Below are 111,846 nucleotides of genomic sequence, written 5' to 3' on the forward strand. Positions count from 1 at the left end.
TCGGCGACGGTAAAGCGGTCACCGACGATCCATTGCCGGCCGGCGAGGTGGCCTTCGAGAACCGCCAGTGGCCTGCGTAGCGAGCGGCAGGCAACCGCGATCGTCTGTTGGCCACCTTCGCTGTTTTCGAGCCCGTTATCATAGCTGAGTACGATCTTCACCGTATGCGGCTCGACCTCCGCAGCCGCCCAGACCGTCCACATCGTCAGCAATCCGTCTTCCTCGACGGTTTGGCCGGAAAGCTGCCCGCCATGTCTACGGGCGAGGTAAAGATTGATCGCCAGCGACTCGTGCATCACGAGGTCGCCGTCCCGAATGCTGGGGATCTGCGCCATCGGGTTGACGGCAATGAATTCCGGCGAATGCGTGTTGAGCGGCGCATCCTCAGATAGCGGATCTGCCAGCCGCCTTGCCTGCAGCACCGGCACCGAGCGGAATTCGACCCCAAGCTCCTCCGCCATCCAATAGACGCGTGAAGCGCGCGACCGATAGACCCCGTAGATTGTCAGCATGTCCATATCCCCTCGATGTGTCCGAGAGACCGTAAATGCCGGATCGGCGTGGGAAAAGTCCTGGTGGCTGATGGGATGATGAAAGCTTTTGATGGCCCTCAGGAGATACGGTTTCTCTCGACGGTCAGCTGCGCATAGGGCGAGCCGCCGCCCGCCATCTCGCCGGACACCTTCTTCTCCCATTGGAAGCCTAAAACCGCGCCTTCGGCGGTCTCCTGGAAGATGTTGTCGGTGATGACGGCGGTGCCGGCGCCATCGGCGACCGAGACGGCGCATCCCACAGGCGCCTTGCGCACCACATTGCCTGTCACAACGACGTTGCGCAGATACGGACCCCAGCCGATTTGCAGCCCCCAGCGCGGCGCTCCCTCGATCACATTGCCTGAAATCAGCGTGTCGGCCTCTGCCGCGATGCCGATGCCGAAGCCGACCTCGTGCTGGTAGGGGCCGCGCAGCGTCAGGTTGCGCACGACATTGCCGGTGACGCTCGCCAGCCGGCCGCCCTCGTCGAAATTGGCGATCGAGATACCGTTCGCGGCCCCGTCGATCATGTTGGCGGAAACGACGGCGCCCTCGAAGGCGAATTCGACATAGATCGCCGTCTCGCCGGATCGCCGGCACTGGTTGTTGCTGATCTGGATGTCCGAGGCCGAATTGGCGCGGATCGCCGTAAACGCGCAGTCGGAGATGTGGTTATTCACAACCATCACCCCGTCGGCACGGAAGATATTGATGCCGTTGCCGTTTTCGCCGGTGCCGCCGTCATTGGCGCGGATGTTGGAGATGCGGTTGCCGGATATAACCGTGCCGTCCTCCGCCTTCTTCCAGCGGTGCACCAGGATGCCGCCATTGCCGCAATCCGAGACCGTGTTGCCGGTGACCGAAAGGTTTGCCGATTCCACCGCGTAAAGCCCGGATTGGGCGGCCCCCGAAATGCGGCTGCGCTCGATCCGCCCGCCACAGCGCTCCAGCTGCAGGCCGTGTTTGCGGCTGCCGCCGATCTCGCAATTGTCGATCAGCACCTCGTCGACGCCGGTAAATTGCAACAGCCCGCCGGCATAGTCGCCAAGCCAGCGGTTGCCGCCATCGATGACGAGATTGGAAAGCTCGATCCGCCGCACGTTCTCGGCCGAAAACAGGTGGCCGTCGCCGGTATAGACGATCCGCGAGGCGCCGGGTACGCCTGATATGCGCGTATTGTCGGGCAGGGTGAGATTGGAAATCCGGTAGGTACCGGGCGGCAGGAACACCGGCACGTTCTCGCGCGCCGCCTGTTTGATCATCTGCTCAAGGTTGCGGGTCTTGCGGTCGCCGCTTTCGGGAGTGGCGCGATATTCCACCGCGTCGATCGCCCCGCGCAGATCGGGCTGAGCGGCTGCCGTCGGCGGCGAGGCGAGGGCACGTGATGTCCCTCCCGCAACGGCCGAAGCGGCAAGAAAGAAAAGCATGTCGCGGCGTGAGGGCATCCGGGGATCACTTGTCATAACGCGCCCGTAGCAGGAAACGTGCCAAGCCCGCATGTATTCTTTTGGCGCAAGCTTGGCAAAGGCGGGCAAAATTGCAGTGGCGGTCGCGGGCGACGGCAGGATATCGCCGCTTATATTGTCGTCTTGTTCACCCTTTCATTTAAGCAAGCCGAAGGAAATGAGGACTACTTTTAAGGGAATTTCTATGATGACGGATGCGGGATACGGCCTTCGGCCGGCGGGGAGAATGGCGGCATGCACGAACCGAGTGCCAGGCGATGGGAATCAGCTGATGCCCTGACGGCCGAAACGCGGCGTATCGTCGCCGCGACGGAGGCAATGATGGCATCGACCGCCCACCACCTATCCGAGGGTATCGAGAACCTCCGCCTCAAGGAAATCGTCCACGAGCTTCCGGATTTTCTCTACGTCAAGGATCGTGACAGCCGCTTCGTCTTTGCCAATGCCGTCACCGCCAGCAGCCTTGGCCTGGAGAGCGCTGCGCTAATCACCGGCAAGCGCGATTTCGACCTGTTCGATTTCGAGACGGCGCTCCACCATTTCGATATCGAGCAGCAGATCATGACGACGGGCGAAGCCCGCATCGACATGGAGGAATCCTACGTCCATCCCGGCAGCAGAAGACCGATATGCCGACTGACCTCGAAGATACCGCTGCGCAACGATCGCGGCGAAATTGTCGGCCTGATCGGTGTTTCCCGTGATATCACCGAACGCAAACGCCAGGAGGATCTGCATCGCGGCCAGGCGAGCCTGCTCGAAATGATTGCCCGCAACGAGCCGTTGCCGATGATCCTCGAGGCGCTCGTGCTGATGATCGAGGCGCAGCTGACCGGGATCGACGGATCGGTGCTGCTGCTCGACAGCGAGGGCACCAGACTCTATCACGGCGCCTCTCCCAATCTGCCCGGCGGCTACAGCCGCCTCATCGATGGTGTCACGATCGGTCCCAAGGTCGGCTCCTGCGGCACCGCCGCGTGGCGCGGTCAGACCGTGATCGTTGAGGACGTGATGAGCGATCCGCTCTGGGAGGATTTTCGCGCCTTGATTGCCCCGTTCGGCTTCCGCTCCTGCTGGTCGACGCCGATCGCCACATCGCAGAACAATGTGCTCGGCACGTTCGCGCTCTATTCCAGGGAAGTCCGCCGCCCCACCGAGCACGAGATGACGCTGGTGGCGCTCGCCACCCATATCGCCGGCATCGCCATCGAGCGCAAGCGCGTCGACGACCGCATTCATTTCATGGCCCATCATGACGATCTGACGGGCCTGCCGAACCGCGCCTTCCTGAAGGAGCGGCTGGCGAGTATCCTCGACCAGGCCCGGCGCAACAACCGCAAGGTGACCGTCGCCTATATCGATCTCGACAATTTCAAGGACATCAATGACGGCCGCGGCCACGCCGCCGGCGACGAGGTGCTGAAGGAGATCGCTGCCCGCATGGCCAATAGCGTCAGGGCGTCTGACATGGTGGTGCGTCTCGGCGGCGACGAATTCCTCGTGGTGCTCGTCCACCAGTCGAGCCACGATGCCGGCATCACGCGCCGCCTTCGCGAACTGCAGAAGGCGATCAACCGGCCGATCCGCGGCGCGGACGGCGAGATCACCGTCACCTCGAGCATCGGCGTTGCCGCCTTCCCCTTCGATGGCGCAACCTCACAAGAGCTTCTCGCCAATGCCGACCGCGCCATGTACCGCGCCAAGGAACTCGGCCGCAACACATTGCAACATCACGATGGCGGCAGCACGCCTGTCGGAATGCCGCTCGGCGAGCACGAGGAATTGCACCAGGCGATCACCGGCGACCAGCTGTTCCTGCAATATCAGCCGCAGGTCGATGTCGCCACCGGCCGCATCACCGGGCTCGAGGCGCTGGTCCGCTGGAACCATCCGGCCAAGGGCAGGGTGCCGCCGGTCAATTTCATTCCGCTCGCCGAAGAGACCGGCCTGATCGTCCCCCTCGGTCTCTGGGTGCTGAACGAGGCCTGCCGCCAGGCGCGCAACTGGCAGGATATGGGCCTGACACCGCTGACGATCGCCGTCAACGTCTCCGCCAAGCAGTTCGCCGACCCGGATTTCGCAACCCATGTCACCGAAGCGCTCGAACGCCACCGCCTGCAGTCGCGGTGGCTGGAGCTGGAGGTCACCGAAAGCGTGGTGATGCACGATGCCGAACGCGCGCTCGCCATGATGGAATCTCTGCGGGCGCTGGGTGTTCGCCTGGCGATCGACGATTTCGGCTCCGGCTATTCCAGCCTGGCGGCGCTGAAGACCTTCCCCTTCGATCGCCTGAAGATGGACCGTTCGCTGGTCGAGGCCCTGCCGGGCGACAAGACCGCCGTCGCTATCGCCTCGGCCGTCATCTCGTTGGCGCAGACGCTGAAGCTTTCGGTTCTCGCCGAGGGTGTCGAAACCGACGCCCAGATGGATTTCCTGCGCCAGGCGCGTTGCGAGGAGGCGCAAGGCTACCGCTTCTCGAAACCCGTCTCCCCGGAGGAGATCCCGGCATTGCTGCGGGCGCGGAGCCTCTAGTGCATGTCGCCCAAAAGTGTGCAGCGGTTTTGGGAGAACGACATGCACAAAAGGAAACATTGAAAGACGCCGCATCGATCAGGTCGATGCGGCGTCTTTCAAGCTCTATTTCGCAAGCTTGCCGATCGCCTCGATCTCGTTCGTCCATATGCCCGCCGCATAGTTTGGCGGCAGCCGCGCCAGTTGCGAGGGGTCGTCGATGCCGGTGGAAAAATCGCTGCCGCGATAGGGGCCGAGCACGAAGACCTCGGTTCCGGCATCCGCCATCCGGTTGAGAAAACGGTCCGGCCAGCCCCAGAGCCACGGCGCGATATTGATCGGCACCAGCATCATCGCATGTTTGCATTCGTCCGGCAGCAGGCCGGTCCAGCCATAGCCGATATAGCCGAACAGGCAGCCCTTCAGGCTCTTGCGCGAGGCGGTCTTGATATCGGGTGCCGTCCGGCGCAGCACGTCGATCGGCTCGTCACCGCCATAGACGATGATCTCGGCCCGTCTTTCCCGGGAAAGTCCGTTGAGCACGGCGGCGAGCTTTTCGCCCTCGGAAGGATCGCGGCTCTTGACGTTGATGAGGAAGCGCCGATCCGGAAAAGTCGACAGCACCTCGGCAAGGGTCGGCATCATGCCGACGCCCCGGCCGCGGAAGGGAAAGGTCTTGCCGCCATCGGCGGTATAGCCATAGCCGATGTCCAGCCTCTTCATGTCAGCCATCGAATGCTCGCGGGTAACGCCATGCCCGTCGGTGCGGCAGTCGAGCGTCCAGTCGTGAAAAACCGCAAACTGCCCGTCCGTTGTCGGATGTACGTCGATCTCGACGATATCGGCGCCCGTCGCAAAACCTGCCTGCATCGATGGGATGGTGTTTTCCAGATAATCGTGTTTCGGCGGCAGCATGCGGCTTGCCGTGCAGGTGTCGTTCTTGAGATCGGTTTCGTCGAAGCGCTGGGCGATGCCGCGATGGGCGAGCAGCACCGGTTTTCCCTGCCGATGTTCGGCAAGCAGGCTGGTATTGTTGAGGTAGATGCCCGCCGCGGCGACGGCGATTGCCGCCGCACAATAGAAAAACTTCCTGCCCAATGCCGATCCCCCTGGTTGCATCGCAAGGGCTAGAAAGCGATTCTGGTTGTTCTTGGGCTGTTTTCCGGCTTTTCTATGCCATCGGGTCTATTCGCCGACGGGAGCCTCATCGCTATGGAACCACAAGACGACGAGCTCATCCATTTCGAATCGCATGGTGCCGCCCCGTTGCCGCCGGCAGCAGTCGAAGGGCATGTCGCGCGTGATGGTGCCCGCATCTGGTATGCGTCCTACGGCGCAGGTCCCCCCGTCATTCTGCTGCATGGCGGCCTTGGTCACAGCGGCAACTGGGGCTATCAGGTCCCGGCACTGTTGCGCCGCGGCCGCCGCGTCGTGCTGATCGACAGCCGTGGCCATGGAAGAAGCACCCGCGATGCCCGTCCCTATAGCTATGAGCTGATGGCCTCTGACGTGCTCGCCGTCATGGACGCACTGCATCTCGACAAGGCGGCCGTCGTCGGCTGGAGCGACGGCGCCTGCATCGCCCTGATTCTTGCCATGACGGCGCCCTCACGTGTCGAGGGGGTCTTCTTTTTCGCCTGCAACATGGATCCGAGCGGCACGCTGGAATTTATTCCGAGCCCAGTCATCGACCGATGTTTCAGCCGGCACGCCAAGGACTATGCCGCATTGTCCACCACGCCGGATGATTTTAATCCATTCGTCGAGGCGGTCAGCCTGATGATGCGGACGGAGCCGAATTATCAGGCCGCCGACTTGGCGCTGATCCGGGTGCCGGTTGCAATCGTCCTCGGCGAGCACGACGAATTCATCAAGCCCGACCATGCCGAATATCTTGCCCGCAGCATTCCGAACGCTGAGATGATCTATCTCAAAGGCGTCAGTCATTTCGCGCCGCTGCAGCGGCCGGGTGAGTTTGATGTCGCTGTGGTCAACTTCCTCGACGGGATAGGGTCATGACATTGCAGTCGTTGAGCCACGCTCCATTCCATAGTCCCTTCTTCCCGCCCTCTGGCCTCGCGTCCATTTCCCGCTATCTCTCGTTTTATGAGACCTGATGCGCTGCTTTATCCCGCCCCGGAGGGGCTCTATTGCCCGGAAGGCGGATTCTATGTCGATCCGGTGCGGCCGGTCGAGCAGGCGCTCGTCACCCATGGCCATTCGGATCATGCCCGCCCGGGCCATGTGAACGTGCTTGCCACCCGCCAGACGCTGGACATCATGCGCCTGCGTTACGGCGAGGGTTTTTGCGCCAGCGAGCAGGCTGCAGCCTTCGGCAAGGAACTGCTGGTCAACGGCGTCAAGGTGAGCTTTCATCCGGCCGGCCATGTGCTCGGTTCCGCTCAGATCGCCATCGAAAAGAACGGCACCCGCATCGTCGTCTCCGGCGACTACAAGCGCCGCCCCGATCCGACCTGCGCCGCCTATGTGCCGGTTGCCTGCGATGTCTTCATCACCGAGGCGACCTTCGGCCTGCCGGTCTTCCATCATCCCGATCCGATGGAGGAGATAGCCAAGCTGCTGGCGTCGCTGCGGCAATTTCCCGAGCGCACCCATCTCGTCGGCGCCTATGCGCTTGGCAAGGCCCAGCGCGTCATCCGGCTGCTGCGCGATGCCGGTTATGCCGAACCGATCTATATCCATGGCGCCATGGAAAAACTCTGCGACTATTACATCGAGCAGGGCATCGATCTCGGCGAGCTGCTGCCGGCGACGATCGAAAGCCGCGACAAGTCCGCCTTCAAGGGTGCAGTCGTCATCGGCCCGTCATCGGCCTTCGCCGATCGCTGGGCCCGGCGCTTCAACGAGCCGCTGCCGGCCTTCGCCTCCGGCTGGATGATGGTGCGCCAGCGCGCCAAACAGCTCGGCGTCGAACTGCCGCTCGTCATCTCCGATCATTGCGACTGGCCGGAACTGACCGAAACCATCCGGGAATTGCACCCGGCCGAGGTCTGGGTGACGCATGGCCGCGAGGAGGCCTTGGTGCGCTGGTGCCAATTGCAGGGCATCAAGGCGAAACCGCTCCATCTGGTGGGTTATGAGGATGAGGGGGATTGAGGATGGAGTTTGTCGCTGAAAACCCCTCCCCAACCCCTCCCCACAAGGGGGAGGGGCTAAGCCGTTGCACCGCCTCGCAAACCAACAAGCCGGCCACATGCTCTGCGCTGGACGATGAATGCGGCGATGGCCGCTCATTAAGTCCCTCCCCCTTGTGGGGAGGGGTTGGGGAGGGGGTTTTTCCACAAGCCATTGGGAAGTGGCTTTCCTCCCGAGTCGGGAGGCGCCCATGAAAGCCTTCGCCGACCTCCTCGACCGCCTGGTGCTCACCCCCAGCCGCAACGGCAAGCTGAAGCTGCTGACCGACTATTTCCGCGACACGCCCGACCCCGATCGCGGTTACGGCCTTGCCGCCATCGCCGGCACGCTGGAGGTGCGTAACGTCAAGCCCGCCATGCTGCGCGAGCTGGTGCTGGAGCGCATGGACGAGGTGCTGTTCCGCTATTCCTACGATTATGTCGGCGATCTCGCCGAAACCATCTCGCTTGTCTGGGACAATGAGAGGGATATCGACCGTTCGGCGCTTGCCCAGCCGCGGCTTGGCGAGGTCGTCACCGGCATGAATGCGCTCGGCCGCACAGAAGTGCGCAGCTTCGTCCGTGACCTGCTCGACCGGCTGGATTCGTCCGGTCGTTTCGCCTTCATCAAACTGGCGACCGGCGCCATGCGCATCGGCGTTTCCGCCCGCCTTGCCAAGCAGGCGCTCGCCGATCTCGGCAACAGGGACGTCACCGAGATCGAAACCCTCTGGCACGGTCTGCAGCCGCCCTATGAGACGCTGTTTGAATGGCTGGCGAATGGCGGTGAAAAACCGGTGCTGGCCACCCCGGCGATCTTCCACTCCGTCATGCTCGCCAATGCGGTAGAGGAGGGCGATCTTACCGGCCTTGATCCGGCCGACTACGCCGCCGAATGGAAATGGGACGGCATCCGCGTCCAGCTCTCCCGCTCCGGCGACAGGCGAAAGATCTATTCCCGCTCCGGCGACGACATTTCAGGCGCCTTTCCCGACATTCTCGACGCGATCAGTTTTTCCGGCGTCGTCGACGGCGAGCTGCTGGTCGGCGGCACCGCCCGCTCCAACAGCCCGACCCGAACCTTCTCCGACCTGCAACAGCGCCTGAACCGCAAGACGGTGACGGCGAAGATGCTCGGCGACTATCCCGCCTTCATCCGCACCTATGACCTGCTCTTCGACGACGACGAGGATGTTCGCGGCCGCTCCTATATCGATCGCCGCGACCGGCTGACCGAGATCATCGACCGCGCCCCCCATGACCGTTTCGACCTCTCGCCGCTCGTGCCGTTCTCGTCGTGGGAAGAGCTCGACGCCCTGCGCGCCGCGCCGCCCGATCCGGTCATCGAAGGCGTGATGATCAAGCGCCGCGACAGCGTCTATCAGGCCGGCCGCATGAAGGGCCCCTGGTTCAAGTGGAAGCGCAACCCCTATAATGTCGATGCGGTGCTGATGTATGCGCAGCGCGGCCATGGCAAGCGCTCCAGCTACTATTCCGATTTCACCTTCGGCGTCTGGGCCGATGACGAGGACGGCGAACAGCTCGTGCCCGTCGGCAAGGCCTATTTCGGCTTCACCGATGCCGAGCTCGAGGTGCTCGACAAATTCGTGCGCAACAATACCACCGAGCGTTTCGGCCCGGTGCGCGCCGTGCGCGCCGACAGGGATTTTGGCTTCGTCGTCGAAGTGGCCTTCGAGGGCATCAACCGCTCGACCCGGCACAAATCGGGGGTTGCCATGCGTTTCCCCCGCATCGCCCGCCTTCGCCCCGACAAGCCCTCCTACGAGGCAGACCGGCTACGCACGCTGATCGCCATGATCGACGCCAAACCGGAATGAGGTTGCATGCCCTGCGCAACAATGACGCAGGGCAATATTTTCAACATCATGTGTATTGGCGGCAACGATCTTCCGGTGCAGATTTTGCATGCCGGGGAAATGATGGGTGCGTTATGAGCTCGCTTGAACAAAATTCCTTTTTCCGTCAACGCCGTGCCGTTCTGGCAGGTCTTGCCGGTGCACTCGTCTTGCCGCGCATGGCAGCCGCGTTTGATGTCCCGGACGAGCCGCGCCTCGCCAAGCGCGACTATGCCAAGGTCCGCCACCATTTCCGCACCAAGCTGCTGCAGAAGGGCCCGGCGCCCGACAAATACGAACCGCTGAATGCGCCTGCCGATGCCGACAAGATCTTCTACCGCTCCGGCTATGGCGAGCTGGAACTGGTAGCCTGGGTTTCCAAATACAAGCGCGAGCGCGCCGCCAAACCGGCCGTGCTCTTCCTGCACGGCGGCAATGCCATGGGTATCGGCCACTGGCAGCTGATGAAGCCCTATATGGATGCCGGTTATGTCGTGATGATGCCGTCGCTGCGCGGCGAAAATGGCCAGATGGGCAATTTCTCCGGTTTTTACGACGAGGTCGACGACGTGCTCGCCGCCACCGAGCGCCTGGCGCATCTGCCGGGTGTTGATCCCGAGCGGCTGTTCATCGCCGGCCACAGCATCGGCGGCACGCTGACCATGCTGACGGCGATGACCACCCACAAATTCCGCGCCGCTGCGCCGATTTCGGGCAACCCCGATGCCTTCCGCTTCTTCAACCGCTATCCGCAGGATATCCGCTTCGACGACAGCAATGCGCACGAATTCGAGGTGCGTTCGGCGCTGTGCTACGCCCACAGCTTCAAATGTCCGGTCCGTGTCGTCCACGGTACGGAGGAGCCGCATTTCAACGACCGCGCCGATCTGCTTGCCCGCCGCGCCCGCGGCGCCGGCGTTCAGATCGAGACTGAAACCGTCGCCGGTAATCACACCTCGGCGCTGCCGACCGAGATCGAACAGAGCATCCGCTTCTTCCACGGGGTGGCGGCCTGAGTTTTGCGGCCGCTTCAAATAAAGGGCGATCGGCCCTATATTGCTGGAATGACGACGAACGCAGAGAGCATGATTGTGCCGAACGACTTCCCCGAGCTGAAATCGCTCGTCTGGAATCGCGATCCCGCGCGCGCCATGCCTGCCTGCGAGGCCTTCGCGCTTTATGAACGAAACTGGCGTTTCGTCGATACTGGCAGGCTGACTGAGCGGGAGGTGCAACTGATCCGCGATCTTGCTGCCACTTATGGCAACGGCGTCCTGCTCGTTTCCTGATTTTCCGTTTCTTTATCCGTTGTTTTGAGTGCAATTCCAGCAAAAGTGCTGAGCGGTTTTGCGTTCGGAATTGCGTAAAAACAAAAGATTAGAGCGGTTCTGCGCTTCCGTGAAACGTTGAACCGCTCTAGGCTTGGCGGAAATCGGGTGGCCATCATGGAATTCAGACGTCCGGAACATCGCACCATCGCTGCAGCCCTTCGTCTGATGGAGGCCGATTTTCTTCTGGCCAACAAGTGTTGGTTTGGGGGCGGAACTGCCATTGTCATGCATCTCGACGAATACCGGCTGTCGCTCGATGTCGATTTTCTCTGTGCGGATGGCGAGGGATATCGCGTCGTGCGTATGGCGGCGGTCGAAAGCGGAGTAGGGGCCTTTTTCGAAAAGCCGGTCGCCGCGCTCAGGGACTTCAGGACAGACCAATATGGCATCCGCACGGCCCTTACCCTCGAAGGGCAGCCGATTCGCTTTGAAATCGTGCGTGAGGCCAGGATTGCTCTTGAAGGTACTCTCGATCCACGGCTGAGCGTTCCCATGCTTTCGTTGCCTGATATGTTCGCCGAAAAACTGCTCGCCAATGCTGACCGCTGCCAGGACAAGGCCGTTGCTTATCGTGATGCTATCGATCTCGGTATGCTTCTCACCCGCTACGTGGAAATTCCAGCTGTCGCTGTTCTCAAGGCGACGGAAGCTTATGGGCAGGACATTGAGCGCAAGATCGTTTGGGTCCTCGCCAGACTTGAGGACGAGACCGAATTGAGAGATGCCGCAAGCGTTCTGCAGATGGACGGCGACCTTGCAGTGCGGGCGATCGCCGCGCTTCGCGGCGAAGCGCGGCGGCTCTGGTCGTCTTAGCGCCTGCCTTTCCCACCCCAACGCCAGCCTCGCGCCAGCCGCGGATGCCATCGTCGCGGCAGATGTCGTTGTCTGCCGATCGTTGATAAGGGTGGTTCCATGAATTTTCTGCGCCGGGTCTTCCCGATTGCCGGGCTCGTGATTGCAGTTGCGTCGCTGAGCGGCTGCAACATCCTCATCCCCGATGTCGCCGCCGATTCGCCCGCCCGTTTCGTCCAGGAGACCTCGCCGGTCTTCTATCAGCCGCCCGGTGTCGATCCGCGCCGGGTGCGGCCGATCCCCGATCAGCCGGTGCCGCAGACGCGCGAGCTCTACAAGACCCAGTTCCACCAGACCTATGGCCTGCCGGTGACCAATCCGGTGCATATGGCGATGTATGGTGAGCTTCGCGATGCGGATTTCACCCTGCCGGCGATCCCGGTCAGCCGCGTGCAGCCGCAGTTCCTGCGCCAGCAGGTCGATTATCAGACGACCGAGCGTCCCGGCACCGTGGTCGTCGATACCAAGGCGCATTTCCTCTATTTCGTCGAGGGTAACGGCAAGGCGATGCGCTATGGCGTCGGCCTCGGCCGCGACGGTTACGCCTGGTCGGGCCGCGGCGTCATCCAGTGGAAACAGAAATGGCCGCGCTGGACGCCGTCGGTCGAAATGGTTTCGCGCCAGCCTGAGGTTCGTCCCTTTGGGGCGGAGAATGGCGGCATGAATCCGGGGCTGATGAACCCGCTCGGCGCGCGCGCCATGTATATCTTCAAGGACGGGCAGGATACGCTCTACCGCGTCCACGGCACGCCCGACTGGCAGTCGATCGGCAAGGCCACATCGTCGGGCTGCGTGCGCATGCTGAACCAGGACGTCGTCGATCTTTACGACCGCGTTCCTGCCAAGGCCGAGATCGTTGTGATGTAGCGCTGCAACAGCGCGGCCCATTCGTCCGCTCCGGCCCGGACACGTCTGCGTGAAGCTATGGTTTATTTGGCGCAAGCCGATAGATCTTCTTATGTCGTTATCCCAAGATTCCCGCATCAAAGGAAATCAGTCCCGCGTCATGAGCTTCGATAGACACCTTTCCCGCCGCAGCTTTCTTTCCTTTTCTGCGTTGACCGCAGCCTCCGCGCTCACCGGCTGCGCCTCCTCAGCCAACACGGTGACATCAGGCGATACGACGATCATCTATCGTTCGCCCATGCGCCTGTTCCAGTCGATGGAAACATCGAGCGTGCCGAGTGGGGCCGAACTTGCCGTCATGTATGGCCCCGTCGAAGACGGCGGCTTCCTTATTCCAGCCGTTCCCTACGAACAGATCGATCCGCGCTATTATCGCCAGCGCGTGGTCGACCCCACTGGCCAGCCGCCCGGCACCATCGTCGTCGATACGCCGTCGCGCTTCCTCTATCTCGTCCAGGGCGACGGCATGGCGATGCGTTACGGCGTCGGCATCGGCCGCGAGGGTTTCGCCTGGCAGGGGTCGGGTGTCATCCAGTGGCGTCAGAGATGGCCGCGCTGGAAGCCGCCGAACGAGATGGTCGCGCGCCAGCCGGAACTCGTCAAATATTCGATCGAGAACGGCGGCATGGAGCCTGGCCTGAAAAACCCGCTCGGCGCCCGCGCGCTCTATATCTTCTCGAATGGCGAGGACACGCTTTATCGCCTGCACGGCAATCCCGATTGGCGCTCGATCGGCAAGGCCGTCTCGTCGGGCTGTGTGCGGCTGCTGAACCAGGATATCATCGATCTCTACGATCGCGTTCCGACAAAGGCGCCGATCGTCGTCTGGCAGTAATTTTCACCCAGGCGGCCGCGATCCGGCCGCCTCGGATCGATCCCTTTTCCCGGGCAAGCTGTGCTTTGCCCCCAGGCAAGCAATTGCTTTGCCCCGGGCAAACGGGTGTTTTGCCCCTGGAAAAGAGCTTCATTTTGCGCCCGCAAGAGAATTATTTTCCGAAATACCATTGCTTAATTCGGTAAATATCCTACATGGTGCGTATCGAATTGCTTGCGACCTTTGTCTACGCGCTTGAGCGCACCGTCAGATATCCTCTCAACATCGATACGGCTTGTCGGATATCTCTCCGCAGGCGAACACAAACGGTTGAAAAGGAGATCGTTATGAATTCAGGCGTCGTCAAGTGGTTCAATGGCACCAAGGGTTTTGGCTTCATTCAGCCCGATGATGGTTCTACGGACGTTTTTGTCCATATTTCAGCGGTTGAACGCGCCGGCATGCGCGAACTCGTTGAAGGTCAGAAGATCCGCTACGATCTCGTCCGCGACAAGAAGTCCGGCAAGAATTCGGCTGATAATCTTCAGGCCGCATGATTTGTCATTCGCCTCTGCTGACCATGAATATGGCAGCGGGCTGGCCATGTGCTTGCAGCAAGCTGACCACGGATGTACTGGCAGTGAGTTGACCATACGGGCAGCGGGTTGAGTGACTGGAAGAGGTCGGGTCCGAGCCCGGCCTTTTTGCTTTGATCGCAGGCTTTTCCGGAATGAGCCTCGGTCATTCCGGAATGGCCCCTGGTCGTTCTGATTGACCGATTGAGCAGCCGAAGAGTCGAAGGGACGCTGAAATGGGCAGACCAAACTATAAAGTCGGCGACATGATCGTGCTGAAGTCCGGCCTCACCCGCACGGCGAAAGCCGACAAGCGGTGCCGGATCTCCAGCATCCTGCCCAACGACCATGGGCATGTGCAATATCGCGTCCAGTTCGACGCAGAGAATTTCGAACGCCGTATCACTGAGGCCGACATAGATACAGGGGAATCGCCATCCAGGGTTTCCCCCCAAGCGGCGGCCAAGTCCGATGGCGCCGAACCCTGGCTGGAGTTTTCGAGCATCAAAATCGGGAAGTAGTCCCGCGCTTTTTATTATGGACAGTGCGGCCTCGCCGCCGCGACAGGAAGGATATCGCTTTGCAGGTACTCGTCAGGGATAACAATGTCGATCAGGCGCTCCGCGTGCTCAAGAAAAAGATGCAGCGGGAAGGCCTGTTCCGGGAAATGAAGGCGCGCAGCGCCTTTGAAAAGCCGTCCGAGAAGCGCGCTCGCGAAAAGGCCGAGGCCATTCGCCGCCAGCGCAAGCTTGCCCGCAAGAAGCTGCAGCGCGAAGGTCTGCTGCCGGCACCGAAGAAAGTTCTCCGCACCCGCTAATCCCGGGCGTGGAAACACGGTCCAACCGCGGAATCATGGTTTCAGCCGTGAGATCACGGCTTTCAGCCGCGGAGTCATGGCTTGCAGCGCCGCGCGTCTTTTCGGACGCGCAAGGGATGCTGTAACACTTTGAATTTTTGCATAATTCCTTGAGCCGATTCCGATTGAAGGAATTATGCAGTAGCGCCGCCATCACCTGGGAAAGGGGCACATGACCGCCACCAAGGGAGAATTCTTCAATCCCGCCAAGCTCTCGTCTCGCGACAAGGCGGAAGCGACCGATCACACGGCGCGCGCTATCATCGCCGCCGAGGCAACGGCTCGTGACAAGAAGACGGAGAAGCTGAAGGCGCTGCGTTTGCAGCAGGAGGCCGAGGCCGAACCTAAGGCGGCGCCTGCAAAGAAGCGTCGGTCGCCGGCTAAGCCGCGGCCCTGATCTCTCGGCGCACGCCGGCTCTACCGGGTGGATGCATTCAGCCTCCGTCCGTGCCGGTCCGCCCGAGGTTTCCCCGCAGCCGATGCAGCATGTCGCGCATCTCGGCCATTTCCTTGAGCGTGCAGCCTGCGGCTTGCCCGATCGCCGTCATGATCGTATCGATCTCCCCCTTCATTGCCTCACCTCTAGGGGTCAGCGACACGATCACCTGCCGTTCGTCGCGTAGGTCGCGGATGCGCTTGATCAGGCCGCTCTGTTCCAGCCGTTTCAACAGCGGCGACAGCGTGCCGGAATCGAGATCCAGTTGCTCGCCGATCGTCTTCACCGGCAACTCGCCGCGTTCCCACAGCACCAGCATCACCAGATATTGCGGATAGGTCAGGCCGACCTTGTCGAGGATCGGCTTGTAGGCGCGGGTGAAAGCATGCGCCGTCGCGTAGACCGCGAAGCACAGCTGTTTTTCCAACCGCTTCTCTTCTTGCGGTATCTCCATCGTCTTCGTCGTGTGCGCTTTCATATCCATCATCCCTAGAGCATTCCCGTTTTTCTTCGAATCACGAAATGCTCTATCCCTTTGTTTTCACGCAATTCCGGGCGCAAAACCGCTGCGCACTTTTGCTGGAATTGCTCTAGAGCATGATGCCGAAAACTGTCCGCGCTTTTCGCGCGACATCATGCTCTAACTCTTTAATTTAGAACAGGATTCAGATTTTAGGCCGGCCCGGCTAAAATCTTCCTGCTCTAAGGCCCGATTGTCCTCCTTTCGAATTCGAAATGCAATTTGCAAAATTCACTTGCGTGCAATTTAATTGTGCGATACTAAAAATCCAACCCGATCGAAGGGCCAACCAAAGGAGATCGTCATGCCTATTCTCTATACGACCAAAGCCTCTGCCACCGGCGGCCGCGCAGGCCGCGCCGTTTCCGAAAACGGCGTTCTGGACGTGACCCTGACCGTCCCCAAGGAACTCGGCGGCGACGGCGCCACCGGCACCAATCCCGAACAGCTCTTCGCTGCCGGCTACTCCGCCTGCTTCCTCGGTGCATTGAAATTTGTCGCGGGTCAGCAGAAGGTCAAGATTCCGGAAGATACGACGGTCTCCGCCAAGGTCGGCATCGGCCCGCGTGAAGATGGCGGCGGCTTCGGCATCGAAGTGGCGCTGACGGTTGACATTCCGGGTCTCGACCGCGAAACGGCTGAAAAGCTCGCAGCCGCAGCCCATATCGTCTGCCCCTACAGCCACGCCATGCGCACCTCGACCGAGGTTCCGGTCACCGTCGCCTGATCGATTTTAAAAAATTGGTAGCCGTATCGGCTGCCGCCATTTGCCGGCCGGGTAGGGTACTATCCGGCCGGTTTCGGCGTTTCTGCCATCATTCATGACAGCGCCTGCAGGTCCTGCCGCAGCCTGGCGACGCTGCCATCCGGCAGCTTTCCGTCGATCATCGCATGCGTGCTTTCCCAGATCGGCAGCGCTCTCGCCAGCACCGCCTTGCCCTCAGTGGTGAGGCTCAGCAGCCGGCCGCGCCTGTCCCTGGGGTTCTCCATCACCTTCACCCAGCCCTTGCGCTGCAACGGCTTCAGCGCCGCCGTCAGCGTCGTCTGGTCCATGGCGAGCAGGGCGGCGACCGGCCCCATTGGCGGTGGCTCCGGCCGGTTCAGCGACATCATCAGCGAAAACTGCCCATTGGTCAGCCCTGCCGGCCTCAGCGCGTCGTCGAACAGCCGGGCAAGCGCGCGCGCTGCCCGCTGCACATGCAGGCAGAGGCAGGTGTCGCGCACCATCAGCGTCGTGGAAAAGGGAATCTCGATCGAATTTGACATGCCTCATTTCTATTGATATCAATGTATTTAGTCAAGGAGAAGGAGATGAGCCGGCTTCACCGGCAAGCGCCGGAGGAGGGCGCACCCCATGCAGAATGAGGTTGTTTCCCGCGAAGAGTGGCTCGAGGCCCGCCGTGCCCTGCTGGCAAAGGAGAAGGAGGCGACACGGCTGCGCGACAGCGTCAACGCCGCCCGTCTGGCGCTGCCCTGGGTAAAGGTCGACAAGGATTATGTCTTCGAAACGCCCGAGGGCAGGAAATCGCTCGCCGATCTTTTCGACGGCCGCAGCCAGTTGCTGATCTATCATTTCATGCTCGGCCCGGATTGGGATGCCGGCTGCACCGGCTGCTCCTTCCTGTCGGATCATGTCGATGGCGCCCTGCCGCATCTGAACCATCATGACGTCACCTGGGTCGCCGTTTCGCGCGCGCCGCTCGACAAGATCGCCGCCTATAAACAGCGCATGGGCTGGAAATTTCCCTGGGTCTCTTCCTTCGGCAGCGATTTCAATTTCGATTATCACGTTTCTTTTAGCCCCGAGGATCTTGCCAAAGACAAGGTCTTCTACAATTTCACGCCTATGCAGCCGGCTGACGCCAATGACGAACTGCCGGGCCTCAGCGCTTTCTACCGCAACGACAAGGGCGAGATCTTCCATACCTATTCGAGCTATGCCCGCGGGCCGGAAGAACTGATCGGCACTCTGATGATCCTCGACCGCGCGCCGAAGGGCCGCAACGAGGACAGCACGATGAATTTCGTGCGCCGCCACGACGAATATGAGGAGGTCGCCAAGGCGGCATCCTGCTGTCACTGAGCCGGAGCATGATGCCGAAAAGTGTAAGCGGTTTTGCCGGGAAAGTCGCGAAGTGACTTTCACAGGAATGCGGAAAAACCAACTCTACATCACTCAAGGGAGAAGAGGACGATGAAGACCGCTGAAATGCTGAAGGAGCATACCTTCCTGGAAAGACTGATCGGCGACTGGACCGTCACCGCACCCGACATGACTGGCGGCGAGCCCTGGACGGAGACCGTCCGCTCGCTGCACGGCATCTGGTTCGTCGCCGAAGGGACCGGCCGCATGCCTGATGGTAAGGAGGCCACCAGCATCCTGACGCTCGGCTACAACGCCGCAAAAGGCAAGTATGTCGGCAGCTGGATCGGCAGCATGATGGACTATATGTGGGTCTATGAGGGCGAGGTCGACGCGTCAGGCAATGTGCTGGACCTTTATACGACAGGGCCAGACTTCAACGGCGAGGGCCTTGCCGATTACCGCGAGCAGATCATCTTCGTCGATGCCGATCACCGCACCTTCGTCTCCAGCGCCAAGCAGCCGGATGGTTCCTGGAAGCAGTTCATGGAAGCGCATTACGCCCGCAGGATCTGACAATCACGGCGCTCACCCTCGAAATAGGGGCCTTGCAAAGAGGCCTCCGAAGAGGAGCGTCGAAAAAGGGAGAGTATGATGTCTGAGACGCATGGAAAGTTCATCTGGTGCGAGTTGATGACCCCCGACACATCAGCTGCTGCGAAATTCTACAGCTCGGTCGTCGGCTGGACGACCTCCGAAATGAAAATGGAGGGCATGCCCACCTATACGATCTTCGAGGCGAACGGCATCGGCGTCGCCGGCCTGATGGAATTTCCGGCTGAACTCGAGGGCAAAGGCATTCCGCCGAACTGGACGGGTTATGTCGACGTCGACGACGTCGACCAGTCGGCAAAGGATTTCGCCGCCAATGGCGGTTCGGTCCGCCGTCCGCCGGAAGACATCCCGACCATCGGCCGCTTCGCCGTCGTCGCCGATCCGCATGGCGCGGTGATCTGCATCATGACGCCGGCGCCGATGGACAAATCCCCGCCGGAACTGGCCTTCGACGCGCCCGGCAATATCGGCTGGCGCGAACTCTACGCCGGCAACGGCGAGGAGGCGCTGGCCTTTTATTCCAAGCTGTTCGGCTGGACGAAGCACAGCGAATTCGACATGGGTCCGATGGGCGTCTATTATCTCTTCGCCCATAATGGCAGGCAGATCGGCGGCATGATGACCAAGCCGGAAAACCTTCCGATGTCCTTCTGGTGCTATTATTTCATCGTGCCAACTCTCGACGCCGCAACCGAACGCCTCACATCAGGCGGCGGTAAGGTCGTCCACGGCCCGATGGAAGTCCCCGGCGGCAGCTGGATCGTCCAGGCCACCGATCCGCAAGGCGCCTTCTTCTGTCTGGTCGCACCGAAGCGGTAGATTTTGACGCGGCAAAGTGCGGCCGGCCCCTCATCCGGCTGCCGCCACCTTCTCACCGCTCGCGGGGAGAAGGGATGTGCAGCTCGCTCTCCGTTCCCTTCCACCTCTCGCATGGCACGTCCCCTCTCCCCGCGAGCGGGGAGAGGGTTAGGGTGAGGGGCACCGCCCCACGCCACACTCCCATCGTCCATCACCCCGCCACCGAAGCAAAGAATCCTTCCGGGCTCTCCACCTCCACCAGCCGCTTCTTCTCGATCAGCCAGAACCGGTTTCCCACCGCCCGCACGAAACTGCGGTCATGCGATACCAGCAGGCAGCTCGCCTCGTGCGCCATCAACTCGCTCTCCAGCGCCTCCTGGCCCTCGATGTCGAGATGGTTGGTCGGCTCGTCTAGGAGGTAGAAGTTCGGCTCCGTCAGCCGCAGCACCAGCATGCCGAGCCGCGCTTTCTGGCCGCCGGAGAGCTGGCCGATCGGTTTTGCCTGCATGTCGATCGTCATGCCGGCGCCCGCCAGCAAGGCCCGCGCCCGCTGGTCGCCGACATCGAAGCGGCGGATGATCGTGCCGATTGGCGTGTCGGTGTCGGCAAGATCGGCAAGCGCCTGATCGCCATAGCCGAGCACGAGCGACGGCGTCGCCTTGATGCTGTCGCGCGCCGTCTCCGCTCTTTCGATCGCCTGTTTCAACATCGACACCAGCCGTGACTTGCCGGCGCCGTTGAGGCCGTGCAGCACAATGCGGTCGCCCTGGCAGATGAACTGCCGGCCGGTCTTGAACAGCAGCGTTCCATCCGGCGTCGTCACCGCCGCATCCTCCAGCGTCACCAGCACCTTGGCATGGGTGCCGCGGTTGGCAAGCCGGATGGCGCCGGCCGAGCGCTCCAGATGCGCCGGTTTTGCCGCATCCTCCAGCTTCTCCGCCCGCTGCCTGAGCTGCTTCGTCTTGACGACGAGCAGGTCGCTGCCGGAGTTGATGCCGATATTGTTGAGCTTCGCCGCCTGCTTGCGCAATTGCTCCGCCACCTTCATGTCGCGCTCGTAGCGCCGGGCTTCGGAAGCGTCGGCCTCGTCGAGAGCGGCGCGTGCCCTGGTATAGGGCAGGGCGAAGACCGGCGATTGCTCCGGCCGCAGGAACAGCGTCCGGTTGGTCGTCGCATCGAGGAAGGCGCGATCGTGGCTGGACAGGATAACCGGCACGTCGCGCGGCAGCGCATTCAGCCAGCTCTCCAACTGAGCGATCTTTTCGAGATCGAGATGGTTGGTTGGCTCGTCGAGCAGAAGCACGTCGGGCTCGCTCACCCAGGTGCGGGCAAGCATCGCAAGCCGCTGCCAGCCACCGCTCAACTGCTTCAGTGGCCGGCCGCGCATCACTTCCGGCACGTCGAGCGATTCCAGCACCACGTCGACGCGCCAGCTTTCGCTTTCGGCCTGATCGGCCGGCAGCGCCTGCAGCACCGCATCGTAGAACGGCGTGTCGAAAAGGGCAGGCGGCACATTCTGCGCGACATGCCCGACGGTCAGCCCGCGCGCCTTGGTGATCTCGCCCTCGCTTGGCTCCAGCGCGCCGGTGATGCAGGCAAGCAGTGTCGATTTCCCCCGCCCGTTGGCGGCGACGAGTCCGATGCGGTCGCCGGCATTGACGACGAGATTGAGCTTGGAAAACAACGGATTGCCCAGCGTCACGCCGAGATTGCGGATATTGATGAGTGTCATGATCGTTCTCTGGTCTTGACCGGGTGGTCGCGCGATCCGGGGCGTTCAGCCATCACGGGATTGCGCGGTTCGAGCCCGGGAAATGAGAGGAATGCGCGCTGTCAGCTACGGCGTCGCATTGGCCACGAAGGGCAGACCAGGAAGAGATGTCGAGAAACGGTCTCTGGTCAGCCCTGCAAACGCATTTGCAGGGCGTTGACGGGACCACGCTGGCGATTAAACCGAAAATAATATTGCATTGCGTGATCCTCCTTTCTCAAAAGCTTGCGAGACCCAAATAACATTGCCCGCAAAAAGAGGCAAGGGAGCCGGGGGTCACCGGCATCCCGTTACAGCTCGTTCTGATTTATCCACTCAGCTCGCCGGCAGCCAGCTCCAGCCGCCGCGTTATGCCGATACTCCTAAGGAAGGTCTCGTCGTGGCTGACGACGATGAGCGCGCCGTCGTAAGCGCGCAGTCCGGCCTCGACGGCGGCAATCGAGTCGATGTCGAGATGGTTGGTCGGCTCGTCGAGGATCAACAGCGGCGGCGGTGCCGAGCCGAGCACGCAGGCAAGGCCCGCCCGCAGCAATTGCCCGCCGCTAAGCGTCGATACGGTCTGCAGCGCCGCATCCGCCCGGAACATGAAGCGGGCAAGGGCGGCCCGGCAGGTGTTTTCATCGGCTAGCGGGTTGATCCGGCGGAAACTGTCGCGGATCGAGGCCGACGGATCGAGAAGGCTGACCGCCTGATCGAGCATCGCAAAAGTGGTCATGACGCCGACCGTACCGGCCCAGGGTTTCAGCTCGCCGGTGACGAGCGCCAGCAACGTCGTCTTGCCCGAGCCGTTGCGGCCGGTGACGGCGATACGCTCCGGTCCCGTCACGTCGAAGGAGAGATCGCGGATGACGGGATCACCCGGCTGGTAGCCCGATGTCACGCCATTCATCCTCAGCACGATCTTGCTGGCGGGCAGCCCGGTCGGCGGCAAGGTGACCGACAAGGGCTGCAGGATCTCGATCTTCTCGCGCGCTGCCGTTGCCTCTTCCAGGGCCTGGGCGCGCCGGCGGTCGGCGAGGCGGGCATTGTCGCCGCCCGTCGTTTCGCTCCGCTCTTTCATGCCGCCGAGCATGATGCGCGGTATGCCGCCCTTGGCGGCCATCTTCCGCCCGGTGCTGTCCCTCTGCGCCTGGCGCTCCACCGTCGCCTGCGCCTTTCTCGCAACCTCGGCCATGCGTTTTTCGGCTTCAGTGAGATCATGCTGTACTGCCGCGAGCTCGAGCGCCTTGCGCTCGCGATAATGGCTCCAGTTGCCGCCGTAGCGCGTAGCAGCGAGCGAGGTCAGCTCGATGATCGCATCGACATTTTCGAGCAGTTCGCGGTCATGGCTGACGATGATGGCGCCGGCCCGCCAACCTGAAATCAGCGCGATCACTGCCTCGCGACCTTCGCGATCGAGATTGTTGGTCGGTTCGTCGAGCAGCAGAAAATCCGGTTCGGTAAAGATCAGCGCCGCCAGCCCGGCACGTGTGCGCTGCCCACCGGAGAGTGCCGCAAGCGGCGTCTCCGGTGACGCGTCGAGCCCGGTCCGAGTGAGCGCTGTGGCAATGCGCGCCTCCAGCATCCAGTCCGCCGATGCAAGCTCGTCGGCCGTTGCCGCGCCAACTTCGGCACGGCGAAGAATAGCGAGCGCACCGGTCACGCCGAAGAGATCGGCAACCGTTTCGTCAGATGCTATCTGAACGCTCGGCCGCAACACGCCGAGGCTGCCGCTGACGGATACCGTCCCCGAATGCGGCTGGATTTCACCGGCGACGAGCTTCAGCAGCGTCGTCTTGCCGACGCCGTTGCGACCAACGAGACCGGTCCGCTCCGCCCCGAAACTCAGATCGAGATTGGAAAAAAGCGGCCGCCCGTCAGGCGCGGACCACGAAGCTTGGGAGAGGGTGATGGATGCAGGCATGGATATGGATTTCCCCGTTGGCAAGGCGAACTGGCGTTGCGATCGGGTTGAAATCCATTGCGGCACACATCCTGTTGAAATGGTCGATGGCAGGGAATTTAGGGAATAAAGGCTGAAGGTTCAAGAAGGGGAACGATCTTGCATTCTTCCGGAGAAGGCGTGAGAAGTTGCCCCTCACCCTAACCCTCTCCCCGTTCTGACGGGGAGAGGGGACGTGGCCTGCGAGAGGTTGGTGGGGAACGGAGAGGTCGCGGCATGTCCCTTCGCCCCGCGAGCGGGGGTCCGAAGGACGGGTCGAGACACGTGGCTCGACCCCGGTCGGTGTCGGTCGGCGGATGAGGGCTTACGGCAGTCCGCAGACCTACCGCTTCAAGCTCCCCAATATCCCGCGCACCAGCGCCCGGCCGACTTGTGTCGCCACCGTGCGCGCCACGCTCTTCATCGCCGCTTCCACTACCGTTTCGCGCTGGTAGCCGGAAGTCCGGCCGCGCGATTGGCCGCGGCCCTGCTGGTTGTCGTCATTGCCGCCGCCGAAGCCCGGCAGGTTCCAGCCGGAGGTCGTGCCGCCCTGTTGCTGAGGCGCTTCTTCCTGGGCTCGCTTGGCGGCTTCGGCATCGGCCGCCTTCTTCGCCCGTGCGGCCAACAGTTCGAAGGCGGATTCGCGGTCGATATCCTCGTCATAGATGCCGAGAACCGGGCTCTTATCCATGATCTGCCGGCGCTCGTCATCCGTCACCGGGCCGACACGGCCGGATGGCGGGCGGATCAGCGTGCGCTCGACGATCGAAGGCGCGCCCTTGGCCTCCAGCGTCGAGACCAGCGCCTCGCCGGTGCCGAGATTGGTGATGACCGTGGCGCAATCGAAGGCCGGATTCGCACGGAAGGTATCGGCCGCCGTCCTCACCGCCTTCTGTTCGCGCGGCGAATAGGCGCGAAGCGCATGCTGTGCCCGGTTGCCGAGCTGGGCGAGCACCGTTTCCGGCACGTCGAGCGGGTTTTGCGTCACGAAATAAACACCGACACCCTTGGAGCGGATCAACCGCACCACCTGCTCGACACGTTCGGTCAGCACCTTCGGCGCGTCGTTGAAGAGCAGGTGCGCCTCGTCGAAGAAGAAGACGAGCTTCGGCTTGTCGGGGTCGCCCACCTCGGGCAATTCCTCGAAGAGCTCGGAGAGCAGCCAGAGCAGGAAAGTGGCGTAAAGCCGCGGGTTCATCATCAGCTTGTCGGCGGCCAGCACCGAGATCTGGCCGTAGCCATTATTGTTGGTGCGCATGATGTCGGTGATCTTCAGCGCTGGTTCGCCGAAGAAATGCTCCGCACCCTGCTGTTCGAGAACGAGCAGCGCCCGCTGGATCGAGCCGACCGAGGCCCTGGAGATCAGGCCGTACTGGTTGGAAAGTTCGCTGGCATTCTCGCCCATATAGTTGAGCAGTGAGCTGAAATCCTTGAGGTCGAGCAGCGGCAGCCCGCCCTGGTCGGCGATCTTGAAGGCAATGTTGATGACGCCTTCCTGCGGTTCGGAGGCGTCCATCAGGCGGGCGAGCAGCAGCGGTCCCATCTCGGCGATGGTGGTGCGCACCCGGTGGCCCTTCTCGCCGAACAGATCCCAGAAGATCACCGGAAATTGGTCGAATTCGTAGTCGGTGAAGCCGATCTGCTCGGCGCGCTTCGTCAGGAAATCCTTGGGCTCGCCCTTGGCGGCGATGCCGGAAAGGTCGCCCTTGATATCGGCCGCAAACACCGGAACGCCGGCTCGGGAGAAGCCTTCGGCGAGCACCTGCAGCGTCACCGTCTTGCCGGTGCCGGTAGCGCCGGTGACGAGGCCGTGGCGATTGCCGAATTTCAGGTCGAGATATTCCGGCTTGTTGATACTGTCATCGGGATTGCGGCTCGCGCCGATGAAAATCTTGCCTTCCTCGATCATTCGGAATGCTCCCTTGGGGCTCTGCCGCCATTTATGAGAAGGCTTGCTTCCGCCGCCTTCATCGAACCATCGTTTCCCTGTTATAAGCAGGGAGATGGGTGCGGACAACTGTTTGCATTAAAAGCAAAACCGGACAAAGTGCCGCCCGGGAAGGGCCGGCTTGAGTTGCCGTGGAATTTCGAATAACGTTGACGTTAACGTCAAAAAACAGGAGGCTGACGATGAATGAAATTGTGACCCAGATCGCCGATCGCGTGGGCATTGCGCCTGATCTGGCCGAAAAGGCGCTCGGCATGATGCTCGGCTTCCTGCAGCGCGAGGCAGCCGATGGCCCGGTTGCCAAGATGATCGAAGCGATCCCCGGCGGCGCCGATCTCGTCGCCCAGTTCAATGGCGCAGGTGCCGGCGGCGGCGGTCTGCTCGGCGGGCTGATGAGCTCGCTCGGCGGTGGCGGCATCATGGGGCTTGGCCAGCAGCTGATGGGCGAAGGCCTCGGCATGGGCGAGATCACCTCGCTTGCCAAGGAAACCATCGCGATCGCCAAGCAATATGCCGGCGAGGAAGTCGTCGACGAGGTCGTCGCTTCCGTCCCGGGCCTCAGCCAGTTCGTCTGAGACGAAAGATCGGCAGGAGCCTCGCTTTGTTGCGGGGCTCACTGTTCTCGCCACACCGGGGTGAAAAGCAAGCGCTGTCCCTATGGAAGGAGAGTTCGTGACCGTCTGGCGCCCATCGCAGCAGATCAGGGTGAAGGTAATCGGCCTCGCCTGGCGGAAAGACCAGCTGCTCGCCGCCGAAGTGGAGGATGACAGCAGCCGCATCAAGGGCGTTCGCCCGCTCGGCGGCGCCATCGAATTCGGCGAGAGCCGCGAAGAAGCCTTGCAGCGCGAATTCCAGGAGGAACTCGAGACTGATATCCGCATCGTCGGTCCTTGGCATCTGCTTGAAAACATCTACGAGCACCATGGCGCGACCGGTCACGAATACATCTTTGCCGCTGATATCGAACTGGCCGATGCATCGCTCTATGAGCGCGACGAAATCCACTATTCCGAACTCGACGAGACGGCGGCGACGGCGCGCTGGTTCGGCCGCGACAGGCTGCGCGACGCCGGCATCGATCTCTATCCGACAGGTCTAGACAGACTGCTGTCGCGCTGGCGCGATTGAGCCAGAAATCGCCTGCTCTCAGGACTCATATTCCGATCGCCAAACTTTGATCATCCGTGCCCGTTTCCGGGGGAACAATGAGCTGGCATCGTCTGTTTCTGTCGCATCGCTGAAACCACAGGGAATAGCATCATGCGCAGGTTTATTGCAGCAACGTCGATCGCTCTCCTCAGCCTCTCCGCCCCGGTTCTTGCCCAGTCGAACATGGGCATGGATGCCAGCGGCCGGATCGATGGCACGCCGCCGCTCGGCACCGCCCCGGGAGCCGAAACGCAAAGCGGGCTGATAATCCCGCTCGACTCGATCGAAACCGGCAGCATCGACAATGGACCAGCAAGCGGTCCGGTCGACTGGGCGCGCTGCCCGCCGCGCAAGGCACGCGGAGCGCTTGCCACCGAAGGCGGCAAGAGCGGCGCCTCGGTCAGCCCCGCATGCCGTGATAACGGAAACCAGTAACACCAGGGGAGGGCGCTATTTGGCGTCCTTATTGTCGTGATGCAGGATGACGCCGAGTTCGTGCCACTGCCGCCTGTCGCGCTGGATCAGTTCGTCGGCTGAGGCAGGTCCCATGCTGCCCGGCGCGTAAGCGTCAGGCACGCTCTGATCCCTAGCCCAGATATCGAGGAAGGGCTGCACCGCCGCCCAGCCGGCCTCGATGCCGTCGGCGCGCTGGAACAGCGTCTGGTCGCCGATGAAGAGATCGTAGAGCAGTGATTCATAGCCGGTCGTCTTGGCGATATCGAATTTGTCGGCATAGCGGAAATCGAGAGAGACCGGCACGGTATCGACGGAAAGCCCCGGCGACTTGATCGAGATTTCCATGCTCATGCCCTCGTCCGGCTGCACCTGGATTACCAGCCGGTTCGGCGGCAGGCGGCGCTTGACGTCGGTCTCGCGAAACTGCGCGAAGGGCACCGGCTGGAAGGTGATGACGATCTCGGTGTCGCGCGCCGTCAGCGCCTTGCCCGTCCTGAGATAGAAGGGCACGCCGGCCCAGCGCCAGGTATCGGCATAGAGCTTCAGCGCCACGAAGGTCTCGGTCCTGCTGTCGGCCGAGACGTCCTTGGTGTCGCGATAGGCCGGAAGCTCAGCACCATTGAGCGGGCCTGCGCCATAGGCGCCGCGCACGCCATGCATCTTGGCCTCCTCAGGCGTATAGACGCGCAGCGCCTTCAACACCTTGCTTTTCTCGTTGCGGATTGCCTCGGCATCGAAGCTGTTCGGCGGCTCCATGGCGATCATCGCCAGCAGCTGGAAAAGATGGTTCGGCACCATGTCGCGCAGCGCACCTGTCGCATCGTAGAATTTGCCGCGGCTGCCGACGTCGACGATTTCGGCAGCGGTGATCTGCACATGGTCGATGTAGCGGCTGTTCCACAAGGACTCGATCATCATGTTGGCGAAACGCGCCGTCATCAGGTTCTGCACCGTCTCCTTGCCGAGGAAATGGTCGAGCCGGTAGACCTGGCTTTCTCCGACCTGGGCGAGAATCTGCGCATTGAGCGCCTGCGCCGAGGCGAGATCGGTGCCGAACGGTTTTTCGATCGCGACACGGCGGAAGACGCCGCCGCTTTCATCGGTTAGCCCGTGGGCCGCGAGCTTCTCGACGATCGTCCCGAAGAAGGATGGCGGCACCGCGAGATAGAAGGCGGCATTGGCATTCGGCCCCAGCCGCTTACCGATCTCGACGAAAATATCGTCCTTCGTGAAATCCCCGGACGTATAGGAAATGCGCCGGCGCAGGCTCTCCCAGGCTTCGTCCTTCACCGTCGGCTCTTCGCCGCTCAGATGGCTGAGGAATTGGTCGAGCCGCCGGCGCAGGAATTCGTCGTCACCCGGCTCGATGCCGATGCCGAGAATGTGGAGATCCTCGCCCACCAGGCGGCTGCGCGTCAGATTAATGATCGCCGGCACCAGCAGGCGGCGTGTCAGGTCTCCCGTGGCGCCGAAGATGACGAGGGTGACCGGCGGGGTAGGGGCAGCGTCCATGTGTCATCTCCTTGGATTTTGCGGCCGACTATACTGCGCGCTGGTTTTGCCGCAACATATGCAGGCGAGGGATAACAGGCATTTGACACCATCCGGAGTGGCTGAGCTCACGTCACCTTGTTGGCGGGCGGCCGATTACCCTTTCACCGCCACCATGAAGATCCTCGGAAACCGCAGCAGCACCCGCCCGTCCGACATCTTGGGATAGGCCTTTTCCACCCGCTGGAGGTAGTCCGCCAGGAATGCCTCGCGATGCTCTTCGCCGGCATGGGCGAGATAGGGCATCAGCCCTGTTCCCTTCACCCACTCGACGATCGCCGCCGCGTCCGCCATCGGATGATTGTAGACGGTGTGCCAGATATCGACGCGCGAAGCTTTGGCGATCAGCCGGCTGTAATAGGTGGACGGCGGCGGCAGCACCTTGCGGCGCACGCTCTTCGCCTCGAAGGCGGATTTCCACGGGCCGGCATGCGCCGTCTCCTCCATCGCCAGATGCGAGGGTTCGCCGAGATTGTCGGGCATCTGCACGGCCAGCACGCCGCCTTCGGAAAGCCCGTCCATCAGCCGGTCGAAAATATCGAGATGATCAGGCAGCCATTGGAAGACGGCATTGGCAAACAGCAGGTCGGCGGGTTCGTCCGGCTGCCAGATGCCGAGATCGGCCTCGACGAAGGCAGTGGCAGGAAGCCGCTTGCTGGCCGCCTCCAGCATGTTCATGTCGCTGTCGACGCCGGAGACGCCGTCCGCCCCATAGCGCTCGATGATCAGCTCGGTCGAATTGCCCGGGCCGCAGCCGAGATCGACGGCGTGGCGAAGGCTTTGCAGGGGCACCTGTGCCAACAGGTCACGCGCCGGTCGCGTGCGTTCGTCCTCGAATTTTACATATTGGTTGGCGGACCATGCCATGGCGTTCACTCCTGCTGTCAGGCCACATCGTCCATGTGGTGGATGCGGATCTTGTCGATGTTGCGGCCGTCGAGCTTGACCATCTCATCGGCGAAGTCGCCGGCGACGAAGGCACCCACCGGTCTTCACTCAGCCGATACAAGTATTTTGTCCACGCGCCTCCCGTCGAGATCGACGACTTCGAAGCGCCATCCATCTCTCGTGAAGCTCTCACCCAATTCCGGCAGATGTTTCAACTCTTCCAACACCAGGCCAGCCACAGTCTGATATTCCAAATCGTCATCGAGCTTGAGATTTAAGAACTCAGCGAATTCGTCAATCGGCGTCCAGCCGGACACGAGGTAAGAACCGTCGTCTCGACGAGCGATGGCTTGCTCATCGATAGGTCCCTCCTGGAGAGCTCCCATGATTGCTTCCAAAATGTCACCTGAGGAGACAACCCCCTCGAAGTGGCCGTACTCGTCGAAAACCAGCACCATGTGAACGGGCGATTTCCTGATTGCTTCAATCACATTGATGGCAGTTGAAAGGTCTGAAACCACCGGGACGTCTTGCGTCAGAGCCTTGATGTCGACAGTGCCGTGTTCGGACATCGAGTCGTAGAAGTCCTTGACCGGAAGGATGCCGATCACCTCGTCCGAACTGCCTTTTCGAACCGGCAACCGCGACCGCTTCGTCCGGTGCAACTGGGTCCGAATTTCATCGAGGCTGTCGTCGATATCAATAATTTCGACGTCCCGCCGGGGCGTCATTAGCGCTCGGGCAGTGCGGTCCGCCAGCCGCATGACGCCTGATATCATCGCGGACTCTTCGCTTTCGATCACGCCAGCCGACTGCGCCTCGGCCAGAACAGTTTTGATCTCTGCGTCAGAGACATTGTCGCCACCTTTTCCTGCCTGGCCCAAGAGCTTGAGCACAAGATTTCCGGAGGCGTTGAGAAGCCACACGAGTGGCAGTGCGATTTTTGAAAGGACCGCCATAGCTGGTGCGACCTTGGCCGCAACCGCTTCGGGTTCCCGTAATGCGATCTGCTTTGGAACAAGTTCGCCGACGATCAACGAAAGATATGTGATTGCCACAACGACTGAACCTACGCCAATGGCATCAGCGGCCGTCGATGACATTCCCTGGGCTTCTAGCCATCTGCTCAGGCGGCCGCCGAGCGTGGCCCCTGAGAAAGCGCCGGATAGAACGCCGACCAGCGTGATGCCGATCTGCACCGTAGAGAGAAAACGACCGGGGTTTTCGGCAAGTTTGATCGCTTGAGCTGCACCCTTGCTTCCATTGTCGGAGAGAACCTTTAGGCGGGCTGTTCGAGAAGACACAACGGCCAGCTCCGACATGGCGAGCACACCATTCAGGATGGTGAGAAACGCCACAATTCCAATTTCCAGAAACACAGGGACCCTATTCGTTGAGGTTGTAATGCCGCATTCATCAGGCGACGCGGCGAGGCATTCGAAGGGACGCTATATAGACGCCTATATGCATCGCCTATCGTCTTTCCATCATCGTGTTAACATCAGTGTAGGTTCCATCAGTCTTTCGAATTCCGTGGATGGTAAGCTCGACCCAGGCGGAAGGGTCGGAAATCCGATCGAAGAACATCAATGATCAAACGCGGTCATGGCTATGAAAGACCGCTCCTCTGAAGTGAAAGTCATAGGCCAACGGTAAAACCAGACAGGCTCGCGGCCGCCCGTCATTGGCAATGGTCTGGGGAGCGGCCCTCTCTGCGGCAGCCTCGAAATGCCTGAGGCGAGGCGGACGTCATCGCACCATCTACAATGGTCGCCAGCTTCTTCGGCCGGGAGATCCCGATTGGAGCGGGCGGAGCTTGTACTGGATGGGTCGCTGTCAGGCATGTCGCAATTTTGGCGGTGAAACGCTTTCGGCGCAAGAGGCGCCGGGCGAAAATCCTTATAGCCTCTTGATGTGACAGTTTTGAAAAGGACAGCAGCACCTCGTTCTGATTGAGGATTTCGGCGGATTTTCCGCGTTTCTGCAAAGAGCGCTTGGTAATGATTGAGCCATTGGCCGATGGAGCTTTAGAGGATGGAGCGTGGGGGCTGCGGCGCGTCCCCACGAGCTGGAATGGCGATCCGGTAACGAGGTGGCGCCAAGGACAAAATCATGCATCAATTCAAAGTGCTACAGCATTGTTTACACGTCTGAAAAGACGCGCGGCGCTGGAGCCTATGGCAAATCAAGCTAAGCCCGTGAACAGCTGCCCAGCTCATAAGTAAAGCTGGCGCAATACACCGTAAATTAACAGCCTCTTCGTATTTTCTTTCAATTGCGAACGATTTCCTCGGCGTGCAGGCACGTCCCGAAATCAGTTCTCGGTGAGGGGAATCCGGGACGGAATAGATCGAGGCTCGATCGACGACATGCCCGATCGAGGAGGTACGCGCATGCAGTTCAAATCGGCTACCGGACGCAACATTTTTTCCGTGGCGGCCTGCGGTGTCATTGCCACGATCGCGGCATCGGGCGTTCTTTTTTACATCGCCTATAACGATATGCGCAAATCGAGCCTCGACCAGATGCTCCAGATTGCTGCCACCAACGCGCTCAACGTCGAGAAATCCATGAGCGTGGCGCTCGGCATCGTCAATACGTTGGAAACGTCGCTGTCGACGATGAAGGAAGGCGGAAACTCCAGTCGTGCGACCGCCGACGACCTGCTGAAGAACATGCTGCAGGATAATCCGATGGCGCTCGGTGTTTGGACCGGCTGGGAACCGAATGCCTTCGACGGCAAGGACAAGGATTACGTCGGCAAGGAAGGCCACGACACGACCGGCCGCTACGTGCCCTACTGGGTGCGCAGTGGCGACAAGATTCAGCACACGCCGCTGGTCGATTATGGCGTGCCGGGCGCCGGCGACTACTACCAGCTTCCCTTTACCCAGAAAAAGACCGTCGTCATCGAACCCTATGTCTACGCGGTCGACGGCAAGGACGTGCTGATGACCTCGGTCGCAAAGCCGATCATGGTCGATGGCAAGGCGCTGGGCGTCGCCGGCATGGATATTTCGCTCGACGATGCCAACAAGGCGATCTCGGCAGTCCACCCGATGGAGACCGGCTATCTCAGCCTGGTGACGGGCGCCGGCAGCATCATCAGCCATCCTTCCGCCGAGCTCGCAGGCAAGAATATCAAGGACGGCGGTGATCTCACCGCCGGTTGGGATCAGTTGATCGCCAAGCCCGGCGTCGCGCAGGAGATCGCAGGCCCGGACGGCCAGAGTTATTTCTCGGTCGCCTATCCGGTAAAGCTCACGAATGACCTCAACTGGTACGCCATCGTCTCGGTGCCCAAATCCACCGTCTTTGCCCAACTCAACAACATGGCCTGGAGCGCCGTTGCGATCACCGCCATCGCTGCCCTCCTGCTCGGACTCGCAGGCTGGCTCATTGCCCGCAAATTCATCCGCCGCATAGAGGGCGTGATCTCCGAGACTGATCGCATCGCCCATGGCCAACTCGACGTGCAACTGAACGACAAGAATGCCAAGGACGAAATCGGCGACCTCTCACGCTCCCTCGCCATCCTGCTGGAAAGCAATCGCCAGAAGATCAAGCTCGAGGCCGATGCGGAAACCTCCCGGTCCCGCGAAGAAATCGAACGACAGGAACGTTCCGTCCTCCATGCCGCCCGTGAGGATTCGATCAAGTTCGCGGTGAGCGAACTCGGAAACGGCCTCGCCAGCCTTTCCAACGGAGATATGACCGTCCGGCTGGAAAAGCCATTTACCGACTCCCTTGACGAAATCCGCGTCGATTTCAATGCGTCCGTCGAAAAGCTCCAGGCAGCCCTGATTTCCTTCTCCGAAAACGCTGCCGTCATTCAGGCCGGTTCGGAAGAAATCCGCTCGGGCGCCGACGATCTCGCCCGCCGCACCGAACAGCAGGCCGCTTCCGTCGAGGAGACCGCCGCTGCGCTCGAGCAGATCACCACCTCGGTCAAGGACTCCACCCTTCGCGCCGAGGAGGCGGGAACGCTCGTCAGCCGCACCAAGGATGGCGCAGAAAAGTCCGGAGAGATCGTGCGCAATGCCGTTAACGCCATGACCGGCATCGAGCAATCCTCGCAGTCGATCTCCAACATCATTGGCGTGATCGACGATATTGCCTTCCAGACGAATCTGCTGGCCCTCAATGCAGGCGTAGAAGCGGCGCGTGCGGGGGAGGCCGGCAAGGGCTTCGCCGTCGTCGCACAGGAAGTGCGTGAACTCGCGCAGCGCTCGGCCACCGCCGCCAAGGAGATCAAGGCACTGATCACCTCGTCCGGCGACCAGGTCAAGCGTGGCGTCGATCTCGTCGGCCAGACCGGCAAGGCGCTGCAGGCGATCGTTGCCGAAGTCCAGCAGATCAACAGCAATGTCCAGGCAGTCGTCCAGGCCGCCCGTGAACAGTCGACGGGTCTTCTGGAGATCAACACGGCAGTCAACCAGATGGACCAGTCGACCCAGAAGAACGCCGCAATGGTCGAGGAATCGAATGCCGCCTCGCACACGCTGGTAACGGAGGTGTCTGCCCTTTCGGAGCGTCTGGCACAGTTCAATCTCGGCCAGGTGGCAAAGGCGGCCCCCTCCGCTCGGACAACTGCCAAGCCGTTGGCACGCCCGGTCGCGGCGACGCTTTCGATGCGCAGACCGGTTCCCGCCTCGGCCACCGACCATGCCAGGCCCGCTCCGTCACCGGCCCGTGCACTCGGCGGCAAGCTCGCAGCCGCCTTCGGCACCTCAGCTGCACCGGCTTCGACCGAGGGCAACTGGGAAGAGTTCTAGAAGCATGTCGCGCAAAACTGTGCAGCGGTTTTGCGGCGCGAGACGATGTCAGTTTTTACGAAGCGCTCGGATGGACCGTCGTTGAGGCCCGGTGGTGAAAACCGGTGCTGACAAAGGAGGTGCTGACAAAGGAATTGCGAACCAGGTCCCAATGGTGAAGTATTGCGCTGACCGCGAGCTGCTCTGACGTTCTCGTGGAGCCTCTCCAAAAACGACGAGGTCACGATGCTCATTATCTTCGGTGGTCTGCCTGGCAGTGGAAAGACGACGATCGCCCGCGCTTTGGCTGAGCGGTTGAATGCTGTCCATGTGCGCGTCGATACCATCGAGCAGGCAATCCGTGCCTCCGGAATTGCCGATGATGCCGGGCCTGCAGGCTATATCGTGGCTTACGGTATTGCCGGGGACAATCTGACTCTCGGCAGGACCGTTATCGCCGACTCCGTCAACCCGCTTCGGATAACCAGGTCAGCGTGGCTTTCCGTCGCACAAGCCGCTGGGGTGACGGCGGCGGAGGTCGAGGTCGTTTGCTCGGACAAAGTCGAGCACCGCAACCGTGTTGAAACGCGCCTCACCGACGTCGAAGGTCTGGTAAAGCCGACATGGCAAGAGACTTCCGAAAGAGCCTATGACGAATGGCACGATGCAGTCGTCATCGATACCGCTTCGAAAACGGTCGAAGCGGCTTTGGATGAACTGGTGAGCCGGTTGAAATCGCTGGCGATGCGATGAAGGAATGATCTCGTTTCCGACCCGACCCGAGCCGACACGTGAGGCGAGGCGGATCTCATCGCAGCGTCCTATAGCGGCCGCCTTCCTGGGTCGCGATTCCGGTTTTGTCTGCCCGGTGGCCTCGGCAGAGGCTGTAAAGATACGGGAATCAATGTGCGGCGGCGATCACGCGTCTTCCTTCACTTGGCTGGCTTGCGCCGAACGTGGCTAGCTTTCTACCGAGTTCCGCAAAATCCTACCGTCGGGTAGACAGGTGCCCTGTCGCCAATTCTGCCCGGCAGGCCTCGCCAAAATCGAGGAGAAAGTTCATCGCGCCGGAGCGGGCAAGATCGCGGATTTCAGAGAGCGAGCGATTGGGCGTCAAATAGGTTTCGACGATCCTTACCATTGCCAGCTCGGCTGCATCCACGACCGGTCGGGATGAGATCAGACGCATCTGGGCGACCAGTGCATAAAGCAGCACGAGGTCGGAGACGTCGTCCTTCTGGTGGCTTAGTGCGTCACCGTAAAGCCGCGTGGCTTCCGCGATGAAATCCGAAAACAGCTTTTCGCGTTTGACAGCCTCGGCCTCGCGTTGTTTTTCCTTCACCTGTGATCGATGCGTCATCCACGTGCTGGCAAATGAGGTCAGGCTGCCAATCGCGATGCCGGCGAGACCCATCAGAGCAGAGATGTATGCGTCCATGAGATTCTCCTCTCGGAACGAGCCGCGCGCGACACGTAAATAACAGGGCGGATCGCCGACCAGCCCCAATGCCCAGGCGTGCTGGTCAAAAATTCAAAGGTTTACCAGCGCGAGGCTTGGGAGGTTCTACTCTGCAAGCGGAGGCCCCACCCACACGCCGACTGGTATTTCCGGGATACAATTCGCCAATCCGTCGAGCATGCCTTGCAACACGCCCTCGCTCAGCTCTTCAATCTTGCCGCTGGGGCCGACGAGGCTGTCTACCAGCAGCAAGGTCAGTCCATGCATTTGCGACCAGAATATTAGAATGGCACCATCGATCGTACGCGTGTTTGCCGCGGTGTTGGGAATGAGGCGCCCAAGAGCGCCGTCGCATATCGCCTCTACCACAACGGCTTTCATGCTGTAGGCCGCAGTTCTTTCGATCGCAGGGCGCCCATTGTCCTGGCCACCAAGGTAGCCGCCGAACATCAATCTGTAGAGCGCTGGATTGTTGACGCCGCCGCAAACGTAAGCGCGCGCTATAGCTGCCAGCCGCTCGCGCGGACTGTCGAGTTCCTTCGTCGCATCGGCCATCCGCTTCGCAAGGAGCTCAAATCCGACTGCCGAGACGGCGGCCAGCAATTCGCGCTTGTCGGCGAAGTGTTTGTAGGGGGCGTTGTGACTGACGCCGGCTCGTCGGGCGAGCTCCCGCAGCGAAAATTCCGTGCTCTGGGATTCGCTGAGGACATCCAGTGCAGCCTCTACGATCGCCCTGTGCAGGTCGCCATGATGATACGGGCGCTGCTCTGTGGTGGAAATATCTTTGGTCATATTCGTCCACTAGGTTTTTAAGTTGCTCGTGTCAACATTTTTGACTGAGTGATGTTGACATTGTCTACTCTCATCTTTAAGTGGGCGTTGTCAACATGTGGCGCGCCCGTTCCGTCTACTATTTCGGCGCAATACGAGCACGCGATCGGCGCCTACGGACGCTACAACAAAAAAGGTACATTGATGGCCGCTCAACATCCCGTCAAAAACAAGAGACACCGCATAGCGGAGCGTCCGCCATTCGAGCGTATCGCGCTGTTGTTGCAAGGCGGAGGGGCGCTCGGTTCATATCAGGCCGGCGTCTATCAAGCACTGGCCGAAGCCGGTCTGCATCCTGACTGGGTCGCCGGCATCTCCATCGGTGCCATCAACAGCGCTCTGATCGCCGGCAATCCGCCTGAAAGACGAGTGGAGGCGCTCAGGAGCTTCTGGGAGACGGTAACCGCCCCGGCTCACGGGTTTCCCACTCTGTTTTCGGCGATGCTAGGGGCGATGGGGCTCCAGGGTGATTTCGCGCGTGGCCTGCTCAATCAGGCACATGCCTTCGCCACCCTTATGGACGGCGCCGCGGGCTTCTTCAGGCCCCGTCCGGTGCCACCATTCTTTTCATCCGCCGGCAGCATCGAGGCGGAAAGCTTCTACGACGTCGCACCGCTGAAGGCGACGCTGGAACGGCTGGTGGACTTCGACCGCATCAATACAGGGGCCATGCGTTTCAGCGTCGGCGCCGTCAACGTACGCACCGGCAACTTCGAGTATTTCGATACCACGACGCACGATATCCGCCCCGAACATATCATGGCGAGCGGCTCCCTGCCGCCTGGCTTCCCGGCGACGAGGATCGACGGCGAGTGTTACTGGGACGGCGGCCTCATCTCCAACACGCCGCTGCAATGGGTCCTCGATAACGCGCCGCGCCAGGACACGCTGGCCTTTCAGGTCGATCTCTGGAGCGCGAGTGGCGAGTTCCCGCGTGACCTTCTCGGAATCGAACTGCGGCAGAAGGATATCCGCTTCTCAAGCCGCACACGCGCGGCGACCGACCATTTCAAGACGCAGCAGCGGCTGCGCCGCGCACTCGGCCATCTGGTCGAACTCGTCCCGCAGGACGCACTGCTGCAAGCCGATCCCGAGATCAAGCTGCTCGTCGATCAGGCCGACGAGAAGGTCTACAACATCGTCCAGCTCATATATCGCGCCAAGAAATACGAAGCGAGCTCCAAGGATTACGAGTTCTCCCGGCTGACGATGGAGGAGCACTGGGCCTCCGGCTACAACGACGCCCTTCAAACATTGCGCCACCCCCAGGTGCTGCAGCGGCCCGGCACGCCGGACGGCGTCGCCATTTTCGACTTCGATTGAGATTTCACCCAAAGAGAAGAGCACGACCATGAAGATCGCCGCAGTCCGCGAAAATGCCTTCGCGATGCCGCTCAACAATCCGGCCTATCCGAGGCCACCCTACAAGTTCTACAACCGCGAATTTGTCGTCATCAACTACCGGGCCGATCTGGAGGCCCTGCGCGCCGTCGTGCCGGAGCCGCTGGAAGTGATCGGCGACACCGTCGCCTATGAATTCATCCGCATGCCGGATTCGACCGGCTTCGGGGACTATACGGAAACCGGGCAGGTCATTCCGGTGCGCTTCACGACGCCATCGGGCAAGGTGCAGGAAGGCAGCTACGTGCATGCCATGTACCTTGACGACAACTCTCCGATCGCCGGCGGCCGTGAGATCTGGGGCTTTCCGAAGAAGCTGGCAACGCCGAAACTGTCGCACGAGCAGGAGACGCTCGTCGGAACGCTGCACTATGGCTCGGTTCTCTGCGTGAGGGCGACCATGGGCTACAAGCATCGGGAACTCCCGCTAGAGCCGCTGGCCAAGGCAATGGCGAAGCCCGCCTTCATGTTGAAGATCATCCCGCACGTCGACGGTTCGCCCCGGATTTGCGAACTCGTGCGCTACTATCTCGAGGATGTGACCCTGAAGGGCGCATGGGCCGGACCTGCCGCCCTGCAATTGTTCGAACACGCAATGTGCGACGTCGCGCGTCTACCCGTGCGCGAGGTCACGTCGGCCAGCCATTATATCGCCGACCTGACGCTCGGCCTCGGCGAGGTCGTGTTCGACTACCTCCAAAACGACTGATCTCCCGCAACTGAAAGGAACTATCCATGTCTCGATTTGATGGAAGAGTGGCGATTGTCACCGGAGCCGCGAGCGGCATCGGCAAGGAGATCGCGCTTCGCTTCGCAGCCGAAGGCGGCATTCCCGTGATCGCCGACCTCAATCTTGACGCCGCGAACGCAACGGCCGCCGAGGTCAAAAGCAACGGCGGCGATGCATTCGCCGTGGCGATGAACGTCGCCGACGAAGAGCAGGTGGAAAACGCCGTTGGCGAGGTGATCGCCAGGTTCGGCAGGATCGACGTGCTGGTCAGCAATGCCGGCATCCAGATCGTCAAGCCGCTGGTCGACTTTCCCTTCGCGGACTGGAGAAAGCTGCTTTCGATCCATCTCGACGGCGCCTTTCTAACCACTCGCGCCTGCCTCAAGCACATGTATGCCGCCAATTATGGCCGGGTGATCTACATGGGTTCCGTGCACTCCAAGGAAGCCTCGAAGCTGAAGGGGCCCTATGTCACGGCCAAGCACGGACTGATCGGACTGGCCAAGGTACTGGCAAAGGAGGGAGCCGAGCACAACGTCACGGCCAACGTGGTCTGTCCCGGCTTCGTGCGCACGCCGCTCGTCGACAAACAGATCCCCGAGCAGGCACGGGAGCTCGGCATCAGCGAGGAGCAGGTGGTGAAGACGGTGATGCTCAAGGATACGGTCGACGGCGAGTTTACCAGCACCGATGATGTGGCCGACGCTGTTCTCTATTTCGCGGCGGCCAGGTCCAATGCCATGACGGGTCAGTCGTTGGTCGTGAGCCACGGCTGGTTCATGCAGTAGGATCGATTTCGGACAGACGGACGACACCCGTTGCGGCGCCGCGCGACAGGAACGCTCCAGCACCCGGACCAACTCTATCTCGCGACGAGCCACAGTGAGCTCGCGCTATCTCGTTTTGAATATCAAAGGAAATGAACATGGAAGTCTGTAATGGTTTGCGGAGGGCCTTCTTGATGGCCCGGCGACCATCTGTCGCCACCAGTCCGTCTGTTGACGGCGCAAGCGTGCGCCGCGTGACCGCGATACTGCGGAATGCGCTCCGGACTACCGCGCTCGGCATGATCGTAGGATTCGCCGCGCTGCCGACAGCCCGAGCGGATGAGCCGACTCCGCCCGTAAAAAAAGCGGTCAGCGACGAGGCCGCGACCGCCGTTTCGCAGATGGGAAAGACGCTCCTTGCCAAGGACCTGACGATCACGGCGAGAACAATCAGCATTTACCTGGATCAGTCCGGACAACCGCTTCACATCTTCCATACGATGAAAATCACCGTGCGTCGTCCCGACCGGATCGCCGTCGAGTTCAACGGCGATGACGGCAAGCACGATCTGTTCTACGACGGCAAGGCGGCGTCGGTCTTCTTTCCGGACAGCAAGAACTACGCGACGATCCCGGCATCGGGCGACATACCATCTGCGCTCAACGAGGCAGCAACCAAGCTGGACGTCGATTTTCCGCTCAGCGTGCTTTTTGCAGCCTCTCCGGACAAAGTCCTGTTGAGCGATGCCATGGCCGCCTGGCAAGTGGGCACTGCTACCATCGACGGGGTCGAGTGCCGGCATCTGTTTTTCTCTCAGAAGTCCGGCATCGATCTCGAATTGTGGGTTGAGAAAAATGGCGCAGCGACGCCGCATCGTCTGGTCGTCACCTATCCGTTGCTGCAGGGCCAACCAAGCTTCGTTGCCGAATTCACCAGTTGGAAGACCCAGCCCCCTCTGTCCGACTCCGAATTCACCTTTGAACCTCCTGCGGATGTGAAAAAGATCGACCCGACACCCGCCGTCGCGTCGGGAACCGAAGGGAGGAAGTGATGAACCATCTCAAGCGCACCTGCCTTGCTTTTCTCGCTTTAACGGCCATCACGTCGGACGTTGCCTTCGCTCAGTTTGCGCCGCCCCCTGGCGGCCCGCCGCCCCTGCCGTCTGGAGGGCCGCCGCATTTCCCGTCGGGCGGGCCGGGCGGCCCCCCACGTCCGCAGATGGGCCGCACCCCACGTCCGCCGTTGGCGAGCCACGGCCGCCCGCCGATGAGCGCCCAGAACCGTCCGCCGGCGAACCTTCGTACTCGTATGCCAAAGGTCGGTGGCGCAAAGGGGCGATTGGCGGAAGGGCCTGGCCGCGGAGGGAGCAACGTCTCCGGAAAGATCCGCAATACGCTGAATTCAGGCGGTAACATCAGCGGGAACCGCGCCTTCATGAACTCCGGGGGCAATATGGTCGCGAAGGACTCAGGCAACCTCACCGTCAACAACTCAGGTGATCTCAAGGTCTCTGGCAACGGCAACGGATACTTTGGCCGCGGATACTACGGCCGCGGAGATCACGGCCGCGCTGACTATGGTGGCGGAGTTTATGGGCGCGGATACGGCCGTGGAGACTATGGCCGCGCAGACTACGGCGGTGGAGACTATGGCCGTGGATACTCTCGCCGCGAAGCCTACGTCCTGGGCGGGTATGCGGCAGGCGTCGCCGTCGGAGCTGCGGCCGCCTCGAGCACAGGCGGAACGACGTATTCTTCCAGTGGAGATCAGTCTGGATCTACTGCGAGTTCCTCTGGTGCAGCGTCCTCGAGTTCGTCCCACAGCAGCGCTCCGGGCTCTGCTAACGCGGCGTCGTCGGGTTCGTCTCGCGGGGGTTCTTCGGGTTCGTCTCACGCCAGGTCTTCAGGTTCATCTGGCGGGGAATATGCGAGCTCTTCCGATCAGAGCCGCTCCGACCGGCCCGTTGGCAGCGGAGAGGGCGGGTCGAACCAGAGCGGCGGCAATGGCAGGTCCCAGTCTGTCAATCCGCTGATTGCCGGCCTGTTTGAGAGCCTGCCGCCGGAGGGCACGGCATGGTCATCGGAAGATGCGGTCGGTTGGCTTCAGGCTGCGGCCGCCAATCTACGGATGGTCTATAAGATCCAGGGAAACATCACGGTCACGGGCGAAGTCCCGCCGTCGGATGACAATCGCGTTCCTAGCGGCAATTAGATTCAGCTCAGCATGGGAAGAGGCAAAGGCCGGATACGTCGCACGGCGTATCCGGCCTTTGCCAGCATCGAAAACTGCACAGCTCCGTCCGCTCTGACGCACCTCGCCAAATCAGGCCATTCGTTTCGAACGCCGCAGAAGCCCGTTCATAACGAGGTTAATGTGCGCCTCCATAAGCGCCCTGCCGTCGATCGGCTTTCGATCGGCAAGCATGAGATGCCAGACGGCAATCTGAAAAATCGAACTCGCGAGCACGTCAGGCGTATCTGTGGCCGTATCATGTCTCAACTCTCCTGATTTCACGCCTTCCTCGACCAGGGCCGTGAGGGCTGCAAGCGTCGGTGCGATGAATAGCTCATGACGGCAATCGACCATTTCGGGAAGACGAGTTCCTTCGGCGACGGACAGGCGCAGGAGTTCTCTCGTCTTTCGGTCGTTGGCCGTGTTTTCATAAGCGATAAGCAGTAGGTCGCGGATCCTATCGGCGCAGGATCCCCGAAGGCTGCCGATGGCGGTGGATAGGTCTGCGGACGACGTGGACGCGTGACGAAACATCTCCTGGAAAAGATCATCCTTGGTCGGGAAATAGAGGTAGACCGTTCCCTTTGTTATCCGCAGTCGGGTTGCGATGTCTTCAACTCGCGTTGCCGCATAACCTTTTGCCGCAAACTCCTCGAACGCAGCCTCCAGTATTTCATGGGGACGCCGCGCCTTCCGTTCCGCCCGCGATGTTTTTTTAACAACTCGTTCCATCATCCAATTGGAATTGTTCGGCTGTCCGGCGGCTAACCGCATCTGCTTCACCTATGCCAATGTTGCGTGTGTCAACATTTTCTGATGGAGATGTTGACATCGTCTACTTTAGCCATTAAGTGGGCGTTGTCAACATCGGGCGATGGCCTGTTAGGAGCAAAAAATGCAGTCCTTTCGATTGCTGGGAATTGGTCTCGCCTGCGCAGTTCTGGCTGCCTGCGAAGAGAAAGCTGAAGTTGCGCCACCGCCGCAGCAGGTCCGCGTCGTTGCGGCGTCGAACGCGCAGTATCAACCGGGTGCGGAAATCACCGGCGAGGTGAAGGCAAGGGTCCAGACCGAACTCTCCTTTCGCGTCAGCGGCCGGGTTCTTGAGAGAAGGGTCGACGTCGGGTCGCATGTCCACGCCGGCGACGTCCTCGCCCGGCTCAACGACACGGAACAGCAGGCGGACGTCAGCGTCGCCCGTGCCGCGCTGGCATCGGCGCAGGCCGTCGTTGCGCAGAAGACGCTCGCCTTCGACCGGGCGAAATCACTCCTGCAGTCGCAGGCCGTTCCGAGGGCGGTCTTTGATGATGCCCAGAAGGAGCTGCTGAGCGCACAGGCTTCCCTCGAGGCCGCCGAGGCCGCGCTCGCGACGGCAGAGGACGCTCTGTCCTACACCGAGCTGAAGGCCGCCGCGGACGGCATCATCACGGCGCGCAGCATCGAAGCCGGGCAGGTGGTGTCAGCAGCGCAGTCGGCCTTCACGCTCGCCCATGACGGGCCACGAGACGCAGTGTTCGACGTCTTCGAGGCGTTCTTTCTGGATGGCCGGCCGCTGAACGATGTCGAGGTCGCACCGGTCTCCGACCTTGCGAGCGACGTCCACGCCAGCATTCGCGAGGTCTCTCCCGTCATAGACGCGAAGGCAGGCACGATCCGGATCAAGGTGGGGCTGCAGGACGGCGCGCCATGGCCGCTCGGAACGCCTGTCGTGGGCAAGCTGCGCGCCTCGCCGCGCGACGGAATCGTGCTGCCCTATACCGCGATCGCATCAGCCGGGGGCGAACCTGCCGTGTGGCTCGTCAACACTCAAAACCAATCCGTTTCGCTCCGTAAGATCTCGGTCGACCGATATCGCCAAAGCGATTTCGTCGTCACCGGCGGCGTCGCCGCACAAGACCTGATCGTCACCGAAGGCGGAAAGTTCCTCAAGGAAGGCCAGGCCGTCGCCTGGGAAGGCAAGTGAGATGACCCTCAATCGCATATATACCTCTCTCCCGCTTCTTCTGTCAGTGTCGCTGCTTGCAGGCTGCGATCAGAGCTCCGTCGCAGGGGAGGAGACGGCTCCCCGCCCTGTCAAAGTCGTCATGGCCGCGGCCGAACAGGACAAAATCGTAAGTTTGCCCGGCGTGGTGCGAGCCCGCATCGAGACCGACCTGGCGTTTCGGACGTTGGGGCGAATGGTCTCTCGCAAGGTCGATGTCGGTGACCTTGTGCACAAGGGCGATGTCCTGGCGGAAATCGATCCGCTCACTCTGCGGCTCGCGGTCACGAGTGCGGAGGCCGAACTCCGCAACGCCCAGGCGCAGTTGGAGAACGCAACGACGACGGAAACGCGCAAGCGAAGGCTCGTCCAAAGCAATGCGGCGAGCGTTGCCGATCACGATCTTGCCGAACAGCAGCTCAAGTCGGCTACCGCCAATGCTGCGAAAGCGACGGCCAGCCTTGCGAAGGCGCGCGAGCAGCTAGGCTACGCCGACCTGAGGGCCGAGTTCGATGGCGTCGTGACCGCCACGTCCGCAGAAATGGGCCAGACCGTTTCGGCGGGCCAACCGGTCTTGAAACTGGCACGCCTCGAGCAGCGCGACGTTGTCGTCGACGTGCCGGAAGCGCAGTTCAGTCGCGTTCGCCTGGACGACCGCTTCAACGTCGCCCTCCAGCTCGACAGCAGGATCCAGGCGACTGGCGTGGTCCGCGAGATCGCACCGCAGGCCGATCCCAATACCCGCACCTATCGGCTGAAGATCGGGATCGATCAGGCGCCGGACATCTTCCGCCTTGGCGCCGTGGTCACTGCGACGCCGCTTGTCGGAGAAAGGAAGCAGGCGATCACGCTGCCGCTCTCCGCCATTCGCCATGAAGGCGGTACCAGCCAGGTATGGGTGGTAGATCGCTCGACAGCCACTGTCACTCCGAGAGTGGTTGAACTGGAAGGTCCGGCGTCCGCCCCCCGTTCTGTCCTGGTTCAAGCGGGCCTGCGGGAAGGGGAAGAGATCGTCATCGCCGGAGTCGATGAACTCACCGATGGACAGAAAGTGCAACTCGGACAGGAGCCACGCCCGTGAACAAATTCAACCTTTCTGACTGGGCGCTCGAGCATCGTTCTCTCGTCTGGTACTTCATGATCATGTTCGCGGTGGCGGGCGCCTTTGCCTATCTCGGGCTCGGCCGCGAGGAGGATCCGTCCTTCACGATCAAGACGATGGTGATCCAGGCCCAGTGGCCGGGGGCTTCTGCCCAGGAGGTGACGCAGCAGGTTACCGACCGCATCGAAAAGAAGCTCCAGGAACTCGACAAACTGGAACATACCCGCAGCATTACGACTGCCGGTCAAACGATCGTCTTCGTCGATTTGCTGCCGGATACGAACGCGCGAGATGTAAAGCCCACCTGGTCGCGCGTCCGCAACTTGATTGACGATATCAAGCACGAATTCCCCCAAGGCGTGGTCGGACCTTTCTTCGATGACCAGTTCGGCGACGTCTATGGCAATATCTTTGCCTTCACGGCAGACGGCCTCAGCCAGAGAGAACTGCGCGATTTCGCAGAGGGTGCCCGAACGCAGATCCTCAATATCCCCGATGTCGGCAAGGTCGACATCGTCGGCGCGCAGGACGAGGTGATCTACCTCGAGTTCTCCACCCGCAAGATCGCCGCCCTCGGCATCGACCGCTCCGCCATCATTGCCACGCTCCAGGCGCAGAACGCCGTCACCCAGTCCGGCTTTGTCGAAACGGGGCCGGAGCGGGTCGCTTTGCGGGTCGGCGGGCGTTTCATCTCTGAAGACACCCTGCGGGGGATCAATCTCAGGGTCAACGACCGGTTCTTCCCGCTGACCGACGTTGCCACGATCACCCGTGGCTACGTCGACCCGCCGACGTCGCTCTTCCGCTTCAACGGAAAGCCCGCCATCGGGCTCGCGATCGGCATGAAGACGGGCGGTAATGTGCTTGCCTTCGGCGAAGCGCTTCACAAGACGATGAGCAAAATCACCCAGGAGCTTCCGGTCGGCGTCTCCGTCGAACAGGTATCCGACCAACCGAAGGTGGTTGAGGAGGCAGTCGGCGGCTTTACGAAAGCCCTGTTCGAGGCAGTCGCGATCGTGCTCGCGATCAGCTTCATCAGTCTGGGGATGAGGGCCGGCCTGGTGGTGGCAATCGCAATCCCGCTCGTTCTCGCCATCACGTTCATGGTCATGTTCTACACCGGCATATCGCTGCAGCGCATCTCGCTTGGAGCGCTGATCATCGCGCTCGGCCTCCTCGTCGACGACGCCATGATCGCCGTCGAGATGATGGTTGCACGGCTGGAAGTGGGCGACAGTCTCACGAAGGCCGCCACCTACGTCTACACATCGACTGCGTTTCCCATGTTGACCGGCACTCTGGTTACGGTCGCGGGCTTCATCCCCGTCGCTTTCAACAAGAGCAACGCCGGCGAGTTCACCTTCACGCTCTTTGTCGTCATCGCGGTTTCGCTCGTCGTTTCATGGGTGGTCGCGGTCGTGTTCACGCCCCTGATCGGGGTGACCATTTTACCAAAGACAATGAAGAAGCACGCTGAGCATAAGGGTCGGTTTGCGAAGGCGTTTTCGAACCTGCTGCAATTCTGCCTGCGCTGGCGCTGGATGACGATCGTCGCAACGGTCCTTCTCTTCGCTGGATCAATCGTTGGCCTGTCGATGGTGCAACAGCAATTTTTCCCGAGCTCTGACCGTCCGGAACTGATCGTCGACTGGAACCTGCCGCAGAACAGTTCGATCGCCGAAACGAGCCGCCATATGGCCCAGTTCGAGCAGGAGATGCTGACTGGCAACCCTGGCATCGAGCATTGGTCGACATATGTTGGGAGGGGTGCGCCGCGCTTCGTTCTTTCCTTCGACGTGCAGCCGGCTGACGTTTCTTTCGGCCAGACGGTCATTGTCACCAAGGGACTGGACGTCAGGGACAAGCTGAAGCAGCAGATGGAAACCTACCTTCAGAAGACGTTTCCGGGAACGGACGCTTACGTGAAGCTTCTGGACATCGGGCCTCCGGTTGGCAAGCCGATCCAGTACCGTGTGTCAGGCGAAAATCTGCAGACGGTGCGCGACCTGGCACAGAAGCTGGGCTCGATTGTCGGCACTTATCCTTCCCTCAGGAACATTGCCTTCGACTGGAACGAGCCGGCCCGTGTCGTCAAGATAGACGTACTGCAGGACAAGGCCAGACAGCTCGGCGTCTCGTCCCAGGACATCGCAATGGCACTCAACACTGTCGTACAAGGAAATGCCGTAACGCAGGTCCGGGACGACATCTATCTGGTCGATGTCATCGGCCGTGCCGCGGAAAAGGAGCGCGGCTCGATCGACACCCTGCTTGACCTGCAACTGCAGAGCAGCAGCGGTCAATCCGTGCCGCTGTCATCGGTCGCAACCTTCCACTACGAGCTCGAACAGCCGACAATCTGGCGCCGCGACAGAATTCCGACCATCACGATCAAGGCCGGGATCGGCGATGCGACGCAGCCGGCGACCGTTGTGAAGGCACTTTCCGACAAGGTTTCGGCTTTCGAAAAGACGATGCCGGCCGGGTATTCGGTCAAGATCGGCGGCGCGGTCGAGGAAAGCGCCAAGTCGCAAGGTCCGATCGCGAAGGTGGCGCCGGCTATGTTCGTCATCATGGCGACGCTGCTGATGATCCAGCTTCAGAGCTTCCACAGGCTGTTCCTGGTCTTCTCGGTAGCTCCGCTCGCCCTTATCGGCGTCGTCGTGGCACTGCTCGCCAGCAATTCGCCGCTTGGGTTCGTCGCACTCCTGGGTGTGCTCGCGCTGGTCGGAATCCTCATCCGCAACTCCGTGATCCTGATCGTGCAGATCGAGGAGCTGCGCGCAGAGGGAATGTCGGCATGGAAGGCGGTGGTGGAGGCGACCGAACACCGCATGCGGCCGATCATGCTCACTGCCGCGGCCGCGACTCTGGCCCTGATCCCGATCTCGCATGAGATTTTCTGGGGTCCGATGGCTTACGCGATGATGGGTGGGATCGTCGTCGGAACGGCGCTGACGCTTCTCTTCCTGCCGGCGCTCTACGTCGCCTGGTTCCGGATTCCTCGCGAAGCCGAGCAGCACTGAGATGACCATATCCCTCTCACTCCCTGGGCGCATTGCCCAGGGTCTCACCGGCTTTGGATTTGGGTTCGGCAAGGCGATCGCTGCCCGCGTGGGCCGAGCCGTCCCGGTCTTTGTGGCCCTGTCACTCGTTACATCGGGTTGCGCCAACCGGGTGCAGGATGTCCTGCAGCCTCTCGCCGTGGCCCCGGCCGGCACGAGCCGGGTCACCATGCTCGTCGCCACGACACGCAAGCCTTCGGAGGATCCCGGCAAACTCTTTTCCGGCGACCGCGGGACGGCGATTTCCCTTAACAGCGTCGACGTATCCATCCCGCCCGATCGGAACCGCAAGATCGGAGAGGTGCAGTGGCCGTCCCGCATGCCGCCCAACCCGCAAAGGGAGTTTGCGGTCACGCAGGTTGCCAAGGTGCAATCCGAGGGCCAAGCGTTCGACTGGTACCGGAAGAATCGAAACACGAAGCATCAGGTCATCATTTTCGTGCATGGCTTCAACAACACCTATGCCGATGCCGTCTTCCGCTTCGCGCAGATCGTCCATGACTCGGGAACCGACGCCGCACCGATCCTCTTCACCTGGCCATCAAGGGGCCGTGTCTTCGATTACCTCTACGACAAGGAGAGCGCCAACTATTCGCGTCGCGCTCTGGAGGATCTGATCCTCCAGGCTGTGAACAGTCCCGACGTCTCCGATGTGACGATCCTCGCCCATTCCATGGGCGGCTGGCTTGCGGCCGAGGCGCTGCGCGGCGTCGCCATGCGCGAGAAATCAATCCCGACGAAGGTGAAGAACGTCGTTCTCGCATCGCCGGACATCGACATCGACGTGTTCCGTCGCCAGTTCACCGAGATGGGGCCGAAGCGGCCGCACTTTGTGATCCTGACATCGACACGTGACAAGGCGCTGGAGATGTCGAGCTGGCTATCGGGTGGCGTCAGCCGCGTCGGCGGGTCCGATCTCAGACCCTATGCGCCTCTTCTCGACCAACTCGGCGTTTCCGTCATCGACACCAGCGCCATCGCGACGAATGATCCGCTCGGCCACAATGCCTTCGCCGACAGTCCTGAGATCGTGCGCCTGCTCGGGCGGCGGCTGGCAGGGCAGAGCCTCGAGGGCGGAAAGGCAAGCGTTGCCGATCAGATCGGGATGACGGCTGCCAATTTCGCCGGCTCGGCAGCGCGCGTAGCCGTTGCGGCTCCAGTCGCGGTCATCAGCCCGGAGGCGCGAGAAATCCTGAAGCGGGAGCTCTCCTCGAATGGGGGAAAGATGGTGGATGGTCAAATTGCGTACTGATCGTCAGCCGCCTCGATCAGACTCGTCAAGCATGCGGACTAGATAGGATTGGCAAATGGAAGTTGGCACGACTGTAAAAAACCAGCCGCGAGCTGACTACATCTCATCGATCGTCGAAGCCGGCACGGCAGCGTGCCGGCTGTACGGGCCCACGAAAACAAACGTCGTCGATATCGCTCGACTGCTGGGGAAGTCGCCGGCAAGTGTGTACAAAATCATCCCCTCCAAGGCGGCGATTTGGGATGCCATTGCCGGGAATTTTTTCGAAACTGACCTCCGCTTCACGCCGTCTGCCGACGGCGAGCTCACCAGTGCGGCGAGCCGCCTGAAAGAAACCGCGCTCGGACAACACCGCCTGATGCTGCAGGCACGTCACGGCGACAGCCAGATGTTCGACCTCGTTGTTCTCGCCGCAGACGGCAGTTGGCCATCATTCAGAGACCATCTGAAGCGACTTGAGGCGTATGTGAGGGAGCTCGTTTGCGCCGGCATCGCGACTGAAGAGTTCGTTCCGAGGAATGTTGACGCGGCCGCATCCTGCTTTTGCGCCTCAATCATCTCCCTATGGGACCCAAGAATTATTGGCGCCCTGCCTTCGAGTCACTGTCAGCTATCAGCTCATGAACTCGTTTCCTTTGCAGTTGCAGCTCTCCGGCCAAGCTCCCCAGGCGAGGAGAGCATGGCCGCGAAATGACGCCCCCATATGCGGCCGCTAGGCCGCGAGGATGGTGATCCCGTACGAATTGGCTGCCGCAGTCATGCGAGCGATGGTTTCCGCCGAAGGGCTGGCCTTCGGTGGCTCGGTCGTGCCTTCCGCTTCGATAAACTCGGCCATCTCATGATCGACGACCGCGGAAAAGACCACGGGGACGGTTCCGCGGTTGGAATAGCCGTGCACCATGAAGGGCGGGATCGTGACGATGTCGCCGGCGCTGGCTTCGATCTCTTCGGTGCCGCTATCGCTCAGGCGCCAGATCGTCAAGCGTCCCTCGATGATGCGGAACACTTCCGGGCTCGCATGCGCATGTTTCGGCGTCCGGCTGCCTGATGGCACGGTGACGTCGAAGATATTGAGCCAGGTTCCGCTGATTCTAAGCCGCCGCTCGACCCGGTCGCCGAGGACGAAAAACCGCTTTGCCTCGTCGCTCGCAGGCATTTTCACAAATGAGTTGGACATCATGTCTCTTTCTTTTTCTTACAGGGCTTCTTCTTATGGGGTTTTTCTTGCGGGCGCAGCCGTTAGACCTTTGCGCCGCCTTTGACAACCCACCCTGTTGTTGGGGGTAACATCGCCGAACGCGCTTCAACGAAGCGCGCTACGTCAGCCGAAGCGATGAACAAACGGCTCCGTTGCCAGGGGTTCAGCGCCGCTCGCGCGCCACTGCGTCACGAGACTGTCGAGGCCGATATCGGTACTTCGGGGCGTTTCCGCAAGGTCCGCCAATGCCGCATCAGCTATGCGGAAATGACTGAGGCCGGAGAGTTCGAAAGGCTCGGCGCCTGTAATACCGCCGACACAGAAGGGGCGCATAGAACGCGGCGGCCGTTCTTGGAGCCGTCCTTCCACGCCGTCCCGGCATTCACATTGATGGAGCGCATCCATGTCCACTCTTCCCGTCGTCGGCGCCGCCATGACGCTCGATGAAGTCGAACTTCACCGCGACTGGCTCTTCGAAAAGTCCCGCGATCTCGAATTGCAGAGCTTCGTCGATGCCGAGATTCTGAACGGTGACTGGGCGCCGCTTGCCGCCCGCGCCAGAAGGCTTCTCGACGGTCATGGCGGCCGCCTCGGCATTCACGGCCCGTTCTGGGGCTTCACCATCGCCTCGGAAGATCCCGATATCCGCGCCATCGTCACAAGGCGCCTCTTGCAGGGCCTCGATGTCTGCGCTGCTATCGGCGCGACGCATATGGTCATCCACAGCCCTTACACCTCTTGGTCCTACAACAACCTCGACGACAATGCCGGCGCCCGCGAAGCTTTGGTCGAGCGCACGCACATGACCCTGCGCGACGCCGTCCGGCGCGCCGAGGATATCGGCTGCACCATGGTCATCGAGAACATCGAGGACAAGGATCCGCATATTCGCGTGGTGCTTGCCGAGAGCTTCAATTCGCCTGCAGTCGCCGTCTCGATCGATACCGGCCACGCCCATTATGCCCATGGCTATACCGGGGCTCCGCCGGTCGATTATTACGTCAAGGCCGCCGGCAATCGCCTGCAGCATGTCCACCTGCAGGATGCCGACGGATATGCCGATCGCCATTGGAGCCTCGGCGAAGGCTCGATCCACTGGCACGCCGTCTTTAGGGCCCTTGCCAAACTCGAAAGCAATCCGCGCCTCATCATCGAGATCAAGGATAAGTCGAAGATCCCGGCTTCTGCTGCCTATCTCGCCTCGATCGGCGTGGCTCAATAGGGCCTGTTGCTCGTCCCGCTCTCCCTCATTCCCGTGCTCGCCACGGGCGGGGAGGGTGGAATTCCCTCATGAAAATCGGGTGATGACGCTGATCCCCGTGGCCTCAGCCTTGTCGAGCGCCATCAGCACCGGCACGGCCTCCTCGAGGCTGACCCGCCGTCCGATCAGCTTCTGCGGCGCGATCTTGCCGGCCGAAAGCATCGACAGCATGGCGTCGTAGCGCCAGGCCTGCATGCCGTGGCTGCCGTAGATTTCCAGCTCGTGGCCGATGACCTGCGCCATCGGAATCTGCGGCGTCGCGTGTTCACCGAGCATCAACCCCACCTGCACATGCCGTCCACGCCGGCGCAGATTCTTGATCGAGTTGAAGCAGGTGACGGGATGGCCAAGCGCGTCGATCGAGACATGTGCGCCGCCCTTAGTGATTTCGCGCACCGCCTCCGCCACGTCGGCGGCGCCGGACGCATTGACCGTCGCCACCGCCCCGCAATCCCGCGCAAAGGCGAGCTTCTCCTCGGATATATCGATGCCGATCGCATTCGCTCCGAGCGCCGTGGCAATCATGATCGCCGACAGACCGACGCCGCCGCAGCCATGCACGGCGATCCATTCGCCGGGCCTGGTGCGCGCCTGGTCGGCAACGGCGCGAAACGAGGTGGCGAAGCGGCAGCCGAGGCTTGCCGCCGTCGCATCGTCGATCGTATCGGGCAGGTGCACCAGATTGGTATCGGCATAATCGATCGCCACATATTCGGCGAACGATCCCCAATGGGTGAAGCCCGGCTGGAACTGGTTCGGGCAGACCTGCTGGTTGCCGGAATGGCATTCGCCGCAATGGCCGCAGCCGGAAACGAAGGGCACCGTCACCCGGTCGCCCACCTTGAAACGCATCACGCCGCGGCCAGTGGCGACGATCCGCCCGGCAAGCTCGTGTCCCGGCACGTGCGGCAGCCGGATATCGGGGTCGTGGCCCATCCAGCCGTGCCAGTCGCTGCGGCAGAGCCCGCTGGCCCCGACCGCTATGACGACACCGTCCTCTGTCGGTGTCGGATCCGGCAGGGTGCGGATTTCAGGCGCCTGTTCGAAGGCTTCGTAGAACATGGCTTTCATCGGCGTCTTCCCTTGCTGCTTATCCGCTGTTGCGCCCATCATCGCATGCTGCAGCCAGCCATTCCAACATTCCATTCCATCATTTTTGCTGATGCACCCATCGATGAAGCTGCCGTTGCTGCGCACGAATATTGCGGCCTGGCGCCATTCCCCGGCATTTTCTTGCTTCCGTGTTTCCGCTCGGGATTTGTCCTTGACCCGGCTTGCCGCCGCGGTTTTTCCTTCTCCGGCTTCAGGAGGAAACCATCATGGCCGTCGATACATCACCCCGTTCAACCACCTGGACTCATGTCGATGGAGAATGGCTCCCCGGCAATCCGCCGCTGATCGGGCCGACCTCGCATGCCATGTGGCTGGGGTCCACGGTCTTCGACGGCGCCCGCTGGTTCGATGGCATCGCGCCGGATCTCGACCTGCACTGCCAGCGCATCAATCGCTCGGCGCTCGCCATGGGTCTGAAGCCGGTGAAATCGGCCGAGGAGATCGTAGCACTCGCCTGGGAAGGCGTCGCGAAATTCGATGGCGCGACGGCGATCTATATCAAGCCGATGTATTGGGGCGAACACGGCGCGCCCGGCAGCGTCGTCTCCGTCGACGCGGAATCGACCCGCTTCGCGCTCTGCCTGTTCGAGGCGCCGATGGGCGGCCATGGCGGCACCAGCCTCACCGTCTCGCCCTATCGCCGCCCGTCGCCGGAAACGGCGATGACCGAGGCGAAGACCGGCTCGCTCTATCCAAACAGCGGCCGCATGATCGCCGAGGCACGCAGCCGCGGTTTCGACAATGCGCTGGTGCGCGACCTGAACGGCAACGTCGTCGAGACCGCCTCGTCGAACGTCTTCATGGTCCGCGACGGCGTGGTGATGACGCCGGCCGCCAACCGCACCTTCCTCGCCGGCATCACCCGCGCCCGCGTCATCGGCCTGCTGCGCAAGGCCGGTTTCGACGTCGTGGAAGCGGCACTCTCCGTCGAGGATTTCATGCAAGCCGACGAGATCTTTACCACCGGCAACTATTCCAAAGTCGTCGGCGTCACTCGCCTCGACGGCCGCGATCTCCAGGAAGGCCCGGTCACCCGCAAGGCGCTGGAACTCTACATGGACTGGGCCTACGGCCGCAGTGAGAGCGAAGAGTGAGCCACGATCCCGCGAAGCGGGAGCAATCGATCCAGTGAATCGATTGCAGTGGCGAACGCCCGGAGCGCAAGCGCAGGGCCGGCGCGGTCCCGCGAAGTAGCATCCAGTCTGCCCCTCACGTCATCCACTTCCGATGCTCCGCAAATCTCTCCGCCAAGAGATCGATGAACAGCCGCACCTTGGTCGGCAGGTGGCTGCGGTTGGGATAGACGGCGTTGATGTTGAATTCGATCGGCCGGTAGTCCGGCATGATCTTCACCAGCCGCCCTTCGGCGATGTCGTCGAACACCACGAAACTCGGCGCCAGGAAGATGCCCCGCCCGGTCAGCGTCAGGAAGCGCAGCATCTCGGCACTGTTGGAGACGACATTGCCGCTGATCTTGACGCTCTCCTTTTTGCCCTCGCCATCCTCGAAGCGCCATTCGTCGCCATAGGGGTAATAGGCATATTGCAGGCAATTGTGATCGGCGACCTCGGCCGGCGTCTTCGGCATCGGATGGCTCTCGAAATAGGCCGGCGAGCAGACGAGCATATGGCGCCAGGGCGTCAGCTTGCGCGCGACGAGCGAGGAATCCGGCGGTGGTACGGTGCGCATCACTAGATCGTAGCCATCCTCGATCATGTCGACCATCCGCTCGCCGACGCTGAAATCGAGTGAGATCGACGGATAGAGCTCCATATATTCGCTGACGACAGGCAAGACGAAACGCACGATGGCGCTGCTGGTATAGACCTTCAACGTGCCGCGCGGCGTCGAGCTCAGCGCGCCCGCCGTCCGGTCTGCCTCTTCCAACTCGGCCAGGATCTGCAAAGAGCGCTCATAGTAATATTTGCCGGTTTCGGTCAGGCTGACCTTGCGCGTCGTGCGGTTGAGCAGCCGCACGCCGAGCCGGTCCTCCAACGATTGCACGTGATTGCCGACCATGGTGACGGACATGTTGAGCCGACGCGCGGCGGCGGAAAAACCACCGCATTCCACCACCCGGCCAAAGACTGTGAGGCTTGTCAGCCGATCCATATTGCCCTCGGATTATCCGCTGAGAGTTGATGATCCTTCCCGATTTAAGCAGATTATCAAAATAAATGTCAGGGTGCATTTTCCCTCTCATCGAACATGGCCTCTCACAGAGGGGCCAACGGTGAAGGAGAATTACGATGGTCGAGTTACCCCGCGTTTTCGAAAGTGACAGGCAGGCCGAGCAGATCCTGGCCGAGGAAGCCGCCAGGGCGCCTGCCGCCGAGGCGCACCCCATGCCTGTCTCCGAAGCGCCGGTCGCCGAAGCACCGGTTGCGGAAGCGCCTAAAAAGACCGGCCGCCGCATCGTCAAGCGCGCCGTCCTTGCCGCCGGGCTGCTTGCCGGTGTCGCTTTCGCAGGCGATTTCGGCTATCGCTACTGGACGGTCGGCCGTTTCATCGAATCCACCGACGATGCCTATGTGAAGGCCGATTACACCACTGTCGCTCCGAAGGTCGCCGGCTATATCAGCCAGGTGCTGGTCAACGACAATGACGCGGTCAAGGCCGGTCAGGTTCTCGCCCGCATCGACGACCGCGACTTCCAGGCCGCACTGTCGCAGGCCAGAGCCGATGTAAAGGCGGCCGAAGCCGCCATCACCAATATCGACGCCCAGATCTCTCTGCAGCAATCGGTGATCGAGCAGGCAAGGGCGACAATCGATGCCTCGCAGGCATCGCTGGATTTTGCCGTGTCCGATGCCGCCCGCTCTGCTCGCCTGATCACCAATGGCGCCGGCACCCAGTCTCGCGCCGAGCAGACCCAGTCGGCCCGTGACCAAGCCGCTGCCGCCGTCGAGCGTGACCGGGCAGCCCTCGTCACGGCTCAGAATAAGGTGCCGGTGCTGCAGAGCCAGCGCGAACAGACGGTTGCCCAGCGTGACCGTGCGGCCGCCGCCGTCCAGCAGGCAGAGCTCAACCTCTCCTATACTGATATCGTCGCCGCCGTCGACGGCACGGTCGGCGCCCGGTCGATCCGGGTCGGCCAGTATGTCACCTCGGGTACGCAGCTCATGGCCGTCGTGCCGCTGCATGCGGTCTATGTTGTCGCCAATTTCAAGGAAACGCAGCTGACCTTTATCAGCCCCGGCCAGTCGGTCGAGATCAAGGTCGACAGCTTTCCCGACATCTCGATCAAGGGTCATGTCGACAGCGTTTCCCCGGCAAGCGGCCTCGAATTCTCACTGCTGCCGCCAGACAATGCCACCGGCAATTTCACCAAGATCGTCCAGCGTATCCCGGTCAAGATCGTCATCGATGACGAGGCTCTGAGCGGCCTCCTGCGCTCGGGCATGTCGGTCGAGCCCGAAATCGACACCAAGGCTGCCCAGACCTCCGCGGCAGCTAAGGAGGGATCATCCAACCCTGCTGGATGATCCTTTCCCTTTTTCCCGAATTATCCCGATCATTCCCTGAATGATCACCCGAACCCCGTCATGAGAAAGTTTTCCGCGAGAGCTGGAAGGAGATAAGCCATGGCCACTCTTCAGATCGCCGCAAACGGCAATTCGCTGGCGCGCCCCGCCGCCGCACCGCCCGCGACACCTGCCGCCATGAGCCCGCTTCGCATGTGGGCAGCCGTTGTCGGTTCGACGCTCGGCGCTTTCATGGCGGTCCTCAACATCCAGATCGTCAATGCCTCGCTTGCCGATATCCAGGGCGCGATCGGCGCCGGCACGGATGACGGCGGCTGGATTTCGACTTCTTATCTGATTGCCGAGATTGTCGTCATTCCGCTCAGCGCCTGGCTGGCTCGTGTCTTTTCGCTCCGCAACTATTTGCTGACCAATGCCATCCTCTTTCTCATCTTCTCCGTCGCCTGCGCCTTCGCGGCCAATCTGCAGCAGATGATCATCCTGCGCGCCATTCAGGGCTTTTCCGGCGGCGTGCTGATCCCGATGGCCTTCACCATCATCATCACGCTGCTGCCCAAGGCCAAGCAGCCGATCGGCCTGGCCCTCTTTGCCCTGTCTGCCACCTTCGCGCCGGCGATCGGCCCGACGATCGGCGGTTATCTCACCGAGAACTGGGGCTGGGAACATATCTTCTACGTCAACCTGGTGCCCGGCGCGCTGATGGTCGGCCTGCTTTGGGCCTCGCTCGACCGCGCGCCGATGAACCTGAAGCTGCTCGCCAAGGGTGACTGGCCGGGCATCATCACCATGGCGATCGGCCTGGCGGCCCTGCAGACCGTGCTGGAAGAGGGCAACAAGGAAGACTGGTTCGGCTCCGATTTCATTGTCCGCCTGTCTGTTATCGCCGCCGTCTCGCTGACGCTGTTCCTGATCATCGAGCTGAAGACCGCCAATCCGCTGCTGAACCTGCGCCTGCTGCTGCGCCGCAATTTCGGCTTCGGCATCGTCGCTAATTTCCTGCTCGGCATTGCGCTTTACGGCTCGGTTTTCGTGCTGCCGATCTATCTGACCCGCATCCAGGGCTATAATTCCGAGCAGATCGGCATGGTTCTCGCCTGGACCGGCATCCCGCAGCTGCTGCTGATACCGCTGGTGCCGCGCCTGATGAAGCGTTTCGATGTCCGCCTGCTGATCGTCGTCGGCTTTGCCCTTTTCGCCGCCTCGAACTTCATGAATGTGCACATGACCGGCGATTATGCGAGCGATCAGCTGTTCTGGCCGAACATCGTCCGCGCCATCGGCCAGGCGCTCGTCTTCACCCCGCTCTCGGCAATCGCTACCGCAGGCATCGAGCAGGAAAATGCCGGTTCGGCTTCGGCACTCTTCAACATGATGCGCAATCTGGGCGGCGCCGTCGGCATCGCCTCGCTACAGACCTTCCTGTCGAAGCGCGAACAGTTCCACTCGAATATCCTGACCAACTCGGTCTCGGTCTTCGAGGAAGCCACCCGCGATCGTATCGCCAGGCTCACCGGCTACTTCATGAGCCACGGTGTCAGCGATCAGGCGCTCGCCAGCCACAAGGCCGTCGTCGCCATCGCGCTGAAAATACGCAAGCAGGCCAATATCATGGCCTTCAGCGACACCTTCTTCCTGCTCGGCGTCGCCCTCGTCGTCGCCTTGCTTGCAGCCCTGCTTCTGCAGAAGCCCGGTCAACTCTCCGGCGGTGGCGCCCACTAGCGCCCCGCCTCCCTAGGAGGAGAAAGCCATGACGTCAGCGATCTATGCTCCCGATACCGACAGGCTCCCAACGAAGACCGCCGGCCATGCCGTCAGCGCCGCTGCGCTGCTCTCCATCATCGAGTGGCTCTCCGGCGACGAATGCCACGCGCTCGACGAAGCGGGCCTCGTCTCCGGCCTCGGCCGCAGGCTTCAGGCGCTCGGCCTGCCGATCGACCGGCTGACCCTGCATCTGATGACGCTGCATCCCGAGTTCATCGGCCGCACCATTGCCTGGGCGCCGGGCGAACCGGTCGAGATCCATGATCGGGAACACGGCGCGCGGGTCGCCATATCAAATACGCCGCTGCGCAAGGTCATGGAAACCCGCGAGCCGCTGGTCGTCGATACCAGAGAAAGCGTGCATGGCCGCTGGCAGCATATCGATGTCTTTGCCGACCGCGGCCTGATGCAGCTCGTCATCGCGCCGCTCTGCAATGTCGACGGTCCGGTCAGCGCCGCCGTCTTCGGCACGAAGCGGCCGGGCGGCTTCACCGCCCCCGAGTGTCAGGTGATCGAGCGCATCCTGCCGGCGCTGCGCAACACCAGCGAGTTGCGCATTCTGCGCCAGGTCGAGCTCAGCCTGCTCGATACCTATATCGGCCCGCTGACGGCAAGCCGCATCCTGGCCGGCCGCATCCGGCGCGACGAGATCGAATCGATGGAGGCGGCATTGCTGCTTTGCGATCTGCGCGGCTTTACCGAACTGTCGAACCGGCTGCCCGGCAGCACCGTGCTCGGCCTGCTCAATGCCTATTTCGACAGGATCGTGCCGGCCATCACCCGCGAAGGCGGCGAAGTGCTGAAGTTCATGGGCGACGCCGTGCTCGCCTTCTTCCCGGGTTACGATGCCGCCCATTCCTGCGGTGCCGCCCTGGCATCGGCCCGTGCCATCCTCGATGAGATCGATCATTTCCAGTACGAGGGCATCGGAGTCAAAGCCGGCATCGCCCTGCATTACGGCGAGGTCAGCTACGGCAATGTCGGCTCCGGCCGTCGCCTCGACTTCACCCTGATCGGCGGCGACGTCAATCTGGTCAGCCGTATCCAGACCGCCTGCAGCGAACTCGGGGAGGCCCTCCTGATGTCGGCGCCGTTTCGCGACGAGGCCGGGGCAGGGGATGTCGTGTCGGTTGGGGCGCACAGGCTGAAGGGTTTTGCCGATCCGATCGAACTGTTCACGATCCTGCGGTAGGTGCCAAACCGCCCACTTGCATAAAATGCATGGCAGGTCTGCCCGAAACGGTTTCGTCTTCCCCCATCTTTTCGCCATAGTGGCGCCGAAATTCCGCAAGCGGGGAGGAAGAGGCTTATGGCTGTGCTGTTCGACGAACAAGGCGAGATCATCCGCGAACTGGGTGTCGCCGCCGATATCGACCCTGAGCGCGAGATCGAACGGCGAACTGCTTTCCTCAAGGATTATCTCGTCGCCTCGGGCATGCGCGGCTACGTCCTCGGCATCAGCGGCGGCGTCGATTCGCTGACGGCGGCGCTGCTGGCCCAGAAGGCGGTGCGCGAGCTGCGTGACAGCGGCCATGCGGCCGAATTCATTGCCGTGCGCCTTCCCTACGGTGTCCAGGCGGACGAGGCGGATGCGGGAAGGGCGCTGGAAACGATCGGCGCCGACCGCTCGATGGTGGTCAACATCAAGGCGCCGGCGGATGCGATGCTCGCCGCCGCGCTAAACGGCGGCCTCGCCTTTGCCGATGCCGGCCGGCAGGATTTCATCCTCGGCAATATCAAGGCCCGCCAGCGGATGATCGCCCAGTTCGCCCTGGCCAGCGCCCTTGGCGGCCTCGTCATCGGCACCGATCATGCGGCCGAGGCGGTCATGGGATTCTTCACCAAGTTTGGCGATGGCGCCGCCGATATCCTGCCGCTCGCTGGCCTCAACAAACGCCGGGTCCGCCTGCTGGCAAAGCGGCTCGGCGCCCCGGACGAGCTGGTCTTCAAGGTGCCCACAGCCGATCTCGAGGACCAGCGGCCGCTGCGCCCCGACGAAGAAGCCTATGGCGTCAGCTATGACGAGATCGACGATTTCCTCGAAGGCAAGCCGGTCGGCGAGATCGCCCGCCGCCGCATCCTCGCCGCCTATCGGGCGACCGGCCACAAGCGTGCCCTGCCGGTCGCCGTCAACGCCCTCTGATGCCCATCCGTGTTGCGGGTGCGGGGCGGCCTGGCGTTTACGGCCTGACCGGCGAGCCGGTCCGTCCTGATGAGGCGAGATAGGCGTGTGGCGCGAAATAGACGCCGTCGGCATCGAAGGCTTCGAGATCTTCGGCCTGCAGCGCCTCGCGCACCTTCGGTCGAGCCGCCACCCGGGCCATGAAGCCGTGCAGCGCCGGCCATTGCTTGAGATCGATGTCGGTCCAGGGCGACCAATTCAGGCAGACGAAGAGATAGGCATCCGCCACCGTAAACGCATCGCCGGTGAGATAGGGTCCGGCAAGACGGCCGTTCAGCCAGGCGAGCCGCTTCGATATCAGCGCGCGGACCTCGCCATGAACGCTGGAATAGATCGGATTGAAGAGCAACACCATCGGCTTGTGCAGCTCGGCGGTGATGAAGTTCAGATAGGATTGCACCTCGTTGCGGCGGATGTTGCCGACCTCAGGCAATAGGGCTGCCCCTTCGGGCACGCTGTCGGCGAGGAACTGGACGATCGCCGGCCCCTCGGTCAGCACCTTGCCGTCGTCGAGCATCAGCGCCGGCACATAGCCGTTGCCGTTGATGGCGAGGTAATCCTCGCCATTGCTCGTCCTGTGGGTTTGCCGGTCGACCTGGACGAGCTCGATATCGAGCCCCAGCTCCCGGCAGATGATGTGCGGCGAAAGCGAACAGGCCGCGGCGTGCATATAAAGTTTCATTGCGGTTTCCTCTCCTTGTGGAGGCGGTCGATGCCGCCCGCCGATAGCGTTGAACATTTGTACTGTTTCGCATAAAATAATTCTCGTCAAGAATTTAATGCGAAACGGTACAAAATATGAAGGACGAAAAGAAGCGCGGCCGCCCAAGGGGCTTCGACGCCAAGGCGGCGCTCGGCAAGGCGCGGGATGTGTTCTGGGACAGGGGGTTTGCCGCCGCCTCGCTCGACAATCTGAGCGCGGCCACCAACCTCAACCGCCCGAGCCTCTACGGTGCCTTCGGCGACAAGGAGGATCTCTATCTCGATACGCTGGAGGGGTATCGGCAGGACGGCATGGACGTGCTGACTGAGGCGCTCGACCCGTCACTGCCGCTTCGCGACAATATCGCCCGCGTCTATGCCGGTGCGCTGGCGATCTATCTGCATGGTGAAACCGCCGCCCGCGGCTGTCTGCTGATCGGCACGGCCTCGGTCGAGGCGGTCCAGCATGAGCGGGTCCGCGAGGTGCTCGGCCGCAGCCTCAACGATTTCGACGACGAGATCGAAAAGCGCATGCGCCTTGGCGTGGAAAGGGGCGAGCTTCCCCAAAGCGCCGATCCGCAGATGCTTGCCAGGCTCGCCTCCGCCGTCATGCATTCGCTCGCCGTCCGCGCCCGTGCCGGCGACAGCCGCGAGACGCTGGAAGCGATTGCCCGGTCGGGCGTCGAGCTGATCTGCGGGAGCGCCCCCTAGAACAGGATGATTTTAGGCCGGGTCGGCCTAAATCTGAATCCTGTTCTAAATTATGTAGTTAGAGCATGATGTCGGCCGAAAACCGCTCACACTTTTCGGCATCATGCTCTAGCTCGATGTCTGCCGATCCCTCGGCCGTACCACCCAGGCATAGGCCGCACCTGCGACAAGCAGCACGGAGGTGCCGAGGAACACCGCCCGCATGCCGATATGCCCGCCGACGAAACCGCCAAGGATGGGGCCGGCCACCTGGCCGACATATTGCGACGAGATGGAAAGCCCGAGAATGCTGCCGGCCGCACTGTCCGGCACGCTGTGGCGGATGACCGCGGCGATGCAGGGCAACAGCCCGCCAAGTGCTGCGCCCATCAGGAAACGCAGGATGATCAGCTGCCAGGAGCTGGTGACGAAGGCCTGCGGGATCAGTAGCAGCCCGGCGACGGCGAGCGCGCCTGAAATCACCGGCCAATGGCCGATCCGGTCGGCGAGCTTGCCGAGCCATGAGGCCGAGAGAATGCTGCCGAGCGCGGCGGCCGACATGACGATGCCCGATATCATCGTCACCTGGGCTTCGACGGGCACGAGCTGCGCGACATAGACGGTGATGATCGGCTCGATCGACATATTGGCGAACATCAGCAGCATGCCCGTTGCCAGCATGGCGATGACGGGCCGCTTGTCGGCAATGGATTTCCAGCCGCCGCTGGCCTTGGCCGCCTGCTTGCGGGCCGGCGATTTCTCTTCCTTGATCAGCAAGGCCGTGGCGAGAAAGGCGAGAAAGATCATACCGCCGGCGGCGAGAAACGTGCCGCGGATGCCGATGATCGGTGGCAGCGCCCCGCCGATCAGCGGCCCGACGAGATTGCCGGCCATGATGCCGGAGGAGAGCACGCCGAGCGCCCAGGCCGAACGGTCCTTCGGCGTCTGCGTCGCCACCAGTACCATCGAGCCGGAGGCGTAACCGCCGGCAAGCCCGACGAAGAGGCGCAGCGCCACCAGCTGCCAGACATTGCCGGCCATGCCCATCAGCGAGATCGCCAGCGTCATGCCGAGGCTGGCGCGCACCAGCATCAGCTTGCGGCCGTAAATATCGCCAAGCCGCCCCCAGAGCGGCGCGACGAGAGCCGCGGCGAAAAAGGTGGCGCCATAGGCGATGCCCGACCATTGCACGATGTCAGCATGGTCGCTGACGCCGAGTTCCTCGACATAGAGCGGCAGGAAAGGAAGCAGCAGCGTCATCGCCACGATGGTGGTGAAGGAGCCGATCAGCGAGATGGTGAGATTGCGCTTCCAGTGGATCGAGCCCGGCCTGGCGCTGGCGGCGTCCAATTGCGTATCGGTCATTCTCTCGGCCTCGGCATTGATCGCGCGGGCGATGTTTCGCACGCCTGATGGAACGATGTGCCCATTGCCGCGGCGAGGAAATCGGCGCGGGTGAATGTGTCCTGAAGATCGAGCTTTTCGAGGTCGAGCGCATAGGCCGTAGCGGTGCATGCGCTCGCCGTTCCAGGGCGGGCACGCGTTGATATAACCGCGCTATGGCCCATCCTTCAAGACGGCGCTTTCGCATCGGTGGCCTGTCTTTGTAAATGAGAGCCGCAATCTGGACCCTTTCGGGCAAAAGTGCTACAACATGACTGATTGCATGATGCAATCGGTTAATCCGAGGACATTGCCATGAGCGACATGCGCACATCCCGAGAGCAGACTGTCCGTCATCTCTACGCCGCCTATCTCGACGACCGCAAGGATATCGTCGGCGCCATGTTGACGGAGGATTTCACCTTCTCCAGTCCGCGCGATGACCACATCGACCGGGCGACCTATTTCGAGCGCTGCTGGCCGAAGGAGCCGGTCTTCCGCGGCTTTGACATCGAATTCCTGGCGATCGACGGCGACGAGGCGGTCATCCGCTACCGTGCCGAAAAACGGGATGGCGGCAGCTTCCGCAACATAGAGAGCTTTCGCTTCCGCGGCGACAAGATCGCATCCGTGGATGTTTATTTCGGCCGGAATCTATAACCCTACAGCGCCGCGCGTCTTTTCAGACGCGCTAAGGACGCTGTAGCACTATGCGGTAGCGAGGCGGTTCACAGGAGCCGCATTGCCGACGTGCCGATGATGATCATCGAGACCGCCACCATCAGCGGCCGCACCGGCAGCCGTTTGACGAGGATCGCGCCTAAGGGGGCGGCGATGACGCCGCCGATGATCAGGCCGATCGCCGAATTGAGTTCCGACCAGCCGAGCGTCAGCATGAAGGTCAGGGAAATCGTCAGCGTCACCGCGAATTCGGTGAAATTGGTCGAGCCGATCACCCGTTTCAGGTCATGGCCGCGACTGACCAGCGAACTGGTGACGATCGGCCCCCATCCGCCGCCGCCGATGGCATCGAGCACGCCGCCGCAAAACCCGACCGGCGGCACGATCCAGTCGCGGACATCCCGCTTCGGCGGTGGCCGAAAGGCCTTGTAGAGGATCACCAGTCCGATCGCGATCAGATAGGCCGACACGAAGGGCGCGATCACCTTGCCGTCGATATTGGCCAGCAGATAGGCGCCGATCGCGCCGCCGATCATGCCGGCCGGTGCAAGCCGCGCCACCAGGCGCCAGTCGACGTTGCGATGATAGGCATGCGAAAGGCCCGACGCGGCGGTCGTGAACACTTCCGCCACATGCGTCATGGCGCTGGCATTGGCCGCCGGCACCCCGAAGGCGAGAAGGCTGGTCGTCGACAGCACGCCGAAGGCCATGCCGAGCGCACCGTCGACGATCTGCGCGCAGAAACCCACGACGATGAAGAAGAAGAAATCCGATGTCATGTAGTCCCCTCAGACGAACGGTAGCATCAGAATAAGCGACGCGGCAAAAAGTTTCCGGTCTCAGGCGGCAAGTCCGTGCTGCTTTAGCCTGACGATCTTGAAGAAGCCGTTCGGAAAGACCGGCAGGATATCGGCAGGCGCGAAATCACCGCGGCGCTCGGCCCAGGCGACGATGCGGTGAATGCGGAAGGCGGAGGACCAGCCGATGTGACGCACCAGCGGCGCCACCGCCGTCTCGATCGCGCCCTGCAGACCGGCGCCGTCGCCAAGCTTGCTGGCAAGGATGATCTCGCCGCCCGGCCTGAGCACTCTGGCGCATTCGTCCAGCGCCCGTTCGGGCTCGGGGATGAGCGTGATGACGAAGGGCAGGCAGACCGCATCGAAAGACTGGTTGGCAAAGGTGAGCGCATGGGCATCCATCACATCAAGCGCCTGCACATGCTGCAGCTTCTCGCGCCTCGCCTTTTCACGCGCCCGCGCGATCATGTGTTCGGAAATGTCGATGCCGGTGACCCGGCAGTGACGCGGGTAATGCCCAAGCGTCAGGCCAGTGCCGACGCCGACCTCCAGAATATCGGTGCCGGCTGCGGCTGCGAGTGCAGCAAGCTTGCGGTGGCCATCGCGCAGGATGCCGCGATAGACGCGGTCATAGACCGGCGCCCAACGCTGATAGATTTTTTGCTGATCTTCCGCCCTGCTGCGAAGCTCTGACATCCCGGCACCTCCCTACAGCGCCGCGCGTCTTTCAGACGCGCAAAGGACGCTGTAACACATTGAACTGCTGCATAATTTTTCCCCTAAATCTGTTCTGATTTAGGGAATTATGCGGTAGCAAGTCCAGGAAAAGTGAGAAACGGTTTTCCCAGGAATTGCATAAAACAAAGATTTGAGCGGTTCTGCGCTTCTATCAAAAGCTGAACCGCTTTAAAGCCCAGCCTTTCAACTCCCAAGGGCAGGCTTCGGTTCCCCGCGAAGTGTGACGCAAGGCACAGATCCACACCGGGGGCACTTTGGGGTGGCCCCGCTACAGCCTATTTTGCCGGCATCAGCCCAAGCTGTTTGGCGTCCAGTTCGCTGCCGATCTCGACGGTTTTCTTTTGCTTGTCGTAGACGCAGATCTGGGCGATCAGCCCCTTGGCGCCCTTCGGCTTGCCTGTCACCAGGGCAAGCCCATAATGCGAACTGCCGAAGGGATCGACCGTGGCGCTCGGCTTCTCGATCGTGACCGCTGCCTTCTTGCATTTGGCCTCGACGTCGGCGGCGAGCTGCTTCCAGGCGTCATCGGAGGAGGCATGCGCCGCACCAGCCAGGCAAAGCAGCATGGCGGCAGTGAGAGGCTGGATTATATTCCTGTTCATATCGGGTCTCCGTTGATCTCCATATCAGGCAAAGTGGTTTTCGGGGTGGGTATTCCCATTGATTTGCCCAAGCGATTTCTACGCGCGACTCCAATCCTGTAACTGAGGCAAATTTTCCTCCGGCCGGTCGTTTTTTGATAATTCGCCGGTTGCCTCTCCCCCTTTCCCCTCCTATGTTCCGCCTCACCTGCCGAGACGCAATCTATTGCCAAGAGGAGATCTGACATGGCTTTCGAATTGCCTGAACTTCCCTATGATTACGAAGCGCTTGCTCCCTTCATGTCGAAGGAAACGCTGGAGTTCCACCACGACAAGCACCATAAGGCCTATGTCGACAACGGCAATAAGCTCGCCGCCGAAGCCGGTCTTTCGGACCTCTCGCTCGAAGACGTCGTCAAGAAGTCCTTCGGCACCAATGCCGGCCTCTTCAACAACGCGGCCCAGCACTACAACCACATCCATTTCTGGAAGTGGATGAAGAAGGGCGGCGGCGGCAACAAGCTGCCGGGCAAGCTCGAAGCGGCCTTTACCTCCGATCTCGGCGGCTACGACAAGTTCAAGGCCGATTTCGCCAATGCCGGCGCCACCCAGTTCGGCTCCGGCTGGGCCTGGGTTTCCGTCAAGAACGGCAAGCTCGAAATCTCCAAGACCCCGAACGGCGAAAACCCGCTGGTTCACGGCGCCACCCCGATCCTCGGCGTCGACGTCTGGGAACACTCCTATTACATCGACTATCGCAACGCCCGCCCGAAATATCTCGAGGCCTTCGTCGATAGCCTGATCAACTGGGACTACGTCCTGGAACGCTACGAAGAAGCCACGAAGTAAGCGGCGTCAGCCTGTTTGAATTTGACACCCGGCGCCCCCAAAGCGCTGGGTGTTTTGTTTTCACGCGAAGCCGTCACAGCTCTGTCATCGGCCGCTCCTAATCAGACCCCATGTCTTCCTCTGCTTCTCCCCTGTTCCGCTTCGGCATCATCGCCGACCCGCAATATGCGGCGATTGCGCCGCATGTGGCGATGGATCGCTATTATGCCAACAGCCTCGCCAAGGTCGCCGCGGCGATCGAGGTCTTCAATGGCTGGGAATTGAGCTTCGTCATGACGCTCGGCGATGTCATCGACCGCAGCTTTTCAAGCTTCGACGATATCCTGCCGGTCTATGAGACGCTCAGGCACGAGGCGCTCTTCCTGCTCGGCAACCACGATTTCTCGGTCTCTTCGGGGCATCTCTCCGAAGTCGCCGCGCGCCTCGGCATGCCGTCGCCCTATTACAGCTTCTTGCGCCACGGCTGGCGCTTTATCGTGCTCGACGGCAATGAGGTCAGCATCTTCGCGCCGCCCGAGGGCCATCATCATCGTGCGCTTGCCGCTGAGATGTTGGCGGAGCTGCAGGCCAAGGGTGCCAGGAATGCCCATCGCTGGAATGCCGCGCTGAGCGACGAACAGTTCGCCTGGCTCGGCGATGAAATCGCAAAAGCGGCCGAGGCCGGTGAGAAGGTGATCGTCATGAATCACTATCCCATTCATCCGCCCGGTGAGCACGGCATGTGGGACAGCGAGCGCATCGTCGCGCTGCTCGCCTCCAGCAGCAATGTCGTTGCCTATCTCAACGGCCACGACCACGTCGGCAATTACGGCACGGCCGGCGCCTGCCACTTCGTCAATTTCAAGGGCGTGGTCGACACCGAGACGGAAAACGCCTTCGCGATCGTCGAGGTCCATCCCGACCGCATCGAAATCCGCGGCTTCGGTCGCGAAGAAAGCCGCACGCTGGCTTATTAGGTTGCGAAGCAGCGCAAGCCATCCGATTGGGTCGATTAGGCTGAATGGGGCGCGTCAGGCAGGCACAGTCTTCTCCGTCCACCCACTGGTCCAGAGTTCGCGCAGTCGGTCGCCGTCGCCTTTGAAGAAATCCTCGCTCGTCGTGCAACGCTCCACCCGGTCGCTGCGGAAATTGCGGATCGCCTGGCGCAGCTCGCACCAGGCGACGATATTGGCGGTCTGCGAATAATAGATCAGCGCGACCGGCCGGATTGTCCGCTCGCTGGCGCGGCCGAGTTCGTCGCGGTAACCGAGCATCAGCTTGCGTTCGTCACGGATCGCGCGGCGCACGATCGCCAGGTCGAAGCCCGCCGGCTGCGCGATCGAGCCCCAGGCGTAAAGCGCCTTGTTGTCCATCGCCTGGCGCAGCGGCGCCGGTACAGCGCCGGCAATCTTCTGGTTGACCCGGCGCGCGGCCTGTTTCAGCTCCTCGTCCGCCGTCCGTTCGAGCAGCGCCAGCGACAGCACGATCGCCTCCATCTCCTCGATCGAGAACATCAGCGGCGGCAAGTCGAAGCCCGGCCGCATGATGTAGCCGATGCCGCGCCCGCCTTCGATCGGCACCCGCATCGCCTGAAGCGCTGCGATGTCGCGATAGATCGAGCGCACGGTCACCTCGAGGGTCTCGGCCATGACAGCCGCCGTCATCGGCTTTCTTGCCAGCCTGAGGATCTGAATGATCTCGAAAAGCCGCGAGGCCTTGCGCATTTACCTCTCCCATCCGCCACGCTCCTGACAATACACTGTCAGTTGGGTTCCCGTATAGAGCCGCCTATCGAATTGAAATTAATCAGGGTCTTTCAAAATGGCCCGCAGAACTCAAGGCGGTAACTGACATGAACTACCACGAAAACCTCTGGCTCTTCTTCACCCTTCTCTTTGGCATCATCATCGTCCCGGGCATGGACATGCTCTTCGTGCTCGCCAATTCACTGACCGGTGGCGTCAAGCGCGGGCTGGCGGCGACCGGCGGCATCATGGCCGGCGGCGCCGTGCATTCGGCCTATGGCGCGGCCGGCGTCGGCGTGCTCGTCACCATGCTGCCGCAGCTCTTCAACGTGCTGCTCTTTGCCGGCGTCGCCTACATGATCTGGATCGGTATTTCGCTGATCCGCAGCTCGATCACCGTCGAGGCGGTTGGCCCGGGAACGGCCCGCTCCGGCTGGCGCGCTTTTCGCCAGGGCGCCGTCACCTGTCTCGTCAATCCGAAGGCCTATATCTTCATGTTTGCCGTCTACCCGCAGTTCCTGAGGCCGGAATATGGTCCGATCTGGATGCAGGGGCTGATCATGGGCGTCATGACTGTCGTCACCCAGTTTGCGATCTACGGCACGCTGGCAATGACGGCCGGCCGCAGCCGCGACCTGCTCGTCGCAAACCCCGACGTCACGGCCTTTGTCGGCCGCTTCGCCGGACTGCTGCTGGTTGCGGTCTCCGCCTTCAGCCTCTGGCAGGGGTGGAAAAGCGCCTGAACCGCCACGGCCTATCACATTGTTTTTATGATGCTCCGGCAAAACGTGACTGCCAGGACGCATGGATTTTGTCATGCTCCCGGTGCAGATTGGCCTCCGGCCACTTGGCCGAGGAGAAATGGAGAGGAATATGAATTGGAAAGCAGTAGCTGCCGCCGCAGCGATGGCCGGCATAGCCTTAGGTTCGGTGACCGCCGCCGACGGTACTCATGATTCGCGCATTGCGCTGATGAAGCAGATCGGCGGTTCGGCCGGCGCCCTGGCAGCCATCGCCAAGGGCACCAAGCCCTATGACGCCGAGGCGGTGAAGGCGGCGCTGACGACCATCGCCGCAACGGCCAAGGTCTTCCCCGACCAGTTCAAGCCGGGCACGGAGACGGGCGACGAAGAGGCGAGCCCGAAGATCTGGGAAAACATGGATGACTTCAAGGCGCGCGCCGCCAAGCTCTCCACCGACGCCGAAACCGCGCTGGCTCAGCTTCCGGCCGATGCCGCCGCCGTCGGCGCCACGGTCAACACGCTCGGCGCCAATTGCGGCGGCTGTCACAAGGCCTATCGCATCAAGGATTGATAGGCCGTTTGATCTGGAACTTGATACGCGACCCGCGCCGGCCTTGCCGCCGGCGCGGATCACCTTATTCTCCGCCCGTGCGGGCTGGTCGCAGAACCGCTCCGCGCAGGAAAATCTCGGTAAAGGGGAGGCGGAGCATGGTCCGCAGGTTCATCCGGTTACTGCTCTGTCTGATCGGCGTCGCCGTGCTTGGCGGCGGCGCCTTCTATCTCGTCACCGCACCCGATCCGCTGCCGGAGAGCCATTGGGCCGGTCTCGGCGCGCCGGACCTGGCGAACGGTCAGATGGTTTTCTGGGCGGGCGGCTGTGTCAGCTGTCATGCAGCACCGGGTTCCGAAGGCGATGCAAAGCTGACGCTTGCAGGCGGCCTGGCGCTGAAGAGCCCTTTCGGCACCTTCCACGTGCCGAACATCTCACCCGATGAAAAGGCCGGCATCGGCGCCTGGACGCTCGCCGAATTCGGCAACGCGATGAAGCGCGGCGTCGGCCCGGGTGGCGAGCACCTGTACCCGTCCTTTCCCTACAGCTCCTATTCCCGCATGAGCGATAAGGACGTCAACGATCTCTTCGCCTTCCTGAAGACCCTGCCGAAGAGCGCAAATGTCGCGGCCCCGCATGAGCTGCCGTTTCCCTTCAACATCCGGCTGGCGCTCGGCGGCTGGAAATTCCTCTATTTTAACGACCAGCCGCGTGTCGCGCTCGCCAAGAGCGACGACAAGATCAAGCGCGGGCAATATCTCGTCGAAGGCCCCGGTCATTGCGGCGAATGCCATACGCCGCGCGATGCGCTGGGCGGCTTCCAGGCGGATCAGTGGCTCGCCGGCGCCCCCAATCCGGAAGGCAAGGGCCGCATACCGGATATCACCCCGGCCTCCAAGAGCATCGGCGGCTGGAGCGAGGCCGATATCGCCAGCTACCTCGAAACCGGCTTCACCCCCGATTTCGATTCCGTCGGCGGCTCTATGGTCGATGTGCAGCAGAACATCGCCCATCTGCCGGCCGCCGACCGCGAGGCGATCGCCGCCTATCTGAAGGCGGTGCCGGGCCATTAGAGTGCGGTTCTGCTTGGCACCTTCGCAAGGTCCCACGCCTGTTTATAGGGAGGTGGGACCTGGCATCAGATCATAGGGATGGCGCCAGCCGGGCATATTGCTGATACGATCTTTCCAGGCTGCGATAGCCGGGAAGGCGCTGTGATCTATCCCGGTTTCCTCCGGCATGAAGACGTAGCCCGCCAGAGAGAGGTCTGCGATCGTCAGCCGGTCGCCGACCATGAAGGCCCGGTGCGCCAGATGTTCGTCAACAATGGCATAGGCAGCTTTGGCCCTCAGTCTCAAAAACTCGACGACGGGCGTCTCGCCGCTCTTCTGGAGGCCATACATGAACCTCAGCGTCGCGTAGTAGCTCGTGAATTTATGGTTGTCGAAAAGAATCCAACGCATGATGTCACGCCGTTCTTCGGCTGTCTGCGCCCCAAAGTGGCCTGTCACCTCTGACAAGTAGTCCAGGATGATCCCCGATTGGCTGATCTTCGTTTGCCCATGTTCGAGCACAGGCGCCTCGCCCTGTTCGTTTATGGTTTTTCGCCATTGTTCGGTTCGCGTTTCGCCGCCCAGATAATCAACGAAAATGTTTTCCCACTCGATTCCGGCAAGCGCAAAGAACAGCGCGACCTTGTAAGCATTCCCCGAGAGAGCGAAACAATGGAGTTTGAAATCAGGCATGAAAGCTCCTTATGCAATTCGAAAAGCATGTCGCGCAAAACTGTGCAGCCGTTTTGATGCGTCGAGCTTCGGCTCTTGCGAAAGCCGAAGCTTCGAGCCAGTCACCCTAAGCGATCGACTGCATATAGCGCATGCCGGTCACCGGACGCGGGGTGAAATCCAGCTGTTCGTAGAAGCGGTGCGCCAGCACGTTTCCGGTGGCGGCGCTGACGGAGAGGTAGCCACAGCCGGCATTGCGGGCGGTCTCGCGCGCCCGGTCGACGAGCAACTGGCCGGTGCCGTGGCCGCGATGGCCGTCGCGCACGAAGAGGTGGTGCAGGTCCATGCCGCGCTTGCCTTCCTGCGCCCTGTAGAGCGGCACGAGAATGGCGTAGCCGATCAGCTCTCCGCCGGTCTCGGCGACAAGCGCATGGATCCAGGGCAGCGGGCCGAAGAGGTCGCGCTCCAGCTGCTCCGCCCTTGTAGCAGCCGCATCGCCGTGATGAGCGGCAAGCAGGGCGATCATCTCGTTGAGTTCGGGCAGGTCGCGCGGCTTGGCGGTGCGGATCGTCACCACCGATGGGCGCATCAGTGAAATTTCGCTGTCTTCGATTTCGGTCATCGTCTTCGCGTCCTTTGATATTCTGCCGTCAGGACGCTGCCGATACAACAAAGCCGCCTGACGGCGGCTTGTTGACAATATGATCTTGTCCGGCCGCCCTTTACAGGTACAGCCAAAAATACGAGCGGCTCTGGTGCGCGTTTTTGATCATGGATCATAGATCGTCGGAAACGCGGGCTTTGTCAATGGCGGATCGGAGCCCATCACAGGCATTGAGCTGTGGCCTCACTCTTGATAGTATACCCCCCTATGCTATATGAGAACCCATCATGTCCCACACCGCTCTGCAGAAAAAGAAGCTCGTCGCCCGCATCAGCCGCTTGAAGGGGCAGATGGAGGCGGTCGAGCGCGCGCTCGAGGCCGAGCGCCCTTGCGGCGAGATCCTGCAGCTGCTCGCCTCCGTCCGCGGCGCGCTGACCGGGCTGACCGGCGAGGTGCTCGACGATCACCTGCGTGAGCATGTGCTGAATGCCGCCGACGATGCAGCAAGGGCAGAGGCGGTCGAGGAAATATCGGAAGTCTTGAGAACCTATATGCGCTAGAGCAATTCCAGGAAAAGCGCGAAGCGATTTTCCCCGGCAAAGCGCGAAGCGATTTTGCCTGGAATTACGTAAAAACAAAAGCTTAGAGCGGCGACGAAGGAGCCTGTCATGAGTGCCGGAATCGACAAAGCTGGAATCAATGCCCTGGAACATGATCATGTCTTCCTCGGCGCCGATCATACGCGCAACGAGCGGCGCATCTGGCTGGTGATCGCGCTGACGGCGGTGATGATGGTGGCGGAAATCGCCGCCGGCACCGTCTACGGCTCCATGGCCCTGGTCGCCGATGGCTGGCACATGTCGACCCACGCCAGTGCTCTGCTGATTTCGGCGCTCGCCTATCTCTTCGCCCGCCGGCAGGCGCGCAATCCACGTTTCACCTTCGGCACCGGCAAGCTCGGCGATCTCGCCGGCTTCGCCAGCGCCATCATCCTTGCCCTGATCGCTCTCCTGATGGCCTGGGAAAGCCTGCTGCGCCTTTCCAATCCCGTGCCGATCGGTTTTGCCCAGGCGATCGCCGTGGCGGTCATCGGCCTTGCCGTCAATCTGGCCAGCGCCTGGCTGCTGGCCGGCGGCGGCCATGTCGCGCATGGCGATCATGCGCATCACGGACATGGCCATCATCATCACGGGCATGGCAATCATGCCCGCGCCCATCACAGTCATGCGCATCACGGCCATGGCGACCATGCCCATCAGGCAAAGACCGGTGACAACAATATCCGCGCGGCCTATCTGCATGTCATCGCCGATGCCCTGACCTCCGTGCTCGCCATCGCCGCGCTGACGCTCGGCAGCCTCTATGGCTGGCTCTGGCTCGATCCCCTGATGGGCATCGTCGGCGGGTTGGTGATCGCCAATTGGTCCTGGAGCCTGATGAAATCTTCCGGCGGCGTCCTGCTCGATGTCATTTCCGAAGGCGAGACGCTGCCGGCCGAGATCCGCGGCGCCATCGAGACTGAGGACGACCGGATCACCGATCTGCATGTCTGGCAGGTCGGCCCCGGCCATCATGCCGCAATCGTTGCCGTCCTTACCTCGAAGCCGCGCGATCCGGCTTTCTACAAGGGCAGGCTCTCGGCGCTGGAGGAATTGTCGCATGTAACCGTCGAGGTGACGCGCGCGGCGTGATCGGCGCGGCCGGACGACAAAGTGGCTCGACGGACGATTAACATCGCTCGACGGACGATTAACATCGCCGTGGGGACGAGATGCCGCCGCAATCTCGCCTTAGCTCTGTCCTCCTGATTTGCCGGAGGATTTCATGGATCTCAGTCTGACCCGCCGCATGCTGATAGGCTCGGCATTGTGCCTACCTGCGATGGGCTTGCCCGCGCTGGCGATTCCCGCCAAAGCCGAGGAGGGGGCAGAGGAGGGCGCCAAGGAGAGTGCCGAGGAGGGCGACGACAACATCGATCGCCGCCTTGCTGCGCTGGAAAAACGCACCGGCGGCCGCCTCGGCGTCTCGGTGCTTGACACCCAGACGAGCATCTCTTTCGGCTATCGCGGCAGCGAGGCCTTTCCGATGTGCAGTACCTTCAAGGCGCTGGCCGCCGCTTTCGTGCTTGCCCGTGCTGACAAGGGCGAGGAGAACCTCGATCGGCGGGTGACCTACGGCAAGGACAAGCTCGTCGATTATTCGCCGCTCAGCGAGAAACATGCCGGCACCGATGGCATGACCATTGCCGAACTCTGCGAGGCGGCGGTGACCGTCAGCGACAACACGGCCGGCAATCTGCTGCTCGAAAGTTTTGGCGGGCCGGCGGGCCTGACCGACTGGCTGCGCTCGATCGGCGACGGCACGACCCGTCTCGACCGAACCGAACCGACGCTGAACGAGGGGCGAAAGGGCGATCCGCGCGATACAACGACCCCGGATGCGATGCTCGACACGCTCGGCAATCTGACGCTCGGCTCGGTCCTCGCCGAAGCCTCCTGCGACAGGCTGATCGCCTGGCTGGTGGCAAGCACGACGGGCAAGGAACGGCTGCGGGCCGGCCTGCCGGCGGATTGGAAGGTCGGCGACAAGACCGGCACCGGGCCGAATGGCTCTCTCGGCGACATCGCAGTGATCTGGCCACCGGATCGCGGTCCGATCGTCGCAGCCGTCTATATCAGCGAGGCGACGGTGCCGGCGAAGGAGCTCAACCCGGTCTTTGCCGAAGTCGGCCGCATGATCGTCGAGATGGTTTGAGTGGGAAAATGCGAAGGGGTGATCGACAGTTGTCGCGCGTGAAAACCCCTCCCCAACCCCTCCCCACAAGGGGGAGGGGCTGCTGTGTGGCACCCATCGCATTTCATTCCTGACGATGCAGCATGTGGCGACGTATTTTGGTGGCAGGGACCCGCCACGGGTTAGTCCCTCCCCCTTGTGGGGAGGGGTTGGGGAGGGGCCTTTGTCTCGTTAGAGGAGGGCTCTCGCATCAAGGCAGCGTATAGGCGATCACGTAGTCGCCGGGCGTGGTGCCGACCGAGCCGTGGCCGCCGGCGACCATGACGACATATTGCTTGTTGTCATCAGTCATGTAGGTCATTGGCGTCGCCTGGCCGCCGGCGGGAAGCCGTCCCTGCCAGAGCTGCCGCCCACTGGTCACATCGTAGGCGCGCAAATAGTTGTCGACCGCGGCACCGAGGAAAGCGACGCCACCCTTGGTCAGCATCGGCCCGCCGATGCCGGGTACGCCCACCTTGAAGGGCAGGGGTAGCGGCGTCATGTCGTGCACAGTGCCGTTCTTGTGCATATAGGCGATCTTGCCGGTGCGGAGATCCACGCCCGCGACATAACCCCATGGCGGCGCCTGGCAGGGGATCTTGAGCAGCCCGAGGAACGGACCCATGAAGACGCCGTAGGGCGCGCCGTCATTGCGGTTGAGCCCTTGTTCGCTGCCCTTCTCATCCTGGCCTCTCGGCGGAATGTCGGCCGCCGGCACCAGGCGTGAGGTGAAGGCGAGATAGGTCGGCATGCCGAACATGATCTGCCGCTCCGGATCCACCGCCACGCTGCCCCAGTTGAAGGTGCCGAAATTGCCGGGATAGACGATTGTTCCCTGCAGCGAGGGCGGCGTGTAACGGCCCTCATAGCGGTAGCGGTGGAAATCGATGCGGCAGGCGAGCTGATCAAACAGCGACACGCCCCACATGTCCTTTTCCTGCAGCGGTTCGGGCGAGAAGGTGAGGTCAGAGATCGGCTGCGTCGGCGAGGTATGATCGCCTGAGACAGCTCCATCAGGCGCCGGGATTTCCTTGACAGGGATGATCGGCTCGCCGCTGCGCCGGTCGAGCACGTAGATATCGCCCTGCTTGGTCGAGCCGACGAGGGCGGGAACGACGGTGCCGTCCTGCTTCGTCAGGTCGATGAGCGCCGGTTGGGCTGGGACGTCCATGTCCCAGAGATCGTGATGCACCGCCTGGCGTACCCAGCGCAGCTGGCCGGTGGCGATGTCGAGTGCGACGATCGAGGAAGAAAACTTCTCGACATTGGCGCTGCGGTTGATGCCGAGCTGGTCAGGCACCTGGTTGCCGAGCGGGAGGTAGACCATGCCGAGCGTCTCGTCGACGCTGAAGACCGACCAGCTGTTCGGCGAGTTGGTGGTGTAGGTCTGGTCGGCTGCGATCGGCGTCGTGACATCGGGATTGCCGGAATCCCAATTCCAGATCAGTGCGCCGGTATTGATGTCGAAGGCGCGGATGACGCCGGATTGCTCCTCAGTCGAATAATTGTCGTTCACCGCTCCGCCGATGATGATCTTGCCCGCCACGGCGACCGGCGGCGAGGTGGAATAATAGTAGCCGGCGGGATTGTAGCGCATGCCGGTTTCGAGATGCAGCACGCCCTGGTCGGCAAAGCCGGTGCAGATCTTCCCGTCGGCCGCATCGAGCGCGATCAGCCGGGCATCGGATGTCGGCAGGTAGACGCGTTCGGCGCAGGGCTGGCCGGCGGCAACGGTTGGATCGGCATAATAGGTGACGCCGCGGCAGGTCTGATGCTGCCGGTCGGGGTTCATGCCTGAGTTGGCGTCATATTTCCATTTCTCCTTGCCGGTCTTGGCATCGAGCGCGATCGCCCAGTTATGCGGCGTGCAGAGATAGAGCGTGTCCTTCACCTTCAGCGGTGTCACCTGATAGGTCGTCTCGCCGACATCGTCCGGCCGCTTGACGTCGCCGGTCTGATATCGCCACGCTTCCTTGAGGGTGGAGACGTTCTGAGCAGTAATCTGGTCGAGCGGCGAATAGCGCTGGCCGAAGGGCGTGCGGCCGTATTGATGCCATTCGCCATCCGGCACGCTGCCGCCGAAGGCGGGATTGGCGGCGACCGTATCCTTGGGCAGCTCGCCGGCAAGATCATGCGGGTCAGTCGTCATCGAATAAAGGGCGACGAGGATGGCGAGGATCACAGGCACGGCGAGCGGCCAGGGGTTTGCGGCGTAGGTGATGCCCGTCGGGCTACGCAGGCCAAGCGGCCGGCGGATCCATGGCGTCAGCAGCCAGAGCCCGAGCAGGATGATCATGCCGCCGCGCGGGCCGAGCTGCCACCAGTCGAAGCCAACCTCCCAGATCGCCCAGGCAAGTGCCGCGACGACGAGCACCGCATAGACCCAGAGCGCCACCGCCTTGCGCATCAGAAGCAGACCGGCGGTAATCAGGAACATCAGCCCGGCGAACAGATAGAAGACGCTGCCGCCGACTGTGACGAGCCAGAGCCCGCCACCGCCGAGCGCCAGCCCGATGATGATGAAGAAGATGGAGGTGACGATGATCGCCATAAGGCTGTCTCCCGCTGAGGTTAGCCGGGGTGAAGGATCGGCGGAAAAGCCCCGCCGATCAGGCAGATAGCGCGAGGGAGATGCCTTTCAACGGCCACAATTGCCGCAGGGTGCGGATGCACCGAACCGGGCGTCGGGCCGGAGGGAAGCGGATCACAGTGGCGCAAATGTCCCACCGAAACGGGCGAGAGCGCTCGTCACGTTCCGCAGAAGGTCGCAAGCACCCGTTCGTCCGGCTTCGGCGGTTCCCGATAGGCGGCAAAGCCCGACTGGTCTTCATAGGGTTTCGAAAGCACGCTCAGCAGCGCCTCGAACAGCGAGAAATCCCCGTCCTCGACGGCAGCCTTGATCGCCTGTTCGACCCGGTGATTGCGCGGAATGAAGTCCGGATTGACGCTGCGCATGGCAATGGCGCGCTCGGGGGCCGTCTGCGGATCGCGGGACAGCCTCTCGCGCCACTGCGTGAGCCAGGGGCCGCAGGCGTCCGCTTCGCGGAAACTTGCCGCAAATGCGGGCTCTACGGCATCATCGCCAGCAAGATCCGACAGCCGCCGGAAGGTCAGGGTGAAATCGGCGCCCTGCGCCTGCATCAGCGACAGCAGCGCCTGCACCAGTTCGAGATCGCCGTCCTCTTCGCCGGCAAGGCCGATCTTTTCGCGCATGCCGGCCAGCCAATGCGCCTGGAAGCGTTCGCCGTAACTCTTGATCACCACATTGGCCTTGTCGACCGCGCCGTCGGGCTCGGCGTCGATCAGCGGCAGTAGCGTTTCGCCGAGCCTTGCGAGGTTCCATTGGCCGATGCCGGGCTGGTTGGCATAGGCGTAACGGCCATGCTGGTCGATCGACGAAAAGACGGTCGCCGGATCATAGGCATCCATGAAGGCGCAGGGCCCGAAATCGATCGTCTCGCCGGAGACGGTCATATTGTCCGTGTTCATCACGCCATGGATGAAACCGACATGCAGCCAGCGGGCAATCAGCGCCGCTTGGCGCTCGGAGACCGCTTCGAAGAGCGAGAGATAGGGGTTCTCGGCCTCTTTCAATGCGGGATAGTGCCGGTCGATCACATAGTCGGCCAGAGCCCGCACACCGTCGGTGTCCCCCCTGGCCGCGAAGTACTGGAACGTGCCGACCCTGACATGGCTTGCCGCGACGCGGGTGAAGACCGCGCCTGGCAGCACCTCTTCGCGATAGACCGGCTCGCCTGTCGTCACCGCCGCCAGCGCCCGTGTGGCGGGAATGCCGAGCGCAAACATCGCCTCGCTAATGATATATTCGCGTAATACCGGCCCGATTGCCGCCCGCCCATCGCCGCGGCGCGAAAAAGGCGTCGGTCCGGCGCCCTTCAGCTGGATATCGTAGCGCTTGCCGCTGCGGTCGACCACCTCGCCGAGAAGGATCGCCCGACCATCACCGAGCTGCGGCGAGAAGCCGCCGAACTGATGCCCGGCATAGGCCATTGCCAGCGGCTCGGCCCCTTCGGGAACGAGGTTGCCGGAAAAGATCGCCGCGCCGTCGCGGCGCAAGGCCTCGACGTCGAGCCCGAGCTCGGCAGCGAGCGGCTCGTTGAGCTTGATCAGCCAGGGCTCCGCCACCGCAGTCGGCGCTTGCGCCGCAAAGAAGTGCGGCGGCAAACCGACATAGCTGTTGTCGAACGGAAAGGCCGCACCGGGCCGGTTTTTCTGCAGGGCGGAGGTCATGGTTCATAGGTAGGGCTAGGATGCAAGCCGCGCAAGCCGGGGGATGAAGACCTTCACGAAGAACAGACCGATGCAAGGAATCGTGATCTGCCTTTACCTCTCGTCAAAGCAGCTTTGCCATAAACGACATAGCGCCGCCATGATCGCAGGCGTATAGCAAATCGTCTCCCCTTGGCCTTGCGCCATGTCATCCCCCGCGGCCCTGCTGCCTTGTGTGCTCCGCCGCGCCACCGCGAGTGATCCCGGACGATGTCGGATCAGATTTACCAGGCGCCGATGGTTCGGCGTGCCACGCCCAATTTCCGGGTGATTGCGATGATTGTCGCGAGTGCGATGCTGATGGAAAACATCGATGCGACCGTGCTTGCGACCGCGCTGCCAACCATGGCGCGCGATTTCGGCGTCAGCGCCCCAGCCATGTCGATCGCCCTGACCTCCTATCTCTTGAGCCTTGCGATCTTCATTCCGGCAAGCGGCCGGATGGCCGACAGTTTCGGCTCCCGCACCGTTTTCCGCTCGGCCATCGCGGTTTTCGTCGTCGGCTCCATCCTCTGTGCGCTCGCGCCGACGCTGTCCTTCCTGGTGCTGGCGCGGCTGCTTCAGGGCATCGGCGGCGCGATGATGATGCCGGTCGGGCGCCTGGTGCTGATGCGCAGCGTCGACCGCAAGGATATGGTCAGCGCCATGTCCTGGCTGCTCGTGCCGGCGCTGATCGGCCCGATCGTCGGCCCGCCGCTTGGCGGCTTCATCGTCACCTATCTCGACTGGCGCTGGATCTTTTATATCAATGTGCCGATCGGCATCATCGGCATGATCTTCGTCTCGATCTACATCGACGAGGTCAAGGGCAGGGCAAGCGGTCCCTTCGATACGATCGGTTTCGTCCTCTCGGGCATCTCGCTCGGTTCGCTGCTCTTCGGCTTCGAAATGTCGAGCCATGAGGGGGAGGGTGCGTTTTCGATCTTCCTGATCGCACTTGGCCTGCTCTTCGGCATCGCCTATCTCAGACATGCCCGCAAGCACCCGTCGCCGATCATGGATTTCTCGCTGATGAAGGTGCCGAGCTTCGGCACGTCGGTCATTGCCGGTTCGCTGACGCGCATCACCCAGGGGGCGCAGCCCTTCCTGCTGCCGCTGCTCTTCCAGATCGGCTTCGGCCTGTCTGCCGCCGCGGCCGGCCAGATTATCATCGCGACCGCGCTTGGCGCTCTCGCCATGAAGCCGATGGCGAAGTTTGTCTTCCGCCGGCTGGGCTTCCGCAGGAGCCTCATCCTCAACGGTATCCTCGGTACGATCGGCTATGGCCTTTGTGCCGCCTTCCGGCCGGACTGGCCGATGCCGCTGGTCTTTGTCGTCCTGGTGCTCAGCGCCTTCTTCCTGTCGTTCCAGTTCACGGCCTACAACACCATTGCCTATGACGAGATCAGCAAGGAGCGGATGAGCTCGGCCACGAGCTTCTACACCACCTTCCAGCAGCTGATGCTGTCGCTCGGCATCTGCATCGGCGCCTTGGCGCTGCACGGCTCCATGGCCTTGTCAGGTGCCGAAACGCCGGCCCTTGGCGATTTCTCGGCAGCCTTCATCGTCGTCACCATCATCTCGATCACCGCCACCTTCTGGAACCTGCGCTTCTCGCCGACTGCCGGCGAGGAGATCACCGGCTACAAGGCCAAACAGAGGAAAGGCGCCGTCGCCAAAGGTTGACGCCGCCTTTCCCTTCGTCAGAAGCCGACCGGCTCCCGCGGCTGCCTGCGTAGCAAGGGCCGGCCCTCGCGACGGTCCGCCTCGAGCCCGTAGGTCATCGGGCCGGGCAAGCCCCCGAAGGCGAGATCACTATCCCGCAGCGCCACCTCCACGGCCGCCTCGGGCTCGGTGCGCCTTAGCCGTCCCGTGATCACAAGCCACAGATCGTGCCAGCGGCGCTCACGCATCATCGTGCCCCCAATCGTCATTCTCTCCTCCCTCTCAGGTCGTCTCACGCCGCTTGCGGCAGGCATGCCTCGCAGATCGCCGCGACATGGCGGTGGTCGGTGCCGCAGCAGCCGCCGAGCACGCGGAGCTCCGGCATGCGGTCGATGAGCTTGCAGTAGCGGCGGCCGAGATCTTCGGGATCGCCCGCATCCAGCGTCTCGCTATTGTCGAGCTGCTCATGGCTCATGGTCGAGGCATTGGCGCGGATGCCGGAAATGCGCTTCACCCAGGCGCTTCCAGGATCGAGCGCTGTTTCGAAATGCGTCGGGTGGGCGCAATTGATCATGTAATAGGCCGGCGCTCCGCTGGTCGCCGCATCCGTCGTCTCGATGGCGTCCTGAATGCTGCGGCCGGTCACCAGCCGGCCATCCGTCTCCAGCGTGAAGGAGATGGCAGAGGGCATGCCGAGCGATTGCGCCGCCCGCGCCACGCCGATCGCCTCGTCGATGTTGGTCAGCGTGAAGGCGCTCACCATGTCGACTTCCGTGCCGGCAAAAATCCCGATCTGAAAGGCGTGGTAATCTTCCGCTTCGGCCGCATCCATGAAGCCTGCCTTGTAGCCGTCGCCGCGCGGGCCGATCGCGCCACTGATGACGATCGGCTGCTCCGGCCGCTCATAGGCGCTGCGTAAGCCGACAAGCAGGTCGACGGCCTCCTCGTTGACTGCCTTCAGGGCTTCGCTGGTATAGCCGAGCTTCTGCCCCCAGTCCGGATTGGCCCGCCATGTGGCGGTGTCGAGCACGAAGCCCGTGCCGTGCCGCCGTGCGATATCGAGATAACGGCGATAGTAATTCCGCATGCGCTGCCGCCCTTCTTCGGAAGCCAGCAATATGAAGGCGGCGAAATGCGGAAGCTCGATCCCTTCCTGGAAGATCATCGTCGTTTCCATGCCGCCATCGGTAATGAAAGTGCCGCCTTTGAGCTGCGGCAAACCGTTTCTGTACTTTGCCATTGTTGAAGCCTCTCCCTCGCGGCAGCCGATTGGCTGCCGTCGATGAATGATGTTCTGGCGCTTAATCGGCTGTCAAACTAGGCGACTTGAGGTATACTCCAGGCGGTTGTGGGTTTTACCGATTGATATCAATTGCTTGCTTCAACCGAGGCTGCCGGGGGCGGAGGCAGGTCTGATCGTGCGACGCTGAAAACTGTACCGCCGGTACAGGAGGGGACATGCGAAAGGGCGAGGAAACGCGGACCCGCATCCTCGATGTGGCCGAAGCGGCAGTCTTGCAGAAGGGTTTCGGCGGCACGTCCATCGAGGAGCTGATCGCCGAGACCGGCATCACCAAGAGCGGCTTCTTCTATCATTTCAGGGACAAGAACGAGCTCGCCAAGGCGCTGCTCAACCGCTACATCGAAAATGACGAGCGCATCTACGACGAGATCTTCAGCCGCGCGCGCGAGCTGACCGGCGATCCGCTGCAATCCTTCCTGCTCGGCCTGAAGCTGCTTTCCGAATTGCTCTCCGACCTGCCGAACGGCCATCCGGGCTGCCTTGTGGCGGGCATCTGCTATTACGAGCGGCTGTTCGACCGGGAGATACAGGAGATCAACCGGAATGCGGTGCTTGCCTGGCGGCACCGCTTCGGCCGCATGATCCGGGACATCGTGGCCGTCTATCCGCTGCGCGAACCCGTCGACGTCGACCAGCTTGCCGATATGGTGTCCTCAGTCCTGGAAGGCGGCATCGTTTTGTCGAAGACGCTGAAGGAACCGAACACGCTGGCCGAGCAGGTGCTGATGCTCCGCACCTTCGTGAAGATGCTCTTCCTGCCGGTGGCGGAGATGCCGAGTGCGTCGAGCGGTTCAGCCTTTCATGGAGGCGCAGAGCCGCACTAGCTTTTTGGGCGTCAGTTCTTGTCTTCCAGCGCCGCGGCCATTTCCGCGAGCTTACGCACGGTGTTGAGATTGCGCGACGTCCCGGGCTTCAGCGCCGGCAGCTTCAGCTTCGAGCGGCCGGAGCCGTTGGGATAATGCACGTAGATTTCCCGGCCGGCGAGTTTCGCCTCCTCGCCGTCGGGCGCAACCATCGTCGCCAGCGCATCGCCGGGCGGCTTTTCGGGCAGGAAGTAGACGAGCAGGAAGTTCGGCTTGGCATCAGGAAAGGGGGCATCGGCGACAAGCTTGTCGAGTTCCTTGCGGCTGCGCACCATCACGCCTGGGCGTTTGCCCATCGTCTTGCCGAGCGCCTCGTCGAGCCGCTCCTCCACCGTCTTTTCCGCCTCATCCGAGCGGAAAAGCACGTTGCCGCTCTGGATGTAGGTCTTCACGTCGGAAAAGCCGAGGCCTTCGCAGATCGCCTTCAGCTCGGCCATCGGCAAAGAGCCGGTGCCGCCGACATTGACGGCGCGGAGCAATGCAACAAAGACCGTCATCGGCTCCTCCGAATCCTTTACATCTTGCCGGCAACCTTGATTGCAAACGCATATTCAAAGGCGATCTCTTCCAGCCGCTGGAAGCGGCCCGAGGCGCCGCCATGGCCGGCGTCCATGTTGGTCTTGAGCAGGATCGGCGCGTCGCCGGTCGTCTTGTCGCGCAGCTTCGCCACCCACTTGGTCGGCTCCCAATAGGTGACGCGCGGGTCGGTCAGGCCGCCGAGCGCCAGGATCGGTGGATAGGCTTTTGCGTCGACATTGTCGTAAGGCGAGTAGGATGCGATCTGCTCGTATTCTTCCTTGCTGTCGATCGGGTTGCCCCATTCCGGCCATTCCGGCGGGGTGAGCGGCAAAGTGTCGTCGAGCATGGTGTTGAGCACGTCGACGAAGGGAACGGCGGCGATGAGGCCGGCGAACTTCTCCGGCGCCATGTTGGCTACCGCACCCATCAGCATACCGCCGGCCGACCCGCCCTCGGCGATGATCTTCGCGTAAGAGGTGAAGTTCTGTTGATTCAGATAATCGGCGGCTGCGACGAAGTCCTTGAAGGTGTTCGTCTTCTTGTCCATCTTGCCGTCTTCGTACCAGGAAAATCCCTTGTCCTTGCCGCCGCGGATATGGGCGATGGCATAGACGAAGCCGCGATCGGCGAGCGATAGACAATTGGTGTTGAAGCCAGCCGGAATGGTGATGCCGTAGGCGCCATAGCCGTAGAGCAGGCAGGGCGCGCTGCCGTCGAGGGCGGTATCCTTGCGGTAGAGCAGGGTGACCGGCACCTTCTCGCCATCCCACGCCGGCGCAAAGACGCGGCGGGTGACGTAGTCGTCGGGATTGTGGCCGGACGGTACTTCCTGCGTCTTCAACAGCGTACGCTCGCGCGTCACCATGTTGTAGTCGTAGAGCTGCGACGGTGTCGTCATCGAGGAATAGGAGAAGCGAATGATATCCGTGTCATATTCCGCCGCGCCCTGCAGCCCCAGTGAATAGGCTTCCTCGGCAAAGGCGATCGCATGTGCCTCGCCGGTCGCCCGATCGCGGATCATGATCTGCGGCAGCCCGTCCTTGCGCTCCAGCCACAGGAGATGGCGGGCATAGGCCATGTGGCTGATAACAAGCGTGCCGGGCTTGTGGGCGACCACTTCGCGCCAGTTTTCCTTCACCGGATTGTCGACCGGCGCTTCCATGATCTTGAAATCCTTGGCGCCGCCGTCATTGGTGAGGATGTAGAAGACGTCGCCGCCCTCCGTCAGCGAATATTCGATGCCTTCCTCGCGCGCCGCCACCAGCTTCGGCTCGGCTGTGAGGTCCTTGGTCGACAGCAGCCGGTATTCGCTGGTCTCGTGGTCGTGAATGTCGATATAGATGAAATCGTCGAGCAGCGAGCCGCCGACACCCATGAAGAAGCCGGCATCCGCTTCCTCATAGACCAGTCGGTCTTCCGACTGCGGCTGGCCGAGAATGTGGTGGAACACCTTCGACGGCCGGTGGTTCTCGTCGAGCGCCGAATAGAAGAAGCTCTTGCCGTCGGGCGCCCATACGCCGCCGCCGCCGGTATTCTCGATCCGGTCCTCCAGGTCTTGCCCGGTCTGGAGGTCGCGCACCTTCAGCGTGAAGAATTCCGAACCCTTGTCGTCATAACCCCAGATGCCGCGGTTGTGGTCGCTCGTATGGTCGAGGCCGGCGAGGCGGAAATAGGCCTTGCCGGCGGCCTCCTTGTCGCCGTCGAGCAGCACGGTGCGGATCGTCTCGTCGGCGACATTGCCGTCGCGGGCGATGCGGAAATAACGCGGCTGTTCGCCGCCGGTGACATAGAAGGTGCCGTAGGCATAGGCGCCGTCCTTCATCGGCACCGAGCTGTCGTCTTCCTTGATGCGGCCGCGCATTTCGGAAAACAGCACCTTCTGCAGCGGCTTGGTGTCCTCCATCGCCGCGTTCATATAGGTGTTTTCAGCTTCGAGATGGCGGCGGATCTCAGGATCGAGGATCGACGGATCCTTGAACATCGCCTGCCAGTTATCGGCGCGCAGCCAGGCATAGTCGTCCGTGCGGGTGATGCCGTGGCGCGTATCGGAGATCGGCTTCTTCGGTGCGGCAGGCGGGGTCGGCAGGCTTTTGAAAGCGGACAAGGAATGGCTCCGGGTCGGAATGACGGGTTGGCAAGAGATAGAGGCGCACCGCCGCCGGATCAAGCGGCAAGGGTGCGGCAAGGGCGCGGATGACCTTCCACAGACAAGGAGGGCGCTCTACCGGCCTTGCCTTGATGTCACCACAATATTTAAGAAAGTCCGCTATCTCAGTGAATTTGCACGTGCCAAGCTCCCGGCAAGCTGTCGGCGGTAGGGTAAGAATTGCAGAACAGTAAGGGATTTTCACCGCAATGCCGAAACGTCTGGTCCTGTTTGTATCCCTCGCAAGCCTTGCCGCCCCCGCCTTTGCCGTCGATCCCGCCATCAAGAAGCAGCTGGAAAAACTCGATCCCTCGACCCGCCTGGAACAGAGTTGCGACACCGAGGCGATGAGCCGCATCAACAAGGACAGCACCGGCTTCAAGCCCGACAAGGTGATCGCCTACACCTTCAAGGACCCGATCCCCGGCGACAATTCGCTGGACGCGCCGGGTGCTGTCTTCCGCAGCAAGGGCGACTGGTACCATCTCTCCTATAATTGCATCACCGGTCCGCAGCATATCAACGTGCGCGAGCTCAACTATGAGATCGGCGAGAAGGTGCCGCGCGAGAAGTGGGACAAGTATTATCTCTATGATTGATGCTGCCTTGTCCCTCCGAGCGGCTGCGGTGACATCCGGCCGCATGGCGCCGGGGGAGAGCCGCCGCTAAAATCGGCAGCTCGAATCATAGAAATCCGTCGTATGAACCGCATCCTGCTCGCTTCGGCGTTCCTTCTCGTCAGTATCTCCGCTGCATTCGCAGACGAAATCCCGTCAGCGCTGCCCGCCCCGGCAGTTGTTAGTCCGGCCCCGAAGGCGCCGGCGCCAAAACTCGTCGAGCCGCATCTGCATATCGCCCGTTCCAACGTCGCCGGCCATGCCCGCGTTGCGCTGACCTTCGATGCCTGCATGGGGCAGGCGGACGAGCGCATCCTTTCGACCTTGGTGCGTGAACGCATCCCGGCAACGATCTTCGTCACCGCCCGCTGGCTGAAGCGCAATCCCGCTGCGGTCGCCGTGTTCCTGCAGAATCCCGATCTCTTCGAACTCGAAAATCATGGCCAGAACCATATTCCGGCCGTCGACACGCCGACGCTGATCTATGGCATCGCTTCCGCCGGCTCGCCGCAGGCGGTGCGGCAGGAAGTCGAAGGCGGTGCTGCCGCGATGGTCGCTGCCGGCATCCCGGCGCCGCACTGGTTCCGCGGCTCGACCGCCAAATATGACCTTTCCGCCATCGGCGAGATCCGCGCCATGGGCTATCGCATTGCCGGTTATTCGGTGAACGGCGACGGCGGCTCACTGCTCGGGGCTGTTATCACCGAAAAGCGCATCGCCTCGGCCAAGGATGGCGATGTCGTCATTTCCCACGTCAACCAGCCGACCCATGCGGCCGGCGAGGGCGTGGCGAAGGCGCTGGTCGATCTCAAGGCCAAGGGCACGCAATTCGTCCGCCTCCAGGATGTCGAGGACACCGGCGACGACAAGACGACCGAATAACGGCCGAAGCCTCTTCCTCGTTCGCCCTGGATTTAACGCAGCATGATTTCCGGTCGGAAGCGCTCGTGCAGCGTTCGCAAGCCTGGTCCGTCGCGGTCGACCGCAAAATCCTCGAACCAATCCCGTTGCATGCCGGCGAGCATGGCGCCGATCATCTGCGCGGCGAGATAGGAAAAGGTGATGCCGTTGCCGCCGTAGCCATAGGCTGCGAACACATGCGGTAACTCCGGCACCGGACCGATCAGCGGCAGGCCATCGGCCGTCTCGCCGAAGGTGCCGCACCAGGCATGGGCGACGCGCGTATCCGCTCTCGGCCATAGCCGCTTCATCTTCTCCTGGATTGCGATGGTCTTGGCTGGCAGCTTGCGGTCGCGCGCCTCCGCGTCGCTCGTCTCGTCGTCCTCGCCGCCGGCGACGATACGATTGTCCGGCGTCGTGCGCATATAGAGATAGGGGTGGCTATCCTCCCAGATCAGCGCTCTGTCGCGCCAGAAATTTGCCGGGTCCTGTGGCACGGTGGCGAGCGCCCAGCTCGAACTCGACCGATGCAGTTTCGGCATGTCAAGGCCCGGCATCGAATAGCCGGTCGCAAGCACGACATGCCGCGCCTCGATGATATGGCCTTCATCCGTCTCCGCCATGACGCGGTCACCTTCGCTGTGAAGCGCAGCCACGGAAGCGCTGACCAGCCGCGCGCCGCGCCGAACGGCTATCTCCAGCAGCGCCCAGGTCAGAAGCAGCGGATCGCACTCCGCCGATCCCGGCGAATAGATCGCACCATCTCGGTCGAGTTCGAATTGTGTGAAGAGATCGGGATGTTCGAGATAGACACCGGGCAGGCCCGCCCGGCGACGAAGCTGGCGCTCCTCCAGGAGGTTGCGCGCGCCTTCGCGACCGTCGGCCAGATAGAGCGTATTGCGCGACCGGAAGCCGCAGGCGATCTCGTTTGCGGCGATCAGCTTGGAAAGGCCGGCGACCGCGGCACCACTGCGGCGGTAAATGCCGGCCGCGCGCTCGAAGCCGTAATAATCCTCGAGCTCGGTGAGCGTGCTGTCGATTTCCCATTGCAGCATCGCCGTGCTTGCCGCGGTGCTGCCGAAACCGGGTTCTTCCCGGTCAATGATAACAACGGAAAAACCGCGGGCCGTCAAATGTTCGGCAACCAATGCGCCGGTGATACCGCCGCCGATCACGGCGACGTCGGTGGAAAAGCTCTGCTCGATCGGTCGCCATTCCGGCCGTATGCCGCTTTTCCCCCAGAGAGAACGGCCGCTGACCATCTGGTCGTGATCGGATTCGTTGAGGTCGAGATCAGCTGCCACGAACGTCTCCCCGGTTGATTATTTCGGCAATTGCGGCTGCGGTTTTTCCTCGATCAGCAATTCGTCGATAATAGTCATGACGATCAGCGAAAGCGGCAGCGCCAACATCGCGCCGACGGCGCCCCACATCCATGTCCAGAACAGGATGGCGAGGAAGACGACGAAGGGATTGATTTCCAGCCGCCGTCCCATCACCGCCGGGAAGATCAGGTTCTCCATGAGCAGATGCACGGTGAAGAAGGCTGCGGCCGGCATCAGTCCGATGAGGATGCCATCATGGGTCAGGATGCCGGCGACCGCGACGGCAAGCGTCATCATCGTAATGCCGAGATAGGGAATGAAGCTCGACAGGAAGGCGAAGAAGCCCCAGAGCACCGGGGCCGACAGCCCGCCGGCATAGGCGATGACAGTCATGACCACGCCGAGCCCGACATAGATCAGCGAGGCCGTGGCGAAATAGAAGCCGAGCACCTGCTCGACGGCATTGATGACACGGATTGCCGCCAGGCGCTGCGTGCGGGTGCGGAAGGTCATGATGATCGTCTTGCGCAGGTTGACCCGACCAGCGAGGAAGAACAGCAGCGCTGCAAAGAAGATCATCCCCTGCACCAGTGCCGGCGTCAGGCTGCTCGTCACCACGTGCAGCACGTTGCCGGTGTTTTCGAGCAGCGCACCGATCGACATCGACCCGCTTTCGAATGTCGCCGGCGTTATATGCAGCCATCTGATGCGCTCCAGATAAGGCATGACACGGTTGATGGTTCGCTCGGCGAAGGCCGGGCCCTCATTGGCAAGCGTCATCAGCGGGTCGGCCAGCGAGTTGATCAGCAGGAAGATCACCAGTGCCACGCCGCTTGACAGCATGAAGGCGTTGGCAAGCCGCGGCACCCCCATCTTGCCGAGCTTTTCTGCCGCCATGCCGAGGATCATGCCGACGACGACGGCAAGCGTGATCGGGATGAGGATCAGCGACATCAGGTAGACGGCGGCAAGAAAAAGAATGCCGAAGATGCCGATGATCGCCCACGCCATGCTGACGTCGAGTCCATCCTTTTCCAGACGGTGCAGCGGCGGCGGCGGCGGCAGTTCTTCCGCAGCTTCCTTCAGCGACTGTGCCCAGGCGCTGGTGTGGCGTTCGCCGATCGCGATCTTCTTTGCTTGTTTGCGGATGCCATTGGCGATGCCCATGCGGTGAGGTCCCCGAAGCCCCATTGCTTCCTCACGGAAACGCGCCGATAGGGTTCCGGTTCCCTGAGGGAACGACCGTCTGTTCAGGCGCATCCGCCATGTCTTTGCGCCGATGGCATTGCCCGCATGGCGTGAGCGTCTTCAACCGCTATGGTTGACCCGCAGCAACCTGGAAATTACGCCGAAAGCGTCAGGCCGATGCCCCAGGGATCCCTGAGGAATACGCCGCCGTCGCGCTTCTCGCTTTTGATCTCCAGCGCATCGAGCTTGGAGACTGCCGCATCCAGCGTCGCCTTGTCGTTGAAACGGATCTTGTAGTCCGAAAGCCCGGTCATATTGCTGGCGCGAGCGGTCGCGCCGCGGCTGTTCCAGATATTGGCGCCGAGATGGTGATGATAGCCGCCGCTCGCAAAGAAGCTCGCGCCGGGATAGCGCGCCATCAGCTTGAGGCCGAGGATGTCGCGGTAAAAGGCGTCGGCCTGCGGGACGTCGCCGACCTGCAGGTGCAGGTGACCGATCGCCGTTCCCCCAGCCATGCCGTCCCAGCGCTCATCAGGCACGCTGTTATAGAGCGCCTGCAGGTCGAGGCGAAGCGTCGCCATCTCCACCATGCCATCCTGGTGGAATTTCCATTGTTCGTGCGGCCGGTCGGCATAGATCTCGATGCCGTTGCCTTCAGGATCGGAAAGATAGATCGCCTCGCTGACGAGATGGTCCGAGGCGCCGTCGAGCGCGACGTTGTTCCGTGCCGCATGGCGCAGCCAGCGCGCGAGCTCGGTCCGGTTCGGCATCAGGAAGGCGGTGTGGAAAAGGCCGGCGGCATTGCGCGGCGCGATGGTCGCATCTTTTGCGGTCGTCAGCGTCAGCAAAGGGAGATCGCCGACACCCAACACTTCGCCGCTCGCCGTCTTCTCGATGACCTTCAGGCCGAGCATCGATTGATAGAAACCGGAAACGAGACCGAGGTCGGTGACGACGAGATGCGACTGATCGATATAGGCAGGCCGCGTCAGTGCATAGGAAGTTTCGGTCGTCATGGATTGGTCTCCTGCCTCTGAATTGGCCTGTAAGAGAGAAGGCGTACCGGCGGTGACGGCAAACATGCCGCCTGTGGCAAACCCAAGAAAGTTTCGCCGGTTCATTCGCCTCTGATCTCCCTAGGCTGCCGTACTTGATCCCTATATGGCGTATTCCGATTGTTCACAGAAGATCCGTTTTTGAGGATGAAGCGTTGAGCAGGTGTTGACGATGATTTGTGTCCACTTGATCGCGATCAATGCGTCCATATCTTCTTTAGAGGAAACTTATACATCGCAGTCATGGAGGGAAGCCATGTACAGAAAGATCATCGTAGCGATCGCGCTCGGCGGCATCGAAAAGGGAGAAAAGATCCTCCGCAAGGCCGCGTCCTTGCTCGACGACGGCGGTGAGATCATCGCGCTCAACGTCATCGAAGATGTGCCGAGCTATGTCGCGATCGAACTGCCGGCCAATATGGTCGAGGACGCCATCAAGGATGGCCGCGAGAAGCTGGAAGCGCTAATCGCCGCAGCTGGCGTCACGGCAACCGTCGAGATCGCCAACGGCCCGCCCGCCAAAGCCATCATCTCGACCGCCGAAAGCCACGGCGCCGACCTGATTATCGTCGCCTCGCACGTTCCGGACTTTTCCAACTACTTCATCGGCGCCACCGCCGACCGGGTCGTGCGCCATGCCAAGTGCTCGGTGCTGGTCGACCGGCAGAAGGTTTGATTTTTGCGCGACTGCGGCCTGTTACGAAGATTTACCGCCCGTGCGCTTTGCCGCAGTTGCGCCTCCACCCGTTCGATGCGACGATTGCAATCGGGGTATGAAACGGATTGGCGTGCATGGCCGAGTTCAACGGCATTCGCTGGGCTTACGACAGATATGAATTGATCGCCGACGGTATCGTCCACGGTGTCGGCCTCGTGCTGGCCCTGATCGGGGCCACCGTGCTGATCTTCTACGCCACGGTCTGGAGTTCCTACGGCGCGCTCGCCGCCGCCTGGATCTATAGCGTCGGGCTGGTGCTGACGCTTGCCATCTCCTTTTCCTACAACGCCTGGCCGGTCTCGCGCACGAAATGGTATCTGCGCCGCTTCGATCATTCGGCGATCTTCCTGCTGATCGCCGCCACCTACACACCATTCCTCGAACGTGGCGCCGACGACCCTCTGCTCTTGTTCATGCTGGTCGCGATCTGGCTGTTCGCCGCCGTCGGCATTGTCCTGAAATGCGTCTTCCCCGGGCGTTACGACCGTCTTGCCATCCTGCTTTATCTCGCTATGGGCTGGAGCGGCGTGCTGGTGGCCGGGCCTGTCGCCTCGCGCATTCCTTCCGCCTCGATGCTGCTGATCGTCATCGGCGGCGTCATCTATTCGCTCGGCGTCATCTTCCATGTCTGGGAGAAGCTGCGCTTTCAGAACGCCATCTGGCATGGTTTCGTCGTCACCGCTGCGGCGGTGCATTATTCGGCCGTCTTCACCTGTTTCAGCCTGTCGGCGCCGGGCCTCTGAACGACGGGCGTTTACATCTGTCGGGGTCGGGCGTATGCCGCCTTCAGAGACAAGACGAACCGGGCAATCATGACAGACGCAGTCCTCCTCCGCGACGCCACCGAAGCCGATCTTTCCGCCATCCGCGATATCTACAATCACGCCGTCGAGCACACGACAGCGATCTGGAACGACACACTGGTCGATCTCGAAAATCGGCTGGAATGGTTCAAGGCGCGCAAGGCGCGCGGCTTTCCCGTCATCGTCGCCGAAATGTCGGGCAAGGTCGCAGGCTACGCTTCCTATGGCGACTGGCGGGCCTTCGACGGCTACCGCCACACGGTCGAGCATTCCGTCTATGTCGACAAGGATTGCCGCGGTGCCGGCATCGGCGAGCGGCTGATGCGGGAATTGATCGCGCGTGCTGCGGCCGGCAACATCCATGTGATGATCGCCGGTATCGAGGCGGAGAACACGGCCTCGGTCAGGCTGCACGAAAAGCTCGGTTTCCGCATCGCCGGCAGATTTTCCGAGGTCGGCACCAAATTCGGCCGTTGGCTGGACCTGACCTGCATGGAACTTCGCCTGCCCGGCAAGGTGGATTGATCCACCTGCCCGGCAAAGCCCCAGACCCATTACCCATCAGGCAAAGCCATTGTGAACAGCGTGCGCCATCTTTTTATTGTAGTCTGAGCTGTGTAAGAATGAGGAAGCAGTCTGCTTCGCGGAAGGCGGCCTGAAAGCGTCATATAAGCGTTATGGGGGTGAATAGTTCAATGGCAATGCAAAGATCGTCGCTGGGTCTCCTTGCCCTCGTCCTTCTGGCATTTGCGCCGGTTGTCCCACAGGCGGCCGATTGCGGCAGCCTGGCCTCGCCGAAGCTCGACTGGCAGGAATGCACCAAGAAGAACCTGATGTTGCAAGGCAGTGATCTCGAAGGCGCCAATCTCGTCGGAACCGATTTCTCGCTGACCGATCTCGCTGGCGCCAACTTCAAATCCGCCAATCTGGAGAAGGCGACGCTGGTGCGCGCCTCGCTCGAGGGCGCCCACGCTGAAGGCGCCAACTTCGCCAAGATCGAGGCCTATCGCTCCAGCTTCGCCAATATCGCCGCCGATGGCGCTTCCTTTGCCGGCGCTGAGCTGCAGCGCGCCAATTTCGCCGGCGCCCGGCTTGCCGGCGCAAGCTTCGAAAAGGCCGAGCTCGGCCGCGCCGATTTCGACAAGGCGGTACTGACGGGAGCGAAATTCTCTTTCGCCAATCTCTCCCGTGCCGATCTCTCCGGCGCGACCTTCGAAACCACGCCGATGTTTGATCGCGCCTTCATGTTCCTGACCCGCATCGAAGGCCTTGACCTCTCGGCCGCAGCCGGGCTCGAACAGGCCCAGATCGATCTTGCCTGCGGCGATGCCTCGACCAAGCTGCCGGCCGGCCTCTCCGCCCCGACGACCTGGCCCTGTCCAGCCGATCACGAGTAACCAGGCGGGTTTGAACCGCTCTATGTGCGGTCCGTGATGTAGAGGTAGAATTCCATCATGCCGCCATCGCGGCTGCCTGTTTTGGCGAATGTTTCCCGCCGCCGATGCACCCGCTCCGCAACGCGCTGCGAAGGAATATTATCGGGCCTGACGATGGAGACGATGCGCGCAAGTCCAAGGGTTTGAAGCGCGTGGTCGCGGCAGGCGGCGGCCGCCTCGATCGCATAGCCCTTGCCCCAATGGTCGCGCCACAGGTGGTAGCCGATCTCGGGTTCCATACCTTTTGACGTTTCCTGCAACGTGATGCCGCAATCGCCCAGCAATGTGCCGCTCTGCCGGTCCGTCACCGCCCAGAGGCCGAAACCCTGACTGGTATAACTGTCGAAGGCGAGCCTCTGGAACCAGCGCGCGGTTTCGTCGAAACTCTTGATGCCGGGGTAATATCGCATGGACTCGGCATCGCCGAAAATACGGTGAAGAAACGGCAGGTCGGCAGGCGTGATCTCCCGCAGCGTCAGCCGCTCGGTCTTCAGGATATCGCGCGCCATCGGCCTTCTCCTGGGATCGCCGATCCGTCGATAGCGTCAACGACGGAGAAAGTCAGCGGCCCATCACATCGGTATGGGCCGCTTGCCGATTGCAGGGCTGCGCGCCTACTTCCCGGGCTCGAACACCATGGAGTGGCCATTGATGCAGTAGCGCAGGCCTGTCGGCGGCGGGCCGTCGGGAAAGACGTGGCCGAGATGGGCTTCGCAGCTGCCGCAGCGGATTTCGGTGCGCACCATGCCAAAGGCCGTGTCGCGATGCTCAGTCACCGCTTCGGGCGACACTGCTTCGAAATAGCTCGGCCAGCCGCAGCCGGCATCGAATTTCGTGTCGGAGCGGAAAAGCGGCGCATTACAGCCGACGCAGCGGTAAAGCCCTGTCTCGAAGGAATCCCAATAGGGGCCGGTAAAGGCGCGTTCGGTGCCGTGCTGGCGCGTGATGCGGTATTGCTCGGGGGTGAGCTGCTCTTTCCATTCGTCATCGGTTTTGTGGATCTTGGCGGTGGTCGCAGTTTCGGACATGAGGTGCTCCTTTCGCCGAGGGGCGGTTCCGTTTGCGCAAAATGTGGTGCGCCGCGTTCACTTCATCAAGTCTCCAGCGCCGCGCCATGAGATTGGCGGCATACCGCAATTGGAGGAAGACGCTTGCTTTTACATCCGTTAGGGGTTTTCTGTTAGGGTTAATGTTACGTGCATTGGAGAATCACTGGTGTTTGAGGCAGCAATCGTCCTGCTCTACGGCCTGGTGGCCGTGGCCGCCATGGCGGTCACGCTGTTGGAAGGCTGGGCCAACCACGACGGCTTTACGCTCCATCGTCTCGCCGGTCTCTTCGCCTGCCTGCTCTGGCCGCTGACGCTTGTGGTCTTCATCCTGCACGGTTGCATCGCCCGGCTGCTGTCGCGTATTTCCCGATCGATGGCCTGATCGACGTCGAACATCGCCATGCAGTGCGGCCTGCGGCCGAAATCACTTGAGACGCTCCCCCGTTTCGCCTAAGCCAGAAGACAGGCCGGTTTTCTCCGGTTTTTCCGTCTGTTGCTCTTGCAACAGACTGTTGCCTTTACAGCGCCGCGCGCCTTGTCGGACGTGCAAAGAACTGTAACATTTTGAATTATGCAGTAGAGGAGGGGACATGGCCTATGTCACGGCTCTGACATTTCTGGCCCTGTGTCTGCCGCTCGTCGGCGCTCTTGCCGCCCCCTTCGTCATCCGCATCTTCGGCGCAAACGGTGCCTGGCTGCTGGCGATCGCTCCCTTGCTCGCCTTCCTGCATTTCCTGCGCTTCATTCCCAAGGTCGCGCGCGGCGAGGTCGTCACCGGCGGCTATTCCTGGGTGCCGAGCTTTCATCTCTCCTTTTCCTGGTTCCTCGACGGCCTGTCGCTGGCTTTCGCGCTGCTGATCACCGGCATCGGCACCCTGATCGTGCTGTATGCCGGCGGCTACCTCAAAGGACACAAGGATCAGGGCCGCTTCTTCTCCTTCATCTTCCTCTTCATGGGCGCGATGCTCGGCGTCGTCGTTTCCGACAGTTTCCTGATGCTCTTCATTTTCTGGGAGCTGACGTCGATCACTTCCTTCCTGCTGATCGGATTCGATCACGAGCGTGCGGCGGCTCGCCGCGCCGCCCTGCAGGCGCTTGTTGTGACCGGCGGGGGAGGGCTCTGCCTGTTGGCCGGTCTGCTGCTGCTCTGGAATATCTCAGGCGTCACTGAGATGTCGCGGCTCATCGGAACGGGCGATGTCGTGCGCGAAAGCCCGTTCTATCTCGCAGCCCTCCTTCTGGTCCTGGGCGGCGCCTTCACCAAGTCGGCGCAATTTCCCTTCCATTTCTGGCTGCCGAACGCCATGGAGGCGCCGACGCCGGTTTCCGCCTACCTGCATTCGGCGACGATGGTGAAGGCGGGTGTCTATCTGCTGATGCGGCTCAATCCCGTCATGGGGGCAACGCCTGCCTGGGAGATCCTACTGCCCTTCTTCGGCGGGCTGACGCTGGTGGTCGGCACCGCGCTTGCCATCCGCCAGACCGACCTGAAGCTCAAGCTTGCCTATACCACCGTCTCCTCGCTCGGCCTGCTCGTCATGCTGATCGGCTTCGGCTCGGACCATGCGGTCGAGGCGGCGGCGCTCTATCTGGTGGCGCATTCCCTCTTCAAGGGGGCACTCTTCATGGTCGCCGGCATCATCGATCACGAGACCGGCACGCGCGATATTACCAGGCTGCGTGGCCTGATGCAGGCGATGCCGCTCACCTGGATGATCGCACTTGCGGCGGCCTTCTCGATGGCCGGGCTGCCGCCCTTCTTCGGCTTCCTCGCCAAGGAGGAGATCTATACGGCACTTGTCGGCGGCGATGTCCGCGCACTCACCTTTACCGCCATAACCGTCTTCGGCAATGCGCTGATGTTTGCCGTCGCCTTCGCCGTGGCATTGAAACCCTTCCTCGGCCAGCCGGTGGAGACGCCGAAACCTCCGCACGAAGCGCCCGTCCTGCTTTGGCTCGGCCCGGCCGTTCTCGCCGTCCTCGGCCTGCTCGCGGCGATCTTTTCGACCTTCACCCATACCGTCCTGTCCTCGCCGATCGCATCCGCCATCCGCCAGACACCCATCGAAATCGACATTTCGCTGACGCCGCATATCGGCCTGCCCTTGGCGCTCTCCGCCCTGACCGTGCTGCTCGGCATCGGCGTTTACTGGCAGCTCGCGCGCGCCCGTTTCCTGATGGCCGTCTTCCTGCGCGCGGCCGGACCTGGGCCGGACCATGGCTTTGATGTCGCAATATCAGGCCTTGTCCGCTTTTCCGGCCGCGTCATGCGTGTGCTCCAGCCGGGGCGGCTGGAGATCTATGTCACCTGCACCTTCCTCTGCCTTGCCGCCATCCTCATCGTCCCGCTCGTCATCTATGGCGAACTGCCGCGCCCTCCGGCCTGGCCCGCCGATGTCAGGCTCCACGAATGGGCAGTCTTCCTGATCGCCGCCTTTGGCCTTGCCGCCGTGCTCGTCGCCCGCGACCGGCTGACGGCGATCGTCTCGCTCGGCATCCAGGGCTTCGCGGTCGCCATCATCTTCCTGTTGTTCGGCGCGCCGGATCTGTCCTTCACCCAGTTCATGGTCGAAACCCTTTCGGTGGTGATCCTTGCCCTGGTCATGACTAGGCTCCGTCTCTCGCCCGCCGATCGGCGGCCACTCGGCCGCAAGCTCTTCGACGGTGCGCTGGCGCTCGCCTGCGGCCTAGGCTTCACGCTTTTGCTGATGCGGGCGACCGAGGCGCCGTTCAACGACGCGCTGACGGTCTTCTTCAACGCCTATTCCAAATCGATCGCCCACGGCGCCAATGTCGTCAACGTCATCATCGTCGATTTCCGCGGCACCGACACGCTCGGCGAAATCGCCGTCGTGGCGGTCACCGGCCTTGCCATCCTGGCGCTGATCCGCATTCGCGCCGGCAGCGAGCGCAAGCTTGCCGCCAATGATCCCGCGGCGGAGGGCTGATCGCGTGAACACCCTCATCTTCCGCACCGTCGCCCCGTTTCTCACCGCGCTGATGCTGCTTTTTTCCGTCTTCGTGCTGCTGCGCGGCCATAACGAGCCGGGCGGCGGCTTCATCGGCGGGCTGATCGCTGCCTCGGGACTGGCGATCTACGGCATTGCCCGCGGCGTTGGCGCCGTTCGCCAGGCGCTGTTTTTCCATCCGCTGTCGGTTGCCGGCTTCGGCTTGCTCCTGTCGACAGCGGCCGGTCTTCTCTCCATCCTGTTTGCCGTTCCCTTCATGACCGGCCTCTGGATCTATCCGACGCTTTTCGGCGCCGAGGTGCCGCTGTCCAGCGTCATGCTCTTCGATGTCGGCGTCTATCTTGTCGTGCTCGGCGCCATCACCTCGATCGCACTGGCGCTCGAGGAAAAGGAGGTGGAATGATGGAGCCGCTTCTTGCGATCCTCGTCGGCCTGTTCTTTGCCGCCGCCATCTATCTGATGCTGTCGAAATTCTCGATCCGGATCATGCTCGGCATCGCCATCCTCGGCAACGCCGTCAACCTCCTGCTCTTTACCGGCGGCCGGCTGACGCGCGAGGTGCCACCGATCATCCCAGCGGGTCTCGACAGCTTGCCCGCGGGCACGGCCAACCCGCTGCCGCAGGCCCTCATCCTGACGGCGATCGTCATCTCCTTTTCCTTCCTTGCCTTCCTGCTGGTGCTGACCTACCGCGCCTATCAGGACCTCGGCACCGACAACACCAGCGATATGCGCGCCGCCGAGCCCGACGACCGGCCGCTGCCGCCATTGGGGTATTGAGCCGGATGTTGGTGCGGATGTTGACCCCACGGCGAGTGCTTTCCTCCTTTAGAGGAGGCGCCATCTGATGGCCGCCCCCACCTCCACCGTCGATCTCTCCGCCGCCCTGATCACCGCCCCGGTGCCCATCGGGCATTGGCTCGCCATCCTGCCGGTCGCCCATTGCATCACGCTCGGCGCCGTCCTCTTGATGCTGCGCGGCTATCCCCGCCTGCAGGCCTGGCTTGCCATCCCTGGCCTTGCGGCGCTGGCGTTGATCGATGCGGCACTGCTCGCCAAGGTCGCCGTCGAAGGGCCGCTGACCATGGTCATGGGCCGCTGGTTGCCGCCCTTCGGCATTGCCTTCACCGTCGATCTCTTCGGTGCGCTGATGGCCTTCACCGCAGCTCTTGCCGCGCTCGCCGGCGGCATCTATGCGCTGGCCGATATTGGCGAAAGCGGCCGGCGATACGGTTTCTTCCCGCTGCTCATGCTGCTGATGGCCGGGGTCACCGGCGCCTTTCTCACCGGCGATATCTTCAATCTCTATGTCTGGTTCGAGGTGCTGCTGATCTCCTCCTTCGGGTTGATCATCCTTGGTTCCGAACGTGAGCAGATCGACGGCGCGCTGAAATATGCGGTGCTCAATCTGATCGCCACGACCCTGTTCCTGGTCGGCGTTGGCATCCTCTATGCCGCCTTCGGCACGCTCAACATGGCCGATATCGCGGCACGGGCGAAGGATTTGCGCGGCACGGCGCCGCTGATGACGCTGGCAAGCCTCTTCCTGCTCGCCTTCGGCATGAAGGCGGCGGCCTTCCCGGTCAATTTCTGGCTGCCCGCCGCGTACCATACGCCGCGTATCACCGTCTCGGCGCTGTTTGCCGGCCTGCTGACCAAGGTCGGCATCTACGCGCTGATCCGGGTGATGGTCATGCTGCTGCCGGTGGAACGCGAGGAGTTGAGCCTGGTGATCGCGCTCGCCGCCGCCGCGACCATTCTCGTCGGTGCTCTTGGGGCGCTTGCCGAAAACGATATTCGCAGGCTGTTCGGCTATGTCGTCATATCGGGCATCGGCAACATGCTTGCGGGGGTCGCCCTCGGCGGCCTTGGCGGCATCAGCGGTGCGGTCTTCTATGCGCTCCATTCCATGGTGCTGATGACGGCGCTTTATCTTGCCGCCGGCGAGATCGCCCGGCGAGGCGGCGGCTTCTCACTGTCGGCCCTCGGCGGGCTCTACAGGCAAAGCGGCGGCTTCACCGCGCTCTCCCTCGTGCTTTTCCTTGCCGCCTGTGGCCTGCCGCCCTTTTCCGGCTTCTGGCCGAAAGTCATTCTCGTCAAGGCCTCGCTCGATCTTGGCGCCTGGTGGCTGGCCGCCTCGATCCTCGTCGGCGGCTTTCTGACGACGATCGCCTTCGGCCGTCTCTTCCTGCTCGCCTATTGGCGCCCGGCACCGATGGCCCTGACGCCGATAGTCCTGACGTCGTCTGGGGCCAGGTGGCGCACCGGCCTGCCGCTTGCCGCGCTGACAGCGCTGGTCGTCGGCTTCGGGATCCTGCCGGAACAGCTGCTGGCGCTGTCGCAAACGGCTGCCGCCGGCCTTGCTGATCCCCGGGCCTATCTTCATTCGGTCTTCCCGGAAGGAGGCGCGCCGTGATCTTCTTCCTCTTCAACCTGCTGCTTGCCATTGCCTGGCTCACTGTTACCGGCAGCGCCTCGCTGCACAATCTCGTCCTCGGCTTGCTGCTCGGGGCCCTGGCGCTGGTCATCATCCGTGAATCCTTCCGCGGCAAGGGGTATCATATCCCTCGCGTCCGCCCGGTGTTCTCGCTCGCCGCTCTGTTCCTCAAGGAATTGTCGCTGTCGGCCTGGAAGGTCACGGTCACCGTCCTCTCGCCCGATATGAAGCTGAAACCCGGCATCTTCGCCTTCCCTTTGACGGTGACGAGCGATTTCGAGATCACCTTGCTGGCAAACCTCATCACACTGACACCCGGCACGCTTTCGGTCGACGTCTCCACAGATCGCCGCACGCTCTATGTCCACGCGCTCGATTGTTCCGATACCGAGGCGAGCAAGCGCGATATCGCCAACGGTTTCGAACGCAAGATCATGGAGGCCTTCCGGTGATCACACCTGCCACCATCGTCACGATCGCATCCTCGGCCGCACTCATCATCCTCGGCCTGGCGCTGATTCTCACCGTCTGGCGCGTCGTTGCCGGCCCGACATTGCCGGACCGAATCCTCGCCCTCGACATGCTGACCGGCATCGCCATCGGTTTCATCGCCGTTATCGCGGTCAAGACCGGCTTTTTGCTCTATATCGATATCGCCATCTCGCTCGGCCTCGTCGGTTTCCTGGCGACTGTCGCCTTCGCTCGATTCGTGCTGTCGCGCGGCAACATCAAATCGAGGCCGTCCGCACCTGCGGCAAACGGCAACACGCAAAAGCGGGCAGGGGGCAAGAAGTGATGATCGATTATATCGCGGCTGCCATCACCGCCCTGCTGCTGATCGTCGGTGCGCTCTTTGCGCTTGCCGCGGCGATCGGCCTGGTCAGGCTGCCCGATCTCTACACCCGCATGCACTCGGCCTCGAAGGCGGGGACTGTCGGCTCCGGCCTGTTGCTCCTCGCCGCCGGGCTCTATTCGCAAGATCCGGCGATTCTCGCCCGCGCCGTCGCCGGCTTTATCTTTTTCCTGCTGACGGCGCCGGTGTCTGCCCATCTGCTTGCCAGAGCTGCCCATCGTTCGGGATATGATCTCGATGCGCTCTCGGTTCGTGACGATATCAGGGATCGCTGAGCCTATGCTGTTCGGCAACTTTACCAGATTTATGCAAAACTTATGCACAGGAAGCTGTGAGTAAAGCTTGCCGGAGAGCCCCTCAATTCTTCATCTGTCATTTTTTCTCAAGAAAAACGACAAATAATAATTGGCGTTTCGACCAAACGATGGTATTTGAAAATGCAAGTAGAGTTCTGATTGTGAATTACAATCGTACTGCTTCCAAGTCCCTCAGTTTTGATTTTTAATGTCTAAACTGAGGCCATCGCCTGGAGCATGACGTAGTGGTTTCCGATCAGGCAGTATAAGAACAGGTTACGCTCTTCGGAATCTAGGGGTGGATTTCGCGTTTTTCGAAACAGAAGGTCGATTCCTGCGCTTTTGCTGTTCGCTTCTACGAGGCGGGTCTTTGGCGTGTCAGTCAAAGGCCGTTTGAGCATGCTAACAGGAGAAAAAATATGACAGATATAGCGACCGGCAATGCGCCGGAGCTGCTTGTGGAACTGACAGCCGACATTGTCGCGGCCTATGTCAGCAACCATGTTGTACCGGTCAGCGACCTGGCCAATCTGATTTCCGACGTGCATTCGGCACTGAGCAACACGTCCGTACCGCAGCCTGCTGCGGCGATCGTCGAAAAGCAGAAGCCTGCAGTTTCTGTCCGCAAGTCCGTACAAGACGAGCAGATCACGTGTTTGGAATGCGGCGGCAACTTCAAGTCCCTCAAGCGTCACCTGATGACGCATCACAGCCTCTCGCCGGAAGAATACCGCGAGAAATGGGACCTGCCGACCGATTACCCGATGGTAGCGCCCGCTTATGCCGAAGCGCGTTCGCGCCTGGCAAAGGAGATGGGCCTTGGGCAGCGCCGCAAGCGCGGCCGCGGCTGAGCTTTTTCGAAAGCATCGACGACAAAAAGCCGGGTCTTGTGCCCGGCTTTTTTGTGTGCCTTTTCAAGGCGAGGAAAATAATCTCGATGGAGCCATTCCAGGAACGTGCGAAGCGGTTTTCCCAGGCAAAGCGCGAAGCGGTTTTGCCGGGGATTGGCTAAAACGAAAGGTTGGAGCGGTCCTGCGTTTCAATCAAAAGCTGAACCGCGCTGGTATTCAGGCCTTCGCAGATGATTCGGACGGGCGCCAAGATAGTGTGAGCGACCCTGTCTTATGCTTTGCCGACAGGCTTAGAATGTATTCCTATACTATCAGCAAGTGTTAATGTATTCGATGTGCCAAAGGCAGGCGCTGCCGGAATCGATCGGCTGTGGCTTTGAAAGCCGATCAGCCATCATCGCGGTCAAGCCGCGGCGCGGACTCTTGCCTCTTCGCGGATCCTGTTCACCATCGAGCGCAGTCCGTTCGAGCGCTGCGATGAGAGGTTCTCCACCAGGCCGATCTTCGAGAATATCTCGAAGGCATCGAGCCCGGCGATCTCGGATGCGGTCTTGCCGGAATAGGTGGCAAGCACGATGGCGACGAGGCCGCGCACGATATGGGCGTCGGAATCACCCTCGAAGCTCATCACCGGGTCGTCGGGATCGCCTGTCGTATGCGTCACCAGCCAGACCTGGCTGGCGCAGCCCATCACCTTGTTCTCGGAGGTGCGCTTCTCCTCGGCCAAGTCGGGCAGTGCCTTGCCGAGTTCGATGACATAGCGGTAACGGTCTTCCCAATCGTCCAGGAAAGCGAAGTCGTCGATGATCTGGTCGAGGGATGCCATGGAGAAGCCTTTCACTGTTAAAGCAGTTCCAGCAAAAGTGCGCAGCGGTTTTGCGTCCGGAATGCGTCAGGAAATGCTCTAAGACTGCATATAGGTGAAAGACCGGCAGATTTGAACCACTAAAGCAATTCCAGGAAAAGTGTGAAGCGGTTTTCCCAGGCAAAGCGTGCAGCGGTTTTGCCGGGAATTGCGTAAACTAAGATAGAAAAACGCCGTGAGGGATGGGCATCCTCACGGCGCAGCAACATGCTGAATTAAACAGGGCAGGCACGTCAGGCATGGGGCATCTCCGCGTCATGCGGACCACCGATGCAAGCTATAAAACCGAAAGCTATTGCGGACGAATGCCCGCGAAAAATTTCGTCAGATCGCCGGCTTTGGCGTCGGCAGCGGAATAGCACCTGTTACCACCGTCTCGGCTGCGGCATCATCTTCGACCGGCGGACGGTAAGGCATCGGCTGGTTGAGCGCAGCCCTTGCCTCGCGCACCTTTTCCTGGATGGCAGGCGGGGTGAGGGAAGGCATGTTGAGCGCCACCGGCATCTGCGGTTCGGCAAGCCTTGCTGTCGCCGGCGCCTCGTCCTTGAACTGGCTGTCGAGAAGTTCGTAAGCAACACGGGCGCCTTCACGGGCGCGGTAGCCGAGCGCGGTGAGGGTCTCTGTGCCCTTGGCGCAGACTTCGGGCTTCTCCGAGCACATGCCGGTCAAATAGTCATAAGCGCCGCTTGCCGCCGTGAAGGCGTCGGAAAGCTGCAATTGCGGGCCGCTGGCGAGCTTGTCGGAACTCTCCGTGCTGAAGACGGAAAGAAGCACGAGCACGAGGCCAAACCAGAAGGATCCTTTGATCAGAAACCACATTGTCGTCGCCCATCCTGTTTTCCCCGTCCGGTTCTTGTCGCCGAATCAGGCCGGTTGTCCGGTGTGCTTTCACCCTACCGCCAAGTTGCGAATGCCGCTTTTCGAAACTCACGCGCATTTGCGGCAAATTTAGTTCAAATTTTAGCGAACGGTATTTGAGCCGCATTTTAGTCGAATGCGAGCGATCGCCGTTAAGCATCAGGGCAGCACCTGCTTGCAATTGCAGGACTTTTGCCGGCTCGCCTTGCCACAGGAGTTAACGCAATGCTGAAATATGAGGAAAATCCGTCGCTTACCCCCTATTAACCACAAAAGGCAAAGAGCCTTCCAGATGCTTCAAAACGGGAATTTCGGTCGTTTCAGGCTGTGAACAGCGCTTTTGCCTTATCCTTTCTTTAAGTCGCCAAGGCCTATTGTCCGGATCGATCGACAGCCTTTCGGCGGGTATTGCGTGCGTGTATTGAGTAACATTGGCGGCTGGATGACGGCCCTCGTAGACCGGGCAGCGACAAGCTGGCTCTCCCGGACGGGCGGCGGTGAAGCCGTGCGCCAACGCGAGCTCGCGATCCTGCGGCGCCTCGTACTCTTCTCGTCCGCCGCTCTTATTGCCGCGCCTATCGGCCTTTCGGCAGTCACCAGTCCGGCCGTCGCCTTGCCGGCGGGTGTCGCCATGGTCTGCGCCGCCTTTCTCTTTTCCGCCGTCGGCAGCATCGCGCTCGCCCGTCAGGGCTCGTCCGCCGGTATCGCCACGCAGTCGGCCGAGGATTTCTTCCTTGCCGCCACCCCAGGCCTCGTCTTTTTCCTCGACCTGCATGGCAGTGTGGCGACCGTCGGCGGCCGCGACCGGCGCGATTTCCTCGCCTGGATGCGCGATCCCAAGGGCAGGGGCTTCCTCGAGCAGGTGCATGTCTCCGACCGCATCCTTTTCCTGCAGGCGCTTGATGACCTGCGCCGGGGCGAGGATGCTCAGAGCGTCGATCTGCGCATCGACCGGCCCTCGGTCTCGCGCGATCAACGCCAGTTCGCCTATCTCAGAATGGACATGACGGCCCGGCGCGACGCCGACGGCGAACTTGCCGCCATCATTGCCCAGCTGCGCGATGTCTCCGTCGAGCAGCAGTTGCGTGACGAAGCCCAGAACCGCGCGGCGGATGCCGAATCGGCAAACGACGCCAAGTCGCGCTTCCTCGCCGCCGTCAGCCATGAGTTGCGCACGCCGCTGAACGCCATTCTCGGTTTTTCCGATATCCTGATCGGCGAATATTTCGGCAAGTTTGAAAACGACCGTCAGCGCGAATATGTCGGTCTGGTCCGCGAATCCGGCGCGCATCTGCTGTCCGTCGTCAACACCATGCTCGATATGAGTAAGATCGAAGCCGGCCGCTACGAGCTGATCCTCGAAGCCTTCGACATATCAAGCTCCGTCAAATCCTGCGAATCGATGCTGGCCTTGCAGGCCAAGACCAAGGGTCTCACCCTGACGAGCCGTATCCAGCGCGGCCTCGGCGAGGTCGTCGCCGATCAGCGCGCCATCCAGCAGATCCTCATCAACCTCGTCGGCAATGCCATAAAGTTCACTGAGGCCGGCGGCGTCGTCTCGGTCGATGCGGCTGCGCGCGACGGCATTCTCAAGCTGACGGTCAGCGATACCGGCATCGGCATCCCGGCCGACAAGCTGGCACTGCTCGGCCAACCCTTCGTCCAGATCCAGAACGATTATACCCGCCGGTTTGAAGGCTCCGGCCTCGGTCTCTCCCTGGTCAAGGGGCTGGTGGCGCTGCATGGCGGGTATTTCGCCATCGCCAGCCAGCCGGGCGAAGGTACGATCATCACCATCGAGATCGCGATGGACGGCTCGGGTGCCCAGCACGCCGAAGACGCCGGTCATGGCGCGACTGTCGAGTTTCCGCCGCGGCTGAAGGGCGCGGTCAACACAGGCGCAGAATTGGAAGAGGGGCGTTTCGATGGCCGCGCGCAAGCGAAAATCGCCTAAGGGAAAAAGGGGACGGCAGCAGCCGGGCCTTCTGATGTCAGGCGCTGCCGCCCTCGGCGGGCTCGGCCTGCAAGGCGCCTCCGTGCTCGGCGGGCTTGGACTGCAGGGCGCCTCCGTGCTCGGCGGCGTCATCGGCCGCAATCCCTCGGTCGCCGGCGGCACGATCACCTTTGCCGTCATCTTCTCCTTCGTCGCCGCCAATGCGCTCTGGTATCAGCCGGGCCTGCATCCGCATCCGATCTTCCGCACCCGCGATTCGCAGTCTCCAACCGTGCTCGGCGCCCGCCGTCCAGCCGAGGAGCGGCAGGGCGACGTCACGACCTTCCGGATCGAGCGGCCGCAGGATACAGCCACCACCAACGCGACACCGGCGCCTGCCGCACCCGGCCAGCAGCCGAGCCAGCTCGTCATGGACATCCAGCAGCAGCTGGTCCGCCGCGGCCTCTATAACGGCATACCCGACGGCATCATCGGTCCGCGCACCAGTGCGGCCATCCTCTTCTTCGAAGAGACCGTCGGCATGACCCAGACCGGCGATCCGACGCCGGAGGTATTGGCGGCGCTGAAGACCGATGCCGCCGGCCCCTCGACCGTGCCCGCCGAAAAACCGCCCGAAGATGTAAGCTCGAAGGCAGCGGCTGAAGACCCGGTGGCAGCGGCGATCCGCAGCGCTGAAAAGACGGTCAAAACGGCTCCATCAGCGGCAAAGCAGGTTCCATCAAGCGAAATCACCAATGTCGACCTGGTGTTGAAGATCCAGAAGGGTCTTTCCAACATGGCCTATGCCAATGTCGGCGTCGACGGCGTCGCCGGCGAGCAGACCCGCGCGGCCATCCGCCATTTTCAGAAGCACTACAACCTGCCCGAAGACGGCGAGCCGAACCAGGCGGTGCTGAAGAAACTCAAGGAAATCGGCGCGATCTAGGTTCGGCGCCTCGCAAAACGGCGCCAGGTCAGTCATGGCAAGGCTTTCCTGCACCGCATCGCGGATGCATCGAGACTGCCGCACGTGGCAAGCGTCCCTCGGGCCAATCGCAGCGTCTCAATCCTGAAGCAATGTCAGACCCGAAGGGGGCCCTTAGATATTTTTCTGCCGAGCTAAGCTTGTTGAGCGTCGCGGTCGAACGGTCATTTCTATTCGCCTCGAAGCTCCAACCGGACGACTGAAGATGAGTAGGGCCGCTATCCCGATTGCGGACCCGACAGCTGACGCCGGCCGCCTAAGCGCGCTGAGAGTCGATATACACGGAACTATTGTTACAACGGCCCGTTGTGCCCCTCAGAATGTGCAAGCTGTGCTAATCTGGCACGATGGCGTGAAGAATAGAGGGATTTTCCCGTTTTCTTCCTATGGCCAACGAAAAGGCAGACGAGCTTCCTACCCATCCGGTTTGCTTGCAACTCACCGACTTCCCGACCATATCAAAAACGCGAGAGGAAATGGCGATGAAACGTCGACCGGCTTCGTCAAGCCGAGTGCAACGTAAGCGCAGGGAGGAATTTGACGACGGGCCGCGGCTTGGCCTGGGCAACAGACAAAACAAGGCTATCAGATTTCTCGACCAATATTATCCAGAACCGCAGCCGACTTCCGTGATCCCGGGGGTATCGGATATAACCATGGAGGAGCTGATAGCGCGAGGCGTTGTCGCCGAGGTTCAAGCTCCCGATGGGAAAGAACGTGTTTTCATTCTCGCTGTGCGCGGGGAAGATGAAGTTCGCCGACTCAAACTTCGGGAGACATCGCTTCGAAACGGCATCGGCAAACGATGACCAGTCGCCGCATCACAAGCGTAACCAGTGTGGACAAAATCCTCCTTCCAAAACAACGTCTAGCTGCGACTCTGTACCATTTCGTACAAAAGTTGTTGTGCAATGCAGCTTTTAAGCGCAATCTTATATACGATGTCAGCCACGTAAGGGCGCTGAACGTTTGGAAGATCGTCGTGCTTTCGCCCCGGAGAGCACGATGACCAACCAAAATATAAGCACCTTCAAGAACCATTTGTTGTGTGCCCTTGCCCCTGAAGATCGGCGCCTGCTTGCCCCCAGTCTGGAGAGAATGCAGCTCAACCTTCGTCAGTCGCTCGAAAAGGCGCATCAGCCGATCAACTTCGTCTATTTTTTCGAGGAGGGTCTTGGTTCGGTGGTGGCAAGCAAAGAGGGCGGTTCAACCGTCGAGGTCGGCCTTTTCGGCCGGGATGGCATGACTGGCACGTCGCTGGTCCAGGGCGATACAGAAAGCCCGTTCGACTGCTTCGTCCAGATGGGCGGCTCGGCGCTTCGTATTTCTGCCGACAATCTTCAAGAAGCGATGTCTCAGAGCGCCGCGTTAACAGAACTTTTGATGCATTATGCCCGTACGCTCGGTATCCAAACCACCTACACCGCTCTTGCAAACGGTCAGATCAAACTGGAAGAGCGGCTGGCGCGATGGATCCTCATGGTTCACGACCGCGTCAATGGCGACAGCTTCTATGTGACCCATGAATTTCTTGCGATGATGCTTGGCGTGCGTAGGCCGGGTGTAACAGTGGCCCTGCAAATTCTCGAAACAAAGCACTTCATCAAATCGCAACGCGGGGAAATTCTCGTGCAGGATCGCACTGGGCTGATGCACCTCTGCCAAGGCACCTATGGCCCGGCTGAGATAGAATACGAACGGCTGACCGGCATCCCTCTTGGTAAATCGAAGCCGGTTCCGAATGATGCCGCGCCGTTGATACGGCCTGCCTGATCGACAATTGAACGCATTTGACGTCGGCAACCTTTAAGGATGATGCGTGACCTCACTTTACAATCACCATGTAGACGAGACCGCTTCGACAGTGCTCCTGAACGCCTTCCAGGAGGCCTGCGCCCGGCATGACATCTCGCCCGATAGCGAAGACGGCTCGGATCTCTTAACCGTTCTTTTGTATGCCTTTCAAAAGGGGACGACGACCAAGGATGCGCTGGTCGGCCTCGCGTTAAATCTCATTGGCAAGTGAAAGGGAAAATCCCGCCCGTCTCGTCCCGGTCGGTAGATCACCTTTTGAGACGATGCGCGGCGCGATCGGAGGCATCCCGATCAGATCGGTGCAGATTGAGAATCCGGATCGCGTCCATTCTGGCGATGGCGTGTTTCTGCACAAAATAGTCAAGTTCATAAGCATCGGACACTTTTTTCCGATCCTGTGTGGGTTTGATCACGGTGACAGTCATTCATTTCCTCCTCGTATACCAAATCAGGTCAACTTATCAGGGTCGTGACTCGACCGGTGGAGTGGTACGGAATGAGACAATGTCGTGGGGGGAGAGCTGCAATTCACCTTCCGCGGACAGGCGTCGACCCTGAGCGCGTCTTCGATGGTCAACATTCCAGCCAATGCGCCACATGTCTTCAAAAATACGTCCGGAAAAACGGTACGCAGGCGACGGGCCATCTTTGATCCACTTCCTCACGGATTGCGGGCGGCGGCATTGAGAGCATGATGCTGCTGAGCCGATCTGGCCTAAAATCATCCGGATCTAGCGCCGCTACGATGCCGCCTTGAGCAGCCGGTAATGCGTCGTCATCGCCTGGCCCTCGACATCCACCACCTCTTCGATCGGCCCGGCCTCGCGGGCCATCGCCACGCGATAGCGCCTGGGCGCCATACCCGTCATCCGCTTGAAGGCGTTGCTGAAGGCGCTTTCGGATGTGTAACCGAGCGAAAGCGCCAGCGTCGAAACCGGCATGCTGCCCTCCCGCAGCTCGCGTTCGGCAAGGCGCATTCGCCAACCGATCAGATAGGTGAGCGGCGCAACCCCCGCCACGGTCTTGAACCGCAGTGCAAAGCTCGTGCGCGACATGCCGGCCGCCTTTGCCAGTTCGCCAAGCTGCCAGGACCGGCCGGGATCGCCATGCATCAGCCGCAGCGCCGGCGCAATGCGATCGTCGCCGAAGGCGCGGAGCCAGCCGACCGTCAATGGCGCCGAGCTCATGATGTGCGCCCTCAGCACTTGCACGAACATCAACTGCGCGAGCTGGGTCGAGGCGAGCAGGGCGCCTGGCCGCTTTGCCGCCATCTCCCGCACCAATTGGTCGAGCAGCCAGCGCAGCACGCCGGCTTCGGCAAGGGCGGCGCGCACATGAATGATCGGCGGCAACACGTCGGACAACAGCTCCATGCCCTGCGGCCCGAGCGCGATGTGGCCACCGAGATAATGGAAATCCTCGCCAACGCCGTGGCGCGCCATGCCGTCGACCTTCTCCTTGAAGGCGCCGACCGCATCGGCGGGCGCAACGGCAAGATCGCTCGCCAGGATGAAGGAATGCCGGCCGTTCAGAAGCGCAACGTCGCCTGCCTCGAGCAGAATGGGTTCACTGCCATCGTCGAGGCAAAGCCAGCAGCGCCCTTTGGCGACCGCGCTGATCTTGATCCGGTTCGGCCGGGGGAAGCGCAGCGCCCAGGCGCCGCCGGCGATCAGCCCGCCCGACACAAGGCAGCGCGCATCGAGCAGATTGAGCATTTCGGAGAGCGGGTCACTGATCATTTTTGAACGATGAAGCAGGAAATCGGGATTTGCAAGCATTCAGAATCCCGTTTCCTGGGCGTACATAAGGCCATCTTGCAACAACGGAGGGCATGCTATGTCCACCCCACAAGCTCCCATCGGTTCCGCCTTCGGTGCGGCATCAACCGCCGCCGACGTCATTGCCGGGCACGATCTTTCAGGCAAGGTCGCGATCGTCACCGGCGGTTATTCCGGTCTTGGCCTCGAGACGGCTCGTGTGCTCGCCGGAGCCGGAGCCAGGGTTGTCGTTCCCGCCCGCAATCTCGAAAAAGCCAAGGCGGCCGTGGAAAGCATTCCCGGCCTTACGGTGGAAAAGCTCGACCTGATGGACCCCGGCTCGATCGACGACTTCGCCGACCGCTTCCTCGAAAGCGGCGAGCCCCTGCATCTGCTCATCAACAATGCTGCCGTCATGGCGAACCCGCTGACGCGTGATGCCCGTGGTTACGAATCGCAGTTCTCCACCAATCATCTCGGCCATTTCCAGCTCACTGCTCGCCTCTGGCCGGCGCTGGTGAAGGCCGAGGGCGCGCGCGTCGTCGCCGTCTCCTCGCGCGGTCACGTCTTCTCCGGCGTCGATTTCGACGATCCGAATTTCGAGAACCGCGAATACGCGCCCTATCTCGCCTACGGCCAGTCGAAGACGGCAAATGCTCTCTTTGCGATCTCACTGGACGCTTTGGGTGCGAAACACGGTGTCAGGGCCTTCTCGCTGCATCCCGGCGGTATCGTCACCACCAATCTGGTCCGCCATCAGTCGAGCGACTTCCTCAAGGCGAGCGGCTATGTCGACGAGGATGGCAAGCCGGTCATCGATCCGGAAAACAACAAGAAGACGATTGAGCAGGGGGCGTCGACCATCGTCTGGTGCGCCGTCAGCGAGAAGCTCGAGAGTCTCGGCGGCGTCTATTGCGAGAACTGCGATATCGCCACCGCCGTCCCCGGCGATTCGACCGAGATGCTCGGTGTCCGTCCTTGGGCAACCGATCCGGAATTTGCCGAACGCCTCTGGCAGCTGAGCGAGCGGCTGACCGGCTTCATCGCCAGCTGATCAGGCGCCACACGGCCACCCACAGTCACGGAGTCCGATTTCCCTACAACCTAAGTCTAAGGTGCTGCGGCTGTTTGCAACTTGTTAACCATGTTGCCTGAAGCTTTTCTGATTGGGGCGGGGGAGCGTCGGTCATGCATGCGCTGAAGGCGATAGACGATCTGGTCGGAGAACCGGCGGTCGAAGTGGGGGCGGCCCCAGACCCCGAGGCGCTGCGCCACATTTTGCTGCGTCTTGCCGAAGAAGCCTCCACCCTTGGCATCGATCTCGTCGATATCGCCGGTGCTATCCAGGACATGGCGGGAATGTCGGCCCGGCATGCCTCCGCCTTCGATCATGTCACCCGCACTGCGCTGTCGATTGCCGAGACCAACCGCTCGGTCGCGGTGTCGCTGCGCGAGACCGACCGCACGGCGGCCGAGGCCCGTCACATGCTGAAGGAATCGGCCGACCGCCTGACCGGCTCCGTCGTCGAGATCGGCCACATGGTCCAGTCCTCCAACGAGATCGGCACTGAGATCGCCGGCTTCTCCAAGTCGCTTGCCGATGTCGACAATATCGCCGAGGAGATCAGCACCATCGCCCGCCAGACCAACCTGCTGGCGCTGAATGCCGCGATCGAGGCGGCGCGCGCCGGTGATGCGGGCAAGGGTTTTGCGGTCGTCGCCGCCGAGGTCCGCGCGCTTTCGCTGCAGACCTCGAAGGCGACCGGTTCCATCCAGCAGACGTTGGACGAACTGCGTGTGAAGATCGACCGGCTGTCGGCCGTCGGCAGCGATGCGCGCGACAGTGCGGCCGGCGTGCGTGACAAGTCGGAGGCGATGCGCGGCGCCTTCGAAAGCATGGAACATGTTATCACCCGCATCCTCGACAGTTCGACTGTCATGGCCAACACCACCGAGGCGGTCGACCAGCAATGCGCCGGCTTCGTCGAGAAACTCGGCGAGATGTCGGCCGAGGTCGCCGGCTCGAATGTCAGGCTGCAGCAGGCGGCAAAACGCGTCGACAGCGTCGTCGGCCTCTCGGAAACCCTGATCCAGCTGACGGCGAGCGCCGGCGTCAAGACCGCCGACAGTCGTTGGATCGAGGAAGCGCAATCGGTGGCAAGACAGATTTCCGGCGCCTTCGAACGCGCCGTCGCTGAAGGCCAGATCGGGCTCGATGCTCTCTTCGACCGACGCTATCGGCCGATAGCGGGCTCCGATCCGGCACAGGTGATGGCAGCCTTCACCGAGCT

At 61.8% G+C, this 111,846-nt stretch carries 112 protein-coding genes (2 of these 112 cut by a window edge); 71 read left to right on the top strand and 41 right to left on the bottom strand.

The features are described 5' to 3' along the window. Both ELH03_RS04590 and ELH03_RS04595 read right to left on the bottom strand, forming a co-directional pair. Positions 1 to 512 carry the 5' portion of a glutathione S-transferase family protein gene (locus ELH03_RS04590; RefSeq protein ID WP_128402246.1) on the bottom strand. Its footprint begins 154 nt before the window's first position, so only the first 512 of its 666 coding nucleotides appear in the window; the start codon lies at positions 510 to 512; its stop codon lies off the left edge, out of view. A gap of 98 nt (positions 513 to 610) precedes the next feature. Then, a complete protein-coding gene (locus ELH03_RS04595) occupies positions 611 to 1,978 on the bottom strand; it encodes a TIGR03808 family TAT-translocated repetitive protein (RefSeq protein WP_128402330.1) in 1,368 nt (455 codons plus the stop codon). Between the two features lie 255 nt (positions 1,979 to 2,233). Here ELH03_RS04595 and ELH03_RS04600 point away from each other — a divergent pair, with 255 nt between their 5' ends. Then, positions 2,234 to 4,531 (top strand): sensor domain-containing protein, encoded by a 2,298-nt coding sequence (locus tag ELH03_RS04600; RefSeq protein ID WP_128402247.1) that lies wholly within the window; start codon positions 2,234 to 2,236, stop codon positions 4,529 to 4,531. 105 nt (positions 4,532 to 4,636) lie between these two features. On the opposite strand, the gene ELH03_RS04605 is transcribed toward ELH03_RS04600, so the two are convergent. Continuing rightward, positions 4,637 to 5,608, bottom strand: coding sequence for a glycerophosphodiester phosphodiesterase family protein (locus tag ELH03_RS04605; protein ID WP_128402248.1), 972 nt, complete (start codon positions 5,606 to 5,608; stop codon positions 4,637 to 4,639). 114 nt (positions 5,609 to 5,722) lie between these two features. Here ELH03_RS04605 and ELH03_RS04610 point away from each other — a divergent pair, with 114 nt between their 5' ends. From ELH03_RS04610 to ELH03_RS04665, 12 genes are all read left to right on the top strand, one after another. Next, on the top strand, positions 5,723 to 6,529 hold the full coding sequence (locus tag ELH03_RS04610; RefSeq protein ID WP_130766089.1) for an alpha/beta fold hydrolase: 807 nt from the start codon (positions 5,723 to 5,725) through the stop codon (positions 6,527 to 6,529). A gap of 87 nt (positions 6,530 to 6,616) precedes the next feature. Beyond that, the gene (locus ELH03_RS04615; RefSeq protein ID WP_128402250.1) at positions 6,617 to 7,627 is read left to right on the top strand and encodes a ligase-associated DNA damage response exonuclease; all 1,011 of its coding nucleotides are present in this window, start codon (positions 6,617 to 6,619) and stop codon (positions 7,625 to 7,627) included. Between the two features lie 229 nt (positions 7,628 to 7,856). Further along, positions 7,857 to 9,482: a cisplatin damage response ATP-dependent DNA ligase gene (locus ELH03_RS04620; RefSeq protein WP_130766090.1), complete on the top strand. Its 1,626-nt coding sequence runs from the start codon at positions 7,857 to 7,859 to the stop codon at positions 9,480 to 9,482. 113 nt (positions 9,483 to 9,595) lie between these two features. Then, complete coding sequence (locus ELH03_RS04625) at positions 9,596 to 10,516, top strand: alpha/beta hydrolase family protein (RefSeq protein ID WP_128402252.1); 921 nt, start codon at positions 9,596 to 9,598, stop codon at positions 10,514 to 10,516. A gap of 48 nt (positions 10,517 to 10,564) precedes the next feature. Continuing rightward, positions 10,565 to 10,789, top strand: coding sequence for a hypothetical protein (locus ELH03_RS04630; RefSeq protein ID WP_105005385.1), 225 nt, complete (start codon positions 10,565 to 10,567; stop codon positions 10,787 to 10,789). A 156-nt stretch (positions 10,790 to 10,945) separates the two neighbouring features. Then, positions 10,946 to 11,644, top strand: a complete 699-nt coding sequence (locus ELH03_RS04635; RefSeq protein ID WP_128402331.1) for a nucleotidyl transferase AbiEii/AbiGii toxin family protein — start codon at positions 10,946 to 10,948, stop codon at positions 11,642 to 11,644. A gap of 99 nt (positions 11,645 to 11,743) precedes the next feature. Further along, the gene (locus tag ELH03_RS04640) at positions 11,744 to 12,550 is read left to right on the top strand and encodes a L,D-transpeptidase (RefSeq protein ID WP_112906296.1); all 807 of its coding nucleotides are present in this window, start codon (positions 11,744 to 11,746) and stop codon (positions 12,548 to 12,550) included. A 139-nt stretch (positions 12,551 to 12,689) separates the two neighbouring features. Next, a complete protein-coding gene (locus tag ELH03_RS04645; RefSeq protein ID WP_128402254.1) occupies positions 12,690 to 13,424 on the top strand; it encodes a L,D-transpeptidase family protein in 735 nt (244 codons plus the stop codon). A gap of 326 nt (positions 13,425 to 13,750) precedes the next feature. Continuing rightward, complete coding sequence (locus tag ELH03_RS04650) at positions 13,751 to 13,960, top strand: cold-shock protein (RefSeq protein WP_003546468.1); 210 nt, start codon at positions 13,751 to 13,753, stop codon at positions 13,958 to 13,960. A 254-nt stretch (positions 13,961 to 14,214) separates the two neighbouring features. Further along, positions 14,215 to 14,499: a cold-shock protein gene (locus tag ELH03_RS04655; RefSeq protein WP_130806655.1), complete on the top strand. Its 285-nt coding sequence runs from the start codon at positions 14,215 to 14,217 to the stop codon at positions 14,497 to 14,499. 59 nt (positions 14,500 to 14,558) lie between these two features. Next, on the top strand, positions 14,559 to 14,795 hold the full coding sequence (rpsU, locus tag ELH03_RS04660; protein WP_018241185.1) for a 30S ribosomal protein S21: 237 nt from the start codon (positions 14,559 to 14,561) through the stop codon (positions 14,793 to 14,795). A gap of 211 nt (positions 14,796 to 15,006) precedes the next feature. After that, a complete protein-coding gene (locus tag ELH03_RS04665; protein ID WP_028741582.1) occupies positions 15,007 to 15,231 on the top strand; it encodes a hypothetical protein in 225 nt (74 codons plus the stop codon). A 37-nt stretch (positions 15,232 to 15,268) separates the two neighbouring features. Here ELH03_RS04665 and ELH03_RS04670 read toward each other — a convergent pair whose 3' ends face one another. Continuing rightward, positions 15,269 to 15,757: a MarR family winged helix-turn-helix transcriptional regulator gene (locus tag ELH03_RS04670; protein WP_128402255.1), complete on the bottom strand. Its 489-nt coding sequence runs from the start codon at positions 15,755 to 15,757 to the stop codon at positions 15,269 to 15,271. A 337-nt stretch (positions 15,758 to 16,094) separates the two neighbouring features. Here ELH03_RS04670 and ELH03_RS04675 point away from each other — a divergent pair, with 337 nt between their 5' ends. Then, complete coding sequence (locus ELH03_RS04675; protein ID WP_018241187.1) at positions 16,095 to 16,517, top strand: organic hydroperoxide resistance protein; 423 nt, start codon at positions 16,095 to 16,097, stop codon at positions 16,515 to 16,517. Positions 16,518 to 16,609: 92 nt separating this feature from the next. Here ELH03_RS04675 and ELH03_RS04680 read toward each other — a convergent pair whose 3' ends face one another. Beyond that, on the bottom strand, positions 16,610 to 17,056 hold the full coding sequence (locus ELH03_RS04680; RefSeq protein ID WP_105005391.1) for a MarR family winged helix-turn-helix transcriptional regulator: 447 nt from the start codon (positions 17,054 to 17,056) through the stop codon (positions 16,610 to 16,612). Positions 17,057 to 17,144: 88 nt separating this feature from the next. Between ELH03_RS04680 and ELH03_RS04685 the strand changes: the two genes are divergently transcribed. From ELH03_RS04685 to ELH03_RS04695, 3 genes are all read left to right on the top strand, one after another. Next, positions 17,145 to 17,873 (top strand): DUF899 domain-containing protein, encoded by a 729-nt coding sequence (locus ELH03_RS04685; RefSeq protein ID WP_128402256.1) that lies wholly within the window; start codon positions 17,145 to 17,147, stop codon positions 17,871 to 17,873. Between the two features lie 111 nt (positions 17,874 to 17,984). Then, positions 17,985 to 18,449: a DUF1579 domain-containing protein gene (locus tag ELH03_RS04690; RefSeq protein WP_128402257.1), complete on the top strand. Its 465-nt coding sequence runs from the start codon at positions 17,985 to 17,987 to the stop codon at positions 18,447 to 18,449. A 78-nt stretch (positions 18,450 to 18,527) separates the two neighbouring features. Continuing rightward, the gene (locus ELH03_RS04695; RefSeq protein ID WP_128402258.1) at positions 18,528 to 19,307 is read left to right on the top strand and encodes a VOC family protein; all 780 of its coding nucleotides are present in this window, start codon (positions 18,528 to 18,530) and stop codon (positions 19,305 to 19,307) included. A gap of 190 nt (positions 19,308 to 19,497) precedes the next feature. Here the strand turns inward: ELH03_RS04695 and ELH03_RS04700 are convergent, their stop codons facing one another. The 3 genes from ELH03_RS04700 to ELH03_RS04710 form a co-directional block, all read right to left on the bottom strand. Beyond that, positions 19,498 to 21,018: an ABC-F family ATP-binding cassette domain-containing protein gene (locus ELH03_RS04700; RefSeq protein WP_130766091.1), complete on the bottom strand. Its 1,521-nt coding sequence runs from the start codon at positions 21,016 to 21,018 to the stop codon at positions 19,498 to 19,500. A gap of 346 nt (positions 21,019 to 21,364) precedes the next feature. Further along, positions 21,365 to 22,960, bottom strand: coding sequence for an ABC-F family ATP-binding cassette domain-containing protein (locus ELH03_RS04705; protein ID WP_130766092.1), 1,596 nt, complete (start codon positions 22,958 to 22,960; stop codon positions 21,365 to 21,367). Positions 22,961 to 23,321: 361 nt separating this feature from the next. Continuing rightward, on the bottom strand, positions 23,322 to 24,887 hold the full coding sequence (locus ELH03_RS04710; protein WP_130766093.1) for a helicase HerA-like C-terminal domain-containing protein: 1,566 nt from the start codon (positions 24,885 to 24,887) through the stop codon (positions 23,322 to 23,324). A 221-nt stretch (positions 24,888 to 25,108) separates the two neighbouring features. Between ELH03_RS04710 and ELH03_RS04715 the strand changes: the two genes are divergently transcribed. The 3 genes from ELH03_RS04715 (at position 25,109) to ELH03_RS04725 (ending at position 26,510) form a co-directional block, all read left to right on the top strand. Beyond that, entirely contained in the window at positions 25,109 to 25,501 is a 393-nt protein-coding gene (locus ELH03_RS04715; RefSeq protein WP_003546502.1) for a hypothetical protein, read from the top strand. 97 nt (positions 25,502 to 25,598) lie between these two features. Next, positions 25,599 to 26,054, top strand: a complete 456-nt coding sequence (locus ELH03_RS04720) for an NUDIX hydrolase (protein WP_128402262.1) — start codon at positions 25,599 to 25,601, stop codon at positions 26,052 to 26,054. Positions 26,055 to 26,186: 132 nt separating this feature from the next. Then, positions 26,187 to 26,510: a hypothetical protein gene (locus tag ELH03_RS04725; RefSeq protein WP_130766094.1), complete on the top strand. Its 324-nt coding sequence runs from the start codon at positions 26,187 to 26,189 to the stop codon at positions 26,508 to 26,510. Between the two features lie 15 nt (positions 26,511 to 26,525). On the opposite strand, the gene zwf is transcribed toward ELH03_RS04725, so the two are convergent. The 3 genes from zwf to ELH03_RS04740 all read right to left on the bottom strand — a co-directional run bounded on the left by zwf (position 26,526) and on the right by ELH03_RS04740 (position 30,349). Then, positions 26,526 to 28,043, bottom strand: a complete 1,518-nt coding sequence (zwf, locus tag ELH03_RS04730; RefSeq protein ID WP_130766095.1) for a glucose-6-phosphate dehydrogenase — start codon at positions 28,041 to 28,043, stop codon at positions 26,526 to 26,528. A gap of 135 nt (positions 28,044 to 28,178) precedes the next feature. Continuing rightward, positions 28,179 to 28,949: a trans-aconitate 2-methyltransferase gene (tam, locus tag ELH03_RS04735; RefSeq protein ID WP_130766096.1), complete on the bottom strand. Its 771-nt coding sequence runs from the start codon at positions 28,947 to 28,949 to the stop codon at positions 28,179 to 28,181. Positions 28,950 to 29,074: 125 nt separating this feature from the next. Further along, positions 29,075 to 30,349, bottom strand: coding sequence for a hemolysin family protein (locus tag ELH03_RS04740; protein ID WP_130766097.1), 1,275 nt, complete (start codon positions 30,347 to 30,349; stop codon positions 29,075 to 29,077). A gap of 1,014 nt (positions 30,350 to 31,363) precedes the next feature. Here ELH03_RS04740 and ELH03_RS04745 point away from each other — a divergent pair. Both ELH03_RS04745 and ELH03_RS04750 read left to right on the top strand, forming a co-directional pair. After that, positions 31,364 to 33,745, top strand: a complete 2,382-nt coding sequence (locus ELH03_RS04745; RefSeq protein WP_128411279.1) for a methyl-accepting chemotaxis protein — start codon at positions 31,364 to 31,366, stop codon at positions 33,743 to 33,745. Between the two features lie 225 nt (positions 33,746 to 33,970). Continuing rightward, complete coding sequence (locus ELH03_RS04750; RefSeq protein ID WP_128411278.1) at positions 33,971 to 34,477, top strand: P-loop nucleotide/nucleoside kinase family protein; 507 nt, start codon at positions 33,971 to 33,973, stop codon at positions 34,475 to 34,477. A gap of 235 nt (positions 34,478 to 34,712) precedes the next feature. On the opposite strand, the gene ELH03_RS04755 is transcribed toward ELH03_RS04750, so the two are convergent. Both ELH03_RS04755 and ELH03_RS04760 read right to left on the bottom strand, forming a co-directional pair. Beyond that, positions 34,713 to 35,162 carry a hypothetical protein gene (locus tag ELH03_RS04755; RefSeq protein WP_128411295.1) on the bottom strand — a complete coding sequence of 150 codons (450 nt, stop codon included), beginning with the start codon at positions 35,160 to 35,162 and terminating at the stop codon, positions 34,713 to 34,715. A gap of 126 nt (positions 35,163 to 35,288) precedes the next feature. Next, complete coding sequence (locus ELH03_RS04760; RefSeq protein WP_028733821.1) at positions 35,289 to 35,975, bottom strand: TetR/AcrR family transcriptional regulator; 687 nt, start codon at positions 35,973 to 35,975, stop codon at positions 35,289 to 35,291. Between the two features lie 183 nt (positions 35,976 to 36,158). On the opposite strand from ELH03_RS04760, the gene ELH03_RS04765 reads away from it, so the two are divergent. The 4 genes from ELH03_RS04765 (at position 36,159) to ELH03_RS04780 (ending at position 39,964) form a co-directional block, all read left to right on the top strand. Then, positions 36,159 to 37,337, top strand: coding sequence for a patatin-like phospholipase family protein (locus tag ELH03_RS04765; RefSeq protein ID WP_128411277.1), 1,179 nt, complete (start codon positions 36,159 to 36,161; stop codon positions 37,335 to 37,337). Positions 37,338 to 37,365: 28 nt separating this feature from the next. After that, positions 37,366 to 38,124: an acetoacetate decarboxylase gene (locus tag ELH03_RS04770; RefSeq protein WP_130766099.1), complete on the top strand. Its 759-nt coding sequence runs from the start codon at positions 37,366 to 37,368 to the stop codon at positions 38,122 to 38,124. Between the two features lie 26 nt (positions 38,125 to 38,150). Further along, positions 38,151 to 38,933, top strand: coding sequence for a 3-hydroxybutyrate dehydrogenase (locus ELH03_RS04775; protein WP_128411275.1), 783 nt, complete (start codon positions 38,151 to 38,153; stop codon positions 38,931 to 38,933). Positions 38,934 to 39,064: 131 nt separating this feature from the next. Further along, positions 39,065 to 39,964 (top strand): DUF2092 domain-containing protein, encoded by a 900-nt coding sequence (locus ELH03_RS04780; RefSeq protein ID WP_233942090.1) that lies wholly within the window; start codon positions 39,065 to 39,067, stop codon positions 39,962 to 39,964. Positions 39,965 to 41,235: 1,271 nt separating this feature from the next. Here the strand turns inward: ELH03_RS04780 and ELH03_RS04790 are convergent. Next, positions 41,236 to 41,919, bottom strand: coding sequence for a TetR/AcrR family transcriptional regulator (locus ELH03_RS04790; RefSeq protein WP_233942092.1), 684 nt, complete (start codon positions 41,917 to 41,919; stop codon positions 41,236 to 41,238). 121 nt (positions 41,920 to 42,040) lie between these two features. Between ELH03_RS04790 and ELH03_RS04795 the strand changes: the two genes are divergently transcribed. The 5 genes from ELH03_RS04795 to ELH03_RS04815 are packed head-to-tail and all read left to right on the top strand — an operon-like array spanning position 42,041 to position 49,236. Further along, positions 42,041 to 43,105 (top strand): efflux RND transporter periplasmic adaptor subunit, encoded by a 1,065-nt coding sequence (locus ELH03_RS04795; RefSeq protein WP_128402274.1) that lies wholly within the window; start codon positions 42,041 to 42,043, stop codon positions 43,103 to 43,105. Position 43,106: 1 nt separating this feature from the next. Next, on the top strand, positions 43,107 to 44,204 hold the full coding sequence (locus tag ELH03_RS04800) for an efflux RND transporter periplasmic adaptor subunit (RefSeq protein ID WP_197727712.1): 1,098 nt from the start codon (positions 43,107 to 43,109) through the stop codon (positions 44,202 to 44,204). Beyond that, a complete protein-coding gene (locus ELH03_RS04805) occupies positions 44,201 to 47,251 on the top strand; it encodes an efflux RND transporter permease subunit (RefSeq protein ID WP_130658584.1) in 3,051 nt (1,016 codons plus the stop codon). Before ELH03_RS04800 ends, ELH03_RS04805 begins: the two co-directional genes overlap by 4 nt. 1 nt (position 47,252) lies before the next feature. Next, positions 47,253 to 48,542: an alpha/beta hydrolase gene (locus ELH03_RS04810; RefSeq protein WP_130766100.1), complete on the top strand. Its 1,290-nt coding sequence runs from the start codon at positions 47,253 to 47,255 to the stop codon at positions 48,540 to 48,542. A gap of 55 nt (positions 48,543 to 48,597) precedes the next feature. Next, a complete protein-coding gene (locus ELH03_RS04815; protein ID WP_128402278.1) occupies positions 48,598 to 49,236 on the top strand; it encodes a TetR/AcrR family transcriptional regulator in 639 nt (212 codons plus the stop codon). 18 nt (positions 49,237 to 49,254) lie between these two features. Here ELH03_RS04815 and ELH03_RS04820 read toward each other — a convergent pair whose 3' ends face one another. Beyond that, positions 49,255 to 49,722: a cupin domain-containing protein gene (locus ELH03_RS04820; protein WP_128411269.1), complete on the bottom strand. Its 468-nt coding sequence runs from the start codon at positions 49,720 to 49,722 to the stop codon at positions 49,255 to 49,257. A gap of 141 nt (positions 49,723 to 49,863) precedes the next feature. Beyond that, entirely contained in the window at positions 49,864 to 50,145 is a 282-nt protein-coding gene (locus ELH03_RS37245; RefSeq protein WP_164902614.1) for a hypothetical protein, read from the bottom strand. Here ELH03_RS37245 and ELH03_RS04825 point away from each other — a divergent pair. After that, the gene (locus ELH03_RS04825) at positions 50,144 to 50,962 is read left to right on the top strand and encodes a sugar phosphate isomerase/epimerase family protein (RefSeq protein ID WP_128402280.1); all 819 of its coding nucleotides are present in this window, start codon (positions 50,144 to 50,146) and stop codon (positions 50,960 to 50,962) included. The two genes, ELH03_RS37245 and ELH03_RS04825, sit on opposite strands and share 2 nt — an antisense overlap. Before the next feature lie 66 nt (positions 50,963 to 51,028). Here ELH03_RS04825 and ELH03_RS04830 read toward each other — a convergent pair whose 3' ends face one another. Beyond that, positions 51,029 to 52,072 carry a zinc-dependent alcohol dehydrogenase family protein gene (locus ELH03_RS04830; RefSeq protein WP_128411268.1) on the bottom strand — a complete coding sequence of 348 codons (1,044 nt, stop codon included), beginning with the start codon at positions 52,070 to 52,072 and terminating at the stop codon, positions 51,029 to 51,031. A gap of 248 nt (positions 52,073 to 52,320) precedes the next feature. On the opposite strand from ELH03_RS04830, the gene ELH03_RS04835 reads away from it, so the two are divergent. Next, complete coding sequence (locus ELH03_RS04835) at positions 52,321 to 53,208, top strand: branched-chain amino acid aminotransferase (protein WP_128411267.1); 888 nt, start codon at positions 52,321 to 52,323, stop codon at positions 53,206 to 53,208. A 115-nt stretch (positions 53,209 to 53,323) separates the two neighbouring features. On the opposite strand, the gene ELH03_RS04840 is transcribed toward ELH03_RS04835, so the two are convergent. Further along, positions 53,324 to 54,226 carry a LysR family transcriptional regulator gene (locus tag ELH03_RS04840; protein ID WP_128411266.1) on the bottom strand — a complete coding sequence of 301 codons (903 nt, stop codon included), beginning with the start codon at positions 54,224 to 54,226 and terminating at the stop codon, positions 53,324 to 53,326. Between the two features lie 137 nt (positions 54,227 to 54,363). Between ELH03_RS04840 and ELH03_RS04845 the strand changes: the two genes are divergently transcribed. From ELH03_RS04845 to nadE, 4 genes are all read left to right on the top strand, one after another. After that, complete coding sequence (locus ELH03_RS04845; protein ID WP_128402284.1) at positions 54,364 to 55,599, top strand: HlyD family secretion protein; 1,236 nt, start codon at positions 54,364 to 54,366, stop codon at positions 55,597 to 55,599. A gap of 99 nt (positions 55,600 to 55,698) precedes the next feature. Next, positions 55,699 to 57,318: an MDR family MFS transporter gene (locus ELH03_RS04850; RefSeq protein ID WP_128411265.1), complete on the top strand. Its 1,620-nt coding sequence runs from the start codon at positions 55,699 to 55,701 to the stop codon at positions 57,316 to 57,318. 28 nt (positions 57,319 to 57,346) lie between these two features. Beyond that, the gene (locus ELH03_RS04855) at positions 57,347 to 58,552 is read left to right on the top strand and encodes an adenylate/guanylate cyclase domain-containing protein (protein WP_128411264.1); all 1,206 of its coding nucleotides are present in this window, start codon (positions 57,347 to 57,349) and stop codon (positions 58,550 to 58,552) included. Between the two features lie 117 nt (positions 58,553 to 58,669). Beyond that, a complete protein-coding gene (nadE, locus tag ELH03_RS04860; protein ID WP_130766101.1) occupies positions 58,670 to 59,503 on the top strand; it encodes an NAD(+) synthase in 834 nt (277 codons plus the stop codon). A 37-nt stretch (positions 59,504 to 59,540) separates the two neighbouring features. Here the strand turns inward: nadE and gstA are convergent, their stop codons facing one another. Continuing rightward, entirely contained in the window at positions 59,541 to 60,224 is a 684-nt protein-coding gene (gstA, locus tag ELH03_RS04865) for a glutathione transferase GstA (RefSeq protein WP_128411262.1), read from the bottom strand. A 116-nt stretch (positions 60,225 to 60,340) separates the two neighbouring features. Here gstA and ELH03_RS04870 point away from each other — a divergent pair, with 116 nt between their 5' ends. Beyond that, positions 60,341 to 60,955: a TetR/AcrR family transcriptional regulator gene (locus ELH03_RS04870; RefSeq protein WP_128411261.1), complete on the top strand. Its 615-nt coding sequence runs from the start codon at positions 60,341 to 60,343 to the stop codon at positions 60,953 to 60,955. Positions 60,956 to 61,063: 108 nt separating this feature from the next. Here the strand turns inward: ELH03_RS04870 and ELH03_RS04875 are convergent, their stop codons facing one another. Beyond that, complete coding sequence (locus ELH03_RS04875) at positions 61,064 to 62,299, bottom strand: multidrug efflux MFS transporter (protein WP_105005423.1); 1,236 nt, start codon at positions 62,297 to 62,299, stop codon at positions 61,064 to 61,066. Between the two features lie 333 nt (positions 62,300 to 62,632). Between ELH03_RS04875 and ELH03_RS04880 the strand changes: the two genes are divergently transcribed. After that, complete coding sequence (locus tag ELH03_RS04880; protein WP_105005424.1) at positions 62,633 to 62,977, top strand: nuclear transport factor 2 family protein; 345 nt, start codon at positions 62,633 to 62,635, stop codon at positions 62,975 to 62,977. A gap of 68 nt (positions 62,978 to 63,045) precedes the next feature. Here ELH03_RS04880 and ELH03_RS04885 read toward each other — a convergent pair whose 3' ends face one another. The 3 genes from ELH03_RS04885 to ELH03_RS04895 form a co-directional block, all read right to left on the bottom strand. After that, positions 63,046 to 63,777, bottom strand: coding sequence for a sulfite exporter TauE/SafE family protein (locus ELH03_RS04885; RefSeq protein ID WP_128402290.1), 732 nt, complete (start codon positions 63,775 to 63,777; stop codon positions 63,046 to 63,048). A 60-nt stretch (positions 63,778 to 63,837) separates the two neighbouring features. Continuing rightward, on the bottom strand, positions 63,838 to 64,491 hold the full coding sequence (locus tag ELH03_RS04890; protein WP_128402291.1) for a class I SAM-dependent methyltransferase: 654 nt from the start codon (positions 64,489 to 64,491) through the stop codon (positions 63,838 to 63,840). Positions 64,492 to 64,808: 317 nt separating this feature from the next. Then, complete coding sequence (locus tag ELH03_RS04895) at positions 64,809 to 65,135, bottom strand: hypothetical protein (protein ID WP_128402292.1); 327 nt, start codon at positions 65,133 to 65,135, stop codon at positions 64,809 to 64,811. A gap of 225 nt (positions 65,136 to 65,360) precedes the next feature. Here ELH03_RS04895 and ELH03_RS04900 point away from each other — a divergent pair, with 225 nt between their 5' ends. Both ELH03_RS04900 and ELH03_RS04905 read left to right on the top strand, forming a co-directional pair. Then, positions 65,361 to 65,963 (top strand): superoxide dismutase, encoded by a 603-nt coding sequence (locus ELH03_RS04900; RefSeq protein WP_008528928.1) that lies wholly within the window; start codon positions 65,361 to 65,363, stop codon positions 65,961 to 65,963. Between the two features lie 110 nt (positions 65,964 to 66,073). Then, entirely contained in the window at positions 66,074 to 66,919 is an 846-nt protein-coding gene (locus tag ELH03_RS04905; RefSeq protein ID WP_130766102.1) for a metallophosphoesterase, read from the top strand. A gap of 54 nt (positions 66,920 to 66,973) precedes the next feature. Here the strand turns inward: ELH03_RS04905 and ELH03_RS04910 are convergent, their stop codons facing one another. Next, positions 66,974 to 67,666 (bottom strand): helix-turn-helix transcriptional regulator, encoded by a 693-nt coding sequence (locus ELH03_RS04910; RefSeq protein ID WP_130766103.1) that lies wholly within the window; start codon positions 67,664 to 67,666, stop codon positions 66,974 to 66,976. 128 nt (positions 67,667 to 67,794) lie between these two features. Between ELH03_RS04910 and ELH03_RS04915 the strand changes: the two genes are divergently transcribed. The 3 genes from ELH03_RS04915 (at position 67,795) to ELH03_RS04925 (ending at position 70,053) form a co-directional block, all read left to right on the top strand. Beyond that, positions 67,795 to 68,430, top strand: coding sequence for a LysE family translocator (locus tag ELH03_RS04915; RefSeq protein WP_017963499.1), 636 nt, complete (start codon positions 67,795 to 67,797; stop codon positions 68,428 to 68,430). Positions 68,431 to 68,560: 130 nt separating this feature from the next. Beyond that, positions 68,561 to 69,001 carry a c-type cytochrome gene (locus tag ELH03_RS04920; RefSeq protein WP_018241227.1) on the top strand — a complete coding sequence of 147 codons (441 nt, stop codon included), beginning with the start codon at positions 68,561 to 68,563 and terminating at the stop codon, positions 68,999 to 69,001. 137 nt (positions 69,002 to 69,138) lie between these two features. Further along, complete coding sequence (locus tag ELH03_RS04925) at positions 69,139 to 70,053, top strand: c-type cytochrome (protein WP_128411257.1); 915 nt, start codon at positions 69,139 to 69,141, stop codon at positions 70,051 to 70,053. Between the two features lie 42 nt (positions 70,054 to 70,095). On the opposite strand, the gene ELH03_RS04930 is transcribed toward ELH03_RS04925, so the two are convergent. Both ELH03_RS04930 and ELH03_RS04935 read right to left on the bottom strand, forming a co-directional pair. Next, complete coding sequence (locus ELH03_RS04930) at positions 70,096 to 70,725, bottom strand: glutathione S-transferase family protein (RefSeq protein ID WP_128402297.1); 630 nt, start codon at positions 70,723 to 70,725, stop codon at positions 70,096 to 70,098. 106 nt (positions 70,726 to 70,831) lie between these two features. Next, positions 70,832 to 71,326 carry a GNAT family N-acetyltransferase gene (locus ELH03_RS04935; protein WP_130766104.1) on the bottom strand — a complete coding sequence of 165 codons (495 nt, stop codon included), beginning with the start codon at positions 71,324 to 71,326 and terminating at the stop codon, positions 70,832 to 70,834. A gap of 269 nt (positions 71,327 to 71,595) precedes the next feature. Here ELH03_RS04935 and dmeR point away from each other — a divergent pair, with 269 nt between their 5' ends. The 3 genes from dmeR to bla all read left to right on the top strand — a co-directional run bounded on the left by dmeR (position 71,596) and on the right by bla (position 74,062). Next, positions 71,596 to 71,868, top strand: a complete 273-nt coding sequence (dmeR, locus tag ELH03_RS04940; RefSeq protein ID WP_105005435.1) for a Ni(II)/Co(II)-sensing transcriptional repressor DmeR — start codon at positions 71,596 to 71,598, stop codon at positions 71,866 to 71,868. 108 nt (positions 71,869 to 71,976) lie between these two features. After that, positions 71,977 to 72,999 carry a CDF family Co(II)/Ni(II) efflux transporter DmeF gene (gene dmeF, locus ELH03_RS04945; RefSeq protein WP_128402298.1) on the top strand — a complete coding sequence of 341 codons (1,023 nt, stop codon included), beginning with the start codon at positions 71,977 to 71,979 and terminating at the stop codon, positions 72,997 to 72,999. A gap of 133 nt (positions 73,000 to 73,132) precedes the next feature. After that, positions 73,133 to 74,062 carry a class A beta-lactamase gene (bla, locus tag ELH03_RS04950; RefSeq protein ID WP_128402299.1) on the top strand — a complete coding sequence of 310 codons (930 nt, stop codon included), beginning with the start codon at positions 73,133 to 73,135 and terminating at the stop codon, positions 74,060 to 74,062. Positions 74,063 to 74,291: 229 nt separating this feature from the next. Here bla and ELH03_RS04955 read toward each other — a convergent pair whose 3' ends face one another. Both ELH03_RS04955 and ELH03_RS04960 read right to left on the bottom strand, forming a co-directional pair. Then, on the bottom strand, positions 74,292 to 76,631 hold the full coding sequence (locus tag ELH03_RS04955) for a glucose/quinate/shikimate family membrane-bound PQQ-dependent dehydrogenase (RefSeq protein WP_130766105.1): 2,340 nt from the start codon (positions 76,629 to 76,631) through the stop codon (positions 74,292 to 74,294). Between the two features lie 197 nt (positions 76,632 to 76,828). Continuing rightward, entirely contained in the window at positions 76,829 to 78,331 is a 1,503-nt protein-coding gene (locus ELH03_RS04960; protein WP_128402301.1) for a protein adenylyltransferase SelO, read from the bottom strand. 249 nt (positions 78,332 to 78,580) lie between these two features. Here ELH03_RS04960 and ELH03_RS04965 point away from each other — a divergent pair, with 249 nt between their 5' ends. Then, a complete protein-coding gene (locus ELH03_RS04965) occupies positions 78,581 to 80,035 on the top strand; it encodes a DHA2 family efflux MFS transporter permease subunit (protein WP_128402302.1) in 1,455 nt (484 codons plus the stop codon). 17 nt (positions 80,036 to 80,052) lie between these two features. Here ELH03_RS04965 and ELH03_RS04970 read toward each other — a convergent pair whose 3' ends face one another. Further along, the gene (locus tag ELH03_RS04970) at positions 80,053 to 80,283 is read right to left on the bottom strand and encodes a hypothetical protein (protein WP_128402336.1); all 231 of its coding nucleotides are present in this window, start codon (positions 80,281 to 80,283) and stop codon (positions 80,053 to 80,055) included. A 23-nt stretch (positions 80,284 to 80,306) separates the two neighbouring features. Continuing rightward, complete coding sequence (locus tag ELH03_RS04975) at positions 80,307 to 81,254, bottom strand: homocysteine S-methyltransferase family protein (RefSeq protein WP_128402303.1); 948 nt, start codon at positions 81,252 to 81,254, stop codon at positions 80,307 to 80,309. A 218-nt stretch (positions 81,255 to 81,472) separates the two neighbouring features. Here ELH03_RS04975 and ELH03_RS04980 point away from each other — a divergent pair, with 218 nt between their 5' ends. Further along, a complete protein-coding gene (locus ELH03_RS04980) occupies positions 81,473 to 82,141 on the top strand; it encodes a TetR/AcrR family transcriptional regulator (protein WP_130766106.1) in 669 nt (222 codons plus the stop codon). 11 nt (positions 82,142 to 82,152) lie between these two features. Here the strand turns inward: ELH03_RS04980 and ELH03_RS04985 are convergent, their stop codons facing one another. Together ELH03_RS04985 and ELH03_RS04990 are read right to left on the bottom strand one after the other, a co-directional pair. Next, positions 82,153 to 82,677, bottom strand: a complete 525-nt coding sequence (locus ELH03_RS04985; protein ID WP_130658611.1) for a DUF1697 domain-containing protein — start codon at positions 82,675 to 82,677, stop codon at positions 82,153 to 82,155. A 17-nt stretch (positions 82,678 to 82,694) separates the two neighbouring features. After that, a complete protein-coding gene (locus ELH03_RS04990; protein ID WP_130766107.1) occupies positions 82,695 to 84,803 on the bottom strand; it encodes a S9 family peptidase in 2,109 nt (702 codons plus the stop codon). A 251-nt stretch (positions 84,804 to 85,054) separates the two neighbouring features. Here ELH03_RS04990 and ELH03_RS04995 point away from each other — a divergent pair, with 251 nt between their 5' ends. Further along, entirely contained in the window at positions 85,055 to 85,444 is a 390-nt protein-coding gene (locus ELH03_RS04995) for a DUF930 domain-containing protein (protein WP_027685438.1), read from the top strand. Positions 85,445 to 85,546: 102 nt separating this feature from the next. Next, positions 85,547 to 86,344, top strand: a complete 798-nt coding sequence (locus ELH03_RS05000; protein WP_128402306.1) for a polysaccharide deacetylase family protein — start codon at positions 85,547 to 85,549, stop codon at positions 86,342 to 86,344. A gap of 32 nt (positions 86,345 to 86,376) precedes the next feature. Here ELH03_RS05000 and ELH03_RS05005 read toward each other — a convergent pair whose 3' ends face one another. The 3 genes from ELH03_RS05005 to ELH03_RS05015 form a co-directional block, all read right to left on the bottom strand. Beyond that, the gene (locus tag ELH03_RS05005; RefSeq protein ID WP_130658613.1) at positions 86,377 to 87,666 is read right to left on the bottom strand and encodes an NAD(P)/FAD-dependent oxidoreductase; all 1,290 of its coding nucleotides are present in this window, start codon (positions 87,664 to 87,666) and stop codon (positions 86,377 to 86,379) included. 18 nt (positions 87,667 to 87,684) lie between these two features. Next, entirely contained in the window at positions 87,685 to 88,854 is a 1,170-nt protein-coding gene (locus ELH03_RS05010; RefSeq protein ID WP_128402308.1) for an AI-2E family transporter, read from the bottom strand. A 176-nt stretch (positions 88,855 to 89,030) separates the two neighbouring features. Then, the gene (locus tag ELH03_RS05015; RefSeq protein ID WP_197729981.1) at positions 89,031 to 89,996 is read right to left on the bottom strand and encodes a VOC family protein; all 966 of its coding nucleotides are present in this window, start codon (positions 89,994 to 89,996) and stop codon (positions 89,031 to 89,033) included. 190 nt (positions 89,997 to 90,186) lie between these two features. Between ELH03_RS05015 and ELH03_RS05020 the strand changes: the two genes are divergently transcribed. The 4 genes from ELH03_RS05020 (at position 90,187) to ELH03_RS05035 (ending at position 92,848) form a co-directional block, all read left to right on the top strand. Beyond that, entirely contained in the window at positions 90,187 to 90,606 is a 420-nt protein-coding gene (locus ELH03_RS05020) for a universal stress protein (RefSeq protein WP_130766109.1), read from the top strand. Positions 90,607 to 90,722: 116 nt separating this feature from the next. Beyond that, positions 90,723 to 91,391: a PAQR family membrane homeostasis protein TrhA gene (gene trhA, locus ELH03_RS05025; RefSeq protein ID WP_128402311.1), complete on the top strand. Its 669-nt coding sequence runs from the start codon at positions 90,723 to 90,725 to the stop codon at positions 91,389 to 91,391. Between the two features lie 69 nt (positions 91,392 to 91,460). Then, complete coding sequence (locus tag ELH03_RS05030) at positions 91,461 to 91,976, top strand: GNAT family N-acetyltransferase (RefSeq protein WP_130766110.1); 516 nt, start codon at positions 91,461 to 91,463, stop codon at positions 91,974 to 91,976. A 170-nt stretch (positions 91,977 to 92,146) separates the two neighbouring features. Then, positions 92,147 to 92,848, top strand: coding sequence for a pentapeptide repeat-containing protein (locus ELH03_RS05035; RefSeq protein WP_128402313.1), 702 nt, complete (start codon positions 92,147 to 92,149; stop codon positions 92,846 to 92,848). A 20-nt stretch (positions 92,849 to 92,868) separates the two neighbouring features. Here the strand turns inward: ELH03_RS05035 and ELH03_RS05040 are convergent, their stop codons facing one another. Continuing rightward, the gene (locus ELH03_RS05040) at positions 92,869 to 93,396 is read right to left on the bottom strand and encodes a GNAT family N-acetyltransferase (RefSeq protein WP_130766111.1); all 528 of its coding nucleotides are present in this window, start codon (positions 93,394 to 93,396) and stop codon (positions 92,869 to 92,871) included. A gap of 105 nt (positions 93,397 to 93,501) precedes the next feature. After that, on the bottom strand, positions 93,502 to 93,915 hold the full coding sequence (msrB, locus tag ELH03_RS05045; RefSeq protein ID WP_018241252.1) for a peptide-methionine (R)-S-oxide reductase MsrB: 414 nt from the start codon (positions 93,913 to 93,915) through the stop codon (positions 93,502 to 93,504). Between the two features lie 187 nt (positions 93,916 to 94,102). On the opposite strand from msrB, the gene ELH03_RS05050 reads away from it, so the two are divergent. The 9 genes from ELH03_RS05050 (at position 94,103) to ELH03_RS05090 (ending at position 101,342) form a co-directional block, all read left to right on the top strand. Next, positions 94,103 to 94,318 (top strand): hypothetical protein, encoded by a 216-nt coding sequence (locus ELH03_RS05050; protein WP_027685427.1) that lies wholly within the window; start codon positions 94,103 to 94,105, stop codon positions 94,316 to 94,318. 208 nt (positions 94,319 to 94,526) lie between these two features. Then, entirely contained in the window at positions 94,527 to 96,884 is a 2,358-nt protein-coding gene (locus ELH03_RS05055; protein WP_130766112.1) for a putative monovalent cation/H+ antiporter subunit A, read from the top strand. Between the two features lie 4 nt (positions 96,885 to 96,888). Then, positions 96,889 to 97,308: a Na(+)/H(+) antiporter subunit B gene (locus tag ELH03_RS05060; protein WP_128402317.1), complete on the top strand. Its 420-nt coding sequence runs from the start codon at positions 96,889 to 96,891 to the stop codon at positions 97,306 to 97,308. After that, a complete protein-coding gene (locus tag ELH03_RS05065; RefSeq protein ID WP_032994420.1) occupies positions 97,308 to 97,685 on the top strand; it encodes a Na+/H+ antiporter subunit C in 378 nt (125 codons plus the stop codon). The genes ELH03_RS05060 and ELH03_RS05065 overlap by 1 nt, the downstream gene beginning before the upstream one ends. Before the next feature lie 67 nt (positions 97,686 to 97,752). After that, entirely contained in the window at positions 97,753 to 99,321 is a 1,569-nt protein-coding gene (locus ELH03_RS05070; protein WP_130766113.1) for a Na+/H+ antiporter subunit D, read from the top strand. Next, positions 99,318 to 99,794 carry a Na+/H+ antiporter subunit E gene (locus ELH03_RS05075; RefSeq protein ID WP_128411235.1) on the top strand — a complete coding sequence of 159 codons (477 nt, stop codon included), beginning with the start codon at positions 99,318 to 99,320 and terminating at the stop codon, positions 99,792 to 99,794. The genes ELH03_RS05070 and ELH03_RS05075 overlap by 4 nt, the downstream gene beginning before the upstream one ends. Beyond that, on the top strand, positions 99,791 to 100,138 hold the full coding sequence (locus ELH03_RS05080; RefSeq protein WP_128402320.1) for a cation:proton antiporter: 348 nt from the start codon (positions 99,791 to 99,793) through the stop codon (positions 100,136 to 100,138). The genes ELH03_RS05075 and ELH03_RS05080 overlap by 4 nt, the downstream gene beginning before the upstream one ends. Continuing rightward, positions 100,138 to 100,470 carry a monovalent cation/H(+) antiporter subunit G gene (gene mnhG, locus ELH03_RS05085; protein ID WP_128402321.1) on the top strand — a complete coding sequence of 111 codons (333 nt, stop codon included), beginning with the start codon at positions 100,138 to 100,140 and terminating at the stop codon, positions 100,468 to 100,470. Before ELH03_RS05080 ends, mnhG begins: the two co-directional genes overlap by 1 nt. A gap of 440 nt (positions 100,471 to 100,910) precedes the next feature. Further along, a complete protein-coding gene (locus tag ELH03_RS05090; protein ID WP_003557810.1) occupies positions 100,911 to 101,342 on the top strand; it encodes a Ros/MucR family transcriptional regulator in 432 nt (143 codons plus the stop codon). Between the two features lie 403 nt (positions 101,343 to 101,745). Here the strand turns inward: ELH03_RS05090 and ELH03_RS05095 are convergent, their stop codons facing one another. Then, the gene (locus ELH03_RS05095) at positions 101,746 to 102,168 is read right to left on the bottom strand and encodes a SufE family protein (protein WP_027685419.1); all 423 of its coding nucleotides are present in this window, start codon (positions 102,166 to 102,168) and stop codon (positions 101,746 to 101,748) included. Between the two features lie 363 nt (positions 102,169 to 102,531). Further along, the gene (locus ELH03_RS05100; RefSeq protein WP_130766114.1) at positions 102,532 to 103,026 is read right to left on the bottom strand and encodes a DUF5330 domain-containing protein; all 495 of its coding nucleotides are present in this window, start codon (positions 103,024 to 103,026) and stop codon (positions 102,532 to 102,534) included. A 451-nt stretch (positions 103,027 to 103,477) separates the two neighbouring features. Between ELH03_RS05100 and ELH03_RS05105 the strand changes: the two genes are divergently transcribed. From ELH03_RS05105 to ELH03_RS05125, 5 genes are all read left to right on the top strand, one after another. Then, positions 103,478 to 105,019, top strand: coding sequence for a sensor histidine kinase (locus ELH03_RS05105; RefSeq protein ID WP_128402323.1), 1,542 nt, complete (start codon positions 103,478 to 103,480; stop codon positions 105,017 to 105,019). Next, positions 104,991 to 105,944: a peptidoglycan-binding domain-containing protein gene (locus tag ELH03_RS05110; RefSeq protein WP_130766115.1), complete on the top strand. Its 954-nt coding sequence runs from the start codon at positions 104,991 to 104,993 to the stop codon at positions 105,942 to 105,944. The genes ELH03_RS05105 and ELH03_RS05110 overlap by 29 nt, the downstream gene beginning before the upstream one ends. Before the next feature lie 521 nt (positions 105,945 to 106,465). After that, entirely contained in the window at positions 106,466 to 106,792 is a 327-nt protein-coding gene (locus ELH03_RS05115; RefSeq protein ID WP_130766116.1) for a hypothetical protein, read from the top strand. A gap of 196 nt (positions 106,793 to 106,988) precedes the next feature. Beyond that, positions 106,989 to 107,756 (top strand): Crp/Fnr family transcriptional regulator, encoded by a 768-nt coding sequence (locus ELH03_RS05120; RefSeq protein ID WP_128411233.1) that lies wholly within the window; start codon positions 106,989 to 106,991, stop codon positions 107,754 to 107,756. 46 nt (positions 107,757 to 107,802) lie between these two features. Next, positions 107,803 to 108,009 carry a hypothetical protein gene (locus ELH03_RS05125; RefSeq protein ID WP_027685413.1) on the top strand — a complete coding sequence of 69 codons (207 nt, stop codon included), beginning with the start codon at positions 107,803 to 107,805 and terminating at the stop codon, positions 108,007 to 108,009. 37 nt (positions 108,010 to 108,046) lie between these two features. Here ELH03_RS05125 and ELH03_RS37250 read toward each other — a convergent pair whose 3' ends face one another. Both ELH03_RS37250 and ELH03_RS05130 read right to left on the bottom strand, forming a co-directional pair. Beyond that, positions 108,047 to 108,223, bottom strand: a complete 177-nt coding sequence (locus ELH03_RS37250; protein WP_164902085.1) for a hypothetical protein — start codon at positions 108,221 to 108,223, stop codon at positions 108,047 to 108,049. 315 nt (positions 108,224 to 108,538) lie between these two features. After that, positions 108,539 to 109,576, bottom strand: coding sequence for an AraC family transcriptional regulator (locus ELH03_RS05130; protein ID WP_075224833.1), 1,038 nt, complete (start codon positions 109,574 to 109,576; stop codon positions 108,539 to 108,541). A gap of 58 nt (positions 109,577 to 109,634) precedes the next feature. On the opposite strand from ELH03_RS05130, the gene ELH03_RS05135 reads away from it, so the two are divergent. Next, positions 109,635 to 110,609, top strand: a complete 975-nt coding sequence (locus tag ELH03_RS05135; RefSeq protein ID WP_128402327.1) for an oxidoreductase — start codon at positions 109,635 to 109,637, stop codon at positions 110,607 to 110,609. 134 nt (positions 110,610 to 110,743) lie between these two features. Continuing rightward, a protein-coding gene (locus ELH03_RS05140) for a methyl-accepting chemotaxis protein (RefSeq protein ID WP_075224835.1) crosses the window boundary here: on the top strand, positions 110,744 to 111,846 show its 5' portion. The gene runs 349 nt beyond the window's last position; only the first 1,103 of its 1,452 coding nucleotides appear in the window; the start codon lies at positions 110,744 to 110,746; its stop codon lies off the right edge, out of view.

This window comes from Rhizobium beringeri (assembly GCF_004306515.1).
In the GTDB taxonomy this organism is placed as follows: Bacteria; Pseudomonadota; Alphaproteobacteria; order Rhizobiales; family Rhizobiaceae; genus Rhizobium; species Rhizobium beringeri.

Coding starts and splice junctions, on each gene's coding strand:
- ELH03_RS04695 (WP_128402258.1), top strand. CDS start 18,528: ATGTCTGAGACGCATGGAAAGTTCATCTGGTGCGAGTTGATGACCCCC.
- ELH03_RS04935 (WP_130766104.1), bottom strand. CDS start 71,326: ATGACCGAAATCGAAGACAGCGAAATTTCACTGATGCGCCCATCGGTG.
- ELH03_RS04780 (WP_233942090.1), top strand. CDS start 39,065: ATGAACATGGAAGTCTGTAATGGTTTGCGGAGGGCCTTCTTGATGGCC.
- ELH03_RS05110 (WP_130766115.1), top strand. CDS start 104,991: ATGGCCGCGCGCAAGCGAAAATCGCCTAAGGGAAAAAGGGGACGGCAG.
- dmeR (WP_105005435.1), top strand. CDS start 71,596: ATGTCCCACACCGCTCTGCAGAAAAAGAAGCTCGTCGCCCGCATCAGC.
- dmeF (WP_128402298.1), top strand. CDS start 71,977: ATGAGTGCCGGAATCGACAAAGCTGGAATCAATGCCCTGGAACATGAT.
- ELH03_RS04620 (WP_130766090.1), top strand. CDS start 7,857: ATGAAAGCCTTCGCCGACCTCCTCGACCGCCTGGTGCTCACCCCCAGC.
- ELH03_RS04970 (WP_128402336.1), bottom strand. CDS start 80,283: ATGACGATTGGGGGCACGATGATGCGTGAGCGCCGCTGGCACGATCTG.
- ELH03_RS04840 (WP_128411266.1), bottom strand. CDS start 54,226: ATGGATCGGCTGACAAGCCTCACAGTCTTTGGCCGGGTGGTGGAATGC.
- ELH03_RS04915 (WP_017963499.1), top strand. CDS start 67,795: ATGAACTACCACGAAAACCTCTGGCTCTTCTTCACCCTTCTCTTTGGC.
- ELH03_RS04655 (WP_130806655.1), top strand. CDS start 14,215: ATGGGCAGACCAAACTATAAAGTCGGCGACATGATCGTGCTGAAGTCC.
- ELH03_RS05030 (WP_130766110.1), top strand. CDS start 91,461: ATGACAGACGCAGTCCTCCTCCGCGACGCCACCGAAGCCGATCTTTCC.
- ELH03_RS04975 (WP_128402303.1), bottom strand. CDS start 81,254: ATGGCAAAGTACAGAAACGGTTTGCCGCAGCTCAAAGGCGGCACTTTC.
- ELH03_RS05115 (WP_130766116.1), top strand. CDS start 106,466: ATGAAACGTCGACCGGCTTCGTCAAGCCGAGTGCAACGTAAGCGCAGG.
- ELH03_RS04900 (WP_008528928.1), top strand. CDS start 65,361: ATGGCTTTCGAATTGCCTGAACTTCCCTATGATTACGAAGCGCTTGCT.
- ELH03_RS04615 (WP_128402250.1), top strand. CDS start 6,617: ATGAGACCTGATGCGCTGCTTTATCCCGCCCCGGAGGGGCTCTATTGC.
- ELH03_RS04675 (WP_018241187.1), top strand. CDS start 16,095: ATGCCTATTCTCTATACGACCAAAGCCTCTGCCACCGGCGGCCGCGCA.
- ELH03_RS05120 (WP_128411233.1), top strand. CDS start 106,989: ATGACCAACCAAAATATAAGCACCTTCAAGAACCATTTGTTGTGTGCC.
- ELH03_RS05000 (WP_128402306.1), top strand. CDS start 85,547: ATGAACCGCATCCTGCTCGCTTCGGCGTTCCTTCTCGTCAGTATCTCC.
- ELH03_RS04890 (WP_128402291.1), bottom strand. CDS start 64,491: ATGTCAGAGCTTCGCAGCAGGGCGGAAGATCAGCAAAAAATCTATCAG.
- ELH03_RS04815 (WP_128402278.1), top strand. CDS start 48,598: ATGGAAGTTGGCACGACTGTAAAAAACCAGCCGCGAGCTGACTACATC.
- ELH03_RS05055 (WP_130766112.1), top strand. CDS start 94,527: ATGGCCTATGTCACGGCTCTGACATTTCTGGCCCTGTGTCTGCCGCTC.
- ELH03_RS04905 (WP_130766102.1), top strand. CDS start 66,074: ATGTCTTCCTCTGCTTCTCCCCTGTTCCGCTTCGGCATCATCGCCGAC.
- ELH03_RS04880 (WP_105005424.1), top strand. CDS start 62,633: ATGAGCGACATGCGCACATCCCGAGAGCAGACTGTCCGTCATCTCTAC.
- ELH03_RS04640 (WP_112906296.1), top strand. CDS start 11,744: ATGAATTTTCTGCGCCGGGTCTTCCCGATTGCCGGGCTCGTGATTGCA.
- ELH03_RS04855 (WP_128411264.1), top strand. CDS start 57,347: ATGACGTCAGCGATCTATGCTCCCGATACCGACAGGCTCCCAACGAAG.
- ELH03_RS04875 (WP_105005423.1), bottom strand. CDS start 62,299: ATGACCGATACGCAATTGGACGCCGCCAGCGCCAGGCCGGGCTCGATC.
- ELH03_RS04765 (WP_128411277.1), top strand. CDS start 36,159: ATGGCCGCTCAACATCCCGTCAAAAACAAGAGACACCGCATAGCGGAG.
- ELH03_RS04870 (WP_128411261.1), top strand. CDS start 60,341: ATGAAGGACGAAAAGAAGCGCGGCCGCCCAAGGGGCTTCGACGCCAAG.
- ELH03_RS04775 (WP_128411275.1), top strand. CDS start 38,151: ATGTCTCGATTTGATGGAAGAGTGGCGATTGTCACCGGAGCCGCGAGC.
- ELH03_RS04630 (WP_105005385.1), top strand. CDS start 10,565: ATGACGACGAACGCAGAGAGCATGATTGTGCCGAACGACTTCCCCGAG.
- ELH03_RS05010 (WP_128402308.1), bottom strand. CDS start 88,854: ATGGGCATCGCCAATGGCATCCGCAAACAAGCAAAGAAGATCGCGATC.
- nadE (WP_130766101.1), top strand. CDS start 58,670: ATGGCTGTGCTGTTCGACGAACAAGGCGAGATCATCCGCGAACTGGGT.
- ELH03_RS04920 (WP_018241227.1), top strand. CDS start 68,561: ATGAATTGGAAAGCAGTAGCTGCCGCCGCAGCGATGGCCGGCATAGCC.
- ELH03_RS05015 (WP_197729981.1), bottom strand. CDS start 89,996: ATGAACCGGCGAAACTTTCTTGGGTTTGCCACAGGCGGCATGTTTGCC.
- ELH03_RS04745 (WP_128411279.1), top strand. CDS start 31,364: ATGCAGTTCAAATCGGCTACCGGACGCAACATTTTTTCCGTGGCGGCC.
- ELH03_RS04885 (WP_128402290.1), bottom strand. CDS start 63,777: ATGACATCGGATTTCTTCTTCTTCATCGTCGTGGGTTTCTGCGCGCAG.
- ELH03_RS04690 (WP_128402257.1), top strand. CDS start 17,985: ATGAAGACCGCTGAAATGCTGAAGGAGCATACCTTCCTGGAAAGACTG.
- ELH03_RS04645 (WP_128402254.1), top strand. CDS start 12,690: ATGAGCTTCGATAGACACCTTTCCCGCCGCAGCTTTCTTTCCTTTTCT.
- ELH03_RS04930 (WP_128402297.1), bottom strand. CDS start 70,725: ATGCCTGATTTCAAACTCCATTGTTTCGCTCTCTCGGGGAATGCTTAC.
- ELH03_RS04610 (WP_130766089.1), top strand. CDS start 5,723: ATGGAACCACAAGACGACGAGCTCATCCATTTCGAATCGCATGGTGCC.
- ELH03_RS04845 (WP_128402284.1), top strand. CDS start 54,364: ATGGTCGAGTTACCCCGCGTTTTCGAAAGTGACAGGCAGGCCGAGCAG.
- tam (WP_130766096.1), bottom strand. CDS start 28,949: ATGGCATGGTCCGCCAACCAATATGTAAAATTCGAGGACGAACGCACG.
- ELH03_RS04980 (WP_130766106.1), top strand. CDS start 81,473: ATGCGAAAGGGCGAGGAAACGCGGACCCGCATCCTCGATGTGGCCGAA.
- ELH03_RS04750 (WP_128411278.1), top strand. CDS start 33,971: ATGCTCATTATCTTCGGTGGTCTGCCTGGCAGTGGAAAGACGACGATC.
- ELH03_RS05040 (WP_130766111.1), bottom strand. CDS start 93,396: ATGGCGCGCGATATCCTGAAGACCGAGCGGCTGACGCTGCGGGAGATC.
- msrB (WP_018241252.1), bottom strand. CDS start 93,915: ATGTCCGAAACTGCGACCACCGCCAAGATCCACAAAACCGATGACGAA.
- ELH03_RS04910 (WP_130766103.1), bottom strand. CDS start 67,666: ATGCGCAAGGCCTCGCGGCTTTTCGAGATCATTCAGATCCTCAGGCTG.
- ELH03_RS05135 (WP_128402327.1), top strand. CDS start 109,635: ATGTCCACCCCACAAGCTCCCATCGGTTCCGCCTTCGGTGCGGCATCA.
- ELH03_RS04965 (WP_128402302.1), top strand. CDS start 78,581: ATGTCGGATCAGATTTACCAGGCGCCGATGGTTCGGCGTGCCACGCCC.
- trhA (WP_128402311.1), top strand. CDS start 90,723: ATGGCCGAGTTCAACGGCATTCGCTGGGCTTACGACAGATATGAATTG.
- ELH03_RS04700 (WP_130766091.1), bottom strand. CDS start 21,018: ATGACACTCATCAATATCCGCAATCTCGGCGTGACGCTGGGCAATCCG.
- ELH03_RS04925 (WP_128411257.1), top strand. CDS start 69,139: ATGGTCCGCAGGTTCATCCGGTTACTGCTCTGTCTGATCGGCGTCGCC.
- ELH03_RS04755 (WP_128411295.1), bottom strand. CDS start 35,162: ATGGACGCATACATCTCTGCTCTGATGGGTCTCGCCGGCATCGCGATT.
- bla (WP_128402299.1), top strand. CDS start 73,133: ATGGATCTCAGTCTGACCCGCCGCATGCTGATAGGCTCGGCATTGTGC.
- ELH03_RS04795 (WP_128402274.1), top strand. CDS start 42,041: ATGCAGTCCTTTCGATTGCTGGGAATTGGTCTCGCCTGCGCAGTTCTG.
- ELH03_RS04835 (WP_128411267.1), top strand. CDS start 52,321: ATGGCCGTCGATACATCACCCCGTTCAACCACCTGGACTCATGTCGAT.
- ELH03_RS04985 (WP_130658611.1), bottom strand. CDS start 82,677: ATGACGGTCTTTGTTGCATTGCTCCGCGCCGTCAATGTCGGCGGCACC.
- ELH03_RS04820 (WP_128411269.1), bottom strand. CDS start 49,722: ATGATGTCCAACTCATTTGTGAAAATGCCTGCGAGCGACGAGGCAAAG.
- ELH03_RS04955 (WP_130766105.1), bottom strand. CDS start 76,631: ATGGCGATCATCGTCACCTCCATCTTCTTCATCATCATCGGGCTGGCG.
- zwf (WP_130766095.1), bottom strand. CDS start 28,043: ATGGACGCTGCCCCTACCCCGCCGGTCACCCTCGTCATCTTCGGCGCC.
- ELH03_RS04595 (WP_128402330.1), bottom strand. CDS start 1,978: ATGCCCTCACGCCGCGACATGCTTTTCTTTCTTGCCGCTTCGGCCGTT.
- ELH03_RS04600 (WP_128402247.1), top strand. CDS start 2,234: ATGCACGAACCGAGTGCCAGGCGATGGGAATCAGCTGATGCCCTGACG.
- ELH03_RS04960 (WP_128402301.1), bottom strand. CDS start 78,331: ATGACCTCCGCCCTGCAGAAAAACCGGCCCGGTGCGGCCTTTCCGTTC.
- mnhG (WP_128402321.1), top strand. CDS start 100,138: ATGATCGATTATATCGCGGCTGCCATCACCGCCCTGCTGCTGATCGTC.
- ELH03_RS04770 (WP_130766099.1), top strand. CDS start 37,366: ATGAAGATCGCCGCAGTCCGCGAAAATGCCTTCGCGATGCCGCTCAAC.
- ELH03_RS04790 (WP_233942092.1), bottom strand. CDS start 41,919: ATGCGGTTAGCCGCCGGACAGCCGAACAATTCCAATTGGATGATGGAA.
- ELH03_RS04635 (WP_128402331.1), top strand. CDS start 10,946: ATGGAATTCAGACGTCCGGAACATCGCACCATCGCTGCAGCCCTTCGT.
- ELH03_RS04850 (WP_128411265.1), top strand. CDS start 55,699: ATGGCCACTCTTCAGATCGCCGCAAACGGCAATTCGCTGGCGCGCCCC.
- ELH03_RS37245 (WP_164902614.1), bottom strand. CDS start 50,145: ATGGATGCGCTCCATCAATGTGAATGCCGGGACGGCGTGGAAGGACGG.
- ELH03_RS05130 (WP_075224833.1), bottom strand. CDS start 109,576: ATGCTTGCAAATCCCGATTTCCTGCTTCATCGTTCAAAAATGATCAGT.
- ELH03_RS05070 (WP_130766113.1), top strand. CDS start 97,753: ATGGCCGCCCCCACCTCCACCGTCGATCTCTCCGCCGCCCTGATCACC.
- ELH03_RS04760 (WP_028733821.1), bottom strand. CDS start 35,975: ATGACCAAAGATATTTCCACCACAGAGCAGCGCCCGTATCATCATGGC.
- ELH03_RS04715 (WP_003546502.1), top strand. CDS start 25,109: ATGAATGAAATTGTGACCCAGATCGCCGATCGCGTGGGCATTGCGCCT.
- ELH03_RS04995 (WP_027685438.1), top strand. CDS start 85,055: ATGCCGAAACGTCTGGTCCTGTTTGTATCCCTCGCAAGCCTTGCCGCC.
- ELH03_RS05020 (WP_130766109.1), top strand. CDS start 90,187: ATGTACAGAAAGATCATCGTAGCGATCGCGCTCGGCGGCATCGAAAAG.
- gstA (WP_128411262.1), bottom strand. CDS start 60,224: ATGAAACTTTATATGCACGCCGCGGCCTGTTCGCTTTCGCCGCACATC.
- ELH03_RS04705 (WP_130766092.1), bottom strand. CDS start 22,960: ATGCCTGCATCCATCACCCTCTCCCAAGCTTCGTGGTCCGCGCCTGAC.
- ELH03_RS04825 (WP_128402280.1), top strand. CDS start 50,144: ATGTCCACTCTTCCCGTCGTCGGCGCCGCCATGACGCTCGATGAAGTC.
- ELH03_RS05065 (WP_032994420.1), top strand. CDS start 97,308: ATGGAGCCGCTTCTTGCGATCCTCGTCGGCCTGTTCTTTGCCGCCGCC.
- ELH03_RS04800 (WP_197727712.1), top strand. CDS start 43,107: ATGACCCTCAATCGCATATATACCTCTCTCCCGCTTCTTCTGTCAGTG.
- ELH03_RS04650 (WP_003546468.1), top strand. CDS start 13,751: ATGAATTCAGGCGTCGTCAAGTGGTTCAATGGCACCAAGGGTTTTGGC.
- ELH03_RS04665 (WP_028741582.1), top strand. CDS start 15,007: ATGACCGCCACCAAGGGAGAATTCTTCAATCCCGCCAAGCTCTCGTCT.
- ELH03_RS05090 (WP_003557810.1), top strand. CDS start 100,911: ATGACAGATATAGCGACCGGCAATGCGCCGGAGCTGCTTGTGGAACTG.
- ELH03_RS37250 (WP_164902085.1), bottom strand. CDS start 108,223: ATGACTGTCACCGTGATCAAACCCACACAGGATCGGAAAAAAGTGTCC.
- ELH03_RS04680 (WP_105005391.1), bottom strand. CDS start 17,056: ATGTCAAATTCGATCGAGATTCCCTTTTCCACGACGCTGATGGTGCGC.
- ELH03_RS04895 (WP_128402292.1), bottom strand. CDS start 65,135: ATGAACAGGAATATAATCCAGCCTCTCACTGCCGCCATGCTGCTTTGC.
- ELH03_RS04625 (WP_128402252.1), top strand. CDS start 9,596: ATGAGCTCGCTTGAACAAAATTCCTTTTTCCGTCAACGCCGTGCCGTT.
- ELH03_RS04670 (WP_128402255.1), bottom strand. CDS start 15,757: ATGATGGATATGAAAGCGCACACGACGAAGACGATGGAGATACCGCAA.
- ELH03_RS05100 (WP_130766114.1), bottom strand. CDS start 103,026: ATGTGGTTTCTGATCAAAGGATCCTTCTGGTTTGGCCTCGTGCTCGTG.
- ELH03_RS04810 (WP_130766100.1), top strand. CDS start 47,253: ATGACCATATCCCTCTCACTCCCTGGGCGCATTGCCCAGGGTCTCACC.
- ELH03_RS04710 (WP_130766093.1), bottom strand. CDS start 24,887: ATGATCGAGGAAGGCAAGATTTTCATCGGCGCGAGCCGCAATCCCGAT.
- ELH03_RS05095 (WP_027685419.1), bottom strand. CDS start 102,168: ATGGCATCCCTCGACCAGATCATCGACGACTTCGCTTTCCTGGACGAT.
- ELH03_RS05035 (WP_128402313.1), top strand. CDS start 92,147: ATGGCAATGCAAAGATCGTCGCTGGGTCTCCTTGCCCTCGTCCTTCTG.
- ELH03_RS04725 (WP_130766094.1), top strand. CDS start 26,187: ATGCGCAGGTTTATTGCAGCAACGTCGATCGCTCTCCTCAGCCTCTCC.
- ELH03_RS04830 (WP_128411268.1), bottom strand. CDS start 52,072: ATGAAAGCCATGTTCTACGAAGCCTTCGAACAGGCGCCTGAAATCCGC.
- ELH03_RS04685 (WP_128402256.1), top strand. CDS start 17,145: ATGCAGAATGAGGTTGTTTCCCGCGAAGAGTGGCTCGAGGCCCGCCGT.